The following is a 113,599-nucleotide window of genomic DNA, read 5'->3' on the forward strand; positions in this document are numbered from 1 at the left end:
AAACGCGGTAGCGCCGATGGTAGTGTGGCATTCGCCATGCGAGAGTAGGACACTGTCAGGCACCTATTTAAAAGAGGCCTCCCATTCGGGAGGCCTTTTTGCATTGGAATTTTGCCGACCTGATAGGTTTCTTTTAGTAAAAATGCTGGGATGTCAGCACGTTGCCCGTTACTCTTGGTCTGGTATTGTCGGGAGTCATTGCCAGAGGAGTATGCATGGCCACGTTGAAGGAAATTGCACTGGAGGCGGGGGTTTCCCAGGCTACCGTGTCACGGGTGCTCAATGAAGATCCGACGCTGAGCGTCAAGGAAGAGACCAAGCAGAAGATCTTCGAGATCGCCGAACGGCTGGAGTACAAGACCAGCGGTGCCCGCAAGGGGGTTCACAAGAGCAAACTGCACTTCCTGGCGGTCTATGCCTACCCGCAGAGCACCGAGGTCAACGACCCCTATTATCTGGCCATCCGCTATGGCATCGAAACCCAGTGCGCCCGTCTCAACATCGAGCTGACCCACTGCTACAACGGTGCCGAGGGGCGCGATCTCTCCGCCGTCGACGGTATCCTGGTCATCGGCCATCTGCCTGCAGAGCGTCTCGCCGCGCTCCACTCCCTCTCTGCCCAGCTGGTGTTCGTGGATTGCCGTTCCCAGGGTGACTTTGATTCGATTGATGTGGATCTGGCGCTGATCAGCCAGCAGGTAGTGGACTTCTTCATCGCCCAGGGGCACCAGCGCATCGGCTATATCGGCGGCCAGGATGATGGCCCGGATCTGCGCGAGCTGGCCTTCCTCGACTACGGTCAGCGCCTTGGTGTGGTGCAGGAGAGCGACCTCTATCGCGGAGATTTCTCCAGCGCCTCCGGCTACAAGTTGGCCAAAGAGATGCTGGCCGGCGACTGGCCCAGGGCGCTGTTCGTTGCCTCCGACTCCATCGCCATCGGTGTGCTGCGTGCCATCCACGAGAAGGGACTGGCGATTCCCCAACAGATCGAGCTTATCAGCGTCAACGATATTCCGACCGCCAAGTTCACCTTCCCCCCGCTCTCCACGGTGCGGATCCACTCCGAGTTGATGGGCTCCCAGGGGGTCAATCTGCTGGTCGAACGGCTGCGTGATGAGCGGGATATCCCGCTGCGGGTGCTGGTACCGAGCAAGCTGACTCTGCGCGGTACCACGCGCTGATTTTAGTAAAACTATCCTATTTTTAGTCGCACCATCTTGCGGTGGTGCGACACCTCTCCCAAGCAAACCGCCTTCCCATATCATCCCACGACGTCATATCATATTGTTTTATAGTTTATTTTATTCCAGTTCAGCCAGCTATTATCAACATCCATGCCACTCCTCTATAGCTTGCCCCCCTTTATCTCCCGCTTCTGATCTCGCTCACAAAACCATCCATGCATTGTGATCAGGTTAAAACTTTACCTATCCAAAGCTGATATTTAGTAAATGTTTATCTAGAGTTTACCCAGTCAAAGTTGCCTTGTTCCGGGAGGACATGTGAATAACTGGGAAAACATCCAAGTCGTTGGTGAAAACAGGCTGGCTCCGCGTGCCTACTTCTTCTCTTATGCCGACCATGCGCTGGCGACCACCATGCAGCGCGAGCTGAGCCGCCGTTTTCTGAGCCTTGGCGGTCAGTGGCAGTTCCACTACTTCGACCATCCCCTGCAGGTGCCGGAGGCCTTCTATCACAGCCCCATGAGCGAATGGGGCCAGATCACCGTGCCCAACATGTGGCAGATGGAAGGGCATGGTCAGCTGCAGTACACCGACGAAGGTTTTCCCTTCCCCATCGACGTGCCCTTCGTGCCGACCAGCAACCCCACCGGCGCTTATCAGCGCAGCTTCACGCTGAGCCCGGCCTGGGATGGCGAGCAGGTGATTATCAAGTTTGACGGGGTGGAAACCTACTTCGAGGTCTATGTGAACGGCCACTACGTCGGTTTCAGCAAAGGCAGTCGCCTCACCGCCGAGTTCGATATCAGTGCCTACGTTAACATTGGCGAGAACCTGCTGTCGGTGCGGGTGATGCAGTGGGCCGACTCCACCTATATCGAAGATCAGGACATGTGGTGGATGGCGGGGATCTTCCGCGACGTCTATCTGGTGGGCAAACCGGCCGCCCATGTGCAGGACTTCTTCATCCGTACCGCGCTGGCCGATGACAATCAAAGCGCCACCCTGAGCTGCGATATCCAGCTGGAGAATCTGGGGGCAGCTGCCCGTGATCACCGTCTGGTCTGGTCGCTGCTGGATCAGGGCCGCGAGATCGCCAGCGGCTCGCTCGATCATCTCGCCATCGACGGCAAGTGTGATTGCCGCTTCACGCTGGATCTGGCCAACCCCCATCTGTGGAGCGCCGAAGACCCATACCTCTATCAGCTGCATCTCTCCCTCTACAACGGTCAGGGCGAGCTGCTGGAAGTGATCCCGCAGCGGGTCGGGGTGCGTGAAATCAAGGTCAAAGATGGCCTCTTCTACGTCAACGGCCACTACCTCAAGCTGCACGGGGTGAACCGCCACGACAACGACCACCTCAAGAGCCGAGCGGTCGGTATGGACCGTGTTGAACGCGACATCGTGCTGATGAAGCAGCACAACCTCAACTCGGTGCGTACTGCCCACTACCCGAACGACCCGCGCTTCTACGAGCTGTGCGACCAGTACGGCCTGTTCGTGATGGCGGAGACCGACGTGGAGACCCACGGTTTTGCCAACGTCGGCGATCTCAGCCGCATTACCGACGACCCTTTCTGGGAGCCGGTGTTCGTGGATCGCATCGAGCGCCACGTGCACGCCCAGAAGAACCACCCCTCCATCATCATCTGGTCGCTCGGCAACGAGTCCGGCTACGGCTGCAACATCAGAGCCATGTACCGGCGCTGCAAGACGATCGATCCGACCCGGCTGGTGCACTACGAAGAGGATCGCGATGCCGAGGTGGTGGATGTGGTGAGCACCATGTATTCCCGCGTCTCCCAGATGAACTGCTTCGGCGAGTTCCCTATGCCTAAGCCGCGCATTATCTGCGAATACGCCCACGCCATGGGCAATGGCCCGGGTGGCCTCAGCGAATACCAGCAGGTGTTCGACCGCCATCCCCACATTCAGGGCCACTACATCTGGGAGTGGTGCGATCACGGCATTCTGGATCAGGACGAGCAGGGCCGCCCGGTCTACAAGTACGGCGGCGACTACGGCGACTACCCCAACAACTACAACTTCTGCATGGATGGCCTCATCTACCCGGATCAGACCCCGGGGCCTGGCCTGCGCGAATACAAGCAGGTGATCTGCCCGGTCAAGGTGCGGGCAGTGGATCTGGCGAGCGGCAAGCTGGAAGTGGAAAACCGCTACTGGTTCTCCAATCTCGACGACATCCGTCTGCTGGTCGAAGTGAAGGCCGAGGGCGAACTGCTGGCCAGACAGCAGATCCGGCTGGAAGGGGTTGCCCCCGGTGCCACCACTGAGCTGCAGCTCGAACTGCCATCCCTGGATGGGCGGGAAACCTTTGTCCAGCTGCGGGTCATCAAGGCCAGTGCCACCCGTTACAGCGCGGCGGAGCACGAGCTGGGCCAGTACCAGTTCCAGCTGAAGGCATCGACTCGTCAGCTGCAGCCCTTTGCCAACCCCAATGCCACGGCATTGCAGATTGCCGATGAGCGCCTCGCGCTGACCTTGAGCGGCAGCGGCTTCGTCCTGCGCTTCTCGCGCCTCGACGGCAAGCTGGTGAGCTGGCAGCAAGATGGCAATGAGCTCATCGAGCGCTCGCCGCGTCTCACCTTCTTCAAGCCGATGATCGACAACCACAAGCAGGAGTACGAGAGCCTGTGGCACCCCAACCACCTGCAGATCATGCAGGAGCACTTCCGTGGCTTAAGCTGGCGTCAGCTGGGCGAGGCAGTCGAGGTGACGGTCGAGAGTCTGATCGCACCGCCGGTGTTCGACTTCGGCATGCGCTGCCGCTACGTCTACACCCTGAGCCCGAACGGCCAACTGCACGTGGCGCTCTGTGGCCAGCCCTACGGCGGTTATGACGACATCATTCCCAAGATCGGCTTCGAGCTGGGTATTCGTCAGGATCTCGACCGGGTGCACTACTACGGCATGGGGCCGGGTGAGAACTATCAGGACAGCCGCCAGAGCAACTGGATCGACAGCTTCCAGAGCACAGTCAGCGAGATGTGGGAGCACTACCCCTTCCCGCAGGACAACGGCAACCGGCAGCAGGTGCGCTGGGCGACCCTGACCAACCGCCACGGCGCCGGTCTCTACGTGCGGCCCGATGCCCCCATCAACCTGAGCGTCTGGCCCTACAGCTGGGAGCATATCCACGCGGCGCAGCACATCAACGAGCTGGAACCGAGCGGTTATCTCACCCTCAATCTGGATCACAAGGTGCTGGGGCTGGGTTCCAACTCCTGGGGCTCCGAGGTGCTGGACTCCTGGCGGGTGCGCTTCGAGCCGTTCAGCTTCGGTCTGACCCTGCTGCCCATTGCCCGTGGCAACCTCAATCCGGCTGCGCTGGCCGGGCTCGATCTCACCATCAACGGCGGGAGGAACCTCGCATGATCACCCTGGACAACCTGACCCTGTTCAAAAACATCTACCGGGAGGGCAAGAAGTGGGGCCGCTGCGTGGAGGCCATCGACAACCTGGCCAACCTCAAGCCCGGCATCTGCCACTCCATCGGTGACTCCCTCACCTACCGCTTGCAGGAGGGGGCCAGCCCGGCCACCTCGTTGTTCGAGGGGCAGCGCCGCTACTTCGACGTTCACTACTACCTGGAAGGGGAAGAGACGGTGGAGTGGGCCCCCAAGTCGGAGCTGCGGGTCGAGCAGGCCTATGACGACACCACCGACCGCGAGTGGCTGGCCGGTGAGGTGCGTGAGCGCCAGCAGGTGGGCAACGGCCAGGTGGTGATCTTCGAGAACGACGAGGCGTACCGGTTCACAAGCGACAGCCCGGTGCGCAAGCTGATCATCAAGGTCACCGTCGAAGGCGGCTACTTCAAAAACAAATAACAAGCCGCCGGTTCTGCACTGACAAAAGCCGGGAGGGCGGGGCTCACCCTACAAATCATGCCCCGCTCTTTCGCGAGATAACTACAGGTCTGGAGATGCACCATGTCTGATTCCAAACGCAATACGATAGGCAAGTTTGGTCTGCTGTCGCTCACCTTCGCGGCGGTATTCAGCTTCAACAACGTCATCAACAACAACATCGAAATCGGTCTGGCCTCGGCCCCGATGTTCTTTCTGGCCACCATTTTTTACTTCATTCCGTTTTGCCTCATCATTGCGGAATTTGTGTCACTGAACAAAAACTCCGAAGCGGGCGTCTATGCCTGGGTGAAGAGTTCCCTCGGCGGTCGCTGGGCCTTTATCTCCGCCTACACCTACTGGTTCGTGAACCTCTTCTTCTTCACCTCCTTGCTGCCGCGGGTCATCGCCTACGCCTCCTATGCCTTCCTCGGCTACGAGTACATTCTCACCCCGGTGGCGACCACGGCATTGAGCATGGTGCTGTTCGCCTTTGCCACCTACGTCTCCACCAACGGCGCCAAGATGCTCGGCCCCATCACCTCGGTGACCTCGTCCCTGATGCTGCTGCTGACCCTCTCCTACATTCTGCTGGCGGGTGCGGCACTGGTGGGCGGCGTGCAACCGGCCGACCCCATCACGGTCGAGGCCATGATCCCCGATTTCAGCTGGGCCTTCCTCGGCATCACTACCTGGATCTTCATGGCAGCCGGTGGCGCCGAGTCGGTGGCGGTCTACGTCAATGACGTGAAAGGGGGCTCCAAGTCCTTCGTCAAGGTGATCATCGTCGCCGGGATCTTTATCGGGGTGCTCTACTCCATCGCATCGCTGTTGATCAACGTGTTCGTCCACAGCGACACCCTGAAATACACCGGCGGCTCGGTGCAGGTGTTCGAGGGACTGGCGGCCTACTTCGGCCTGCCGGAGATCCTGATGAACCGCTTCGTCGGGCTGGTCTCCTTTACCGCCATGTTCGGCTCCCTGCTGATGTGGACGGCGACCCCGGTGAAGATCTTCTTCTCCGAGATCCCGGCCGGCATCTTCGGCAAGAAGACCGTCGAGCTGAACGAGAACGGCGTGCCCGCCCGCGCAGCCTGGATCCAGTACCTCATCGTGCTGCCGCTGATGGTGATCCCGACCCTGGGCTCCAACACCGCGCAGGATCTGATGAACACCGTCATCAACATGACCGCCGCCGCCTCCATGCTGCCGCCGCTGTTCATCATGCTGGCCTACCTCAATCTGCGCCTGAAGCTCGACCACCTGCCGCGGGAGTTCAAGATGGGTTCGCGCACCACCGGCATCGCCGTGGTGTCGGTGTTGATAGCCATCTTCTCGGTGGGCTTCCTCGCCTCCACCTTCCCGACCGGCGCCGACATCATGACCATCGTCTTCTACAACGTCGGCGGGATCGTGATCTTCCTCGGCTTCGCCTGGTGGAAGTACAACCGCTACGAGGCCTCCCTCAGCGCCGAGGCGCGTGCGAAAGAGGCCCAGCCGGCGGCGCAGATCGCCATGCAGACGCCATAGGCACTGCATTGACTCCCAATCAAACCGGGTGGCCGTTGGCCACCCGCAAACCGTTGAACCAGAAAAGGAAAAGAGAATGAGCGAGACGATCGAGTTTGCCGAATTCAAGCGGGTCGAGATGAAGGTGGGCAAGGTGCTGGAGGTGGTGCGCCACCCCGGGGCTGACAAACTCTATATCGTCCAGATCGACGTGGGGGGCGAGCGGCCGCTGCAGACCGTCACCAGTCTGGTGCCCTACTACAGCGAAGATGAGCTGATGGGCAGCGAGGTAGTTGTGCTGACCAACCTCCAGCCCACCAGGATGCGCGGCGAGCGTTCCGAGTGCATGTTGCTCTGCGCCGAGACCCCGGACGAGAGCCAGAGCGTGCTGTTGCAGCCGCGGGTGCCGATGGCGCCGGGCACCCCGATCGTCTGACTGGTATTGCGAGCCGGTGCGGGAGACTGCACCGGTTCACCAACGAGGCCGCCCACGCGGCCCGATCATAACAAGAGAGTAAAGCGCGGGGCCGACAGACCCTTGCCGAACACATCACAGAGTCACAGCGCTCCCCGCAGGGGGCGCGAGTCCACTGGAGGACACCATGTCTGAATCCGTACGCGGCACCATAGGCAAGTTTGCCCTGTTGTCGATGACCTTTGCCGCCGTGTTCAACGTGCGCAACATCGTCAACAACAACATCGAGCTGGGGCTCAGCTCCGCCCCCATCTTCCTGCTGGCGACCCTGGTCTACTTCATCCCGTTCGTCTTCATCATCGCCGAGTTCGTCTCGGCCAACAAAAACTCCGAGTCGGGGATGTACGACTGGCTCAAGAAGCCGCTCGGCACCCGGATGGCCTATCTGGGCTCGTTTCTTTACTGGTTCGTGAACCTGTTCTGGTTCGTCTCTCTGTTGCCCAATGTCATCGCCTACGCCTCCTACGCCATGCTGGGCTATGAGTACAGCTTCTCGCCCATGGTCACCTCGATCATCTCCATCGTGCTGTTCGCGGCGGCGACCCACATCTCGACCAAGGGGGCGAGCTGGCTCGGCAAGATTGCCGAGATCGTGGCCTACGGGGTGTTTGCGCTGTTCGCCATCTATGTGCTGGGCGCGCTGATGGCCCTGAGTGGCGATCATGTGCCGGCCCAGCCCATCACGCTGGAGGCGATGACTCCCACCGTCAACTGGGCGACGCTGGGTATCATGTGCTGGATCTTCCAGGCGGCGGGCGGTGCCGAGACGGCCGCGGCCTACCTCAATGACGTGAAGGGGGGCCAGAAGTCCTTCATCAAGGTGATCATCAGTGCGGGCATCGTCATCGGTGCCATGTATGCGGTCGGTTCCCTGCTGGTGAACGTGTTCGTGCCGCGCGAGAGCCTCACCTATGCCGGCGGCATGGTGGAGATCTTCACCGGCATGGCGCAGTATTTCGGGCTCTCCGAGGCGCTGGTGGGCCGCTTCGTCGGCGTGGTGCTGTTTATCGCCATGTTCGGCTCCATGATGATGTGGACCTCGGCGCCGGTGAAGATCCACTTCTCCGAGATCCCGCAGGGGGTTTACGGCGAGAAGACCACCCAGCTCAACGAGCACGGCGTGCCGGTGCGCGCCGCCTGGTGGCAGTTTGTCTTCGTGTTCGTGATGCTGGTGGTCAACGGCTTCGGCTCCGAGTCGGTGCAGCAGATGATGAACACCGCCATCAACCTCACCGCCGGTACCGCCATGCTGCCGCCCATCTTCATCATGGTGGCCTACTTCGTGTTCCGCTGGAAACATGACGACACCCCGCGCGAGTTCCGCATGGGATCGCGCAAGTTCGGGATGGGGGTGGTGTCGGTGCTGATCGCCATCTTCGTGGTGAGCATGAGTGCCTCTGCCTTCCCGAGCGGGGTGGATCTGGTGCGCGCCTTCTTCATCAACGTCTTCATGACCGCGGTCTTCTCGGCGCTGGCCTACTGGTGGATCTCCCGCTTCGAGAAGCGCCAGGCCCGCAAGCAGGCAACCGGCACAGCCGGCGGCAAGCTGGTCAAGCAGAGTTGAAGCACAAGGCTGGCCGGATCCGGTGGCCAGCCGGGCTTGCTTAATTTCCGGCAGATAAAGGGGGGTCGCTCAACTTTGCGCCTCCCGCTTATCGGGGTAAGCTGGGGGTTCGTTTCAACAGGAGCTGTGCCACAGCTCCTGTTGTGTTTCCTGTCGTCCCCGATCACCGGCCCCGCGCGGGGACGGGATCTGCTTTCACCGGAGACCGCTCGTGCGTCTGGATCCCTTTACCTCTGTACTGATTGTGGTGGTCGCGCTGGCCTCCTTCTTCCCCTGCGAGGGGCAGGTGGCCGTCTGGTTCGGTCTGCTGACCAAGCTGGCGGTGGCGCTGCTGTTCTTCATGCATGGCGCCAAGCTGTCGCGCCAGAACCTGCTGGCGGGCCTCGGCCACTGGCGGCTGCACCTGGTGGTGATGGCCAGCACTTTCGTGCTGTTTCCACTGCTGGGGCTGCTGCTCACGCCACTGGTACCCCACTGGCTGAGCCCGGCCATCTACCTCGGTTTCCTCTACCTGTGCGCCCTGCCGGCCACCGTGCAGTCGGCCATCGCCTTCACCTCGATGGCCGGCGGCAATGTGTCGGCGGCGGTGTGCAGCGCCTCGGCCTCCAGCATCCTCGGTATCTTCCTCTCGCCAGTGCTGGTGGGGCTGATGATCAATGTGCAGGGGGAGGGGGTCGATACCTGGCACTCCATTCAGGCCATCATGGTGCAGCTGATGCTGCCATTCGTGGTGGGCCACCTGTCGCGCCCGCTCATCGGCCGCTGGGTCGACAGCCACCGGCCGCTCATTGGCAAGCTGGACCAGAGCTCCATCCTGCTGGTGGTCTATGTGGCCTTCAGCGAGGCGGTGGTGCAGGGGATCTGGCATCAGGTGGGCTGGTACGATCTGGCCAGCATCGTGCTGCTGAGCTGCGTGCTGCTGGCACTGGTGCTGGGCTGGAACGTCTGGATCAGCCGTCGCCTCGGCTTCAACAGGGCGGACGAGATCACCATCGTCTTCTGCGGCTCCAAGAAGAGCCTGGCCAACGGGGTGCCCATGGCCAACGTCATGTTCCCGGCCGCCAGTGTCGGGGTCATGGTGCTGCCGCTGATGATCTTCCACCAGATCCAGCTGATGGTGTGCGCCGTGCTGGCGCGCCGCTATCACGAGCAGGAGGCCGTGTCCCAGGTTCAGCAGGGGTAAGCGGTCCGGATGAAAGGAGAGGGAGGCCATGGGCCTCCCTCTTTTGTTTGCTGCCTCGTCAGCGTTTGCGCCAGACGGTGAGCTGGGCCACCGTGTGCTGGTACTTGCGGGCGGTTTCGCGGATGACGAAGGGGACGTCCCGCGGGGGCATGTGCTCCTCGAATTCCGCCGCCAGCAGACGCTGCAGCGCCTGATAGGTGCCGAGTGCCTCGCCGTTCTCGCGCACACCGCCGAGCCAGTTGGCCTTGGGGGTGTAGTCGGTCAGCCAGGTGTAGGGGCTGGTGAGCACCAGCAGGCCGCCGCTGCGCAGTCTGGGCGCAATGTCCCGCAGGAAGCGGGCGGGTTCCCGCAGCCGGTCGATCAGATTGGAGGCGAGCACCAGGTCGTAGTCGCCGTACCTGGGCTTGAGGTTGCAGGCATCCCCCTGGCTGAAGTGGACGCGATCGGTCTGCTCGCGGCCGAGCTCATGGCGGGAGAGCCGTGCCTCGCAATACTCCACCAGCTCCCCTTCCACCGGCACCGCGTAGCGGAAGCTGTCCTGGCTGGCGAGCGCCAGTGCCACGTCGATGAAGCGGGCCGAGTAGTCGACCCCGTCCACGTGGGCGAAGCGGCGCGCCAGTTCGAAGCTGGCGCGGCCGGTGGCGCAGCCGATGTCGAGCGCCCGCTCATGGCGGCCGCACAGCTCGCTGGCCAGGCCGGCCAGGGTCTGGGCGTAGTTGGCGACCCCGAAGTGGGTCGGTCCGTACTGGAAGTCGAGATACTGAGCGACCAGCGTGTCGGTCTCGTAGGGATTCACGATAACGGGTTCCTGATAGCGGGAGACCAGATAGCGGAAACCCGCATGCTGGAAGAAGTGACGGCGGAAGGCGTAGCGGGAGGACTTGAGCGCCTCGTTGCCGGTGCTGATCCAGCTCCCACCCTTGATCAGGGTGTGCTTGCCGTCGAAGGTGGGGGTGGAGAAGTCGTCGTAGAGGGGATGCACCTTGAACCCCTCGAAGCCGTCGATGGCGGTGCTGGTCCATTGCCAGACGTTGCCCACCAGATCGAAGAAGCTGCCCTGCGGGCAGGCATCCACCGGACAGGACGACGCGAAGCGGGCCAGGTTGATGTTGCCGGGCGCCTCGATCCAGTCCGGCTGATCGCCGGCCAGCTGTTCGCGCAGCAGCATCCACTCCGCCTCGCTCGGCAACTGGACGGGCAGCCCGGTCTGGGCCGCCTGCCAGCGACAGAAGGCGGCGGCCTCCAGCTGGTTCACCTCCACCGGCCAGTCCCAGGGCATAGGGACCTGCTCGGTCATCAGCCGCAGTTGCAGTTGCTCGGGTTCGAGGGGGTCGCCGACCCAGAAGGTGGGCATGCGGGCCCTGGCATACTGGCGCCAGCCCCAGCCTTCGTCATCCCACCAGGCACAGGTCTCGTAGCCGCCCGCCTGCACGAAGTCGAAAAATTCTGCGTTGCTCACCAGCATGCGGCTGGCCTGGAAGGGGGCCAGTTCGATGTGGCGCTCGCCGTATTCGTTGTCCCAGCCGTAGGTGGCGTCCTGTTTGCCGAGCCGTACCCGGCCGCCGGCGACCGGCAGCAGGCTGTTGGCGGGCACCTCATCACGGCGATGGCGCGCCTCGGGGCAGACCGGCCACTGGGGCTGGCTGCGCACCCAGGCCAGCGGCAGCTGGCGGATCAGCACGCTGGAGGTCTCGAGGTGGATGCGCTCGTGCTCTATCCCCATCAATATGACCCAGGCCGGGCTCTGCCAGTCGATGGGCAGGGTCAGCGGCATCCGCTCGATGAAATCACACACCAGGGCGCGCACCCGGCCGCGATAGTCGCGCAGCTCGCTGACGGAGGGCCAGTCATAGTGGGTTTCATCGAGATCGTCCCAACTCATCTCGTCCACCCCGATGGCGACCATGGCCTCGATGCGGGCGTCGAGCCGGCCCTCGATGAGGCGGGCCGCCAGCAGCTTGTTGATGAAGAAGGCGGCGGTGTGGCCGTAGTAGAAGATGAGCGGGTGGCGCAGGGGGATCGCCTTGTCAAACCAGGCGCGATCGTCGGCCAGGCAGTCGAACAGCGAGTCGTAGAGATCGAAGGTCTGGCAGAAGTAGGCGAGCAGCTCGCGGCGCTTGTGTTCGGGATCGCTGCCGGTCAGCAGCGGGGTGCGGGTCGGTTCCGGCAGGCCGGTGGCGGTGGAATAGAGAAGAGTGGCTTGGGTCACGCTCTGACTCCTTGTTGGCAGTGAAGACTGACAAGACAGTGGTAATGGCATTACCGCAATGGAGAGCTTTGTACGCACAAGGTACCACTATTGGCTCAACAGACCGGCTCGGCAACCAAAAACTTCCACGGCTTGTCAGCATAGCGACCCCGCGAACGGCTCGCCAATCGGTCGTCCACCTGCCCGTTCGGGGATGGTCAGATTCGCCAGATTATGGTCTGAATGACTCTCTGTTTGTTGTGCTCATGTAGCGTAAAAATTGATATTTTCTTGTAAATCATGCAGTTGATTAACTGGCACAGGCTTTGCGATGGATGCTGACCAAGGGGCCACGACTGGCCAATACACAATGAGGAGAGTGGCGATGAAATGGATGATGGGCGTGGTGCTGGCGGTCGGGCTCAGCGGGTGCAGCTGGCTGGATGATACCCGGGTGAGCGGGACGGGGGCCGTGATCGAGCAGCAGCACGGGGTGGGCCGGCAGGTGACCCGGGTGCTGACCGGGGTGCCTGCCAGCGTCCATCTGGTGGCCGGCGAGCCGCGCGGATTGCGCATCCGTGGGCAGGAGAACCTGCTGCCCTACCTGGTGCTGAGCGAGCGGGGCGACAAGCTGGAGATCGAGGTGAAGGACGGTTACCGGCTCGACCCGACCGAGCCGCTGGAGATCACCATTACCCTGCCCGCGCTCCATGAGCTGGCGCTGGCAGGGGTCGCCAACGGCGAGCTGCGCGGCTTCAAGGGGGAGGCGCTGGTGCTGTCGGTGGCCGGGGTCGGTGACATCATCGCCGACGGGCTCGAGCTGGATCGGCTGGAGGGCAACATCGCGGGCGCCGGCAGCCTGGATCTGGGGAACAGCACGGCCAGGGCGGTCGAGCTCAACATCGCCGGCTCGGGGGATGTACTGGGGGCCGAGCTGAAGGGGCGCGAGGTGGAGGTCAATATCGCCGGCAGCGGCGACGTGGAGGTTCGGGCCCAAGAGCGGCTCAAGGTGGGCATCGCCGGCTCGGGCTCGGTCAGCTACTGGGGTGACCCTGTGCTGCAGAGCGAGATCGCCGGCTCCGGCGAGGTGAGCCGGCAGGGCAGCTGAATGGTTTTGTCCACCGAGCAGAAAAAAACAGGCCCGTCACGGGCCTGTTTCAATCAGAGGTGGCGGGCGTGAAAGCGCAGGTGCGCCTCGATGAAGCTCGCCACGAAGTAGTAGCTGTGATCGTACCCGGGGTGGCGGTTGAGCTCCAGCGGCCACTCCTTGCCGGCGGCCGCATCGGCCAGGGCGTCGATGTGCAGCTGTTCGGCCAGGAAGGGATCGTCCAGCCCCACGTCCACCAGGGTCGGCAGCGGCGTCACCGGGTGGTGGCGCAGCAGCTGGCAGGCGTCCCACTCCTGCCACAGCAAGGGGTTGTTGCCGAGGTAGGCGCCGAGTGCCTTCTGGCCCCAGGGGCAGCGGCTCGGGTGGCTGATGGGGCTGAAGGCCGACACCGAGCGGTAGCGACCGGGTTCGCGCAGGGCGGCGATGAGCGCCCCGTGGCCGCCCATGGAGTGGCCGCTGATGGCGCGCTTCGTCGAGACCGGGAAGTGGGTCTCGATGAGCTCGGGCAGCTCGCGGGTGACGTAGTCGTACATCTGGTAGTGATCGCGCCAGGGATGCTGGGTGGCGTTGACGTAGAAGCCGGCGCCCATGCCGAGATCGTAACCGGGGTCGTCCGCCACGTCTTCACCGCGCGGGCTGGTGTCCGGTGCCACCAGAGCGATGCCGAGCTCGGCGGCGATGCGCTGGGCGCCCGCCTTCTGCATGAAGTTTTCATCGGTACAGGTGAGGCCGGAGAGCCAGTAGAGCACGGGTACCTTCTGGCCGGTGAGGGCCTGGGGCGGCAGATAGATGGCGAAGCGCATCTCGCAACCTAGCACCTCGGAGGCGTGGCTGTAGCGCTTGTGCCAGCCGCCGAAGCTCTTGTTGCTGCTGATTATGTCCAGATTCATCGGGGGAACTCCTGCACCCCGCCCACGGTGGTGGGCGGGGTGATCATGCTCAGTAGTGGATGACGCTGCGGATGCTCTTGCCTTCGTGCATCAGATCGAACGCCTCGTTGATCTGCTCAAGCCCCATGGTGTGGGTGATGAAGTCGTCCAGCTTGAATTCACCCTGCATGTAGCGCTGCACGTAGCTCGGCAGCTCGCTGCGACCGCGCACGCCGCCGAAGGCGCTGCCGCGCCAGACCCGGCCGGTGACCAGCTGGAACGGACGGGTGCTGATCTCCTGGCCGGCGCCGGCCACGCCGATGATGACCGACTCGCCCCAGCCCTTGTGGCAGCACTCGAGCGCCGCTCGCATCACCTTGACGTTGCCGATGCACTCGAACGAGAAGTCGACGCCGCCGTCGGTCAGCTCGACGATCACCTCCTGGATGGGCTTGTCATAGTCGTTCGGGTTGATGCAGTCGGTGGCGCCCAGCTTGCGGGCCAGTTCGAACTTGCTCTCGTTGATGTCGATGGCGATGATGCGGCCGGCCTTGGCCAGGCGAGCGCCGATCACCGCGGAGAGGCCGATGCCGCCCAGCCCGAAGATGGCGACGCTCTCACCCTCTTTCACCTTGGCGGTGTTCATCACGGCGCCGATGCCGGTGGTGACGCCGCAGCCGAGCAGACAGACCTCTTCCAGCGGGGCGGCCGGGTCCACCTTGGCGATGGAGATCTCGGGCAGTACCGTGTATTCGCTGAAGGTGGAGGTGCCCATGTAGTGATAGATGGGCTGGCCATCCTTGGAGAAGCGGGTGGTACCATCCGGCATCAGCCCCTTGCCCTGGGTGGCGCGGATCTTCTGGCACAGGTTGGTCTTGCCGGATTTGCAGAACTTGCACTCGCCGCACTCGGGGGTGTAGAGCGGGATCACGTGATCGCCCACCTTGACGCTGGTGACGCCCTCGCCGACGGATTCGACGATGCCGCCCCCCTCGTGACCGAGGATGCAGGGGAAGACCCCTTCCGGATCTTCACCGGAGAGGGTGAAGGCATCGGTGTGACAGACGCCGGTGGCGACGATGCGCACCCGCACTTCGCCCGCCTGGGGCGGCATGACCTCGACTTCTTCGATGGAGAGGGGCTGGCCCGGGCCCCAGGCGATGGCGGCCTTACACTTGATGCTTTGAACCTGTGCCATGACGGATGTCCTTATTGTTGAGCAGGGTGAGGTGAATGGGTTCGGACATCCAGTGTAGTTTCCCGCTTATTTGGTGATAATAAGGCGAAATCTGAAATCACTTTTACAGACAGGTAATAATGTTCGGCTGGGAAGGGATCTGTGAATTTGTCAGCGTGGCGGAGCAGGGGGGCTTTACCCCGGCGGCGCGCAAGCTGGGGGTGTCGGTGGCGCAAGTCAGCCGGCAGGTGGCGCAGCTGGAGGATCGGCTGCAGGCCAAGCTGCTGCTGCGCACCACCCGTCAGGTGCGGCTCACCGAGCTTGGCGAGATCTACTATCGCCACTGCCGCCAACTGCTGGACAACCTCTACGAGGCGGAGCTGGCGGTGGGGCGCCATCAGGCGGTGCCGCAGGGCACTCTGCGCATCACGGCCCCGGTCTCCTACGGCGAGAGCCGCATCGCCCCGCTGGTGAACGACTTCATGGTGCGCTTTCCCCAGCTGGAGGTGACCCTCAACCTCACCAACCAGCTTCTGGATCTGGTGCACGAGGGCTACGATCTGGCGCTGCGGCTCGGCCACCTCAAGGACTCCAGCCTGGTGGCGCGCAAGCTGGCGCAGCGGGTGCCCTATGTGTGCGCCTCGCCCGCCTACACCGCCCGCCACGGCATGCCCAACAGCCTCTCCGAGCTCACCCGCCACACCTGTCTGGTGGGCAACAGCGACGAGTGGCACTTCACCCTGGATGGCCGCCCCCACAGCGTGCGGGTGCACGGTCTGCTGCACTGCAACAGCGGCCACGCCCTGCTGGATGCGGCGCTCAAGGGGATCGGCATCATCCAGCTGCCGGACTACTACGTGAGCGACCATCTGGCCCACGGCGAGCTTATCGAGCTGCTGCCCGAGCTGCGCGCACCGGCGGAGGGGATCTGGGCCCTCTATCCCCACAACCGCCATCTCTCTCCCAAGGTGCGGCTGCTGGTGGACTATCTGGCGGAGCGGCTGAGCGATCCCCATCAGCCTGCGCTGGTACGCCCCGTCGGCTGACCTCAGCTGAATAAAAAAGGCCCGCATGTGCGGGCCTTTTGCATGGCATGAAGGGCGGGACTATTCCCGCTCCTTGACGTAGGGGGTGCCGAGCGCCTTGGGTGCCACCGCCTTGCCGATGAAGCCGGCCAGCAGGAACACGGTCAGGATGTAGGGCAGTGCCTCGATGGCCTGCACCGGGATCGGGAAACCGCCGATGCTGACCCCTTGCAGCCGGATGGCGACCGCATCGAGGAAGCCGAACAGCAGGCAGGCCGCCATGGCGTTCCAGGGGCGCCACTTGCCGAACACCAGCGCCGCCAGCGCCATGAAGCCCTTGCCCGCGCTCATGTTGGGGATGAACTGGGCGGTCTGGGCCACTGCCAGGTAGGTGCCGCCGATACCGGCCAGCAGGCCGCCGATGATGAGCGCGGTGTAGCGCATGCGCACCACCGAGATACCGGCGGTGTCGACCGCTGCCGGGGCCTCGCCCACCGCCCGCAGGCGCAGGCCGAAGCGGGTACGGAACAGCACCCACCAGGCCAGCGGCACGGCGGCAAACGCCACGTACTCCAGCAGGGAGTGGCCGCTCAGCAGCTCGCTGTAGAGCTGGCCGATGACCGGCACGTCATACAGCTCCTTGGCATAGGGCAGGTCGATGGGGGCGAAGCGGGCCGCGCCGGACAGTGCCGGGGTCTGGCCGCCCTGATCGAACCAGTAACGGCCCAGGGTGACGGTCAGGCCGGCCGCCAGGATGTTGATGGCCATGCCGCTCACCACCTGATCACCGCGGTGGGTGATGGTGGCAAAGCCGTGCATCAGGGCGAACAGGATGGAGACACCCACCCCGGCACCCAGCCCAATCCAGGCAGAGCCGGAGACGGCTGCCGCCGCCGCGCTGGCGAACGCCGCCGCCAGCAGCTTGCCCTCCAGGGCGATGTTGACCACCCCGGAGCGCTCGCAGAACATGCCGGCCATGGCCGCCAGGATCAGCGGCGGCGCGGTGCGGATGGTGGCATCCAGCATCAGGATCAGAATTTCAAACATGGTGATACCCCTTCACTGTCAGGCTCGGCGACATCAGGATCTTGATTTCACTCATGATCAGGCCCCCTTGACTTGCGCAGAGCGGTTGGCAAACGCCAGATAGAGCTGCTCGATGCGCGGACGCATCATGTGCTCAAGGGCGCCACAGAACAGGATCACCAGACCCTGCAACACCACCACTATGTTGCGGTCCACCCCGAACTCGAAGCTGAGCTCGGCGCCGCCCTGATAGAGGAAGCCGAACAGCAGGCTGGCGATGATGACGCCGACCGGGTGGTTGCGCCCCATCAGCGCCACCGCAATGCCGGTGAAGCCGAAGCCTTCCACGAAGTTGAGCTTGATCTGGTGCAGTTCACCCTGCAGCACGTTGAGGGCGAAGAAGCCCGACAGCATGCCGGAGATCACCATGGCCAGGATCACCACCTTGGGATAGGAGATGCCGGCATAGGCGGACGCACTCTGGCTGGCGCCGACCGAGCGGATCTCGTAGCCCCAGCGGGTATGCCAGATGAAGACCCACACCAGGGCCGCGCAGAGCAGTGCCCAGAAGAAGCTGATATTGAGCGGGCTGTTCGACATCTCCATGCCGAATGCCCCCGCCAGTTCGCTCATCTTCGGCAGCCAGCTCGCCTCGGCAAACACCTTGCTCTCGGTGGCCATGGAGCCCGCCGGCTTGAACACCTCGACCAGCAGGTAGGCCATCAGGGAGGCGGCGATGAAGTTGAACATGATGGTGGTGATGACGATGTGGCTGCCGCGCTTGGCTTGCAGCCAGGCCGGGATGAAGGCCCAGGCCGCACCGAACAGGCCGCCAGCGATGATGGCCAGCGGCAGCAGCAGGGCGAACGGCAGGGAATCACCCAGCAGCAGACAGACCAGACCGACGCCGAGGCCGCCGATATAGGCCTGCCCTTCGCCACCGATGTTGAACAGACCGGCGTGGAAGGCCACCGCCACCGACAGACCGGTAAAGATGAAGCCGGTCGCGTAGTAGAGGGTGAAACCGACCCCTTCACCGGTGCCGAAGGCGCCGTACCACATGATCTCGGCGGCATCGACCGGGTTGATGTCGAGGTAGTAGAACAGGATGGCCGACACCAGGAAGGCCAGCAGGATGTTGACCGCGGGCAGTACGCCCACGGAGATCCAGGCAGGGATACGTGCTTGGCTCATGGGCGAGCCTCCTTGGCAATCTGGTCGGTGACGGGGGTGTTGACCATCAGCAGGCCGAATCCGTTACAAGTGGCTGTGAGCTTCATGATGTGGCTCCTTGTGATTGGCTTGCCGCCACGTCGTCAGGAACTATGTTCGCCATCATCAGACCGATGGTGCGTTCATCCGCCTTGGCGGCATCCAGCTCACCGACGATGCGACCGTCGGCGATGACTAGGATGCGGTCAGAGAGGCTCATGATCTCGTCCAGCTCCACCGAGACCAGCAACACTGCCTTGCCCTTGTCGCGCATGGCGATGATCTGCTGGTGGATGTACTCGATGGCGCCGATGTCGACCCCGCGGGTCGGCTGGCCGATCAGCAGTACGTCCGGGTCCTGCTCCACTTCCCGGGCGATCACCAGCTTCTGCTGGTTGCCGCCGGAGAAGTTGGCGGTCTTGTGCTCGGGATGGGGCGGGCGCACGTCCCACTTGTCCATCTTGGCCTGGCAATCCTGCAGGATCGCCTCTTTGTTCTGCAGCCAGCCCTTGTTGTACTGGGGACGGCGGTGATAGCCGAGGATGAAGGCCTCTTTCGCCTCGAAGCGGTTGATGAGACCCATCTTGTGTCTGTCTTCCGGCACGTGGCCGAGACCGAAGTTGCGCACCCGCTCCGGGTCGGCCGGGTGGCTCACGCTCACTTCGTGGGCCTGGCCGCCGCCGGTGATGGTGAAGCTGCCCTTGCTTGGCTTGAGGATGCCGCCGAGCAGGCTGAGCAGTTCGGACTGGCCGTTGCCGGAGACGCCGGCGATGCCGACCACTTCACCGGCCCGCACCTCGAAGCTGACGGATTTGACCCGCTCCACCCTGGCGTCGTCCACATAGCTGAGGCCATCGACCTTGAGCTTGGCGTCGCCAGGCTGGGTCGGCCCCTTGTCGACCTTGAGGCGCACCTTGCGGCCCACCATCAGTTCGGCCAGCTGCTCCTTGTCGGTATCCTTGGTGGCGACGTGGGCCACCATTTCACCCCGGCGCATGATGGAGACCTGATCGGTGATGGCCAGGATCTCGCGCAGCTTGTGGGTGATGAGGATGATGGTGGCGCCCTGATCGCGCAGCTTCTTGAGCACCTCGAACAGGTGATCCGCCTCTTGCGGGGTCAGTACCCCGGTCGGCTCGTCCAGGATCAGGATGCGGGCGCCGCGATAGAGCGCCTTGAGGATCTCGACCCGCTGTTGCAGGCCCACCGGCAGATCCTCGACCTTTTCGTGCAGCGGCACTTCGAGACCATAGTCCCGTGCCAGCTCGCCCAGCAGCTTTTCGGCCGCCGCCAGGCTCTTGCCCAGGTGCCAGCCGTTTTCCGCGCCGAGAATGACGTTTTCCAAAACCGTGAAGTTGTTCACCAGCATGAAGTGCTGGTGCACCATGCCCACGCCTGCGGCAATCGCATCTTGTGAGCCATGGGGTTTGAACGGGTTGCCGTCGATGAACATCTCGCCTTTGTCGGCGTGGTAGAAACCGTAGATGATGCTCATCAGGGTCGACTTGCCGGCGCCATTTTCGCCGACGATACCGTGAATGCTGCCTTTACGAACCTTAAGGTCGATCTGCTTGTTGGCGTACACTTCGCCAAACCGCTTATCGATACCCCTTAATTCGATGGCATAGCGATCTGTCTGGTCCATGATGCAGTCCTTGCGGGTCATGAAAAGAGACTAAAAACCGGCCCGTGCGGGCCGGTCGTTGGGTTGAGAGTAGTAGCGGTTACTCAGTATTTGCAGGTGCTGTCGCTCATGTAGTCGTGCACCTTGACCTTGCCGGAGATGATTTCGGCCTTGATGGCGTCCACCTTGGCTTTCATCTCGGGGGTGATCAGCTTCTCGTTGTCTTTGTCGAGTGCCCAATCCACACCACCCTCGGCCAGGCCCAGGTTCTTGATACCCGGTTTCCAGGTGCCCTTGGCGGCGTCATCCCAGGTCTGGTAGGCGGCCAGGCCAACCGACTTGACCATGGAGGTCAGCATGGTGCCCGGTTGCAGGTGGTTCTGGTTGGAATCCACGCCGATGGCCAGCTTGCCTTCGTCCTTGGCTGCCTGGTAAACACCGATGCCGGTACCGCCGGCGGCGGCATAGACTACGTCGGCGCCCTTGGCGAACTGGGACTTGGCGAGTTCAGCACCCTTGGCCGGGTCAGCAAACGCCGCTGGGGTGGAGCCGGTCATGTTCTGGAACACTTCGATCTTCGGATTGACGTACTTGGCACCCTGCTCGTAGCCGCACTCGAACTTGCGGATCAGCGGGATGTCCATGCCGCCCACGAAGCCGACCTTGCCGGTCTTGGAGGCGATGGCAGCCAGGGCGCCCACCAGGAAGGAACCTTCATGCTCCTTGAAGATGACGGACTGGACGTTCGGCTTGTCGACCACCATGTCGATGATGGTGAACTGGGTTTTCGGGAACTCGGTCGCTACCTTCTCTACCGCGGAACCCATGTTGAAGCCGACGGCCACGATCGGGCCATTGCCACGGCTGGCCAGACGACGCAGACCCTGCTCACGCTGGGCTTCGTTCTGGGGTTCGAACTCCTTGACCTTGACGCCTTTGTCTTTGTTGTAGACTTCGACGCCATTGCGGAACACGGCTTCGTTGAACGATTTGTCGAATTTGCCTGCGGTGTCGTAGATGACGGCGGGCTGGGAGGCTGCCTGGGCAGAAAGGGCAGCGAGAGTGAGGGCGGCAACGGTGGCCAGCTTGAGCACTTTAGTCACGATCGTATCCTTGATTGTTATGTGAGGGTCCACAACCTGCCGGGGCAGGCCATAAAGCACGCTGGCTAACTGTAAGTGAGCCACGGTGTGGGTCAAGGAGATCATAAAGGAAAAACGTTTGCGTTAACGGTTTGAAATATAAGCAAATCGCTTTATAAGTGGTTGTTTTGATGCCTGTTTTCAGATTTAAATTCTGTGAATAATTAGCTCCAAATGACATTTCTGTTTGTATTCATAAGGTTATAAGCAAGCGTTTTCTTCAAATTGTACAAAAAGTGGCTTCCAATGGTGCCAACTGATGGATTTTTCTCGGTTGGAACGCCTCATCCTCGGTGGCAATAAACCGGCTTGCAGCGATCACCGACAAGCCGATTTGGTCTGTGGCGCCGCAGGTCGTATAATCCCCGCCTGTATAAATAAACAGGAGTGGTGATGGACGTTTCAACCCTGCTCGACGGGCTCAATGACAAGCAAAGAGACGCGGTGGCGGCCCCCCGTTGCAACCTGCTGGTGCTGGCCGGTGCCGGTTCGGGCAAGACCCGGGTGCTGGTGCACCGTATCGCCTGGCTGATGCAGGTGGAACGCTGTTCACCCTTCTCCATCATCGCGGTCACCTTTACCAACAAGGCGGCGGCCGAGATGCGTGGCCGGGTCGAGAAAGTGATCGGTGACGGCGTGCGCGGCATGTGGATCGGCACCTTCCACGGCATCGCTCACCGATTGCTGCGGGCCCACCATCTGGATGCGGGGCTGCCGCAGGATTTCCAGATCCTCGACTCCGATGACCAGTACCGCCTCATTCGCCGGGTGCTCAAGGCGCTCAACCTCGACGAGAAGCACTGGGCCCCGCGCGCCGTGATGGGCTACATCAACGGCAAGAAGGACGAGGGGCTGCGCCCCGGCGACATCGACCTCTACGGCGACCCCGTCACCCGCACCTATCAGCAGATCTACAAGACCTATCAGGAGACCTGCGATCGCTCCGGGCTGGTGGATTTTGCAGAACTCCTGCTGCGCGCCCACGAGCTGTGGCTCAACAAGCCGCACATCCTCGAGCACTACCGCGACCGCTTCCAGAACATCCTGGTGGACGAGTTCCAGGATACCAACGGCATTCAGTACGCCTGGCTGCGCATGCTGGCAGGGGATTCCGGCAAGGTGATGATCGTCGGCGACGATGACCAGTCCATCTACGGCTGGCGCGGCGCCAAGATCGAGAACATCCAGCGCTTCCTGACCGACTATCAGGGGGCCGAGACCATCCGCCTCGAGCAGAACTACCGCTCCACCGCCAATATCCTGAAAGCCGCCAACTGCGTCATCGCCAACAACGCCGAGCGCCTTGGCAAGGAGCTGTGGACCGAGGGGGCTGAGGGCGAGCCGATCTCCCTCTACGCCGCCTTCAACGAGGTGGACGAGGCCCGCTTCGTGGTTGGCCGCCTCAAGGACTGGAAAGAGAAAGGTGGCTTGCTCGCCGACTGCGCCATCCTCTATCGCTCCAACGCCCAGTCGCGGGTGCTGGAAGAGGCGCTGATGCAGGACGCCATGCCGTACCGCATCTACGGCGGCCTGCGCTTCTTCGAGCGCCAGGAAATCAAAGACGCCATGGCCTACCTGCGCCTTATCAACAACCGTGGCGACGACGCCAGCTTCGAGCGGGTGGTCAACACCCCGACCCGTGGCATCGGCGATCGCACCCTCGAGATACTGCGCAACAACGCCCGCGATCAGGGCCAGAACCTGTGGCAATCGGCCAAGACCCTGCTCAATGACAAGGTGCTGACCGGCCGTGCCGGCAATGCGGTGCGCGGCTTTGTGGATCTCATCGACGCGCTGGAGGAGCAGGTTTCCCTGCTGCCACTGCACCAGCAGGCGGATATCGCCATCCAGCACTCCGGCCTCAAGGCCATGTATCTGGCGGAAAAAGGTGAGAAATCCCAGGCGCGGGTAGAGAACCTGGACGAACTGGTCACCGCCTGCCGTCAGTACCAGCGTCCGGATGAGCTGGAGGACATGAGCGATCTCTCCGCCTTCCTCGCCCACGCGGCGCTGGAATCCGGCGAGAATCAGGCGGACGAATATGCCGATGCGGTACAGCTGATGACCTTGCACAGCGCCAAGGGGCTGGAGTTCCCGCTGGTGCTGCTGGTCGGCGTGGAAGAGGGGATGTTCCCCAGCCAGCAATCCACCGAGGAGTCGGGACGGCTGGAAGAGGAACGGCGCCTCTGTTACGTGGGCATGACCCGCGCCATGGAGAAGCTCTACATCTGTTATGCGGAGAGCCGCCGCATCTACGGCCGCGAGATGTTCCACAAGCCGAGCCGCTTTATCCGCGAGATGCCCGCCGAGTGTCTGGAAGAGATCCGGCTGCGCACCCAGGTCAGCCGCCCCACCCAGTACGGCCGCTTTAGCCAGAACGAGGTGCAGCAGAGCTTCGACGCCAGCGGCATCAAGCTCGGCCAGCGAGTGCTCCATCCGAAATTCGGCGAAGGCATAGTGCTCAACTTCGAAGGGGTCGGCCAGCAGAGCCGGGTGCAGATCCAGTTCGACGACGTCGGCGCCAAGTGGCTGGTAACGGCGTATGCCAGATTGGAAGCGCTTTGATTTATTCGCTGTTTTATGTAACCAACCTGGCTTAGGCCGGGTTGGTTGCATCAACCCACCATCGTCAGAATAAACTTAATTATTCGGACGTTCGTCCTTCAACCCTAGGCGTGACTTGAATTTTTTTGGTATATCGCCTGAATATCCAACCAGTTCTTACCTCTGAGTCAACTATGGTTCTAATATATAACCAGCTTCTATTTGAATCTATTACCTCAACTACATCACCCATACTTAAAACACCAATCTCATCACTCTTTATTGAAGGCCCATCACGCAAATTCAAATTATTGCTAGTGACAACCCTAATGTTGTCACCGGCAATATCAAAAACATTTCTCCTAACCTCAACAGAAATGTCTCTACTAGATGTTATTTGTTTAAATGTCTCCCTCACAACATTTGTCTTTTCCATATATATAGTTGCAATGCAAGAGACTAGAAAAGGGAAGAAAAACATATTCAAGAAATAGAAGAGCACTTTTATAGCTTTTTCAGATAACTCTGAACTTCCAGTCTCATTAAATAAATGTTCTTCTATCTCATTTTTAGTATTTAAATCTAGCGCAAGCTCTGTTCCATCAAGTGATTTTTGTATTTTATCGAAAAAAACACTTTTATCCATTCTCTCTATTGATGAGAACATCCGTTTTTTTCTACCAATGCATAAGCTGATCACTTCCCGCTGCATAGATGGTGTCATCTTAAGCCAATTAAACCGCTCTTCTCTGCTACGAAAACATCCTTTACAGAAACCTTTGTGATTTATTTCGCATACCCCAATACATGGACTAGTTATTGGGAAGAATTCCAGCTGTTCCATATCAAGGCTCGACATCTATAGTATATAAACATAAATTAACATTATTGTTGATTTTTTAATATGAGAAATATTTTGATTGTGATCACACTTTGTAAAAGATAACAAGTAGAGGCGAAGTGCTATTGGTTCGCTTAGCGAGGCGTAATTGGGCTTATTTTATGAGACAGAAGCACCTTAAGGTGCTTCTGTTATTGTAGGTTTAAGCCCAAACAGAGGCTGTAGCAGAGTCATAAAACTCCACTTCAAGCCCTGAACGTTGCAAAAAAGCTAATGCATTTGCGCGAGTACGAGTATTACTCTGATTACTGGGGTCACCAAAGATACCGACATAAACCTTTGAAACTCTGCTCTTTTTGATTTGTTGAAATATATGCATGTCATTATCATCCATAGAATGACCATGTATATATAGAACTCCATCTAGGGATTTTAAAGATTGGTAACAGCGATTTAGATATGGATTGTGCTCTATTTTTTGAAGCTTTTTTTCGTGCGTTGGTTCAGATACAAAAAGAGGGAACCTACCTGCATCAAGATTATCTCGCACTTGGTCAACTATACCTATTCTTTCATCTCGAAAGTAAACATGCTTCTTGATATCTGTTCCTGTGTCATATAAGTGTAAGCCCCCATGAACAAAGAATATATTTTGATTTCTTTCTTGTGACCAATGTATACCGTCAAACCCATCAGTTTTGTTTAGATATCGGTAATTATCGATTTCAGGGTTGATTTTGTTGACTGCCCAATACAGCAATATATCGTAGTTCAGAGTAAAGATATTTTGAAATCCCCGGAGAAATGCCCGAACCGCTCTGAATTGAGCGTTAGTAACTTCACTCGGACGAAGTGGATGGCTACGAGATATCACATCAATCAATGATTCTTTTAGTCTCTCTTGATCATCTCGAATTCTTACCAGTGTATCAGCATCGATACCGTAAGCTTCCCCAACAATTTCAGCAGCAATTAGATTTTTCATTATTTGCTCAAAATCGCACGTTTCAAAACGCCTAAATATTGCTTTGATTTCTGCATCACGCTCACCAAAGTTAGCTCTTTCTAAGAGATGATCGTATCTGAAAATATCGGTATCCCAAGATTGAGAAAAACCATTGCCAAGAAGTATTGATGGAGTTACCCCCTCAGGAAGAGCATCGACAGTATTTTGATATGTTGGAAGCTGCATTATGTGGTCCTTTGGTATGAAATTCATGCAAAGAGAAACATCTGGAACACCCACCTTTCTGGCACAGGCTTAATTGGCGAGGCTACACCCTGTTTATTCGGTGTCGTTATCGGATCACTTGATCAACTTGCTCTCCATTACCCCTTGCTTGCCCTCCTCTTCACTGACCTGGCTCAGCTTGGAGCGGGCCATCAGCAGGCCCATCTTGACCTCCTGCCAGACGTAGTAGTTTTTGCCCGCCTCGGTGCTGAGGGTCAGGGTGGCATCGTTCTCCGACTTGGAGGTGATGGTGTGGCTGCCCGGCGTCACCTGCTTGAGGATATAGCTGTGGGCCACGGTGTCGCCTACGGCAGAACCATCCACCAGCACTGGCATTTTCACCGCCGTGCCGAAGGTCTCGTTGCGATAGATATAGAGGTTGGCCGCATCTTTGGGCGCCACAAACTGCTTGGCCTGCGCGTCTGCGGTGGCATCGGCCATGGGTACGGAAGCACAACCGGAAAGCAGCGCCGCCGACAGCAGGGCAGCACTCATCAATATTTGCCTGAACATAGTGGTTTGGTTTGAGTGGGTTAACGGGGTTTAAAGGTTCGCATGAGGCTTTGTTACCGGGCAACTACTCAAACCACCGCCGGTGTGACGGGATTCAATATTCCGACAATTAACCGGCATGGGGCAGATCCGCAGGTTAACGGCGTTTCGCACGGAGGCACAAACCCCAAGCTCCCACCTGTCTGACTTACCTCGGCTGAAACGCCTTGACGATAAATTCGATAAAGAGCCGCACGTTGCGGGACTGCTCCTTGTGGAAGGGGTAGACGGCGAACAGGGCGTGGGGGTCGGCTTGCCAGTCGGGGAGCAGTTTGACCAGGGTGCCGTCTGCCAGTTCGTTCGACACGAATTCATCCGGCACCAGGATCACCCCGAGCCCCTGCACCGCCGCCTGTTTCAGGGCGATGCCGTTGTTGGCGCAGAAGCTGGCGGGGGGCAGCTCCACCGCCACGCTCTCCGCGTCCCGGGTGAAGAACCACTTGTTGGGGGAGGAGGAGAGGCTGTAGCGCAGGCAGTTGTGGCCCTTGAGATCCGTCGGGTGGGCGGGCTGGCCCGCCTCCTTCAGGTAGTCGGGGGCCGCGCAGAGCACCCGCTGCACCTGGCACAGGGGTTTGGCGCGCAGGGTGGAGTCCTCCAGGGTGCCAGCCCCCCGGATCACCACGTCCAGCCCCTGATCCACCAGATCCATATAGGCGTCGCTCAGGATCACCTCGATGCCGATCGCCGGATAGCGGCGCTTAAACTCGCAGACGAGGGGGTTGAGCCGGATCAGTCCGTAGGACATGGGCATGCCGATCCTCAGCCTGCCCCTGGGGGTGAAGGAGGCGGCCATGATGGACTGGTCGGCGGCGTCCAGGCCGTCCAGCACGGCGCATATCTGGCGGTAATAGGTCATGCCGGCTTCGGTGATGCTCAGCCGCCTGGTGGTGCGGTTGATGAGGGCGATGCCGAGATAGGCTTCCAGCTCGTTGATGTTCTTGCTGACCGCCGCCTGTGAGAGGTGCAGGTCATCTGCCGCCGCCCTGAAGGTACCCATCTCCACCACCCGGCGAAAGACGTTCAGTGCCGTGATCTTGTTCATACTGCCCCCGATAATTCACCACTGGTAAACGATGGTGCCATCATGGCGCGGTGAATTCACTGTCTCCGGCTCATCGGGCGCCAGGTAACAGAGAGGCGCAACAAGGGCGGCAGGGCCTTGACCCGACCGCCTGGTGCCGCGGTGGCTTATTGCGCCTTGAGCGGTGCGGGAGGCAGGCTGATGCCGACATCGGCCCAGGGGTTGGTGCCGAGCAGTTTGGCGTGGGGCACGTCGGCCTGGTAGCGCATGGTGAATTCTTTTGGACCGTGGGCGAAGGCCACCAGCAGCCCCTGTTTTGCATCCATCAGCCCGGCGTGCATGCCCAGCCCGTGATAGCTGATCCGCACGGCCTTGTCCTCCAGGCCCACCTTGTCGATCTGGAAGCGGGCGATGCTGCCATCTTGCAGAGTAAAGCCCCAGCGGAAGGGGCCGCCGCTGACCACCGTCATCACCTCGTCGATATCGGTGCCATCCTCGGCGGAGTTGACGTGCATGCGGCCATATTTGCCGAGCACGGCGCTGCGGGTGCGTTCGTCCAGCGCCATCAGGTCATAGACCTTGGGGTAGGGGCCGACGCCTGTCTCTTCGGTGGCGACGCCGCCCCCAGGCACTGCGGGCTCGCGCCCTGCGAGCCTGGCCTGCTCCAGCAGCTCCCCCTGACTCAGATTGAAGGCCGCAATCAGGGCGCCGTGCTCCGCTTTGGTCAACGCGCGGTGGTGGGAGGCGGCGAGCAGGGGCCTGGCGGCGTTGGGGATGTCGACGGTGACCACGTTGACGCCGATGAGGTTGAGCGCTTTGTTGACCGCCTCGACCCCGGTCACGGCGGGGCGGCCATCGCTGAACTGCACCGAGACCAGGTCACCGGCGAAGGTGTTGAAAGAGAGGGCCGAAGCGATGGTGCCGGCCAGCAATGCGCGATTGGTGAGTTTCATACAAGACTCCTCGTTAAGGTTCGAGAAGCAGTCTAGGGCGGTGGAAAGTGCACTGAAATAGCATCAAATGAATATCAAAATTCACTGCTGGTAATCAATCGTATGGGGGACGCCATCACGCCACCTGGAGCCGCAGGAACCAAGGTTGATTGACACATCCTTGCCCGAACCAGCGTAGACACAGGGGACATAGGGAAGGGAAATCAGAAACCCGGCCACTGACGGGGCGCGGTGGCCGGGTGAATTGTAAAGAGTAGGGTGACAGAGAACGCGGGGTATCAGCCTAGTCTAATCAACTCGATGGGGGCGTACTGCTCCCGGGAGTTGGCCAGCAGCACGCACTTCTCATGCTCGGCCTGATAGGGGGTCAGGTTGTCGGTGTGAGCCTCTTTCAGAAAGTCGACGGCGCCGGTGGCGGCGATCATCACGCGTTGACCGGGTGTGAGCGCATTGCGGTTTTGGTCATAGATTTTCATGGCACTCTCCTTTTGTGGGGCCCGGCGATATGCCCGGGCTGCGCGAATCAGCCTACGCCCCTGCCAAAGCGTGATGCATGTCACAGATCAAAAAAGAGCCAAAGAGGGACTCGGTGCGTCGGCAAGGGCGAGCGGACCTGCCGCGCGGGGCCGTCCAATCCTGTCGCTGGGAAAGTCGGTCGGTTCTGCTTTTTGCGGGGGCGGGCTCGAACAAACGGGGGGATACGCTATAGTGGATGCCGCTCGTACAACTGCCTTCAACCAACCGAGAGCGCATTATGAATCGTGATATCGTCGCCCAGTTTATCAAGATGCTGACCAACCTCGACCAGTGCCTGGCCAAGGCCGAGGCCCACGCCGCCGCCAAGAAATTCAATGTGGAGAACTTCTTCGGCGATCGGCTGATCGTCGACATGCTGCCATTCAGCAAGCAGGTGCTGATCTGCTGCGACAGCGCGCGCGCCGTAGTGGCCACCGCCAGCCTGAGCGAGCCGCCGGTACTGGGGGATGACCCCAAGACCATGGCGGATCTGCGCACCCACGTGGCCAAGACCCTCACCTATCTGCAGAGCAAGCTGGATGCCGATTTCAGCCAGTATGCGAGCGGCCACTACTATCCCTACTGGGCCGGAGGCAAGGGGATGGACGGCTACACCTGCGTGCATGAATACGGCATCCCCAACTTCTACTTCCACCTCACCATGACCTATGCCCTGCTGCGCAAGGCCGGGGTCGAGCTTGGCAAGGGGGATTACCTGGGCGCCATCAACCTGCAATAAGCTCATCCAGTCGTCCGGGCTTTGGCCCCGCATAAAAAGAGCCTGCCACTGTGGCAGGCTCTGTCGTTTTCGGGGTCACCGGGGCGGGTTACTGCGCCGGGATTTCGGGCTCCACCAGGGCGGCTAGCTGGGCCAGCGACTCCTGCCAGCCGAGGTAGCACATCTCCACCGGGATGACCTCGGGGATCCCCTCCTGCACGATGGCGAGTTCGGTGCCGCACACCACCCCGGTCAGGATCACGGTCACGTGCATCACTCCCGGCAGGTTGGGATCGTCGAACCGGTCGGTGTAGCGGATGCGCTTGCCCGGTTCGAGCTCCAGGTATTCGCCGCCAAAGGCGTGGCTGTTGCCGTTGCCAAAATGGGTGAACGCCATCCGGAAGTGGCCGCCGACCTGGGCCTCCAGCTGCTCCACCCGGCAGGTGAAGCCATAGGGCGGCAGCCACTTGGCCAGCGCATCGGCTTCGATAAAGGCGCGGTAGATCCGCATCGGCGGAGCCTTGAGCACCCGGTGCAGCCGCACTGTTCCTGTCCTCATCTCTCTGTTCCTCGTTGCCTTGGGTCCATCAAGGATAGTCGGTTGCGTCCGTTTGCCGACGGCTGGCCGGCTGCGGGCCCTAGAAAGGGCCGTTGCGCTCGCGCAGCTGGTCGGGCAGGCCGTCGTGATCCCCCAGCTCGCGCTCGGGCACCGCATCCCAGTGCCGCGCACCGATGAAGCGGTTGCGCTCGGGGTGCACGGCGTAGTGGATGTGGTTGTCCGCCCGATCGGTGTCGCCCACGCAGAGCAGTCGCACCGGCTGATCGGTATTGTTGATGAAGGTGTGGGCCAGCCCGTCGCCCGCCTTGAAGCCGACCGAGTCGCCGGGCTGCAGCCGATGCAGCACGCCATCGAGCCAGACGTCCGGGGTGCCTTCCAGCACGTGGACGAACTCGTCCTCGGTCTCCTCGGCGTGGGGCCAGCTGGTGCGCCGGCCGGGCGGCAGCAGCTCGTGGTGAATGCCGAGGCGGGCAAAGCCGTAGTGCCTGCCGAGGGCGCTGCCCAGGGAGAGCGGCTCCTCGCTGCCGGAGTAGCGGCCGGGCTCGGGCTCCTGCAGTTCGCGCCAGTGCTTGATGCTGGGGTGACGGTTCATGACGGCTCCTTGTCGAATGAAAGGGGAAACAGGCGGCCCCGTGCTGGGCGCACGGGGCCGGAGGTGGGCGCTTTGCGCCCGGGAGGCGGCGAGCCGGACTAGCGGCCCAGGTTGTCGGCCAGTTGCTTGGCGCGGCCGGCGGCCCACTGGTCGATCATCTTCTCCATCTCGCTGGCGGTGATGGGGCTGTCCTTGTGGGTGGTGTCCGGGCTCTCGCGCGCATCCATCACCCGCACCAGCAGCTTGCCGTTCTGGGAGTCGAGCAGCTGGGCCATGCTGCCCACCTTGAGCAGATAGGGCTCCTTGCCGATCACCTCGCGGGTGACGTTGATGGCGATCTTGGCGGGCAGCAGATCCCGCAGCTTGGGATCGGGCCGGGTCAGGTCGAAGTTGGTGATGGCGGCCTGCACCCGCATCACGCCGGGGCCGGGGGCGCTGGCAATCTTGACGCCGTGGCTCATCAGCTCGCGCTGGAAGGTGGCGTGGTAGTAGCGGCCGATTTCGTTCTGTTCGTTGGCGGTCAGCAGGTACCACTGGCCGTTCTCCTGGCGGATGAACTGCAAGGGATCGAGCAGCACCTGATGGTACTGGCGCAGATCCACGCCGGGCTCCTTGTAGATGCGCTGGTTGGGGTTGCTTTCGCTCTGCTGGAAGGCGGTCAGCGGAATCGCCTGCAGGCTGTGGGAGACCTGGTTCTTCACCGCGCAGCCACCCAGCAGAATGGCCACCATGCCCGCGATTACGGCTCTTTTCATCTTTTGCTCCTGATTGCGGTGCTTGCCCGACCCTGGCATCCGGTGCGCAGGGTATTGCAAGAGAAATAACCGATTCAAAGAGCGCCCACAAGCGAAGAGTGCGGCGGCGTTCAGGCGGGATCCAGCCCGCAGGCGGCCGCCACCCGCTGGCCGGGATATGACGCTAATACGATGATTTTGCTTCGGATCGGCAATCATTTGATCAAGGTTGCGGATATTGGCGCCGTTCGCTCATATAATCGCCGCCATGAAACTGATTCGGAAGGATTCGATGACCAGCCTGATGGCGGCCCTGTGCGGGCTGCTGCTCTCCTGCCTGGCCTGGGCGGCACCCACCCCCTTCGTCACCACGCCCCCTGACAGCACCACCACGGCACCCTCCGCCAGCATGGAGCCGCTGCTCTCCTGGTTTACCGGCGAGTTCTCCAGCCGCGAGCAGGCCAGCTACGACAACCGCTTCACCAGCGCCGAGCTGCGGCTGGTGGAGATCTGGCCCGGCTACAAGGGTTTTCGCTGGGTTTATGCCGAGCAGTTCCTGACCGAACGGGCGGTGCGCCCGTTCCGCCAGCGCATTTACCGCTTCTCGCTGGTGCCCGACGGCCGCATCCTGATGGCCGAGCTGACCATGCCACGGGCCATCGACTTCGCCGGTGCCTGGCGCCAGCCAGAGCTGCTCGACTCCCTCACACCACAGCAGCTCTCTTTGCGTCAGGGCTGCGAGATCTGGCTGACTCGCCAGCCGTCCGGGGAGTACGCCGGCCACAGCAAGGTGGGCAGCTGCTCCACCAATTTTGGCGGCGCCAGCACCCTGGTGCAGTACCTCTGGATCGGTCCCCACAGCGTGAGATTGCTGGACCGGGCCTACGACACCGAGGCCTATCAGCGCTGGGGCAGCCCGGGGGAGGGCTATGTCTATCTGCGCCGGGTGAAACAGCGCGGCGAGTAGGGCTGCGCCCTACAGCTGGTGGCGCTGCTCGCTCAGGTAGTCGATGAGCAGCCGCAGGCGCAGTGGCAGCGGCTCCCTGGCCGGGTAGAGCAGGTTGACCGGGCGCGGGGCAGGCAGGGCATCCGCCAGGATCTCCTGCAGGGTGCCGCGTTCTAGCTCCTCGCTCAGCAGGGCGCGCGGCTGCAGCAGGATGCCGGCATGGTTGAGGGCGGCCACCTTGAGGGCGCTGCCGTGGTTGCTGATGAAGGGGCTGTCCCACAGGTGCAGCTGTTCGAGTGGAAAGGCCTCGGCCAGGCTCGACTGGCCGAGCCAGGGACTGAATCCCAGGCAGTGGTGGCGGGCCAGATCCGCCAGCGTGAGGGGAATGCCGTGGCGTTGCAGGTAGTGCGGGGATGCGCAGAACACCGAATCGGAGCTGGCCAGCGGCCGGGCGATGTAGCCGGCGTCCTTGGGCTGACCGACCCGGAAAATCAAATCAAAGCCGTCACCGATGACGTCCACCAAGCGATCCGACAGGTCCAGCTCGATGCGGATCTGCGGGTAGCGCTCCATGAAGCGGCACAGCAGCGGCGTCAGCCGGTAGCTGCCGAAGGTGACGGGGGCATTGATGCGGATCCGGCCCGCCGCCTGGCCGGTATTGGCCAGGGTGTTCTGCTCCAGCTCCCGGTAGTGTTGCAACAGGTTCTGGCAGCCGGCGAGGTACTCCTGGCCCGCCTCGGTCAGGCTCTGGCAACGGGTATTGCGATTGAGCAGGCGGGAGCCGACCCTGGCCTCCAGCCACTTGATGTACTTGCCGATCATGGCCGGCGTCATTGCGAAACGCTCCGCCACGGCGGCAAAACTGCCCGCGCGGGCAACCTCGACGAAGATCTCGATGGCCGTCAAGCGATCCACTCTAAACTCCTGGTTTATAAAGCCGAGCGCCACTATGTCTGGCTGGCGTCGCGGGTGTCAATATACTGGGCGGCAGCCAATCCACGCTGGAATCTCTCCCGATGACACTCGACTATTACGCCCTCTATCTGCTGCTCGCCATCGGCACCGTGCTGAGCCCGGGGCCCGCCGTGATCTACACCATAGGCAACACCCTGACCCGGGGCACCCGCCACGCCATCGCCGGCTTTTGCGGGGTGGCGGTGGGCATCCTGCTGGTGGCGAGCCTGGCCTCGCTGGCGGTGCTCTGGTTCACCCGCTGGCTGGCCGCGGGCCAGCAGATCCTCACCCTGGGCGGCGCCCTCTACCTGCTCTATCTGGGGCTCAACTCCTGGCGTCAACGGGCGGTGAGCCCGGTGCCGGGGGCCGGGCCGGATCGGGATTGCCGTCGCAGCTTCATCAAGGGGGCGCTCATCAGCCTGCTCAACCCCAAGGCGATCATCTTCTTCACCAGCCTGTTTCCCCAGTTCATCGACTTTCGTCACGGGGCGCTGGGTCAGTGCATGCTGCTGGCGGTCACCTTCAGCGCCGTGGTGCTGGTGGTGCATGGCGGTTACTGTCTGGTGTTCCACTGGGTGGGGGCGCAAGGCTATGGCGAACGCTTCGCCAGGGGGATCAACCGGCTGTCGGCGGTGATGTTCACCGGCTTCGCCCTGTTGCTGCTGTTCAAGGGGCTGAGGTAGAGAAGAATGGGGGCTGGTGGGCAGCGTGGGAGCTGCCCACCAGCTTGGAAGGGAAATCGTGACGGGATGGCGTGTAACCGCGCCATCCCGTTGTTTTATCAGAGCTTGAACAGCGGGCGCAGGCGGATGCCGATCAGGCTGCCGGCGAGGGCCATCAACATCCAGACCCAGCCGTGCAGGCTGCCGGAGGCGGTGCCGTCGAAGAAGCCGCCGAGGTTGCAGGCGCTGTACATGGCGCCCATCCCCATCAGCAGGCCGCCGATGATGGAGGCCAGACTGTTGCCGAGCCGCATCGGGGCGAAGGTGCCGCCACCGCTGATGCAGCGCGCCAGCATGGCCCCCAGAATGCCAAGCCAGAACATGCCGACCATGGGGTTGATGAACAGCGGCTGGGCCAGCTTGGGGTTCCCCTCGAACAGGCCGAACAGGGAGGCACCGCGCAGCGCCATGTCATAGACGGCGCCGGTGATGGTCCAGGCCGAACCGTGCAGGGCGACCACGGACGAGTTGAGCAGAGCTATGATGATGCCGCCTGTCAGCACGGTGAAGCGGCCGTCGCGCCAGAACAGGTTGCCGCCGCTGAAGAGGGGCTTGAGCTCGCCGGTGCGCTTGAGTTCGCTGTTGCGAAACAGCAGGAACAGCGCGGCGACCAGCGCCAGGTTGAGCAGCATGCCGCTCCAGATATTGCCGGTCAGGTCTTTTGCCAGTACCACATGGCTTGAGAAGGTGGCCTCCAGTTCGGGGCGGAACTGGTTGCTGATCAGGGTGCCGATGCCGTAGCAGAGCAGCACCAGCCAGAAGCGGGGTTGCCCCTCGCCGCAGCAGTAAAGGGTGCCGGTGGCGCAGACGCCCGCCAGCTGCATGCCGATGCCGAACAGGAAGGCGCCGACGATGAAGGGAATGCCGATGGCCATCACGTTGCCCACCATGGCATCGCCAAACAGGGCGTGGCTAAAGGAGAGGAAGCAGGTGAACAGCAGAATTTCGATGGCGATGGTGAGCAGGTGAACCCGCACGTAGTAGCTGTTGCGCTTGGTCAGCATCTCGCGCCAACCGAACACGATGCCGAAGCGGCTGAAGGAGAGGGTGAAGCCGAAGCCGAATCCGATCAGGGCCATCAGAGCCCATTTCATACCAAAGGTGTTGCCGAGCCAGAGTAACGCTCCCCCCGCGATTGCCACGATGGGGAGCGACCATTTTCGATTCATGCTGTTGTTTCCTGTGCGTCATGGATGGAAGCCGTGCATCCTATTCCCACATTGAGTCCGATTCCAGCCCGGATCGGGTGGATGGCCGGAAAATCCGGGCAAAACCCCATCCAGATCAATTCATGATGGCAGGGGAAGCGAAATGAGGATGAATCCGTTTTCGTGCGGGAAATAATGTAGCGGCAGCTCCTTGCTGGAATTAAATGGCAAAAGATGAATTTATATTTTGCGCCGCCAAATATTTCTGGGTAGAATCTTGGCGTGTTATCAACAGATGGAAGGATATTATGGAAAGCGACAGTTGTAGCCGATTGCACAGCGCGATGTGGGCTAATCAGAACTGAGGTTGATATCCCTTCTTCTTCCTCACTCTGATCGCTCAGAGTGTGGCATCTAGCGAGTCATCCCGACTCTTGCAACCCAGTCCCGCCGGGATCTGCGTTGCTCCCCGGATTGTTCCACTCCCTCTGCGAGCCATGCCGCCTCGCGCCCCAGCAATTGCACGCCTTGCCACGCACGCCCTTTGTCATGGGCCCGGGGCTGCCCGTTGCGCCCGTTCACCGGATCTTTGGCGAACAGGGACAAACAGGCCGGCGTGAAATAACAGGATGGACAGCTCGTATTGAAAACAATGTGGTTTTCGATAGGCTGTGTTGCGAATTTAAATAATGAAGGTCTCTTCTTTATATATTTGGAAATATGCGCTGGCTATTTCTCAATATATTCATGGGGTGTGGTTGATTGCTCATGTGACCGGACCATGAACCCTCCTCATTATTATTCGGCCATCATGCCGTTATTGTTGCCTGTGGTTATCCTGATCTCCTTTATCGGTCCTGGTCGCCCCGTTGCGGCCCTTGCCTCCTGTCGATAACGCCGCCGCGCGGATCTGTCCGCCGGCGATGACCTGCCGTGCCCTCGATATGCCGGGGCCGGCTTGCTGCCGCTCAACTCGGAGGAACCGTCATGACCGAAGAGCCCAAACCTAGACCCTCGGGGTCCACGCCTACCCACTCCTGATCCCCTGCGGGGAACGGGATGCGGTGTCCTGACCCCTGATCTGACCCGAGCATGCCGGTGTGGTCGCGCAGACTGCTGTCTGCGGGCCGCCCAGTGTGCGGCGGCAGTCTGCCCGCTGCCGGGTCCATTGCATTTCACATCAGTACTGACGCCAGGCCCGGCCCGCGACAGGGCCCGCTTGCGCGTAGAAATCAGGATAACGAGTAATGAAACAACAACATACCGCCAGCCGGCACAAGCAGCAGGGCTTTGTTGCCCCGACCAGTGTCAGGGAGAAGCTCTCCTCCCGGGTGCTCGACGAGGCCGACAAGTCCCTCGAGTACACCCTCACCGCCGTGCGCGGCAACATCGACGGCCTCACCGCGACCGAGGCCGCCAACCGCCTGATCCAGTTTGGTCCCAACGAGGTGACCCACGACAAGCCGCCCCATGCGCTGATCCAGCTGCTGCAGGCGTTCAAGAACCCCTTCGTGATGGTGCTGATCGTGCTCGGGCTGGTCAGTTACGTGATGGATGTGCTGATGGCCGAGCCGGGCGACGAGGACTGGGTCAAGGTGATCATCCTCGGCGTCATGGTGGGCCTGAGCGGTCTGCTGCGCTTCTGGCAGGAGTACCGCTCCGCCAAGGCGGCCGAAGCGCTCAAGTCGCTGGTACGCAACACCGCTACCGTGCAGCGCCGCCCCTCGCCCGGGGTCGCCCCCCAGCGCAAGGAGGTGGCGATGACCGAGCTGGTGGCCGGTGACATAGTGCACCTGCAGGCGGGGGACATGATCCCGGCCGACATCAAGCTGATCGAGTCCCGCGATCTCTTCATCAGCCAGGCGGTGCTGACCGGCGAAGCGCTGCCGGTGGAGAAGTACGACACCCTGGGCGCCGTGGCCGGCAAGTCGGCGGACGGCACAGGTGCAGGGGAGGCGGGACTGCTCGATCTGCCCAACATCTGCTTCATGGGCACCAACGTGGTGAGCGGTACCGCCCGCGCCGTGGTGGTGGCTACCGGCAGCGATACCTATTTCGGTTCGCTGGCCCGCAATGTGGTGAGCCACAAGCGCATCGAGACCAGCTTCGATCGCGGCGTGAACAGCGTCACCAAGCTGCTTATTCGCTTCATGCTGGTGATGGTGCCCATCGTCTTCATGCTGAGCGGGGTCAGCAGTGGTGACTGGATGTCGGCGCTCACCTTCGCGCTGGCGGTGGCGGTGGGGCTCACCCCCGAGATGCTGCCGATGATCGTCTCCGCCAACCTGGCGCGCGGCGCGGTGGCGATGGCCAAACGCAAGGTGGTGGTGAAGCGGCTCAACTCGGTGCAGAACTTCGGCGCCATGGACGTGCTCTGCACCGACAAGACCGGCACCCTGACCCAGGACAAGATCATCCTCGAGCACCACTACGATGTGCGTGGCAAGCGGGACGACCGGATCCTGCAGCTGGCCTGGCTCAACAGCTTTCATCAGAGCGGCATGAAGAACCTGATGGACATCGCGGTGGTCGAGCACGCCGATGCGTTGGGGGAGAGCTGCAAGCCGGCCAACTACCGCAAGGTGGACGAGCTGCCGTTCGACTTCGTGCGCCGGCGCCTGTCGGTGATTGTGCAGGATGATCTGGGCCAGCAGCTGATGGTCTCCAAGGGGGCGGTGGAAGAGATGCTGGCCGTCTCCAGCCAGATCGCCGATGGCCAGGAGGTGCGGGAGCTGACCGACGCGGATCGCCGTGCCCTGCTGCGCCAGAGCGAGGAGTTCAACGCCGAGGGCTATCGGGTGTTGATCGTGGCGACCCGCGAGATCCCGGCAGGCGAGCGCAAGCAGAGCTATCGCACCAGCGACGAGATCAAGCTGGTGGTGCGCGGCTTCCTCACCTTCTTCGATCCGCCCAAGGACTCGGCCGCCCCGGCCATCCGCGCCCTCAATGAGTACGGCGTGGCGGTCAAGGTGCTGACCGGCGACAACCCCATCATCACCAGCAAGGTGTGCCGCGATGTGGGGCTGGAGCCCGGCGTGCCGCTGCTTGGCAAGGATATCGAGGTGATGGACGACGTGGCGCTGTGCACCGTGGTCAAGCACACCACCATCTTCGCCAAGCTCACCCCGCTGCAGAAGTCGCGGGTGGTGAAGGCGCTGCAGGCCAACGGCAACACGGTGGGTTTCCTCGGCGACGGCATCAACGATGCGCCGGCGCTGCGGGATGCGGACGTGGGGATCTCGGTGGACAGCGGTGCCGACATCGCCAAGGAGACCGCCGACATCATCCTGCTGGAGAAGAGCCTGATGGTGCTGGAAGAGGGGGTGATCAAGGGGCGCGAGACCTTTGGCAATATCCTCAAGTACCTCAACATGACCGCCAGCTCCAACTTTGGCAACGTCTTCTCGGTGCTGGTGGCCTCCGCCTGGCTGCCCTGGGCACCCATGCTGGCGATGCAGATGCTGATCCAGAACCTGGTGTACGACGTCTCCCAGATGCTGCTGCCGTGGGACAAGATGGACCCCGAGTTCCTCAAGCGGCCGCGCAAGTGGGAGGCGAGCAACATCAAGCGCTTCATGCTGTGGCTCGGCCCTACCTCGTCGGTGTTCGACATCAGCACCTACTGCCTGATGTGGTTCGTGTTCGGCGCCGGCGCCCTCTATGCCACCGCCAACGGCAGCATGGATCCGCTGGTCAACGGTCAGGCCATCATGAACTCCGGCTGGTTCATCGAGGGGCTGGTGTCGCAGACCCTGGTGGTGCACATGCTGCGTACCCGCAAGATCCCGTTCCTGCAGAGTACCGCCACCCTGCCGGTGCTGCTCTCCACCTCGATCGCCATTGCCATCGGCTGCTACCTGCCGTTCTCGCCGCTGGCCGAGCACTTCGGCTTCATCACCCTGGATGGGCCCAAGTACTTCATGTGGCTGGTGATCACCATGCTGGCCTACATGGGGCTGACCCAGACCGTCAAGAGCATCTACATCAAGCGCCACGGCCAGTGGTTCTGATGAAGGGCTGGTGAGAGGGCTGGTTATCCGGCCAGGAACTATGAACGCAAAGAGGGATGGCCTGGGCCATCCCTCTTTTTCATGGCAGGAACACTGGGGTCAGTGCAGGACCAGGGCATAGGCCTCGCCGGCCATGCCGGTCAGGATGGAGAGGCTGACGGCGCCAAACAGCAGGCCGGTGACCAGATTGAGCGGACGCTGCACGCGGCCGAGCAGGCGCTGGGCCCGCACGGTGGAGAGGCTCCAGGCCAGCACGCCGAACCAGACCAGGGAGAGCAGGAACAGCTCCAGCACCAGCAGGCCACGGGTCAGGCCGTCCACCTGCGGCGTCACCATGGCGGCCAGCAGCCCCATGAAGAACAGCAGTGCCTTGGGGTTGAGCAGGTTGGTGGCAATGCCGCGCTGCACCCCCTTGCGCCAGCCCTGCGCCTCGCCGCCGGCGAGCAGGGCGAGCTCGGCCGAGCTGTGCCAGGCCGCCTTGAGCGCTCCCCAGCCGAGCCAGCCCAGATAGAGGGCGCCGACCACCTTCACCGTCATGAACAGCCAGGGGTGTTCGGCAATCAGCAGGCTGATGCCGGTGAGGCTGAGGGTGGCATGCACCAGGATGGCGAGCGCGATGCCGAGCGCAGCCCCGAGGGCGGTGGGCCTGTGCAGGCTGGTGCGCAGGATCAGCGCAAAATCCGGGCCCGGGCTCGCCAGGGCGATGAGATGGATGAGACCTATGGTCAGAAACAGGCTGGTGAACATGGAAACCTCTGCGGCAGTATCGAGTTCACAGCATGGCGGATTGCGGGGTCGCCGGATTGTAAAAGATTGCAGCTTGGGGTTAGTCGGCGCGCCCGCTGGCGGCCAGCATCTGCTGGCGAAAATCGGCAGGGGTGAGGCCGAACGCCTGGCGAAAGCCGTGGTGGAAGTGGCTCTGATCGAAGAAGCCGACCGCCAGTGCCACCTCGCTCACCGGCAGGCCGCTGCCGAGCAGGCGCTTGCTCTGTTCGAGCCGCAGTCGCTTGAGCCATGCATAGGGGGTCATGCCGGTCTTCTTCTTGAACTGGCGCAAAAAGGCGAAGCGATCCAGTCCGAACAGGGCGGCCAGATCCTCCAGACTGTGGCGTTCATCCAGCCGGGCCAGCAGATGGTCGCGCAGATACCTGAGCTGGGGGTCGGCCAGGGCGTGGCGCTCCGGTGCTAGGTGCAGCAGCTCGCCGAGCAGGGCCAGCAGCTCGCTCTCCGCCAGCAGGCCGTCGGGGCTGGGGTTGTCCAGGTACATGTGCAGCCGGGCAAAGCCCTGATAGAGGTCGGGGCGGCGCTGCAGCCCCTGGTCGAAGAAGGGTTCCGGGCTGTCCGGCAGCCAGCGGGCCAGCTGCTCGGGGGCGATGGCGAACACCCGCACCTCGTACCCTTCCGGCAGCAGGCTGAGGCCGTCGTGCATCTCGTCCGGATTGACGGTGGAAAGCTCGCCGCGCACCAGGTGGTGGCTGCTGCCCTTGTGGATGAATTTCTGGCCGCCCTGCTGCACCAGACCTATGTGGTAGTCCAGGTGTACATGGCGGCCATAGCTGAACTCCCTGTGGTGGGAGTGGGAGAGTTCAACCCCCGGCAGCAGCCGGGATTGCCAGTAGTGGATGCGGGATTGGGGTGCGCTCATCGACTATTGATAACCTGAAACCCGAACGCGGGCTTGTAGATTATTGCAGCGCTGCGCCCCCTTGCCGTCAAGCCTGCTCCGCTGCCTGCCGGCGCTTGCCGCTGCGCAGACCGTCCAGACTGAACAGCACCAGCGCGCTCCAGATAAAGGCGAAGGTGATCATCTTGTCCAGCGCCAGCGCCTCGCCATAGAGGGTGACCGCCAGGATGAACATCAGGCTCGGCCCTATGTACTGGAAGAAGCCCAGGGTGGAGAGCTTGAGCCGGGTGGCGGCGGCGGTGAAGCAGAGCAGGGGAGCCGTGGTGACGGCACCGGCGGCGATCAGCAGCAGGTTGAGGTGCCAGTCATTCTGGGTGAGATGGCTGGTGGGGCTGTCGGCAAAGCCCCACAGATAGATGGCGGCCGGCGGCAGCATGATCAGGGTCTCGATCAAGAGGCCGGTCAGCGCATCGAGGGCCAGCTTCTTGCGGATCAGGCCGTAGATGGCGAAGCTCGAGGCCAGCACCAGGGCGATCCAGGGCAGGGAGCCGAAGGCAATAATCTGGATCGCGACACCGATCGCCGCCAGCCCGACCGCCCACCACTGCAACCGGCGCAGCTTCTCGCTCAGGAACAGCATGCCGAGCAGCACGTTGAACAGCGGGTTGATGTAGTAACCGAGGCTGGCATCCAGCATGTGGCCGTTGTTGATGGCCCAGATGAACAGCAGCCAGTTGCCGCCGACCGTGATGGAGGTAAAGGCCAGGGTGAGCAGCACTTTCGGCTGGCGCAGCACCGCCTGTACCTTGTGCCACTGGCGGCCGAGCAGGGTCAGCACCATCAACAGGGCGCACGACCAGATCATCCGGTGGGTCAGGATTTCGGCGGCCGGCACGGCGGCAATGGTCTTGAAGTAGATGGGGGCCAACCCCCAAAGGGTATAGGCGCACAAGGCGTAGATGACGCCCTGGCGCTGAACGTGTTGCTGCATGCGGATAACCTTCACTGGAGAGTTGGATGCGGGAAAACATCGCAAAAAATCAGTGTAGCGATCCTTTTGCGGGGAAAGAAGTTAATAAATGATGATCAGCGGATTTTAACGGCGTACTGCCCGGCTCAGCGGCCACCGCCACGGCGGATCTTGTCTACATCCAGCAGCAGCCACAGCATGAGCGCGATGGCGGAGATCCACGGACCCCAGGTCACGTAGGCCTCGCCGTGTCCCAGCATGTAGAACAGCAGCGGCAGTCCTATCACCAGAAACAGTACACTTCCCAGAAAAAATAACATTTTTATCTTTATATTTAAGGGCTTGTCTATTTGATGATTATATCGATTGAGGCTGGCGATGAAAGGGCAAAAATGAAAAAGGGGGATTTCTCCCCCCAATTCGCAGATAAGCGTCATTTCTGATGCTATTCGAGCTGGATCCAGGTGCTTTTCAGCTCGGTGTACTTTTCCAGTGCATGCAGTGACTTGTCGCGACCGTTGCCGGACTGCTTGAAGCCGCCGAACGGCATGGTCATGTCGCCGCCATCCCAGTTGTTGACGAACACGGTGCCGGCGCGCAGGGCGCGGGAACCTTTCACCGCCTTGTTGAGATCCGCCGTCCAGATCGCGGCGGCCAGGCCATAGTCGGTGTCGTTGCCGAGCGCAATGGCCTCTTCCAGCGTGTCGAAGCCGGTTACCGCCAGCACGGGGCCGAAGATCTCCTCGCGGAAGATGCGCATCTCGGGGGTCACCTCGTCGAAGATGGTGGGCTCGATGTAGAAGCCGCCGCTCTCGGTATTGGTGCGCCTGCCCCCCAGCAGCAGCTTGGCGCCTTCCTGCTGGCCGATGGCGATGTAGTTGAGCACCTGCTCCATCTGGATGTGGTCCACCATGGCGCCGATGCGGGTGGCAGGGTCGAGCGGGTTGGCCGAGATCCATTCGCGGGCATGGGCCAGCAGCCGGTCCATGAACTGCGGCTTGATGCTGTTTTGCACCAGCAGGCGGGAGGCGGCGGTACACACCTCACCCTGGTTGTAGAAGATGGCGCCGGCCGCGCTTTTGGCTGCGGCGTCCAGGTCCGGCGCATCCGCCAGTATGATGTTGGGGCTCTTGCCGCCGCACTCCATAAAGGCGCGCTTGAGGTTGGACTTGCCGGAGCACTGCACCAGATGCTTGCCGATCCTGGTGGAGCCGGTGAAGGTGATGCAGTCCACATCCATGTGCATGGCCAGCGCCTCACCCACGGTATGGCCGAAGCCCGGCAGCACGTTGAACACGCCGTCGGGGATGCCGGCCTCCTTGGCCAGACCCGCGATGCGCAGAGCGGTGAGCGGGGATTTCTCGGAGGGTTTCAGGATCACCGAGTTGCCGGTGGCGAGCGCCGGCCCCAGTTTCCAGCAGGCCATCACCAGCGGGAAGTTCCACGGCACGATGGCGGCGACCACTCCGAGCGGCTCGCGGGTCACCAGCGCCAGGGCGGACTCCTCGACCGGCGCGACCTGATCGTAAATCTTGTCGATGGCTTCGGCGTTCCAGGCGATGCAGTTGGCGGCGGCGGGGGCGTCATAGCCCATGGCGTCGCCGATGGGCTTGCCCATGTCGAGCGACTCCAGCAGCGCCAGCTCCACCTTGTTGAGTCGCATCAGTTCGGCGAAGCGCTGCAGGATCTGTTTGCGCTGCTTGGGCGGCAGACCGCTCCAGCGCTTGTCGTCGAAGGCGGCGCGGGCAGCCTGCACCGCCAGTTCGGCATCGGCGGCGTCGCAGGCGGCGACCTTGGTCAGCAGCTTGCCGTTGGCCGGGTTGATGCAGTCGAAGGTGGCGCCGTTGATGGCGTCCCGGTAGCTGCCATCGATGAAGGCTTGCGAGGGCAGGGTCAGGTGGGAGGCCTTGTGTTGCCACTGGGCCAGGGTCAGGTCACTCATGTTCACTCCTTGAACCGGCAAAAAGTCAGTTTCCGCGTATCAATATGCTAAACATCCTGCCGCTTGTAAATCCATCTTGTAACAATTCGTTAAACACTTTGCTGGTTTGGCCTCATCCGGAATCCGTCCCGGTGAGGCTATCCGGCGGGGCAAACCGTACCGCAAGCGCGGGCCGTCGGCGCCTGCCAAACCGGAGGCCGGTGCGAAGAGGTTGGTCGCTGTGCCGGGTCCGCCAAGGGGCGGGATCTCCCCTCTCATGGCTTAGAAGCTGGCGGGGGTGTTGGCCGAGATCAGCACGCATTCGTGCTCATCCACATTGCGGAAACGGTGCGGGGTGCGGCTGTCGAAGTAGTAGCCGTCCCCCGGCGTCAGCAGGTAGACCTGCTCGCCGACGGTGACCTCCACCTGACCCTGGATGACGATGCCGCACTCTTCGCCTTCGTGGCTCAGCATGTCGTCGCCGGTGTCGGCGCCTGGTGGCAGTATCTCCTGCATCATGCCGATGGCACGGTTGGCGCGGCTGTGGCCCACCAGGCGGTAGCTGATGGGGTGGGTGCCAAGATCCGGCATGTCGGCGGCGCGGAAGATCACCTCGGAGTCCATCTCCGTCTCATCGGTGAAGAAGGTGGCCAGCGACATGGGAATGCCTTCCAGCACCTTGCGCAGGGAGGCGACCGAGGGGCTCACCTGATTTTTCTCGATCTGGGAGATAAAGCCGTTGGTCACACCGGAGCGTTTCGCCAGCTCGCGCTGGGAGAGGGCCGCCTTGGTGCGAACCGCCTTGAGGCGGTGACCGATATCCATCGATAGACACTCCTTGACTGTTTACTATTATTAAATTTGTGTTAAATATCTTATACCACCCCGCTCAGAGCAGCTAGCCGGGTGATACCATATGGGGCAAGTTTGAGCCCTTTTTTAAGATTTCAGGTGTTTAATTTAATAGGCATTGGCCGATAGTTACTAAACACCTTAAGGATGAGGTGACCATGAAACCGATCAGCGACATCAATACTCCCTCCGACATGTCCGCTTTCTGGATGCCGTTCACCGCCAACCAGCAGTTCAAGGCGGCGCCGCGCATCCTGAAGTCGGCAGAGGGGATGTATTATCACTCAGAGGATGGCCGCAAGATACTGGATGGCACTGCCGGGCTCTGGTGTTGCAACGCGGGTCATGGTCGGCGCGAGATTGCCGAGGCAGTTTCCCAGCAGATTTCCCACCTTGATTTTGCCCCTACGTTCCAGATGGGACACCCCCTGCCGTTCGAGCTGGCCAACCGGCTGGTGGAGATCGCCCCCAAGGGGCTCGGCCACGTCTTCTATACCAACTCCGGTTCGGAATCGGTGGATACCGCGCTCAAGATCGCGCTGGCCTGGCAGCGGGCGCGCGGCCAGGGCTCCCGTACCCGGCTGATCGGCCGTGAGCGCGGTTACCACGGGGTCGGCTTCGGCGGCATCTCGGTGGGGGGCATTCCCGGCAACCGCAAGTGGTTCGGCTCCCTGCTGAGCGGGGTGGATCACCTGCCCCACACCCTCAACATCGCCAAGAATGCCTTCACCAAGGGGCTGCCCGAGGAGGATGTGGCGCTGGCCGACGAGCTGGAGAAGATTGTCTTCCTGCACGATGCCAGCAACATAGCGGCGGTGATCGTCGAGCCCATCGCCGGCAGTACCGGCGTGCTGATGCCCCCCAAAGGCTACCTCAAGCGGCTGCGGGAGATCTGCACCAAACACGGCATCCTGCTGATCTTCGATGAGGTGATCACCGGTTTCGGCCGCCTCGGTGCCCCCTTCGCAGCACAAGAGTTCGACGTCATCCCCGACATGATCACCTGTGCCAAGGGGCTGACCAACGGCGCCATCCCCATGGGGGCCGTGCTGGTGAGCAACGCCATCTATGACGACATGATGGCGGCCGGCAAGGGGGCCATCGAGCTGTTCCACGGCTACACCTACTCCGGCCATCCGGTAGCCGCCGCCGCGGGCCTGGCGACCCTCGAGATCTATCGCAACGAGAACCTGCTGAGCCGCGCCGCCGATCTGGCGGGCTACTGGGAGGAGGCGGCCCATTCGCTGAAGGGCTGCAAGCACGTGAAGGATGTGCGCAACTACGGGCTGGTAGCGGGCATCGAGCTCGAGTCCATGCCTGATGCGCCGGGCAAGCGCGCCTACGAGGTGTTCGTGCGCTGCTTCGAGAAGGGTCTGCTTATCCGCGTCACCGGCGACATCATCGCCCTGTCGCCGCCCCTCATCATCGAGCGCAGCCAGATCGACGATCTCTTCACCCTGCTGCAGGACGCCCTGCAGGCCCAGGACTGACTTTTAACCGATTGATGGCGCCCATCGCGGCGCCACTTGCCCGTGCCTGCTCCCCGGGGCGGCGCGGGCAGGCACGCATTACCCATCACGGAGGATTTATGACATACAGGGTCAGCAACTTCATCGACGGCGAGATGACCGAGAGCCGCAGCGAGCGCTTCGGAGCCATCTTCAACCCGGCCACCGGCCAGCAGCAGGGCCAGGTGGTGCTCAGCACCGCCGCCGAGTGCCAGGATGCCATCGCCAGCGCCGAGCGCGCCCTGGCCGACTGGGCGCAGACCCCGCCGCTGGTGCGGGCCCGGGTGCTGTTTCGCTTCAAGGAGTTGATGGAGCAGCACAGGGACGATCTGGCGCGGCTGATCAGTCGCGAGCACGGCAAGGTGTTTTCTGACGCCCAGGGCGAGCTGACCCGCGGCCTGGAAGTGGTGGAGTTTGCCTGCGGCATTCCCCACCTGCTCAAGGGGGAGCACTCCCTCAACGTGGGGCGGGGGGTCGACAGCCACTCCATGATGCAGCCGGTGGGCGTCTGCGCCGGCATCACCCCGTTCAACTTCCCGGCCATGGTGCCGCTGTGGATGTTCCCGGTGGCCATCGCCTGTGGCAACACCTTCATTCTCAAGCCGTCCGAGAAGGATCCCTCCCTCTCCCTGCGCATGGCCGAGCTGCTCAAGCAGGCCGGCCTGCCGGACGGGGTGCTCAACGTGGTCAACGGCGACAAGGAGGTGGTGGACGTGCTGCTGACCGACCCGCGGGTCGGTGCCGTGTCGTTTGTCGGCTCCACTCCCATCGCCCAGTACATCTATGCCACCGCCTCGGCCCACGGCAAGCGGGTGCAGGCGCTGGGTGGCGCCAAGAACCATATGCTGGTGATGCCGGATGCGGATCTCGAGCTGGCGGTCTCCGCCCTGATGGGGGCGGCCTACGGTGCGGCCGGCGAGCGCTGCATGGCCATTTCGGTGGCCGTGGTGGTGGGGGATGAGACGGCCGATGCGCTGGTGGCCAGGCTGTCGCCGCTGGTGGCGGCGCTGCGGGTGGGCCCGGGACTGGGCCAGAGCCCGGAGAACGAGATGGGGCCCCTCATCAGCCGCGAGCACCTCGCCAAGGTGCGCGGTTATGTGGATCAGGGGGTGGCCGAGGGGGCCGAGCTGGTGGTGGACGGCCGGGGCCTGAGCCATGGCGAGGGTTACTTCATCGGCGGCAGCCTGTTCGACCGGGTCGGCCCCGAGATGCGCATCTACCGGGAGGAGATCTTCGGCCCGGTGCTGGCCATCGTGCGGGCGCCGGACTACGAGACGGCGCTCAGGCTCATCAACGAACACGAGTACGGCAACGGCACCGCCATCTTCACCTGTGACGGCGACACCGCGCGGGACTTCACCGCCCGCGTGCAGGTCGGTATGGTAGGGGTGAACGTTCCCATCCCGGTGCCCATGGCGTTTCACAGCTTTGGTGGCTGGAAGCGGTCCATCTTCGGGCCGCTCAACATGCACGGGCCGGATGGGGTGCGCTTCTATACCCGGATGAAGACGGTGACTGCCCGCTGGCCCCAGAGCCTGCGGGCGGGCGCGGAGTTCTCCATGCCGACCATGAAGTAATCAACCATGCAGCAGCTAGCCCGGACATGGCCCGGTGGCAGGAATCCACCTTCGTTCGCCGCTATCACTGTGAAGGAGTAACAGATGCGACTGGGAATTCTCGATTGTGACCGGCTGGACCCCGACTTGGTGGGGGATTTCGGCCCCGTTTACTCCGAGATGTTTATCAAGGGCTTCCGGGCGCTGGCCCCCGGGCTGGAGTTTCGGGTCTGGTCGGCGCTCGATGGCGAGCTGCCGGCCGATCTGCACGAGTGCGATGCCTGGCTCATCACCGGCTCGCGCCACGATGCCTACAGCGACATCCCCTGGATCCGGGCGCTGCGCGACTGGATCCGGCGTGCCCACGATGCCGACGTCAAGCTGGCCGGGGTCTGCTTCGGCCACCAGGTGATCGCCCAGGCGCTGGGGGGCGAGGTGATGAAGTCCACCAAGGGCTGGGGGCTGGGGGTGTCGGTCCATCCCATGCTGGCGCGGCAACCCTGGATGGAGCCGGGGCTAGAGACCATTCGGATCCTGGCCAGCCACCAGGATCAGGTGGAGCAGCTGCCACCGGGGGCCACCCGGCTGGCGGGCAATGATTTTTGTCCCAATTTCATGTTTTTGCAGGGTGACCACATAGTGGCCATCCAGGGACATCCGGAATTCTCGGTGGAGTACAACCGGGCGCTGATCGAGCGGCGGCGGGATCTGCTGCCGGACGATCGTTACCAGCGCAGCCTCTCCTCGCTGGAGGGGGAGGTGGATTCGGCCACCATGATGCAGTGGTTGTTGCAATTTTTGGGCATCCTGCCCGGCGCCGACACGGCTGCCGGCGGGATCACAGCAGGAGAGCGAGCATGATTATTGGCGTACCCAAGGAAATCAAAAACCATGAATACCGGGTCGGCATGACTCCCGCCGGAGTGCAGGAGCTGACGGCCCGGGGACACAAGGTGCTGGTGCAGCAGCAGGGAGGCGAGGCGATCGGGCTGTCCGACGCCGAGTACCAGGCAGCCGGTGCCGAACTGGTGGCCAGCGCGGCGGAGATCTTCGCCCGGGCCGAGATGATAGTGAAGGTGAAGGAGCCCCAGCCGGAGGAGTGCGAACTGCTCAGGCCGGGTCAGCTGCTGTTCACCTACCTGCACCTGGCACCGGATCCGGTACAGACCCAGCTGCTGGTGCACTCGGGGGCGGTGGCCATCGCCTACGAGACGGTGACCGACGATCGCGGCGGCCTGCCGCTGCTGGCGCCCATGTCCGAGGTGGCGGGGCGGATGGCAATCCAGGCCGGTGCCCACAGCCTGGAGAAGGCGCAGGGAGGCAACGGCACCCTGCTGGGTGGGGTGCCTGCGGTGGCACCCGCCAAGGTGGTGGTGCTGGGCGGCGGGGTGGTCGGCGTCAACTCGGCGCGCATGGCGCTGGGACTGGGGGCCGACGTCACCATCCTGGATCGCTCCCTGCCGCGACTGCGGGAGCTGGACAGCCTGTACGGCCCTGCCCTCAAGACCCTCTACTCCACCCGTACCAATATCGAGGCGTGCATCGCCCAGGCTGACCTGGTGATCGGTGCCGTGCTGATCCCGGGGGCGGCGGCGCCCAAGCTGCTGACCCGCGACATGCTCAAGCTGATGCGCAAGGGCTCGGTGCTGGTGGACGTGGCCATCGATCAGGGCGGCTGTTTCGAGACCTCCCACCCGACCACCCACGAGGAGCCTACCTACGTGGTGGACGGCATCATCCACTACTGCGTGGCCAACATGCCGGGCGGGGTGGCGCGCACCTCCACCTTCGCGCTGACCAACGCCACCCTGCCGTTCGTGCTGGCGCTGGCCGACAAGGGCTACGCCCGGGCGCTGCAGGACGATCGCCACCTGCGGGCCGGTCTGAACGTGTTCAAGGGCAAGATCACCCAGGCGGCTGTGGCGCAGGCGCTCGGCTATGAGTACGTCAGCGCCGAGTCGGTACTGGGCTGACGCAGCCGTCGCTCGCCCGCTCGGCAAACGTCGAGCGGGCTCACAAACCCCGCGATTTCAGGGAGGGCCGCCACGGCCCTTTCTCATATACTGGGCTCCCCTGTCAGTGAGGTCTCTTCATGTCCCGCATTCTGCTGCTCGCCAATCTCAACTGTGATCACGTGCTCTCTCTCTCCGAACCCCTGGTGGCCGGTGCCCGCCTGCAATACCTGGATCAGGGCCGCCGGCTCGGCGGTGGCGCTGCCAACACCGGCATCGGGCTGGTGTGGGCCGGCCATGAGGTGACCATCGCCTCGCGCATCGGGCTGGACGAAACCGGCGACTGGCTGCTGGAGCAGGCGGCGGGCTACGGTCTGGATTGCAGCCATGTGGAGCGTTTCGGCGGCGAGACCGGCGAGCTGCTGATCCTGGTGGACTCCACCGGCGAGCGCACCATCCTTCGGCGGCCACGGCGCCCGGACCTGCCGGGTGATCTGCCGAGCGAGGGGGTGGACTGCCTCTATGTGAACTACCCGGGCACCGCCATCATCGGCTACATGCGCCAGATGCTCGGCAAGAGCTTCGTGGTGGCCCAGTACCCCAAGGGCGGCCAGGCGCGTCGCCCCTGTCACGTGCTGGTGGCCTCCCGCTCCGACCTCGGCGAGGTGGACGACCCCTGGCAGCATGCCCGCCAGATCGCCGGCGAGCAGCTGGCCTGGCTGGTGCTGACCGAAGGCAAGGCGGGGGCGGTGGCCATTCACGGTGAGGAGCAGATCCGGGTGGCGGCGCGGCCGGTGTCGGTGGTGGACACCACGGGGGCGGGGGATGCCTTCGCCGGCGGTCTGATCCACGGGCTGGCGCGAGGCATGGCGATCCGGGATGCACTGCAGTGCGCGGTGGACTGGGGCGCCTTCGCGGTCGCCTCCGAGAGTTCCATCCCCTCCAGCGCCCTGAAAAACTGGCTCAGGCAGCCGCACTGAGCCGCCATGAACCGTTGCCGATGAGGTCGCCTTGTACGGGCCGAGGCGGAGGGGAAAACCGGCGAATTTAACCGCCATAACCCCCCAAAACCTTGGACTAACCCTGCAAGTTTGCGATCAATCAAAGAAAGTGTCGATTTATGTGCATCTTCATCGACACCCGCCTGAGCTGCTCTTAACCTTGTCATTCCACGACTCAGATTAAGATGCGGACCTTGCGCGGGCGCAAGCGCTTCCCCGCCTCTTAGCTTTAGGTTGTCGTCCTGATTTCTGACTTGTAGTAAGAGGCAAGTGCGACCATGCAACTGACACGATTTACCGACTATGCCCTGCGTACCCTGACTTTTCTGGCGGTCCAGCCGGGAGATCGCCTGTCGACCATCACCGAGGTGGCCGATACCTTTGCCATCTCCCGCAACCACGTGGTCAAGATAGTGCATCAGCTCGGTATCAAGGGGTACATAGAGACGGTGCGTGGCAAGCATGGCGGCATCCGCCTCGGCCGCTCCGCCGTCTCCATCAATTTGCGTGACGTGGTGATGGACATGGAGCACGTGCTCTGCCCGGTGGACTGCAAGCGCGAGAACTGCCGCCTCTCCGGTGGCTGCCGCATCCAGGGTATTCTGCGCCGCGCCATGAACGCCTTCCTCGAGGTGTTGGGGGAGTACACCCTGGCCGATGCGGTGCGCGATCCGACCCGGCTCTGCCACCTGCTCGGCATCGAACAGGATTCGATTCTGGCCATGGCATAAGCCAGGCAAGCATGACAAAGGGGCCCACGGGCCCCTTTGTCATGTCCGGGGTTTGAGTTCAGAGCTGGGGGATCAGGGTGATGGCGCCGTGCAGGCAGGCGAGACCGCAGGCGCCGCAGCCGTCGCAGGCCGCCATGTTGATGCTGACGCCGTCGGCGGTAGCCTTGATCGCCTGCTGGGGGCAGGCATCTTCACACAGCAGGCAGTAGAAGCCCTGCCGGGCCTGGCAGCTGGCCTCGATCCGCACCCGGGTCTGCACCTGACGACCCAGCTGCAGGTCGAGGGCGCCGGTCGGACAGGCTCTGGCGCAGCTGCCGCAATAGCTGCACTGGCCGCAGGCGAGATCCAGCACGGGCGTGCCGGCGATGGGGGTGTCGTCATATTCGGGCTGGTTGGCCGGTTTGAGCAGGCCGTTGGGACAGGCCTTGAAGCATTCACCGCAGCGGGAGCAGAGGGAGAGAAACTGGGACTCTTCGATGGCCCAGGGGGGACGCGCTTCGTGACAAACCACCTCCGGTTTGCGAGAGCCCCCCAATGCTTGCGTCAGCCAGCGACAGAAAAAATGAGTCATGCTCACCCCTGATACCTATTAGGGGTTAATTTTATCCAAGTTTCCCTTCGCAAGCCAGAGAATAGCGCCGGCCAGGATCGCAAGCCGGGTTGCCCTTGTGTAAGCTAGGCGGGTCTTTTTGCAGGATTGAATGAACTCATGTGGTTATTTCTGTGGCGTGCGTCTCTGCTCTATGTCTTCCCCTTGCTGATGTGGGGCTACTGCCGCATCAAGGGGATCGAATTCGTCGAGCTCGACACCGGAGTTAACAGTCACAAGTGGGTGGTGCTGGCCGCCTATCTGCTCTACGTGCTGCTCTGGCTGCTGCTCAACCGCTATCTCGAACTCTTTCTGCGTCAGCGGAGCCGCAAATGATCGAGCCCGGGCTCTGGACCCTGCTGTTGCCTGCCGCCGTACTGGCGCTCGGCTTGGGCTGGCTGGCGGGCCGACGTGGTGCGGCCCAGCTGGTCCAGCAGGTGCTGCTGAGCCAGGAGCGCCAGCAGGCGCTGCAGGATCGCTGTGACGAGCTGCAGGATGAAAAGCTGCAGGGCCAGCAGAAGCTGGAGCAGCAGCAGACCCTGCTCATCAAGCTGACCGCCCGTCTCAAGGATGCCGAAGCCACCCTGCGCAGCGAGCGACTGGCCGCCGCCGAGAAGCTGCAACTGCAACAGGAGGCGGAACAGCGGCTCAGCCAGCAGTTCGAGAACCTCGCCAACCGAATCTTCGAGCAAAACTCGGGCAACTTCCGCGAACTGAATCAGAACAGCTTAGATTTGTTGCTGACTCCGCTGAAAGAGCAGCTCGAGGGCTTTCGCCGCCAGGTGGGGGAAACCCACGCCCAGGAGACGGCCCAGCGCCACAACCTCAAGTTTGAGCTGGAGCGTCTGGCCGAGCTCAATGCCCGCATGACCGAAGAGGCGGCGGCGCTGACCCGCGCCCTCAAGGGCGACAGCAAGCAGCAGGGCAACTGGGGCGAGGTGGTGCTGGCACGGATCCTCAGCGAATGCGGCCTGCGCGAGGGCCACGAGTACCACACCCAGGTCAACATCGAGGTGGACAAGGGCAAGCGCTACCAACCCGACGTCATCGTCCACCTGCCGCAGGACAAGGACATCATCATCGACGCCAAGGTGTCGCTGACCGCCTACGAGCGCTGGTACAACAGCGATGACGAGCTGGAGAAGGCGGTGGCGCTGAAAGAGCACGTCGCCTCGGTGCGCAACCATATCCGCGAGCTGGGCCGCAAGGATTACCTGCAGCTGCCGGGGGTGCGCACCCTCGATTACGTGCTGATGTTCGTGGCGGTGGAGCCCGCCTTCCTCACCGCGGTGGAGGCCGACCCCTCGCTGGTGCGATTCGGTCTCGACAACAACATCCTGCTGGTGAGCCCCACCAACCTGATGGTAGCGCTGCGCACCATAGAGAACCTGTGGCGCTATGAGCGGCAGAACCAGAATGCCCGCCAGATCGCCGAGCGGGCCGGCCGCCTCTACGAGAAGCTGCGGCTGTTCGTGGAGGAGATGCAGCAGCTGGGTGGCAGCCTGCACCGGGCGCAGGAGAGCTACGACAAGGCGATGGGGCGGCTGGTCAACGGGCGCGGCAACCTGATCGCCCAGGTGGAGCGCTTTCGCGAGCTGGGGGTGGAGGTGACCAAGACCCTGCCCGAGCCGCTGGTCAACCGGGCGCTGGAGCGGGAAGACCCGGCCGAGTGAGGCGGGGCCTCATGCTTCATGCAACAACAAGAAGGGCAGCCAGTGGCTGCCCTTCTGCATTTCTTCGTCTTGATACCCTTCGCCATTCGATCTCGCGCACTCGCCGGTTACTGCTTCCAGAAGGAGGGGAAGAAGAGCACCGCCACGGTCAGGATCTCGAGCCGTCCCAGCAGCATGCCGAACGACAGGATCCACTTGGCCGAGTCCGGCAGGGTGGCGAAGTTGGTGCTGGGGCCGATGATCGGGCCCATGCCCGGACCCACGTTGGCGACGGCGGTGATGGAGCCCGAGATGGCGGTCAGGGGATCCAGCCCGATGGCGGCGAGCAGGGCGGCGATCAGCAGGATGACGGCGAAGTAGGCCAGCACGAACGAGATCATCGAGCGGATGATGGCGTCGTTGACCGGGCGGCCGTTGTACTTCTGCGGGAAGACGCCGGAGGGGTGCATCAGCTGGCGCATCTGCTTCTTGAACAGGGCGAACGCCACCTGCACCCGGAAGATCTTGAGGCCGCCGGCGGTGGAGCCGGAGCAGGCGCCGAGGGCCAGCAGGATGATGAAGATGATGCTGGTGAGCGGGCCCCAGGTGCCGAAGTCACCGAGCCCGAAGCCGGTGGTGGTGAGCACGGAGACGATGTTGAAGCAGCTGATGCGCAGGGCATCCATGAAGCCGTAGATGTCCCTTAGCCACAGATAGAAGGTGACCACCACGGTGACCCAGACTACCAGCCAGAAGAAACCCTGTACCTGGGCGTCCTTGAGCAGGCTGTTGTCACGCCGGCTCAGGCTCTGCACGTAGAGCAGGAAGGGCAGGCCGCCGAGGAACATGAAGACGGTACCGATCCAGTGTGCGGAGTTGGAGAAGTGGGACATGGATTGATCGGAGGTGGAGTAGCCGCCGGTGCTGAGGGTGGTCATCGAGTGATTGACCGCCTCGAACAGGGTCATGCCGCTCACCCAGTAGGCCAGGAAGCAGAGCATGGAGAGCACCAGGTAGACCAGCACTATGTTGTTGGCCACCGTCTTGGCGCGCGGCGCACTCTTGTCGGACCAATCCGAGCTCTCGGTCTGGAACAGCTTCATGCCGCCCACGTTGAGGTAGGGCAGCACCGCCACCGCCATCACGATAAAGCCCACCCCGCCCAGCCACTGCAGGATGGAGCGCCACAGCAATATGCTGTGGGCCATGCCGTCGAGCCCCGACAGCACGGTGGAGCCCGTGGTGGTGACTCCCGACATGGTCTCGAAATAGGCGTCGGTGAAGTCGATGTGGTTGATGAAGAAGAAGGGCAGGGCGCCGAAGATGCAGGCTACCACCCAGACCGAGGTGGTGAGCAGGAACATCTCCCGCACGCCGAGGTGGAACACCGCCTTGCGGCCGTAATGCAGGCAGAGCAGGGCGGCACCGTGGGTGATCAGCACCGACTTGAGAAACTCGACGAACCCCTCGGAGCCGGTCAGCAGGGCCAGCAGGGTGGGCAGCCACATGAACAGGGCCAGCTTGGAGAGCACCAGCCCGAGGGTGAAGATGATGGGACGCAGCTTGATCATGCAAGATAACCTGGTCGTTGATTGACAAAAGACCCGGACAATCCCTGGTAGAGGCTGTGCCGGGTCTGGGTTGTGCTGCCTGGGTGCATGGGCAGATTACAGGAAGAAGGGACTTGGCTGGAACAGACGTTCCACTTCCGGAATGTACTTCTTGTCCACCAGGAACATCACCACGTGGTCATCCTGCTGGATCTGGGTCCGGTCGTGGGCGATCAGCACCTCGTCACCGCGCACGATGGCGCCGATGGTGGTGCCGGGCGGCAGCTTGAGCTCGCCCACCGTCTTGCCAACCACCTTGGAGGTGTTCTCGTCCCCGTGGGCGATCGCCTCTATGGCCTCGGCCGCCCCGCGGCGCAGGCTGTAGACGTTGGCGATGTCGGCCCGGCGCACGTGGGTCAGCAGGGCCGAGATGGTGGCCTGCTGCGGCGAGATGGCGATGTCGATGGAGCCGCCCTGCACCAGATCCACATAGGCGCTGCGCTGGATCAGCACCATGGTCTTCTTGGCGCCCATCTTCTTGGCGAGCAGGGCCGACATGATGTTGGCCTCGTCCTCGTTGGTCACCGCGATGAAGACGTCGATCTGGTCGATGTGCTCCTCCGCCAGCAGCTCCTGATCCGCCGCGTCACCGCAGAAGACGATGGTGTTTTCCAGCACCTCGGAGAGCTGCTCCGCCCGTTTCTGGTTGCGCTCGATCAGCTTCACGCTGTAGCGCTTCTCCAGCTGGCGGGCGAGGCCGGCGCCGATGTTGCCGCCGCCGACGATCATGATGCGCCGGTAGGGGCTCTCGAGCCGCTGCAGCTCCGACATCACGGCGCGGATATGGCCCGCCGCCGCCACGAAGAACACCTCGTCATCGGCCTCGATAATGGTGGTGCCCTGTGGGCGGATGGAGCGGCCCTGACGGAAGATCGCCGCCACCCGGGTCTCGATGTTGGGCATGTGATCGCGCAGGGTGGAGAGGGCGTTGCCCACCAGCGGGCCGCCGTAGTAGGCCTTGACCGCCACCAGACCCACCTTGCCGCCGGCGAAGTCCACCACCTGCAGGGCGCCCGGGTACTCGATCAGGCGGCGCACGTAGTCGGTCACCAGCTGCTCGGGGGCGATCAGGTGATCCACCGGCACGGATTCGGGCAGAAACAGCCGATCCCGTTCCACCAGATAGGCCGGCGAGCGGATCCGCGCCACCTTGTTGGGGGTGTTGAACAGGGAGTAGGCCACCTGGCAGGCGACCATGTTGGTCTCGTCGCTGTTGGTGACCGCGACCAGCATGTCGGCATCCTGGGCGCCCGCTTCGCGCAGCACCTTGGGATGGGCGCCGTGGCCGTTCACCACCCGCAGGTCGAACTTGTCCTGCAGCTCGCGCAGCCGGTCGCTGTCGGTGTCGACGATGGTGATGTCGTTGTTCTCGCCGGCCAGGTTCTCGGCCAGGGTGCCGCCGACCTGACCGGCGCCCAGAATGATGATCTTCATAGGACGGCCTCATGAGCATCGCCGCTGCAACGGCGGCCAGGGTGCGTGGGGACGGTCATCAACAGGATGAATCTCATAGGGAAAGCGCGCTCGATGTTGGGCAGTAATGGGTGCCGCAAGCGGCACCCGTCGTGAGTATGGCCCTGCTTACCGCTTGATCAGCTTGGCATAGTAGAAGCCGTCCATCTCGGCCTCGCCCGGCAGGAACTGGCGACCCGGGCACTCCGGGGTGTCCTGCGCATGCAGCGGCACCAGAGTGGCGTCCGGGGTGGCCGCGAGGAAGGCGCGGATCTGGTCGCGGTTCTCTTCCGGCAGCACGGAGCAGGTGGCATACAGCAGAGTACCGCCGCTTTTCAGTTTCAACCAGAGGGCGCCGAGGATGCGGTGTTGCAGCTCGGCCAGCTCGCGGATGTCCTGATCCCGGCGCAGCCACTTGATGTCGGGGTGACGGCGGATGACGCCGGTGGCGGAGCAGGGGGCATCCAGCAGGATGCGGTCGAACTGACCCTCCGGCCACCACAGATCCGGTGTGCTGGCATCGCCGTGGATCACCTTGGCGGTGAGGCCGATGCGATCCAGGTTCTCCTGCACCCGCTTGAGGCGGTTGTCGTCGGCATCGACCGCCACCACGCCGGCCAGCGCGGGCTGGCGCTCCAGCAGGTGGGCGGTCTTGCCACCGGGGGCGGCGCAGGCATCCAGCACCCACTCGCCCGGCTGCGGGTCGAGCAGCGCGGCAGCCTGTTGTGCTGCGCCATCCTGTACCGAGCAGTCGCCGACCTCGAAGCCGGGCAGCTTGGTCACGTCGCAGGGACGTTCCAGCAGGATGCAATCCTCACCCTCTTCACCGGCCATCGCATTGATGCCGGCCTCGGCCATGCGGGCCAGCATCTGCTCGCGGCTCTGGCGCTGGCTGTTGTTGCGGATCCACATGGGCGGGCGCTGGTTGTTGGCCTCCATGATGAATTCCCACTCATCCGGATAGGCCTGGCGCAGCCGCTTGGTGAGCCACTCCGGGTGACCGAGACGGATGCTGGGGACACGGTCGATGCGCAGCAGAATGACTTCGGCGCTGCGCTGGAAGTTGCGCAGCACACCGTTGATGAGGCCGCGCAAGGAGGTGCCCTTGAGCAGCTTGACGGCGTTGACGGTCTCGGCCACCGCGGCGTGAGCCGGAACGCGGGTGTAGATGAGCTGATAGAGACCGACCAGGATCAGGTAGTGGAAGATGCGGCTCTTGTTCTTGAGCGGCTTGTCCATCATCTCGCCGACCGCCGCATCGAGGCGGGGCAGCCAGCGCAGGGTGCCGTAGCAGAGTTCTTGCAGGAGGGCGCGATCGCGGGGCGCAACCTTCTCCTGGGCAGCAGGCAGGACGGCGGAGAGGGACTGGCCCTGATCCAGCACCTGTTGAATGACGAGAGCAGCCTGTGCGCGTGTTTTCATAGTGTTACCTTAGATGCGCAAGCCGGGGCCTGGGCCCCGCCTTGTGTCAATTCAGTTCAATTCAATTGCGTGCCGGGTTCAAACCAGTCGCGGCGAGAGTTGAGCAGGTCAGTCACGGACATGGCCTTCTTGCCGGGCGGCTGCAGGGTCAGCAGGCGCAGCACGCCCTTGCCGGTGGCGATGTCGATTCCCTGCTTGTCAGCCTTGAGCAGGGTACCGGCCGCCTGGCCGTGATCCTGTGCGACGACCTCGGCCTGCCATACCTTGACGGTCTGGCCGGCGACTTCAAACCAGCTGATGGGCCAGGGGTTGAAGGCGCGGATGCAGCGCTCGATGGCGACGGCTTCCATGGACCAGTCGATGCGGGCCTCTTCCTTGGAGAGCTTCTCGGCGTAGTTGGCCTGTGCATCGTCCTGCACTTCGGCGGCGGTGTTGCCGGCAGCCATGGCATTGACGGTGTCGACCAGTGCCTGCGGGCCCAGCCCGGCCAGCTTGTCATAGAGGCTGGCAGAGGTTTCGTCGGCGGCGATGGGGCAGCTCACCTTGCGGATCATGGCGCCGGTATCCAGCCCCACATCCATCTGCATGATGGTGACGCCGGTTTCGGCATCACCCGCCCAGATGGAGCGCTGGATCGGGGCGGCACCGCGCCAGCGCGGCAGCAGGGAACCGTGCACGTTGATGCAACCCAGCCGTGGGGTATCGAGCACGGCCTTGGGCAGGATCAGGCCGTAGGCGACCACTACCATCAGGTCGGCGCCAAGGGCGGCCAGCTCGGCCTGGGCCTCTTCCTTGCGCAGGGAGGCGGGTTGATAGACCGGCAGATCGTGGGCCAGCGCCAACTCCTTGACCGGGCTGGCAGTGAGCTTCTGGCCGCGGCCGGCAGGCTTGTCGGGCTGGGTATAAACGGCGACGACCTCGTGGTCGGAAGACAACAACGCCGCCAGGTGACGGGCGGCGAAGTCGGGAGTACCGGCAAAAATCAGTTTCAGCTTATTCAATGGGGCAGATCCTCAGAGGACTTTGCGATCTTCACGGGCCATCTTTTCCAGCTTCTGGCGAATGCGCTGGCGCTTGAGCGGGGACAGGTAATCCACAAACAGCTTGCCGACCAGATGGTCCATCTCATGTTGGATGCAGATGGCGAGCAGATCGTCTGCTTCCAGCTCGAATGCCTTGCCGTGGCGATCCAGGGCGCGCACCTTGACCCACTCGGCGCGGGGCACCAGGGCACGGCTGCCAGGCACGGAGAGGCACCCTTCCTCGATGCCGGTGCTGCCGGCCTGCTCGATGATCTCGGGGTTGATCAATACCAGAGGATCTTCACGGTTTTCAGAGACATCGATCACTATGATGCGCTGATGAATGTCGACCTGAGTGGCGGCGAGGCCGATGCCTTCCTCCGCGTACATGGTTTCGAACATATCATCTACAATGTGTTGTAACTCGGGTGTAAAGGTCTCGACAGGGGCTGCGACGGTACGCAGACGCTCATCGGGGAAACGCAATACATCTAGAATGGCCATAGTTTTTTCTTTAGTTTCGTATAAATGCAGTCAATATTGGCGTAATTCTAGTCATTTACGCCGACAAAAAACAGCAACACTTTGCGCGCAGAAGTAACAGGGAGTGTTATGTATCTGAAGCAAACCATCCTCGCCTGTCTGTTGGCCACCCTGAGCCAGGGCGTGCTGGCCGACCAGCTGAAACTGAAAGCGGGTTATCCCGAGACCTATGTGGTGCAAAAAGGCGATACCCTCTGGGATATTTCCGGCCAGTATCTGGCGGAGCCTTGGCTATGGCCAAGGCTCTGGAACATCAACCCGCAGATCGCCAATCCACACTGGATCTACCCGGGCGACGTGCTGCACCTGAGTTGGGTCAACGGCGAGCCGCGGCTTGGCAAGGCGATGCAGGGCGGCAAGCAGGTTGTTCACCTCTCTCCCAAGAGTCGTTACGAGAACAAGGCCAACCCCATTCCAACTCTGCCACTCAGCGAGATCGGCCCCTTCCTGCAAACCGACCATATTCTGGCTGACAGCCAGCAGGCAAAGCAGTTGCCTTATGTGCTGGGCAATGATGAGGCACACATTGGCATGCTGGAGGGGGATACCCTCTACGTACAGGGCTCGCTGATCCCGGGTCAGGACTATGGCATCTATCATCCGGGGACCATCTACAAAGACAAGAAGAGTGGCGAACAGTTGGGGCAAGAGGCGGTCTTCGTCGGCACGGCCAGGGCGGAAGCCCTGCTGCCAGACGGCCGCACCCGGGTTACCCTCAGCCACAACCAGCGCGAGGTGTATCAGGGCGACAAGCTGATGCCGTTCCCGCCGCAGGAGAGCCTCTCCGCCGTGTTCATTCCCAAGGCTGCCCCCGTCATCTCGCCCGGCTATATCGTCGACTTGCCGAGCAAGGCTCGCGGCGGTGGCAAGTTCGACGTCGTGCTCATCAACAAGGGCATACGTGATCAGGTTGCCCCCGGTGATGTGCTGGAGATTCTGCGCCCCGGTGCCCGGCTGGTGAGCAAGAATGGCAAGGTCGCCTATCGGGAGTACTCCTCGGTCTATGACAAGGCATTCTATTCGGCCGGCAAGCCGCCCCTGCCGTCGGAGGCCGTGGCCCGAGTCATGTTGTTCAAGGTGTACGACAAGCTGAGTTATGGCCTGATCCTGCAGAGTCAGGATATGGTCAGCACCGGTTATCAGGTCAGCAACTTCTAACGTGCCTCTTCCATCCGGGCGACTCGCGCTGTGGTTGACGCTGGATGCCGTCACCGGCATTGGCCCGGTCACCGCCGCTCGCTTGCTGGCTCATTTTGGCGGTGACATCGTCACCCTGTTCGGCGCTGATGACGGCACCCTGCGATCCCTTGGTCTGCAGAGCGCTCAAATCCAGCAGATGAGGTGGCCCCAGCCGGTTGTCGAGCAGGCTCTGAGCTGGGCCGCCGAGCCCGGCAATCACCTCCTGTGTCCGGATGACCCCGCCTATCCCGCTTTGCTCAAAGAGATCCCTGCCGCCCCGCTGCTGCTCTACTGCTGCGGCAACCTGGCTGCCCTGTCTGTTCCTCAGCTGGCGATGGTCGGCACACGCCATCCCACCTATGCCGGCAAGAATAATGCTGCCCGCCTCTGCAGTGAGCTGGTCGCCTGCGGGCTGGCCATCACTTCCGGACTGGCGCTTGGCATCGATGGGGTGTGTCATCAGCAGGCGTTGGCGACAGGGGGGACTACCCTGGCCGTGCTGGGCTCAGGGCTCGACTGCCTCTATCCGAAGCGCCATCAGGGGTTGGCCATGGAGATCCTGGCGCGAGGCGGCTTGCTTATCTCCGAGCTGGCACCCGACAAGGGACCGTTGGCCGAGCACTTTCCACGGCGCAATCGCATCATCAGTGGCTTGTCGTTGGGGACCCTGGTAGTAGAGGCGGCCGAGCAGAGCGGTTCGCTCATCACGGCCCGTTATGCATTGGAACAGGGGCGAGAGGTCTTTGCCGTCCCAGGTGCCCCGCAAAACGTGCAGGCACTGGGTTGCAACAAATTAATCCAGCAGGGGGCCAAACTTGTATTGAGCGCGGCCGATATAGTGGAAGAGCTGCCCGGATTTGTCGGTCTGTTGCAGCAAGTGGCTGACTTGTCTGAGCATTCGAATAATAGCGAATTGCCTTATGCCGATTTGTTGGATAACGTAGATTATGAGACCACGAGCGTGGATACCGTTGCCGAACGGTCCCAGCTTCCTGTCGAAGTGGTATTGGGCAGGTTGGTAGAGCTGGAGCTGGCCGGTGCAGTGATGGCGGTAGCCGGTGGATACGTCAGAGCGAGGAGGGCGAATCATGTTTGATGTATTGATGTACCTTTTCGAGACCTACATCCACAGCGATGCAGATGTGATGGTCGAGCAGAATGAACTCACCGACGAACTGAGCCGGGCAGGTTTCGACAAAGACGAGATCGAGAAGGCGCTCAACTGGCTGGAGAGACTGGCCAACCTGCATGACAGCGAGCGGGAGGTCTACGTCGCCGCCAGCGCGCAAGGCTCCATGCGTATCTATGCTCCACAAGAACTGGCACGCCTCAGTACCGAGTGCCGCGGTTTCCTGCTGTTTCTGGAACAAGCCCAGGTACTCAATGCCGAAACCCGCGAAATCTGCATCGAGCGCCTGCTCGAGCTTGATAAACCGGATATCGAGCTGGACGATCTGAAGTGGGTCGTCATGATGGTGCTGTTCAACGTACCGGGCAGTGAAAATGCCTACCAGCAGATGGAAGAGCTGGTGTTTGACGAGTCAGACGGTGTCATCCACTGACAGCCCGGTGCCGCGCTGGTAGAATTCAGGTCATCTGGATTTCAAGGCGCGGCCCATGTCAAAAATCGATCATCACCTCTTTTCAGCCCACGAACATGCCTTCGAGCGCGAACCGTGCCCGCAGTGTGGGGCCGAGCTGGTGATCCGCCAGGGCAAGCATGGTCCCTTCCTCGGTTGCTCCGCCTATCCTGCCTGTGATTATATCCGCTCCCTGACCCCGTCCGGTCGTGACATCGAAAAGGTGCTTGAGGGCTCGGCCTGCCCGGACTGCGGCCAGCCGCTGGCTATCAAGAAGGGGCGTTATGGCCTGTTTGTCGGCTGCACCCAGTACCCGGCCTGCCAGCACATCGAATCCCTGCAGGAGAGCGACGATACCCAGATCCTCTGCCCGGAGTGTGGCAAGGGGCACCTCATCAGCCGAACCTCCCGCTATGGCAAGCAGTTCTACTCTTGCGACGGTTACCCCCATTGCAAATATGTGGTGAATGACAAGCCGGTCCCCATGCCTTGCCCACAATGTGGCTGGGGTATCATGGTCGAGAAAAAGGTGAGGGGAGCACTGCGCTGGATCTGCCCGCAAAAGAAATGCGGCCACCAGAGCGAGCAGGTATAATCCGGCCGCCACAAGCGAATTGAAACGTTTTCGGCTAACTTCAACCCCCCACTTGGAGTAAGGAAATTCCCACCATGAATAAACCCTTTGTTGCCGTATTGATGGGCTCTGATTCTGATTTTCCGGTGATGCAGACCACCCTCGAGGTGCTCAAGTCATTCGATATCGCGGTAGAAGTGAAAGTGACCTCCGCACACCGTACACCGGCTGCGACTCATCAGTACGTGACCGACGCCGAAGCCCGTGGCTGCAAGGTCTTTATCTGTGCCGCCGGCCTCGCCGCTCACCTGGCGGGCGCAGTGGCAGGCATCACGACTCGTCCCGTGATCGGTGTACCCATCGATGGCGGCCCGCTCAAGGGGCTGGATGCGCTGCTTTCCACCGTGCAGATGCCGGGCGGGGTGCCGGTGGCGACCGTGGCGATCGGCAAGGCCGGCGCCAAGAATGCAGGCTATCTGGCAGCGCAGATGCTGGCAGTGGCGGATGATGAACTGGCGGCCAAGGTGCAGGCCGAACGCCAGAAAAATGCCGACGAGGTACTGGCCAAGGATGCCGCCTTGCAGGCCCTGCTCAAGTAAGCTCCGAGACGGCAACCACCACCCCGTTCGCCATCAGCCTCTCGCTGGTCGATGAGGGAGGGGCGCCAGGGTCGCCGTTCCGTAGGCTCAATGTTAATCAATGATGAGGCGACAGCCCGGCTGTCGCATTTTTTATGCCCAATGAATTTGAACTTGCAGTTGCTGCCCTCCAGCGCGATGGGGTGATTGCCTATGCGACCGAGGCGGTATTTGGCCTGGGTTGTGATCCTGACTCCGAGTCGGCGGTACACCGTCTGCTGGCGATCAAGCAACGCCCGGTGGAGAAGGGACTGATCCTGATCGCTGCCGATCTGGCTCAGTTGCAGGATTACATCGATCTGGACCAGCTCACTGACGAGCAGCTGGCCCGGGTGGAAGCGAGCTGGCCTGGTCCCTTCACCTGGATCATGCCGGCGCGCAGCAATACCCCCGCCTGGCTGACCGGTCAGTTCACTACCCTGGCGGTGCGTGTGACGGCCCATCCGCAGGTACAAGGGCTGTGTCGTGCCTTTGGCAAGCCGCTGGTCTCTACCAGTGCCAACCTGACGGGTGAAGAGCCGGCCCGCCGGGTGGCGGATATCGGCGAATTGTTGGCGAGTCAGCTGGCCTATATCCTGCCCGGCGAAGTGGGGGGGCAGGCCAATCCGTCCGAGATCAAGGATGCCAGAACCGGCGCCATCATTCGCCCCTCTTGAACCGCTCGGAGAGCGGCAATGCGGATCGGCTTCGCCATCCGGCGACATCACAATAATAGGGTCAGGCGACGATCCTGGCTGACTGGAGACAAGATGAGCAAACCGGATGTGGCCCAGGTCAAGGCCTTCCTGCTGCAGTTGCAGGACGAGATCTGCCGTGGTCTGGAACTGGCCGACGGCGCCGGACACTTTGTGGAAGATGCCTGGCGCCGTGAAGGAGGTGGTGGTGGCCGCACTCGTGTGCTGCGTCACGGTGCGGTGATCGAGCAGGGAGGGGTCAACTTCTCCCACGTTCATGGCGATGCCATGCCGGCCTCGGCGACGGCCCATCGGCCGGAACTGGCGGGCCGCCGGTTTGAGGCCATGGGGGTGTCGCTGGTGATCCACCCACACAATCCGTATGTGCCGACCAGCCACGCCAATGTGCGCTTCTTCATCGCCGAGAAAGAGGGGGAGGAGCCGATCTGGTGGTTTGGTGGCGGCTTCGATCTCACCCCGTTTTATCCGTTCGAAGAGGACGTGCGGCATTGGCATCAGGTCTCCCGCGATCTTTGTCAGCCGTTCGGCACCGATATTTATCCCGAGTTCAAATCCTGGTGTGATCGCTACTTCTTCCTCAAGCACCGGGACGAGACGCGCGGCGTCGGTGGCCTCTTCTTCGATGATCTGAATCGCTGGCCGTTTGCCGACTGTTTCGCCTTTATGCAGGCGGTTGGCAAGGGCTATCTCGATGCCTACCTGCCGATTGTCGAGCGCCGCAAGGCGCTGGCTTATGGCGAACGGGAGCGGGAATTCCAGCTCTATCGTCGGGGCCGCTATGTGGAGTTCAATCTGGTGTATGACCGTGGCACCCTGTTCGGCTTGCAGACAGGCGGGCGTACCGAGTCGATCCTGATGTCGATGCCGCCGCTGGCGCGCTGGGAATATGACTGGCAGCCGTCCGCGGGCAGCCCGGAGGCATTGCTCTACAGCGACTACCTCAAACCACGCGAGTGGTTGTGACCAGAGGGGCAGAGGGGCCATGATGGCCCCTTCTTATTGGCCGATATTCGGCTTGTTCCTGAGTGCGAAAACCCGTTAAATCGGGAGATTGCCCTCTGAAGGAACTCTTTGATGGATCGTTATCTGGTTTTTGGCCACCCGGTGCGCCACAGCAAATCTCCCTTTATTCATACCCTGTTTGCCAGACAAACCCAGCAGGAGCTGGAATATGGTCTGGCCGAGCCTGCCGTCGAAGAGTTCGCCACCAGTCTGAGAGCTTTCTTTGCCCAAGGTGGCAAGGGATGCAATGTCACCGTCCCCTTCAAGGAGCAGGCATTCGCCCTGGTCGATCGACTGAGCCCTCGGGCTCGGCGGGCGGGGGCCGTCAACACCATCAAGCTGACCGATGATGGCGTACTGCTCGGTGACAACACAGATGGTGCCGGGTTGGTGGCCGATCTCAAGGCGCATGGTGTGGCACTTGCCGGCAGCAGGATCCTGCTGCTGGGGGCGGGTGGCGCGGCGCGCGGTGCGCTGGCACCGCTGCTGGCCGAGCAACCCGAGGTATTGGTTATCGCCAACCGTACACACGCCAGGGCGGAGCAGCTGGCTGCCGAGTTTCGTGATCTGGGGGCGGTCAGTGCCCAGACCTATGAACAGCTGAGCGGCCATTTCGATCTGATCATCAACTCCACCTCCGCCAGCCTGCAGGGGGAGCTGCCGCCGCTCCCTCCGGCGCTGATCCATGCCGATATTGCCATCTACGACATGATGTATGGCGCGACCGATACCCCCTTTATCGCCTGGGCCAAGGGGCAAGGGGCTCGCCAGACTGTAGACGGCCTCGGCATGTTGGTGGAACAGGCAGCAGAGGCCTTTACCGTGTGGCGCGGAATCCGGCCAGGGACTAAACAGGTATTGAGAGAACTGAAACGAAATCTGGGGACCCTATGAACCAAGGCATCTTGTTTCCCGAGCTGGCCGACTGGCAAGCGCACGAACAGCGGATCCACTTTCCTGCCCAGCAGATGGGGGCGCTGGTGGATTGTTACATCAGTCGCCGGCGTCTGGAGAAAATGACCGGGCTCTCCCTCGCGAGAGAGGAAGACATCCTGCGAGCCTTCGAAAGCGTGCGTTTTGACATCGAGGAAATTGCTGAAAAACTCATTGAGGAACAAGAGTTTGCAGAAGATGGCGCCATCTACCTCTGATTTTTTCAAGTTTTTTCTCAAAGCAGCGGAACTTGCGCCAAGTTGTGCTGACTAACTAGATAGTTGAGGAAGTGCTAGCTAGTCACCTTTATAACTCCCCGGTATTCGTACTGGGGATTTTTTTATCTATATGAAAAATAACATGATTTATGTAATTCATTTTTCGTGAAACTTAATTACATAAATTACTTTCACTTTCTGCTGCTTTGCTATACAGTTAGCAACGTAGGGTACAGAGGTAAGATGTTCTATCTTTCAGACCTTTTATTTCACGTAATTGAATGTGGCTGAATAGCGACCCCGGTGAGTCATCATCGGGGTGTTTTTTTATGGGTTACGTTTAGAGTAAATGCTTTAATGTTGGCGAATGTTTGTTAGAATGAAGGGGATTCTTGAGGAAAACCAGTCGTCTTTGTTCTCAAGATTTAGCTTCTTCCCAATTTTTGAACTGATTGTTTAAGGCCGGTACTGCGTTTGCAGAACCGGCCTCATTTTTATCCTTTCCATTGACTGCTTTGTAATAAAATTTCACTTTGGTACTTATTTGGTGAGGAAACGCCCCCGCCGGCATCTATTTTTGAGAACGTTGCCAATGGGATGAAAAGTTAATTGTTATATAGAATTAACTGTTTATCCCATTGATAAAAATAGTGTTTCAAGAACTCATCGTAGGGAGTGGGTGATGTCACTGGCGAGAGGGGTGATGGCAAGCAGACTGAAAGCCTTTCAATCAGCGGAGGAGCTGCTCCGCCAATTGCAGGGTTTGGTTGTGGTGTATGCAGGACGTAGCTTACTCCTCGAGCGGTGCTTGCTCACCGTCAGTCATGTCATCGGCGCCTGCGAGATACCAGCCAGTCAGCGTCTGTGCCAGTTTTTCGACCCCGATCTGGGTCAGGGAAGAGAAGGCTTCCACCTGAATCTGCGGACCCAGCTCGGCTACGGCCTGACGTACCTTGATGACCTGATTGTTGCGCGGACCTGGGCTCAGCTTGTCGGCCTTGGTCAGCAGTAGCATGACCGGCAGTTTGCGGTGAGAGCTCCACTCCAGCATATTCATATCGGTATCTTTGAGCGGATGGCGGATGTCCATCAGGATCACCAGACCTTTCAATGACTCACGACGCTGCAGATATTCCGCCAGCGACTTTTGCCACTTGAGCTTCATTTCCAGCGGAACCTGCGCATAACCGTAGCCAGGCAGGTCGACCAGACGCTTGCCCGGTTCCAGCTCAAACAGGTTGATGAGCTGGGTGCGTCCCGGCGTCTTACTGGTGCGAGCCAGGTTCTTGTGCTTGGTCAAGGTATTCAATGCAGATGACTTACCGGCGTTGGAACGGCCGGCAAACGCAATCTCGACACCCCCATCATTTGGCAGGTGACGGATGTCGGGTGCGCTGGTCACAAAATGCACCTTATTGAAATTCAGAGTTTGTGTATCCAACGTAAATTCCCCATAGAGATAGAGGGTTATAGAGTTACTTTTTTGTGAAATCGTGTAAAATGGCGTCGCTTAAACGCGTTTATTTTAACATGCCTTCAGCGGCATGGGATCTGGAAGCCTAATAACGAGAAGTTGGAACGCCATGAAGAACCTAGTCATTACTCTTGCTCTGATGGTTGGCGTAACGGGGATGGCACAAGCCAAGGGCGATGCCGCTGCGGGACAAACCAAGGCTGCCGTTTGCGCGGCTTGTCATGGACCGGACGGCAACAGCCTAGTCGATATGTACCCCAAGATTGCTGGTCAGCACGCATCATATATCAAAAAGCAGTTAGTTGAACTGAAGGCTGCAGCTTCTGGTCAAACTGGCCGGGTTGCTCCCATCATGGGGCCGATGGCGCTTCCTCTGTCTGAACAGGACATGGAAGACCTGGCAGCCTACTTCTCCAGTCAGAAGGTGACGCCGCTCGCGGTACCCGATGACGCCGTCGCTGCAGGCAAGGCGCTGTACATGGGAGGAGACATGAGCCGTGGTCTGGCTGCCTGTACTGCCTGCCATGGTCCGCGCGGCTCGGGCGTCGAGCAGGCCAAGTATCCGAGCCTGTCCGGCCAGCATCCTGCCTACATCAAGGCCCAGCTCACGGCTTTTAGGGCCGCTTCCCGTGACAACGACCCGAACAGCATGATGCGGGACGTTGCCAAGAAGCTGACCGATCAGGATATCGAAGTACTGTCCAAATATGTGGCAGGTCTGCACTGATCAAGCCGATGATATTATCTCATTGATATTGACGAGGAGCCGCCGGCTCCTCGTTTCTTTTTGGCCTTTAACACCATTTGGCCAATTTTTTCTCGCATTGTTGTAAGAGATCTCCCATTCATCAGCCTGGCCAGGGCTTAAACATTTTTAGAAAAATGCTTAGTAATTCATTAATTTCAATATGTTAAATGACAATAAGTCGTTTATCTCCGTTTGAAAACGTTCCTGATGGATTGAGCCACTTTATTAAATTGATACAGTGGATGCATGGAATGACCCACGCGGCGGTTCACGACCGGGATGTCGTGAAGACAGGATGTCGATGAGGCTGGATGCCAAGGGCCACGCGAGTGGCAGGCAATGGATTGAAAGACCAGGATGGTGACCGTTCAGGAAGAGCGGGGCTGCGGGAAGCAACCACCCCAGAAGATGACCGGACGTCGTCTGCATGGGTCAGGCAAGCACACGCACATTCAGGATCGACCAATTAAGGTCAGGATGACCATACACAAGATATGATGCGCAGAGGTATCACCACGGACAGGGTGATTTGCAGCCAGGGATGGGACTCGCATAAACATATCAAGGCAGCTTCGGCTGCCTTTTTTCTTTTGGGTCATTAACCCGCTTGGTCATTCTGTGTCAAAATACCAGCAACATGCCCAGAGGATGCCGATCCTGCGGTATTCGAAGGCCATTTATGGCCGGATTGGTGCGGGATCCCGCTCTGTTTCTAATCCATCGTCCCCCGTGTCAGCATCCTCTTCCGGACCTTTTCGAACCGGAAACGGGTTTCAATCCAGTTATTTGTCGGAGTCATTCATTCATGTCGGCTAAACAACCCAATCGCAAACCTGCCGGTAAGCGCAAAGAATCAGATGCCAGTGCCCAGGAAGGCCGTGAGCGCAAACGCGCCGCCAAGCGCAAGGGCTTGAAGGCAGGATCCCGCCAGCAGGTCGAGCAGGCCGGCAAGAAGAGTGGCACCAAACAGGCCAAGGATCCGCGCATCGGTTCCCGCAAGCCGGTTGCCCTGATCGTGGAAGAGAAGAGCAGCAAGCCGGTCGCGCCCAAGCAGGTCAAAGAGAAGAAGCTGGTGATGACGCCGGAGCAGGAGCTGGCCTCCATCGAGAATGATGATCGCCTGAATGACCTGCTGGATCGGCTCGATGCCGGTGAGACCCTGGAAGCAACCGAGCAGGCCTGGGTCGATCAACGGGTTGACCGCTATCAGGAGCTGATGGACGAGCTTGGCATCATCGACACCGATGATGACGAAGATGAAGCTGATTTTGATGAGGCCGACTTTGACGAGCCGGGCCAGCCAGCCTCCGAAGAGGAGCTGTGGGATCGTTTCACCCAGGTCGACTATCAGCCAGAGCCCAAGCCTGAGCCGAAGAAAAAGTGATGAGTGGATGGATGCTGGCCGCCTTGTTGGGCGGCCTGATTTTGTTGGGGCTGGCCTGGTATGCCGGTACCTTGCTGGCACGTCTCAAGCGCCAGCACGACAGTCAGCAGCAGGCTATCGCGGCCCGCAATGAACGGATCCTCGAGAGTGTCAGGGTCATTGCCCATGCGGTACGGGATGGTCAGTGCGACTACTCCGAGGGCGCCATCCGGCTGACCAATCTGCTGGATGCGTTGCAGATCAAGGGCGGTCGCGCCTTTGCCGGCGAATTTCCGGGTTTGTACGGTCTCTACGAGAAGGTGAAGGAGATGCCGACTCATGAGGCGAGACGGGCCCTCAAACGCAATGAAGTAATGAAGATGGATCTCGAACGCAGTGGCTATGAGGCCGAGCTGGAGGCGCAGATCCTCGAGGATGTGGCCAGACTGAAGGATTTTCAGTTAAGCCGGTGAGCCGATAACAAAAAGAGGAAGCAAGCGTGCAAGCAGAACAGATTGTGTGGGATCAGGCCCTGATCGAGAAGTATAACTACAGCGGTCCGCGTTACACCTCCTATCCCACTGCGCTGGAGTTCAACGAGGGTTTCGGTTATCCGGACTTCGTCCAGGCCGCGAGCCAGTATCCGGCGCGCAACCTGTCGCTCTACGTGCATATCCCCTTCTGTCACAAGCTCTGCTACTACTGCGGCTGCAACAAGGTGATCACCCGTCACCGCCACAAGGCCGATCAGTACCTCGATTTCCTCGAGCAGGAGATCAAGGCGCAGGCCCCGCTGTTCAAGCAGCGGCTGGTGACCCAGCTGCACTGGGGCGGCGGCACGCCCACCTATCTGGATGAACCCCAGACTCGCCGACTGATGGCCATGTTGCGGGAGCATTTCCACTTCGCCGAAGAGGGCGAAATCAGCATCGAGGTGGATCCGCGCGAGATCGAGCTCTCCATGCTGGACGTGCTGCGGGAAATCGGCTTCAACCGTATCAGCCTCGGCGTGCAGGACTTCAACAAGGAGGTCCAGGTCGCGGTCAACCGCGAGCAGGACAACGACTTCATCCGCGCCATGCTGGAGCGGGCCCGCGAACTGGGCTTTCGTTCCACCAACCTGGATCTCATCTACGGCCTGCCGCACCAGAACCGGGAGAGCTTTCATCACACCCTGGAAGAGGTGCTCAAGACTGACCCGGCCCGCCTCTCCATCTTCAACTATGCCCACCTGCCGAGCCGTTTTGCCGCCCAGCACAAGCTGAAAGAGGCCGACATGCCGGCGCCGCAGGAAAAACTGGCCATGCTGCAGGATACCATCGCCTTCCTGACCGGCCGTGGTTATCAGTTCATCGGCATGGATCACTTCGCCAAGCCGGACGACGAGCTGGCGGTAGCCCAGCGTGAGGGCAAGCTGCACCGCAACTTCCAGGGCTATACCACCCAGGGAGATTGCGATCTGCTGGGGCTGGGGGTCTCCTCCATCAGCATGATCGGTGATGCCTATTCCCAGAACCAGAAAGAGCTCAAGGCCTACTATGGCCAAGTGGAAACGCTGGGGCATGCCCAGTGGAAGGGGTGCTCTCTCAATCAGGACGACCTGATCCGCCGCGAGGTGATCAAGCGCCTCATCTGCGATTTTCGCCTGAACTTTGCCGCCGTCGAGCAGGCCCATGGCCTGGTGTTCAGAGAGTATTTTGCGGAGGATCTCAAGCTGCTGCAGACCTTCATCGATGACGGCCTGGTACGCATGACCGAAGAGGGGCTGGAGGTGGTCTCCACCGGTCAGCTGCTGATCCGCAACATCTGCATGTGCTTCGATGTCTACCTGCGCAACAAGGCGCGCCAGCAGCAGTTCTCCCGGGTGATCTAAGCCGGCCGATGTCGTTGGGAAATAAAAAAACCGCCTCTCGGCGGTTTTTTTATTGGGCTTGGCTGCACTCAGCGCCGGGCTGCGCGGGCACTCAGCTCGGCCTTTTCGGTCTTGCTCAGGAAAGCCAGAGTCAGGCCGTTCTGCTGGGCGGTGCGGATCTCGCTCACCGTCATGCCGGCAGCCGGGGCCGCCACCTCGTATTCGTGGGGCAGGTCGATGCCTTCCACCGCCGGGTCGTCGGTGTTGAGGCAAGCCAGCACGCCGGCGGCCAGGAACTGGCGGATCGGGTGCTCGGTCAGGCTCGCCACCGTGGTGGTCTGAACGTTGGAGGTGAGGCAGGACTCGATGCCGATGCGGTGCTCGGCCAGATAGGCCATCAGGGCCGGATCCTGAACGGCTTTGACGCCGTGGCCGATACGTTCGGCACCCAGCTCGCGAATGGCCTGCCACATGCTCTCGGGGCCGGCGGCTTCACCGGCGTGCACGGTGACGCGCATGCCAGCATCACGCACCCGGTGGAAGTGGTCGGTGAACAGCTCGCCCGGGAAGCCCAGCTCGTCGCCGGCCAGATCGATGGCAACCAGCCGATCGCGATGGGCCAGGCAGGCATTCAGTTCTTGTTTGCACTGCTCGGTGCCGAAGGTGCGGCTCATGATGCCGATCAGGTTGGTCTTGATGCCGAAGTCGCGGCTGCCAGCCGCCACGCCGTCGATGATGGCTTCGACCACGCCCTGCGGGTGCAGCTTGTGGGCCATCGCCATGTAGGCCGGGCTGAAACGCAGCTCGGCATAGTCGATACCGGCGCGCAGCAGATCTTCCACGTTTTCGTAGGCGACCCGGCGGCAGGCGTCGTAGTCGGCCAGCACGGCCACGCCCCAGTCCAGTTTCTTGAGGAAGGCGACCAGGCTCGGTTCATTCTCGACGATCTGCACATGGGGGCGCAGCGCCTCCAGCTCGAAGGCGGGCAGTTGGATATTGTGCTGACGGCCCAGCTCGAGGATGGTCTGCGGGCGGATGTTGCCGTCCAGATGGCGGTGCAGGTCGGTCAGGGGAAGAGATCTGTCAATCATGATGGCGCCTTCTTCGAGTCGGGTGTGAAAGCCTGCCATTCTAGGCAGGGATCTCAAAAAAGATACCCCGTTTGAAATCAAACGGGGTCTTATTGGTCGGTGATTTGCCAAGGCGTGATGGGAATCGTTTTTCCCAAGGACTCAGGAGAGGTCGAGTTCCTTCAGCTTGCGGGTGAGGGTGTTGCGCCCCCAACCAAGCAGCCGTGCCGCTTCCTGCTTGTGACCGTGGGTATGGTCCAGCGCGGTTTCCAGCATGATCCGCTCGAACTGGGGCAGGGCATCGGCCAGGATATCGGTCTCCCCCAGCGCCAGCTTGGCGGCGACCCAATCCTGCAGCTGCTGCTGCCAGCCGCCGGACAGGGCCGGCTGACCCGGTTCGGCGGTGCTGGTGATGGGGGTGAGCAGCTCGGTGGGCAGATCGCTCACCAGCACCTCCTGGCCCGAAGCCATCACGGTAAGCCAGCGGCAGACGTTCTCCAGCTGGCGCACGTTGCCCGGCCAGGGCAGGCGGCTGATGTAGGCCTGGGTATCCGGATGCAGACTCTTGGCCTCCACGTTCAGCTCCTTGGCTGCCCGCAGCAGGAAGTGCTGGGCCAGCTGGGGAATGTCCTCACGGCGCTCCTTGAGGGCGGGAATGTGGATCCGGATGACATTCAGGCGGTGGAACAGGTCTTCCCGAAACTCGCCGTCGGCCACCCGCTTCTCCAGATTCTGGTGGGTGGCGGCGATGATCCGCACATCCACCTGCACCGGCTGATGGCCGCCGACCCGGTAGAACTGGCCGTCGGCCAGTACCCGCAGCAGCCGGGTCTGCACATCCAGCGGCATGTCGCCGATCTCGTCTAGAAACAGGGTGCCGCCATCGGCCTGTTCGAAGCGGCCGTGGCGAATGTTGTTGGCGCCGGTGAAGGCCCCTTTCTCATGGCCGAACAGTTCCGATTCGATGAGATCTTTCGGGATGGCGGCCATGTTGAGGGCGATGAAGTTCTTGTGGGCGCGCGGGCTGTGCTTGTGCAGGGCGTGGGCGACCAGCTCCTTGCCGGTGCCGCTCTGGCCGTTGATCAGCACCGAGATGCTGGAGCGCGACAGTCGGCCGATGGCGCGGAACACCTCCTGCATGGCTGGTGCCTCGCCGATGATCTCCGGGCTGCTGGCCGGATCCTGCTGGCGAGCCTTGCGTTTGGTGCGTTGCTCCTTGAGGTGATTCTCGGCGCGACGCACCAGAGTGACCGCCTCGTCGATGTCGAACGGCTTGGGCAGGTATTCGAAGGCGCCGCGCTGGTAGGCGTTGACCGCGCTGTCGAGATCCGAGTGGGCGGTCATGATGATGATGGGCAGATCGGCCTGGCGGCGATGGATCTGCTCAAGCAGGCTGAGGCCGTCGATGCCGGGCATGCGGATATCGGAGAGGATCACGTCTGGCGAGCGCATCTCCAGCGAGCTCAGCAGCGCCTCGCCATCGGCGAAGCTCTCGCACTCGAAACCTTCACTGCCGAGGGTGCGCTCCAGCACCCAGCGGATAGAACTGTCGTCATCGACGATCCACACTTTTGCTGTCATGACGTTCCCTTATTTGCGAAGCGGTAGAAAGATGGTGAATTCGGTGTGGCCGGGCCAGCTGATGCAGTCGATCCGCCCCTTGTGCTGGTCGATCAGGTTCTGGGCGATGGAGAGGCCGAGCCCGGTGCCCCCTTCCTTGCCGGTGATCATCGGATAGAAGAGGGTGTCGCGGATGGCATCCGGGATGCCGGGGCCGTTGTCGATGATCTTGATCTCGGCCGCTAGGCGGTAGCGCTGGCCGTGGATGGTGATCTGGAACGCGGTGCGGGTCTTGATGCGGATGAGGCCGGTCTGCTCGCCGATGGCCTCGGCGGCGTTGCGCACCATGTTGAGAAAGGCCTGCTGCAGCTGGTCCGGCTCCATCTCGAATTCCGGAATGCTGGGATCGTAATCCCGCTCGATGCGCACCGTTGGCGGCAGCTCCAGCTCCACCAGCCGGCGCACCTGTTCCAGCACCGAGTGCACGTTGTGCATCTGGTGACGACCCGGGCGCTGGGGGCCGAGCAGCCGATCGACCAGCACCCGCAGCCGGTCGGCCTGTTCGATGATGATGCCGGTGTATTCGCGCAGGGCTGGGTCGGGCAGCTCCTTTTGCAGCAGCTGGGCCGCGCCGCGCAGACCGCCGAGGGGATTCTTGATCTCGTGGGCCAGGCCGCGTACCAGCTCCTTGGCCGCCTGCTGCTGGGCATGCTGCTGCAGCTCCTGGCTGATCTTCTTCTGCTGGTCGATCTTGCGCAGCTCCACCACCATCAGCCGCTGCTCATGATCGGCCAGCGGGCTGACGCTCATCTCCACCAGTCTGGGCTCCCCTTCTACCACCAGGGTGACTTCGCTGTCGGTGAAGCCCTGCCCCGAGCTGAGGCACTGCTTTAGCCGCTGCAGATCGAGGGAGATGTGCTCCAGCAGGTAGGGCAGTTCGATACCGATCAGCCGGCGCTGACTGAGGGAGAGCAGCTGCTCGGCGGCCGGGTTGACGAACTGGATGCAGAGCCGCTCATCCATCAGGATGACGGCGGTCAGCAAGTTATCGAGCAGTATCTTGGCTTGATCCGGGCGGGTTGGCACAGGTTTCTCCCTAAAACGGTGCTATACACCAGCAATGCACCAATGTGGTGCATTTAGTCTACCCGTATCGAGGCACAGGATCACCCCTTGTTGTTGAGGGGGGTCACTTTGGGTGCAGGATTGATGCTGGCCCGGTGCAGGTAGAAGGTGACTGGCTTGGATTTAGCAAGGATCGTACCGTCTTTGGCGAGCAGCTCGAGCTGGGCCTCATGGGCACCGCGATCGAGGTTTTCGACCCGGATGGCGAGCGCGTTTTTAACGATGGGGGCCGCCTTGCCGTCCAGGGTCAGGCGCACATCGTACTGGGTCGGCGGTTGCGGGCTGATCTGACCCTGAAACACCACGTTGCCGGTGTTGTCGCGCAGGGTGCTGCCCTGTTCCGGGGAGAGCAGTTCGATGACCAGCTTGGCCGCCTCCTTCTCTTTCTTGGCATCGACGCCGGTGAGGCTGTTGAAGTTGTCAACTTGCACCGAGCGGGGTGAACTGCCGATGAAGGGGGCGACGCGCAGATCGACCTCCTTGGCTTTCTGGCCGGGAGGAGGGGCATCCGTGTAGTGAACGACTCCCTGGCTGTCGGTCCAGGAGTATACCTTGGCAGCCTGGGCGCCGGTGGCGGCCAGCAGCAACAGGCTCAGCATCCATACTGGGTTGGCGTTTTTCATCCATCTCTCCTTGACGGGATTTTGCTTAATCCTATCAGAGAAAAAACCCGCCTGTCGGCGGGTTTGGTCAAGTTCTGAGCTGGCTTCCGGATTAAACGGAGTAGTACAGTTCGAACTCCAGCGGGTGCGGGGTCATGCGCACGCGGTCAACGTCCTGCTGCTTCAGCTCCAGGTAGGAGTTGATGAAGTCGTCGCTGAATACGCCACCGCGGGTCAGGAACTCGCGATCCGCATCCAGCGCAGCCAGGGCTTCGTCCAGAGAGCCGGCCACGGTCGGCACTTCGGCTGCTTCTTCCGGCGGCAGGTCATACAAGTTCTTGTCCATGGCATCGCCCGGGTGGATCTTGTTGATGATACCGTCCAGACCGGCCATCAGCTGGGCTGCGAAGGCCAGGTACGGGTTGGCAGCCGGATCCGGGAAGCGGACTTCGATGCGGCGAGCTTTCGGGCTCGGCACGACCGGGATACGGATGGAGGCAGAGCGGTTGCGGGCAGAGTAGGCCAGCATGACCGGTGCTTCATAACCCGGTACCAGACGCTTGTAGGAGTTGGTGGTCGGGTTGGCGAAGGCGTTGATGGCCTTGGCGTGCTTGATGATGCCGCCGATGTAGTGCAGCGCCATCTCGGACAGACCGCCGTACAGGTCACCTGCGAACAGGTTGACGCCGTTCTTGGCCAGGGATTGGTGGCAGTGCATGCCGGAGCCGTTGTCACCGAACATGGGTTTCGGCATGAAGGTGACGGTCTTGTTGTAGGCGTGGGCCACGTTGTGGATCACGTACTTCAGCACCTGCACTTCATCCGCTTTCAGGGTGAGGGTGTTGAAACGGGTCGCGATCTCGTTCTGACCGGCAGTCGCCACTTCGTGGTGGTGAGCTTCAACGACCTGGCCCATCTCTTCCAGCACCAGACACATGGCGGCACGGATATCCTGGGAGGAGTCAACCGGTGCAACCGGGAAGTAGCCACCCTTGACGAAAGGACGGTGACCCTTGTTGCCGTGCTCGTAATCGGTACCGGAGTTCCAGGCGGCTTCTTCGGACTCGATCTTCACGAAGCTGTGGCCCATGGTGTTCGAGAAGGTGATGTTGTCGAACATGAAGAATTCCGGCTCAGGCCCGAACAGCACGGTGTCGGCGATGCCGCTGGACTTCAGGAAGTCTTCGGCACGCTTGGCGATGGAGCGCGGATCGCGGTCGTAGCCCTGCATGGTGGCCGGTTCCAGCACGTCACAGACGATGTTCAGGGTGGTCTCTTCGGTGAACGGATCCAGTTTGGCGGAGGCCGCATCCGGCATCAGCACCATGTCTGATTCGTTGATGCCCTTCCAGCCACCGATGGAGGAACCATCGAACATCTTGCCGTCTTCGAAGAAATCTTCGTCAACCTGATGGGAAGGGATGGATACGTGCTGCTCTTTACCCTTGGTGTCGGTAAAGCGCAGGTCGACAAACTTGACTTCGTGTTCCTGGATCAGGGCCAAAACGTTCTGGGCTGACATGCTAAGTAACCTCCGGTGTTAAAACTCTTAGGGTGAATGCGTCATCACATTCACATAAGCCAGTATCGTGCCAAGTTTGTGACAGCTTGATTTCAGGGCATTTGGGGCTATAAGCCAGCCCTGAGACCCGCTATCTCAGCGCGTTACGCCTCAAAGTAGTGCATCCATGGATCGTTTTGGTGCACTAAAATGGTGCGCGTTATACGGTCAGCCCCCATCTAAGCAGGCTTTGATCGGAAGGTCTATGATCCTGATCCCCTGTTGTGCGCGAATGTACTGCAATTCTGCTAGGCAGATCACAAAGGCGAGAGTACAATTAGCGCCCAATTTTACCCGGTGATTGAGGCGAGAATGTTAGAGAATTTACGCAATATTGCGATTATTGCGCACGTTGACCACGGCAAAACGACTCTGGTTGATAAGCTGCTGCAGCAGTCCGGCACCCTGGACCGCTCCACGGAAGGCCAGGAACGGATCATGGACTCCAATGATCTGGAACGGGAACGTGGCATCACCATTCTCGCCAAGAACACTGCGATCCGCTGGAACGACTACCGCATCAACATCGTTGATACCCCGGGTCACGCCGACTTCGGTGGTGAGGTAGAGCGCGTACTGTCCATGGTTGACTCCGTGCTGCTGCTGGTTGACGCCGTTGACGGCCCGATGCCGCAAACCCGTTTCGTGACCCAGAAGGCATTCGCCCAGGGTCTGAAGCCGATCGTGGTCATCAACAAGATCGACCGTCCGGGTGCTCGTCCTGACTGGGTAATGGATCAGGTATTCGATCTGTTCGACAACCTGGGTGCCACCGACGAACAGCTGGACTTCAAAGTTGTTTACGCCTCTGCACTGAACGGTTGGGCCACCATGGATCAGGACGTTGAGTCCGATAACATGGAGCCGCTGTTCCAGGCCATCGTCGACAACGTGGAAGCGCCCAAGGCTGATGCCGACGGTGGTTTCCAGATGCAGATCTCCCAGCTGGACTACAACTCCTATGTTGGCGTCATCGGTATCGGCCGCATCACCCGTGGTCGCGTCAAGACCAACCAGCAGGTCACCATCGTCGGTGCCGACGGCAAGTCCCGTACCGGCAAGGTCGGTCAGGTGCTGGGTTATCTGGGTCTGTCCCGTACCGAAGTGGCCGATGCGCAAGCTGGCGACATCATCGCCATCACCGGTCTGGGCGAGCTGAAGATCTCCGACACCATCTGTGACAACGGCGCCGTTGAAGCGCTGCCGCCGCTCTCCGTTGACGAGCCGACCGTGAACATGACCTTCCAGGTCAACACCTCACCGTTCGCCGGCAAAGAGGGCAAGTTCGTGACCTCCCGCAACATCCTGGAGCGTCTGAACCAGGAGCTGGTCCACAACGTGGCCCTGCGCGTGGAAGAGACCGATGATCCGGACAAGTTCCGTGTCTCCGGCCGTGGTGAACTGCACCTGTCCATCCTGATCGAAAACATGCGTCGCGAAGGTTACGAGCTGGCGGTATCCCGTCCGGAAGTTATCCTGCGCACCGTAGACGGCGTTCTGCAAGAACCGTTCGAAACCGTAACTGTGGACGTGGAAGAAGCACACCAGGGTTCCGTGATGGAGCAACTCGGCCTGCGTAAGGGCGAGATGACCAACATGACCCCGGATGGCAAAGGTCGTGTTCGCCTTGACTTCATGATCCCGAGCCGTGGCCTGATCGGCTTCCAGACCGAGTTCATGACCCTGACCTCCGGTACCGGTCTGCTGTACCACACCTTCGACCACTACGGTCCGCACAAGGGTGGCAGCATCGGCGAGCGTCAGAACGGCGTGCTGATCTCCAACGCTACCGGCAAGGCGCTGACCTATGCCCTGTTCGGTCTGCAAGACCGCGGTCGTCTGTTCATCGGTCACGCGACCGAAGTGTACGAAGGCCAGGTGATCGGTATTCACTCCCGTTCCAACGACCTGACCGTGAACTGCCTGAAGGGCAAGCAGCTGACCAACATGCGTGCCTCCGGTACCGACGAAGCCCAGGTGCTGACTCCGCCGATCCGCATGTCGCTGGAACAGGCTCTGGAGTTCATCGACAACGACGAACTGGTTGAAGTCACTCCGAAGAGCATCCGTATCCGCAAGAAACTGCTGACCGAGATGGATCGCAAGCGCGCCGGTCGTGCTTGATATCTGTTCATCGACAGACAGAGAGAGGCCTTCGGGCCTCTTTTTTTATGCCTGCTCGTCGCGGGCAGGCGGCTGCAGGTGCCGGTGCGAGTCGCACCCGGCCGGCCCATGGGTGGTCAAATGACCATGCTATCTGACACAATGTCTGCACTATGAAGACGTTGGGAGCGACAATGCAGCAGAAATTCGGCGGCCGTCTTGGCCATGCCCTCTCTTTTTTACGCCACGATGGCGGCCACTTCGCCCAGTTTGTATGGGGCCGTTTCCAGCAGGACAGGCTGACGGTCACCGCCGGCTATCTCGCCTATGTGACCCTGCTCTCCCTGGTGCCCATGATCGCCGTGGTATTCGGCATGATGTCGGCCTTTCCGGTGTTTCAGAGCCTGAAGCAGGAAATGGAGCAGTTCGTCTATCACAACTTCGTGCCCACCGCCGGCGAGATGCTCAAGGAGTACATCGACGGCTTCGTGGCCAACGCCACCAACACCACGGCAGTCGGCATCGGCGCCCTGATCGTGGTGGCGCTGATGCTGATCTCGGCCATCGACAAGAACCTCAACTACATCTGGCGCTCCACCCAGAGCAGGCCGCTGGCCCAGGCATTCGCCATGTACTGGATGATCCTGACCCTGGGCCCGGTGCTCATCGGGGCCAGCATCGCCATCTCCTCCTACATTTTCTCGCTGCGGCTGTTCGGGGCCGAGAGCCTGTTCGGCATCGGCTATCTGTTGCTGCGCGGCTTGCCGTTCCTGTTCTCGGTACTGACTTTCCTGCTGGTCTATACCGTGGTGCCCAACTGCAAGGTGCGGCTGATGCACGCCTTCATCGGCGCTCTGGTGGCGGCCACCCTGTTCGAGCTGGCCAAGCGCGGCTTTGCCATCTACATCACCAACTTCCCCTCCTATCAGGCCATCTATGGCGCCCTGGCGACCATCCCCATCCTGTTTGTCTGGGTCTACTTGAGCTGGCTGGTGGTCTTGCTTGGCGCGGAAACCACCGCCTGCCTCGGCGAATATGAACGACCGGGCGCCGATGAGTTGGCCTGAGCCGGTCCCTTGCTGTTAGCATCGACGACCGCCCCCGTCAGCAGATGGGGGCGGTCGTTTCGTTTTGAGAGGAGAGGGATGTGATTGCACTGATTCAGCGGGTCAGCGAGGCCAGCGTAACGGTAGAGGGCGAGGTGACCGGGGCTATTGGTCAGGGTCTGCTGGTGCTGCTCGGGGTGGAGCAGGGGGATGACGAGGCCAAGGCCGACAAGCTGCTGCACAAGGTGAGCGGTTACCGCATCTTCTCCGATGAGAATGGCAAGATGAACCTCAACGTAAGCCAGGCCGGCGGCAGCCTGCTGGTGGTCTCCCAGTTCACCCTGGCGGCGGATACCAACAAGGGGATGAGACCCAGCTTCTCCGGCGGCGCCCATCCGGTCGAGGCCGAGCGGCTGTACGACTACTTCGTGGCGCAGGCCGCCGCCAGTGGCATCCCGACCGCCACCGGCCGCTTCGCCGCCGACATGAAGGTGGCGCTGGTCAACGACGGTCCGGTCACCTTCTGGCTACAGGTCTGACGCCAGCTCGTAGCGGGGGGCCGTGTGCAGCAGGACGTTGCGCAGCCCCGGCACCGGGTAGGGGGTGGTGGGGCCGACCCACTGCTCCAGCAGCATCAGCACCCGGGTCAGCTCGAGGCGGGTGCGCGGCAGCAGGTTGATGATGAGCTCGCCGTTCAGGCGGGGGGCCAGCGCCTGATAGATGCGCTCCTGAAACAGCAGCGGCGGATTGCCGTCCTGGCTGAACAGATCGAGCAGGATGAGGTCGTACTGCGCCTCGCTCTGCTCCAGAAAGGCGAGGGCATCGGCCTGGTGCAGGGTTGGCGGTCGCTGCGGATGTTGGTCGGGCTGAAAGAACAGCTGATAGAGGGTGATCACCTCTTCGTCGAGGTCGACGCACTCGTGACGGGCATCGGGCCAGCGCCGGTGCAGATGGCGGGTGAGATCGCCGCCCCCCAGCCCCAGCTCGAGGATGCTGCCAGCCTGCTCGGGCAGCAGACAGGCGATCACCTGCTGGTGCGGCAGGCAGAGGGTGGCGGGCTCGGCCAGGGACATGGCCGACTGCACCACGCCATCGATCTCCAGCCAGCGATGATGGGCATTTTCCTGCACGGTGAGCCGGCGCTGGGGCTTGGCGCTGAGGTGCAATAAGTGGTCGGCTTGGTACGCTTGCAGATTGAAGTCCATGAATTTGCACGGCAAGATGGTTTTCGACCAGTGTAACTCAAGGATGGAACTATGTACCGGGTGGTCACCCCCCAGACGGCAGCCGAACCGGATGCCCATTATCAGTTGAGCTGGGAGGCATGGGTGCGCAAGCCCTTCAATGTGCCCGTCGGCGCTAACTCAAGGATCGCTTTATGTACCGGGTAGTCACTCCTCAAACGGCCGCCGAGCTGGACTCTTACTACCAGTTACGCTGGGAACTGCTGCGTAAACCCTTCAATCTGCCCGTCGGTTCCGAGCGGGATGAATACGATACCGTCGCCATTCACCGGTTGATGCTGGCCCCCGACGGCACCCCCATCGCGGTGGGGCGGCTGTTTGTCGGCGGTGACGAGGCCCAGATCCGCTTCATGGCGCTGCGCCCCGAATTTCGCGGTCAGGGGCTGGGTGTCCGCATGGTGGAAGATCTCGAACAACTGGCCCGCAGCGAGAAGGTGAAGCGGCTGGTGATGAATGCCCGCCAGGAAGCGGTGGAGTTCTACCGCAAGTGCGGCTTTCTCGAGGTGGGGGAAGGCCCCGTCTCCTTCGGTCGCATCCCGCACCGCCAGATGATCAAGTCCCTGAGCCCGTTGCAGACCATCCAGTACCGGCCGGAGTGGTGTCAGGATCTCACGACCCGCTGGTCGCGCGGCATTCCCATCAGCGAGAAGATGGGGGTGCACATCACCCACTACGACGGCCAGACCTTCCACCTCAAGGCCAATCTGGCGGCCAATCTCAACGTGCATGACACCATGTTCGCCGGCAGCATCTACAGCCAGTGCGTGCTGGCGGGCTGGGGCCTGATCTGGCTGCAGCTCAAGGAGGCGGGGCTGGTGGGGGATACCGTGCTGGCGGAAGGCAACATCAAGTACTACCGGCCGGTCAAGGAGGAGCCGGAGGCGCGGGTGGCGCGCGAAGGCATGCCTGCCGTGCTCGAGCCGCTCAAGGCCGGTGAATCCGCCAAGTTCAGCCTCAAGATCAAGCTGTTCAGCGGCGACAAGCTGGCGGCCGAGTTCCTCGGTCACTACGTGGTGCAGCCGGTGAAGCGGCCGGGCCAGTAGCCCCGCGCTGGTTCCCATCAAGCAACAAGGCCTCATCACGAGGCCTTGTGGCTTTCTGTCGGCTAGCCGTTGGCCGCCTGTGCGGCCGGGGCCTTCGGCGCCGGTCGCCAGAGCGGGCTGCTGTTGCCCTGGGGCGGGTAGCGTACGCCGGTCTCCCAGCCGCAGCCGTCCGGTTTTTGCTGGAAGCCCCAGCTGAGGGTCGGTTCGGCGAGCGGCCCGCGCCACTGGCCGAGCAGCTCGGCGCAGTGCTGGCCGTTGAGGACGCCCAGATCCAGCTGCCACTGCTCATTGACCAGATCGACGCTGCCCTGCACCCCCAGCAGGTGGGTGATGGTGGAAGCGCCGGCCTGCTCGATCTTCAGCTGGCCCTGCGCCACCTTGCCTTGCAGCTTGATGCGATAGAAGGGGGTGTCGCCCTCCTGCATCGCCTGCCAGAGCTCGGCCGGGCTGAGGGTTGGCGCCGCCGCCTGCTTGAACCACTGATCCAGCAGCGGATCTATCTTCACCTTGTCCCAGAACGGCTCGGTGGCATCGAGCGCAATGTTCCCCTGCAGGGAGCTGCGCCAGGCGCCTGGGGTGCCGCCGTGCAGCGCCTGCAGATCGGCGCTCAGGTCCATCTTGCCGGCGAAGGAGACGGGGGAGTGGAGGATCTTGCCCCACTGTACCAGATCCAGTTTCTCGCCCTTGAGCTGCAACCGGCTGGTCTGGCCCGGCTCGCGGCCCCACTGGCCGCTCAGGCTGAGGCTGCCCTCATCCGGCAGTGAGCTGGTGAGCTTGTTGAGCTGCCAGGAGCCGGCTGTCAGCTCGCCATCCAGCTCGCCGTTGCGGGCGCTGAGGCCGTCCCACACCAGTTCGAACCAGGCGCTCTCGAGGCGGGCTCGGCCCAGCAGCGGCCCTGGCTGGTTGCCACGCAGGCTGAGATCGGTGAGATAGAACTGCCAGCCGGTCAGCGACAGGGGCAGGGTATCGTCGAAGGAGAGCACCTTGAGCTTGTCGAAGGCCAGCTTGCGGATGTCGATCTGCTGCGGGCGCCAGTGCTGCCAATCCTGCCACCACCCTTCCGGCAGACTGATGTCCATGCCGCTCAGCGCCATGTCCTTGAGGGTCAGCTTCTGCTGCAGGGGATCGAGGGAGAGCTCCAGGTTGAACTCCCCTTCATAGGCCTTGCCCTGCAACTCGGCATCCAGCTGCTGGGGCGAGAAGGCGACCTTGCCCTGGATGGCTTCCAGCTGGAACAGGCCGCGGCCGAGATCGCCGAGGGTCCCCGAGAAGTAGCCGCTGGGCGTGCTGCCGGCCTGCCAGTTGAAGGCGGTCAGCTGGCCGTTGAGGTTGTTGAGGGCCAGCTCCTGCTCGATGTCGTTGAAGCTGAGATCCCGGATCTGGCCGAGATCCAGGCTGACCTGGCGCAGAGGGGATTCGGCTTTGGCGAGGGTGCCCCACTCGATGCGCATGCCCTGGGTCTTGAGGTTGTTCAGCCGCAGGCTGCGGGCGGGCCAGTCGAGCACCATGCCGGTTTCGAGCAGACCGTCGAACAGGTTGGCGATCAGCTTGTCGGTACTCAGCACCTGACCTTCCAGCCGGCCGGCCAGATTGAGGCGGGAGAGGGCCCAGGCCGGGGTCGCCAGCTCATTGATGTTGAGGGTCAGGTTGGCCTGGGGCGGGCGCACCGGATTGAGCAACTGCCAGTCGCTCAGGGTGGCGTTGAGGCCGCGCAGGGTCAGTCCGTCGCTCTCCAGGCTGAGCCGGTCTATGGTGCTGTCGGCGATGGTGAGGGAGTGCACCGGCAGGCTCGGCAGCTGGTTGGGCAACGGCAGCTTGATGGCCGGGCGAATGAGGTCGAGATGGGCGATGCGCACGTCCCGGCTCAGCCAGTCGATGCTCTCTATCTCGAGATAGATCTTGTCGAGGGTCACGGCGTTGCCGTAACTCACCTGCTCTGCCAGCAGGGTGTAGGGGTGGAGCGGGTTGAACACCAGCCGGCCTATGGTGACAGGCACGCCGGTCTGCTGGCTGAGCCAGCCGGCGATGGGCCCCTTGGCCCGCTCGGCGTCGAACAGGCCTAGCCCGACCCAGACAAAGAGCAACAGGAAGGCAAGGGTGTAGAGCAGGCCGCGCAGCCAGGAATTCATCAGTGCTTTCCTCCTGTTTCTGTTGCTTGGTCAAGCATTGGAATAGTGATCCCGCAGGCCGAGCCAGCGCCGTATCAAGGGCTCGACATGGCTCGGGTGTCTATCCATCAGGCAAGGTGACCATCTTCTGCATCTGCCTTGGTCAAGCATTGGAATAGTGATCCCGTAGACCGAGCCAGCGTCGTATCAAGGGTTCGACATGGCTCGGGTGGCGGTCCATCAAGAAGCGCGCCATCTTCTGTACCTGCGGGATGAGCGATTGGTCGCGTACCAGATCGGCGATCTTGAGGTCAGCCAGGCCGGTCTGGCGGGTGCCGAGCAGCTCGCCCGGGCCGCGCAGCTCCAGATCCCGCTGGGCGATGAGGAAGCCGTCGTTGGTCTCCCGCAGCACCCCGAGCCGGCTCTGGGCCGTCTTGGACAAGGGGGCATGATAGAGCAGCACGCAGTGGGAGGCCACCGAGCCGCGACCGACCCGGCCGCGCAGCTGGTGCAGCTGCGCCAGCCCCAGTCGCTCCGGGTTTTCGATGATCATCAGGCTGGCGTTGGGCACGTCTACCCCCACTTCGATGACGGTAGTGGCGACCAGCAGTTGCAATATGCCCGCCTTGAACTCTTCCATCACCCGCTGTTTCTCGACCGGCCGCATCCGGCCGTGTACCAGCCCGATGTGCAGGCCGGGCAGCAGATTTTGCAGCTCGGCGGCGGTGTCCTCGGCGGCCTGGCATTCCAGCACCTCCGACTCCTCGATCAGGGTGCAGACCCAGTAGGCCTGCTTGCCCTCCTCGCAGGCCAGTCTGACCCGTTCGATCACGTCCTGGCGGCGGCTGTCGGGCAGCGCCACCGTGGTGATGGGGGTGCGGCCCGGCGGCAGCTCGTCGATGATGGAGGTATCGAGGTCGGCATAGGCGGTCATCGCCAGGGTGCGGGGGATGGGGGTGGCGGTCATGATCAGCTGATGGGGATGTACCCCTTCCCGCTCCCCTTTTTCCCGCAGGGCGAGCCGCTGATGCACGCCGAATCTGTGCTGTTCGTCGATGATGACCAGGGCGAGGCGCTGGAACACCACCTGCTCCTGGAAGATGGCGTGGGTACCCACCACCATCTTGACGCTGCCATCGGCGATGGCGGCCAGCGCTTCTTCTCGTGCCTTGCCCTTCTGCTTGCCCGCCAGCCAGCCGACTCCGATGCCGAGCGGTTCCAGCCACTTGGCGAAGTTGATGGCGTGCTGCTCGGCCAGCAGCTCGGTCGGCGCCATCAGCCCCACCTGACAGCCGTTGCCGATGGCCTGCAGGGCGGCCAGCGCCGCGACCAGCGTCTTGCCTGAGCCCACGTCCCCCTGCACCAGCCGCATCATGGGATGGCTCTGTTGCAGATCCCGGCCGATCTCCGCCACCACCCGGTTCTGGGCGCTGGTGGGGGTGAAGGGCAGGGCGCCGAGCAGCTGTTCTACCAGGGCCGGGGCCGGCTTGAGGGCGCGGGCCAGCTGGGTTTGTGCCTGAGCCCGCACCTTCAAGACCGAGAGGTTGTGGGCCAGCAGCTCCTCCAGCACCAGCCGCTGCTGGGCCGGATGCTGGCCGCTCTCGAGCAGGGCCAGCGCCACCGAGGGGGGCGGACGGTGCAGCAGCTTCAGGGCCGCGGCCAGATCGATCTGCTGGGGATAGAGGCCGGCGGGCAGCAGCTCCTCTACCCCGTAGAGGTCGAGCTGGGCCAGCGCCTGATCGGTGAGGCTGCGCAGGGTGAGCTGGCGCAGCCCCTCAGTGGTCGGGTAGACGGGGGTGAGCGCCTCTTCGGTCTGGCCGGCCTGCTCCTCGCCGAGCAGCTTGTACTCGGGGTGGGCCATCTCCAGCCCGTATTTGCCGGGGCGCACCTCGCCAAAGCAGCGCATCAGCCGGCCCGGGCTCAGGCTGTTCTTCTGGGCGGCGGTGAAGTTGAAGAAGCGCAGGGTGAGGGTGCCGGTGCCGTCGCTGATGCGGCAGACCAGCATGCGGCGACGCCCCATCACCAGCTGAGTGTCCTGGATCTCCCCCTCGACGGCGCCGTGCAGGCCGGGCGGCAGATCGCCGATGGGCCACACCTGGGTGCGGTCCTCGTAGCGCAGGGGGAGGTGAAACAGCAGATCCTGCACCGTGGCCAGCCCCAGCCGCTCGAGCTTTTCCTGCATCTTGCTGCCGACGCCCTTGAGGCTGTCGAGGGAGATTTTATCCAATTTCATCAATTAGATGCCCGAAAACACTGTAAATATGTCCAGATGATAGGGTTTATTGCTGTCTCGACGCAAGCCGCGTCGTGCGGTTGGGGGTCGGCTGGTGGGGAGCGGGGCCCCCAATGACAAGGGCCTGCCGATGTGCGGCAAGCCCTTGTGAGGATCCTCGATGGCGTGAGGCGCGCCGGTCAGATGATGCGCTTGAGCAGGATGTGGGCCTTGACCCTGTGGATCCGGGCCAGCAGCTTGCGTACCTGATCCGGGTAGTCCTGGATCTGCTCGATCTGATCGAAGTGGCTGATGCGCTTGGTGTTGGCCAGGATGTTCTCGCGCTCGGCGTTGAACTGGGGTCGCAGCAGGTGGCGGCGATCGTAGACCAGCAGGCCGTTCTCCAGATCCAGCGCCCAGGCGCGGGGATTGAGGTTGTTGCCGGTGAGCAGGGCCCACTCGTCATCCACGAAGATCCCCTTGAGGTGGTAGGAGTTGCGCTCGCAGCACCAGAGCATCAGGTTGAGACGGCCGGCATCGATGTGATGCTGGTTGCGCTCGGCGAACTTGCGCAGGTTGGTCTCGTACAGATAGGGCAGACCGCCGATGGTGGAGAATTTTTCCTCCGGCGGAATGAAGAAGTCGTTGGCGGTCTTGTCGCCCACCACGATCGTCACCTTGCAGCCGCGCTTGAGCAGGGCCTCGATATCCTTGTTCAACTCCTTGGGCGGGTTGAAGTAGGGGGTGCAGATGAAGATCTCCCGCTCGGTGGCCCGCACCAGGGTACGGATCATCTTGTTGAGCTGGTTGCCGCGCTTGCCCAGGCCGCTCATCGGGGTGATGGCCACCTCCTGGCTGTTGACCGGCATGGTGTCGAAGCGGTACTGACCGAGGCGCAGGTTGTGTTTGAAGCGGCGGATCGGCCCCTTCAGCTGCTTGGCGCTGGGGATGTCGGTGCGATCCAGTCGCTGCACCGCCTCGCTGCGCAGGAACAGGTCATCCACGTAGTTGACCATGCTGCGGGTCAGCTCCGGGCTGGTGATCTGGTGATAGCGGTCGAAACGGTAGCGATCCTGTTGGTGCAGGTAGATGTCGTTGAGGCTGGCACCGGAGTAGAGCAGGGTGTCATCGAAGATGAAGCCCTTGAGGTGCAGCACCCCGAGCAGCTCACGCCCCTTCACCGGCACGCCGTAGATGGCGATCTGGTGCTCGTGGCGAGCGGCCATCTCCTGATACATCAGGTGGTTGCCGCCTTGCTTGCCCTTGCCGATCAGGCCGCGCTGGGCACGGTGGAAGTCGACGAACACCTTGACGTCGAGGGCCGGGTTGCGCTGCTTGGCGGCGTAGAGGGCGGAGAGGATCTCCCGTCCCGCCTCGTCATCCTGCAGATAGAGCGCCACCAGATAGATGCGCTGACGCGCGCTGGCGATGAGCGAAAGGATCCGGCTCTTGAAGTCCTTGGCGCTGTTGAGCACTTCAAACTGGTCTGCGGCGACGGCGATCTGGGGCAGGCGCGCCAGCAGCTGTCGATAATGTGCCGATGAATGCATAGAGAAACCTGAAATCACTGCGTTAAGCGTTCCACTCGGAGCGATGGATAGGCGATTCTAGCAATCTCGCCCTGTTAGCCAAAGAAAGAATCGTCATAAAGATGAAAAAGGCCTCACATTGGAGGCCTTTTTCTGCACGGTTGCGATCAGAGGAAGCTGTAGATGATCATCGCCATCACGCCGCCGGTGGTGCCTATGATGGTCTCCATCACGGTCCAGGTCTGCAGGGTCTGCTTCTCGGTGAGACCGAGGTAGCGGTTGGCCAGCCAGAAGCCGGAGTCATTGACGTGGGAGAGCACGATGGCCCCGCCGCCGATGGCGATGGTGACCGCCGCCAGCTGGGCGCCGTTCAGGCCGAGCGGTTCCAGCATCGGCAGCACCAGACCGCAGGCAGTCAGCATGGCGACGGTGGCGGAACCCTGAATGACCCGCACCGCGGCCGCCAGGATGAAGGCCAGCGCGACGATGGGCAGGCCGGAGTCCGCCAGCATGTTGCCAAGGGCGGCACCCACGCCGGAATCCACCAGGATCTGCTTGAACACGCCACCGGCACCGGTCACCAGGATGATGACGCCGGCCGGCTGGATGGCGCTGTTGCAGACGTTCATCACCTCGTCACGGGACATGCCGCGACGGATCCCCAGCAGGTAGAAGGCGGCCAGGCAGGCGACCATGATGGCGGTGAAGGGGTGGCCGATGAACTCTAGCCAGCCGTGCAGGGGCGTGCCGGCCTCGACGAAGCGGCCGACGATGGTCTTGAGACCGATCAGCAGCAGCGGCAGGCCGATGAGGCCCATGGCCAGCCCGAAGGAGGGCAGGTTCTGGCCGTCGTCGTGGGCGCTGCTCTGGGCGTCGGCCGGCAGTGGCACGTCCACCACCTTGCTGATCAGCTCGCCAAACAGCGGGCCGGCCAGGATCAGGGCCGGAACGGCGGCGATCAGGCCGAACAGGATCATGTAGCCGAAGTCGGCGCCCAGTTGGGATGCAACCAGGATGGGGCCCGGCGCCGGGATAAGGAAAGCTTGGCAGGTGGCGATACCGGCCAGCAGGGCGATACCAATCTTAACCACGCTGCCGCCGCCACGGCGGACGATGGCGAAGGCGACGCCGATCAGCAGCACCACGGCCACGTCGAAGAACAGCGGCAGTGCGCAGACGAAGCCGGTCAGCGCCATGGCCCAGTTGGCGCGCTTGACGCCGAACTTGCCGAGCAGGGTATGGGCCACCCGGTCGAGGGCGCCGGTGACTTCCATCACCTTGCCGAACATGGCGCCCAGTGCCACCACCACGGCGACGAAGCCGAGGGTGCCGCCCATCCCTTTCTGGATGGTGGCGGCGATGTCGGCCGGGTTCATGCCGGCGGCGAGCCCCGCCACCATGGAGACCAGGATGAGGGAGACGACCGCGTGCAGGCGGGCCTTCATCACCAGAAAGAGCAGCAGCACGATGGAGCCGGCGGCCGTCATGATCAGGGAGAGGTCAGACATTGTTGTGCATTCCTTGTTCCAAGTTCAGTATCGACACCCTGCCGATCCGTCGGCAGACCATATCTTTATGATTTATTTAGATTTATGGCCATGGCTCAAACTCGATTGCCCAGGTGACTATGAGTGCGCTCAGTCTGTGGCAGACTTCACAATTCTTGTTGTTACCGGTAACATGTTACCGGTAACGTGCTAAGTTAGAACCCATCGGCAGCACGTTTTTTGAAAAATGAGATAGAGGTCAAACAATGGCGGGTAAGAGCATTATCGTGATGGGTGTATGTGGTAGCGGCAAGTCCAGCGTGGGCCTCAAGGTGGCTAGCGTGCTGGGCGCCAAGTTCATCGACGGTGATGATCTGCACCCCAGGGCCAACATCCAGAAGATGGCCGGCGGCAACCCGCTCAACGACGAGGACCGCGCCCCCTGGCTGGAGCGGATCCGCGACGCGGCCTACAGCCTGGAGCAGAAGAACGAGGTGGGCGTCATCGTCTGCTCGGCCCTCAAGAAGCAGTATCGCGACCAGATCCGTGAAGGCAACGAGTCGGTCAGCTTCCTCTTCCTCGATGGCAGCCAGCCGCTGATCCTCGAGCGGATGCGGGCCCGCAAGGGCCACTTCATGCGCGAAAGCATGGTACAAAGTCAGTTCGATACCCTGGAGCGCCCGGACGGCGAAGCCGGTGTATTCCACATCGATATCGACGGCACCTTCGAACAGGTGGTTGATCGCGCCGTCACAGCATTGGAGCAAGCCCAATGATCCATCAGGTCATTTCCAGCGTCACCGCCCGCATTCGCGAGCGCAGTGCCGCCCGTCGCCAGGCCTTCCTGGCCCGCATCCAGCGTCAGGCCGATCAGGGCAAGACCCGCGCCGCGCTGGCTTGTGGCAACCTGGCCCATGCCGTGGCCGCTTCCAGCTGTGACGAGAAGGGGCGCATCCTCGACATGACCCGCGCCAACGTCGGCATCGTCACCGCCTACAACGACATGCTGAGCGCCCATCAGCCCTATCAGGGCTATCCGGACATCATCAAGGCCGCGCTGGCCGAGCTGGGCCACAACGCTCAGGTGGCCGGCGGCGTGCCCGCCATGTGCGACGGCGTGACCCAGGGGCAGCCGGGGATGGACATGTCCCTGTTCTCCCGCGATCTGATCGCCCAGGCGACCGCGCTGTCGCTCTCCCACAACACCTTCGACGCCACCCTGCTGCTCGGCATCTGCGACAAGATAGCGCCGGGCCAGATCATGGGGGCGCTCTCCCACGCCCACCTGCCCACCGCCTTTGTGCCGGCCGGCCCGATGGCGAGCGGCATCAGCAATGACGAGAAGGTGAAGGTGCGCCAGCAGTACGCCGCCGGCGAAGTGGGCCGCGACGCCCTGCTGCAGATGGAGTGCGGCGCCTACCACGCGGCGGGCACCTGTACCTTCTACGGTACAGCCAACACCAATCAGCTGGTGTTCGAGGCCATGGGTCTGATGTTGCCGGGCTCCGCCTTCGTCCATCCCCACAGCGAGTTGCGCCACGCGCTCACCGAAGAGGCCGCCCGTCGCATCAGCGCCATGATCCCGGGCTCCCCGGCCTACCGCCCCCTGAGCGAGGTGCTGGACGAGCGCGCCCTGGTCAACGGTCTGGTGGCCCTGCTTGCCTCCGGCGGCAGCACCAACCACAGCATCCACATGGTGGCGCTGGCGCGGGCTGCCGGCCTGCACCTGACCTGGGACGACATCAGCGACCTCTCGGATGTGGTGCCGCTGCTGGTGCGCATGTACCCGAACGGCCCGGCCGATGTGAACGCCTTCGAACAGGCGGGCGGAGTGCCCGGCCTGATGCGCCGTCTGGCCGAAGAGGGGCTGATCCACATGGATGCCACCCCGGTGTTTGGCGAGATGCAGGATTACCTCAGCCGTCCGGCACTGGTCGATGGCCAGCTGGTATGGCAGCCGGTGGGTGAGAGCGGCGATGCGAGCGTGCTGTCGCCTTCCGGTAGCCGGTTCCAGGCCACTGGCGGCACCAAGCTGCTGGCGGGCAATCTGGGCCGCGCCGTGGTCAAGGTCTCCGCCGTGGCTCCCGAGTATCGGGTTATCGAAGCGCCGGCTCGGGTATTCTCCTCCCAGCATGCGGTGGAGGCGGCCTACAAGGCGGGCGATCTCAATCAGGATGCCGTCATCGTGGTGCGCCACAATGGCCCGGCCGCCAACGGCATGCCGGAGCTGCACAAGCTGATGCCGGTGCTCGGCAACCTGCAGAAGGCGGGTCACAAGGTGGCGCTGGTCACCGACGGCCGTCTCTCCGGCGCCTCCGGCAAGATCCCGGCCGCCATCCACGTCACCCCGGAAGCGCTGCACGGCGGGGCCATCGGCCTGCTTGCCGATGGCGACCTGCTGCGGGTGGACGCGGTAACCGGCAGCCTCGACTGCCTGACCGATTTGAGTGGCCGACCCCAGGCCGAGATCGACCTCACTCTGGAACAAGAGGGGTGGGGTCGTGAACTGTTCAGCGTGATGCGTCGCGCGGTATCGAGCGCCGAGTGCGGCGCCACCATCTTTGATTAAGAGCTGACTAAGGAAGAGCTATGCAGAACTGGAAAGTGAGCCCGGCCGAGGTGTTTGCCGCCTCCCCGCTGGTACCCGTGATGGTCATCAATGAGCTGGAGCAGGCCCTGCCGATGGCCAAGGCGCTGCTGGACGGCGGCATCTCGGTGTTCGAGATCACCCTGCGCACCCCGGTCGCGCTGGAGGCCATCGCCCTCATCGCCAAGGCGATGCCGGATGCCATGGTTGGTGCCGGTACCGTGCTCAACTGCGCGCAGTTTGACGCCGCCGTGGCCGCCGGTGCCCGCTTCGTCATCTCCCCGGGGATGACCCCGGCCCTGCTGGCCCACGCGGCCAACAGCACGGCGCCGCTGATCCCGGGTGTGTCCACCCCGTCCGAGGTGATGCAGGCGCTGGAAGCAGGCTACGACCACCTCAAATTCTTCCCGGCCGAAGCGAACGGCGGTACCAAGGCGCTCTCCGCCATCGCCGCGCCGCTGCCCCAGGTGAAGTTCTGCCCCACTGGCGGTATCGGCCCGAAAAACGTGGCCGATTACCTGGCGCTGAAATGCGTGGCCACCGTCGGCGGCTCCTGGATGCTGCCGGCCGAGGCCGTCAAGAACGGTAACTGGGAAGAGGTGACCCGCCTCTCCCGCGAAGCCGTCGCCCTGGTCGCATCCTGATTTGACGCCGGCGTGAGCCGGACCTTCCGTTTGCCAAGCAAGCAGGCCACCCTCGGGTGGCCTGCTCTGTTTTGGCTGCATGGTGTGGATCTGGCCCTCAGCCCAGACTGTCCCCCTCGTAGAGGGAGAAGCCCATGTCGAGCCGGGTGTCGGCCAGCGGCTGGCCGTTGAGGCGGGCCAGCAGCATGGTGGCGGCCGCACGGCCGATCTCCTTGCGCGGCGTGACGATACTGGCCAGCTTGGGGGTCATGGCGTGGCCGATGTCGAGGGCGTTGCTGCCGGCGATGGCGATCTGCTGGGGCACGGGTATCCACTTGGCCTGACACTGCAGCAGGGCGCCCACCGCCAGGTCATCGTTGGTGCAGAACAGGCCGTCCAGATCGGGATAGCGCACCAGCGCCTGCTCCAGCAACTGGCCGCCGAGGGTGAAGCTGGAGGATTGCTCGGTCAGCAGGTGCTGGCCGCTCAGGCCGAAATCCTGCATCGCCTGGTAGTAGCCTTCCATCCGCAGCTGGGTGCGCACGTCGAGCCGCGCGCCGAGATAGACCAGCTTGCGTCGGCCCCGGCGCAGCATCTCTGTTACCATGGCCCGGGCGGCTGCCCGGTGATCCATGCCGACCACCATGTCGATGGGGCTCTGCGGCAGATCCATGGTCTCCACCACCGGGATGCCGGCGGTGGCAATCATCTTGCGAGTGCGCTCGGTGTGCTGGCTGTCGGAGAGGATCAGCCCATCCACGTGATAGGAGAGCAGGGAGGCGACCTGCTCCTCTTCCCGCTCCGGACTGTAGCCGTAGTGGGCCAGCAGGGTCTGGTAGCCGGCGGGCCGGGTCACCGACTCGATGCCGTGCACCACGGCGGAGAAGACCTGGTTGGAGAGGGAGGGGATCAGGATGCCGATCGCCTTGCTGGTGGCGTTGGAGAGAATGTCCGGCGCCCGGTTGGGGATGTAGCCGAGCTCCTCCACTGCGGCGGCGATCCGCTCGCGGGTGCCCTCGGCCACGGCCTGCGGGTCGCGCAGGTAGCGGCTGACGGTCATCTTGGTGACCCCGGTCAGGTCGGCTATGTCCTGCAGGGTGGGGCGGCGCTTGCGGGTGTCGTTCATCTCGGGATCCGGCAGAAATGTTACACGTAACATTACCGTTTTTGTTTAACAAAGTCAGCATATGACGCCATCAACAGGGGGAGTCGCGGGATGATCAAGGACAAGTGCTTCGAGGGCGTGCGCTTCGAGCAGCAAGACCTGGAGGGGGAGCAGTTCCAGGGTTGCCGTTTCATCGGCTGCAACTTCTCCTGGCTCGATCTGGCCGAATGCCGCTTCGTCGACTGCAGCTTCTATGACCGGGAGAGCGAGCAGAGCTGCTTGCTGCAGGGCTGCGATCTGCGCGAGGCCAGCTTCCTGCGTTGCGATCTCACCATGGCCGACTGCAGCCAAAGCCAATGTCTGGGGCTGGAGCTGCGCGACTGTCAGGCGCTGGGGATCAACTTCTCCCGCGCCAGCTTTGCCAACCAGATCACCGTCAAGAGCTACTTCTGCGAGGCCCATCTGACCGGCAACAACTTCAGTTACGCCAATTTCGAAGGGTGCCTGCTGGAGCAATGCGAACTGAGTGGCAATCGCTGGCAGGGGGCCAACCTGTTCGGTGCCTCGCTGGCGGGCTCCGATCTCAGCGGATCCGAGTTTGGCCAAATAGACTGGGCCAGCGTCAACCTGCAGGGTTGTGACCTGCGCCAGTGCGATCTACCGGGGCTGGATCTGCGGCGGGTCAATCTGGACGGGGTGCAGATCAACGAAGATCAGCAGCAGGCCTTGCTGGAGCAGATCGGGCTGATCGTCTTCCCCTGCTGAGCCGGCAGGAAAAGAGGTAAGTTTTCGTCATCCGCCGTCATGCCCGCTGCTGTCGGCGCTCAAAAAAGCCTGCATGATGCAGGCTTTGCTGGATGGCAGGTTGGCGGCCGGGTGGCGGTGATCAGCGCTTGGCCAGCCATTTGGTGGGGTTGATCGCCTCGCCCTGATAACGGATCTCGAAGTAGAGGCCGGGCCTGTCCTGGCCGCCGCTGTCGCCGACCAGCGCCACCGGTTCACCCTGTTCCACGTTCTGTCCCACCTGGCGCAGCAGCGACTGATTGTGACCGTAGAGGCTCATGTAGCCGCGGCCGTGATCGATCACCAGCAGCATGCCGAAGCCGTCGAGCCAGTCGGCATAGACCACCTGGCCCGGGGCCACCGCCTTGACCTGGGTCCCTTCACTGGCGCCGATCAGGGTGCCTTTCCACTTCAACTCGGCGGTGCGCGGCGAGCCGTAGGCGATGAGGATAGGGCCCTGCACCGGCCAGCGCAGGCTGCCGTTGGTCTTGAGCCCGCTGTAATAGCCGGGGCTGCTGATCCCAGAGCCTCGCTCGGGTTTGCTGCTGGCCACTTCCTCGGCCGGCTGCTGTTGCTGGGCTGCCTTGTTCTGTTGAGCAGCGAGCCGCTGTTGCTCGGCACGGCGCTGCTCTGCCAGCTTGCGCTGCCGCTCCTGCTCCGCCTTCAGCTTGGCGAGGCGTTCCCGCTCGGCCCGTTCGCGCCGTTCCTGCTCTTCCCGCTGGCGGCGCAGCTCTTCCAGCCGGGCCTTCAAGGTTTTTTCCGCCTTGACCAGCTTGCTCAGTTTCTGTTCGTCATCCTGTACCGATTGCTGCAGCTGGTTGCGCACCTTGGCGCGGCTCTGCTGGCTGGCCAGCAGGCTCTGGTGATGTTGCTGCTGTTCGCTCAGCAGGCTTTGTAGCCGGCTTTCGGTCTCTTTGGTAGCCTGCTGGTTTTTGGCCAGTTTGGTGCGGGTGGCCCGCAGCGCCTCGATGGCTTCGATGCGAGCCTTGTTGAGGTAGTCGTAGTAGTCGAGGGAGCGGCTCAGTTTGGCCGGATCCTGCTGATTGAGCAGCAGTTTGAGGTAATCGTGGTTGCCGGCGGTGAAGGCGCTCTCGGCCTGCTTGGCCAGCAACTGCTTCTGATGGCTGGCCTGCTGTTCCAGATCCAGCTTGTCCTGCTGCAGCCCTACCAGTTTCTGCTGGTTCTCTCTGAGCTGCTGCTTGGTCTGCTCGAGCTTGGCGGCGGCGGCCGAGATGGCCTGCTCATCAGCCTTGAGCTGGGTGTTGAGCTTGGCAAGCTCCTGCTTGCTGAGCTTGATGGTCTGCTGCTGTTCCTTGATCTGGGACTGCATGGCACCGAGCTGCTGGTTGGCAGCCCAAGCCGTGGCCGGCCCGAACGACAGACAAAAAAACAGCGCGCCGGCCAACAGGCCGACGCGACTGGTTTTGGTTGAAATCACTTCGCATCCCCGCATGGGGAAGGATTATTTCAGAATCATCAGGGGCTTGCCAGTCATTTCCGGCGGTACCGGCAGACCCATCAGGGTCAGCATGGTGGGGGCCAGATCGGACAATTTGCCGCCTTCAGCCACTTCGGCCTTGCGACCGAAATAGATGAGCGGAACCGGCAGGTTGGTGTGGGCGGTGTGCGCCTGACCGGTCTCTTCGTCCATCATCTTCTCGGCGTTGCCGTGGTCGGCGGTGATCAGGCACTCGCCACCCACTTCGGCCAGCGCCTCGGTGACGCGACCGATGCAGTGGTCGACTGCTTCACAGGCCTTGACCGCGGCGTCGAACACGCCGGTGTGGCCGACCATGTCGCCGTTCGGGTAGTTGCAGATGATGACGTCGTACTTGCCGCTCTTGATGGCGCCGACCAGCTTGTCGGTCAGCTCTTCGGAGCTCATCTCCGGCTGCAGGTCGTAGGTGGCCACTTTCGGGCTGGCAACGATCTCGCGATCTTCACCAGTGAAGCAGGCCTCTTCGCCGCCGTTGAAGAAGAAGGTGACGTGGGCGTACTTCTCGGTTTCGGAGATGCGCAGCTGGGTCTTGCCCTGCTTGGCCAGCCATTCACCCAGGGTGTTGACCAGCGCGGTCGGCGGGTAGGCACAGGCGGTTTTGATGTCGGCTGCGTACTCGGTCAGCATCACGAAGTTCAGCGCCGGGGTGGCGGTGCGGGCGAAGCCGGTGAAGTCGCTGTCGACGAAGGCGCGGGTGATCTCGCGGGCACGGTCGGCACGGAAGTTCATGAAGATCAGCGCATCGCCATCCTGCATGGGAGCGGCAGCACCGATGCGGGTGGCTTTGACGAATTCGTCGTTCTCGTCGCGAGCGTAGGCGGCGGCCAGGGCTTCGCTGGCGCTGTCGGCGGTGAACTCGCCCTTGCCCAGGGTCATCAGGTCATAGGCTTGCTGCACGCGATCCCAGCGATTGTCGCGGTCCATGGCGTAGTAACGGCCGATCATGGAGGCGAAGCGACCCTTGCCCAGGCGGGCGAACAGGGCATCGAACTGCTCGATGGAGGACTGGGCGGAGCGCGGCGGCACGTCACGGCCATCCAGGAAGGCGTGGAAGTAGATCTGCTCGGCGCCACGCTTGGCGGCCATTTCGATCATGCCCATGATGTGCTCTTCGTGGCTGTGCACGCCACCCGGGGACATCAGGCCCATGATGTGCACGGCCTTGCCCTTGGTCACGGCAGCATCGACCGCCTTGGCCAGTTCGACGTTCTGGAAGAAGTCGCCGTCCTGGATGTCTTTGGAGATGCGGGTCAGTTCCTGATAGACGATGCGACCGGCGCCGATGTTGACGTGGCCCACTTCGGAGTTCCCCATCTGACCATCCGGCAGGCCCACGTCCAGGCCGGAGCCGGAGATCAGGGTGCTGGTGTAGTCACGGGCGAGACGGTCGAGGTTGGGAGTCTTGGCGGCAGCGACGGCGTTGTGCTCTTGCTTGGTGCTGTAGCCCCAACCGTCCATGATGACCAGAACCAAAGGTTTCTTAGCTGTTGACATAAGGCTATGTCCTCTCGGATAGGAATGAATTGCGGGAAGTGAAACTAGCGTAATATTACTACATCTGCCGAAATAGTCACCTGATAGCCAAGCCCCGTCCGGCGGGGGCCGCACGCTGTTGCCGAGCTGTTTCGTCTTTGTCGCCGGCTTGTCGCACCACTCGACGAATCCTCGCCGCAGCGGGCTGAATGCCACTTTTTATGCCGCCGCTTTCCCCCGTCCCCGTCTGGTGGGAGCCCGCTCCCGCTTTGCCGCCAAGATGGCTGATCTTGGCTGGGTCCCCATGTATACTCGGGCACTTGTCTTGGTCCCTGGATAGTAGAAGATGCAAGAGTATTTGGATTTTGCGGCCCGCAACCCGCTGCTGACCGCAGCCTGGTTCGGCCTGGCAGGCACCCTGGTTTACACCACGGTGCGTGCTCGTTTTTCTCCGGTGAAGTCGGTGAACAACCACACCGCAACCCTGCTGATCAACCGTGAAAACGCCACCGTGGTGGATATTCGCAGTCAGGAAGAGTTTGCCAAGGGCCATCTGGCCGGTGCCCAGCACCTGCCGCTCAGCCAGATCCAGAGCAATAATCTGGGCCCGGTTGAAAAGCATAAAGATGCCCCCATCATAGTGGTGTGCGAGTCGGGGATGACCGCTGGTGGCGCGGGTCGCCAATTGAGCAAAGCCGGCTTCAAGCAGGTGTATGTGCTCAGCGGTGGCATGGCCCAGTGGCGTGCAGAGAATCTGCCGGTGACCAAAAAACGCTGATTTAAGGGCCTGCGCCCACCTATTTTCATAAAAGGAATCAAACAAAATGGCTGAAGAGATCAACAACCAGGAAGTACAACCGGAATTCCACATCCAGCGCGTCTACACCAAGGACGTCTCCTTTGAAGCGCCGAATACCCCGCACATCTTCCAGAAAGAGTGGCAGCCGGACGTCAAGCTGGACATGGACACCAAGACCAACATCCTGGCCGACAGCGTCTATGAAGTGGTACTGACCCTGACCGTGACCTGCAAGCTGGAAACCGAAACTGCCTTCCTGTGTGAAGTTCAGCAAGCCGGTATCTTCACCATCGGCAACCTGCCGGAGCCGCAACTGGCTCACTGCCTGGCTGCCTTCTGCCCGAACATCTTGTTCCCGTATGCCCGCGAAGCGGTGTCCAACCTGGTGAGCAAGGGTTCCTTCCCGCAGCTGAACCTGGCACCGGTCAACTTCGATGCCCTGTTTGCCCAGCACATGGCGCAGGCGCAGGCCCAGCAGGCGACTGCGGAAGCCTGATAATGGCCGACCAGATCGCTATCTCGGTCTTGGGGGCGGGGTCTTATGGCTCCGCCCTTGCCATTTCTCTGGCGCGCAACGGTCATCCGACCCTGCTGTGGGGTCACGACCCTGCCCATGTCGCCGAGCTGGAACAAGACCGCTGCAACAAGGCTTTTCTGCCGGATGTCCCTTTTCCTGCCGATCTGCAGCTGACCGCCGATCTGCAACAGGCGGTACAAGCGGCCCCCGTGCTGCTGCTGGTGGTGCCGAGCCATGTGTTCGGCCAGGTGCTGGCCCAGGTCAAACCCTTCCTGCGCCCCGATACCCGTATCGCCTGGGCCACCAAGGGGCTGGAGCCGGACAGCGGCCGTCTGCTGCAAGACGTGGCGCGCGAGGTGCTGGGTGACGAGATGCCGCTGGCGGTCATCTCCGGCCCTACCTTCGCCAAGGAGCTGGCCGCCGGTCTGCCGACCGCCATCTCGGTGGCGTCGACCCACGACGACTTCGCCGACGATCTCTCCCTGCTGCTGCACTGCGGCCGCTCGTTCCGGGTCTATACCAATCCGGACTTCATCGGTCTGCAACTGGGCGGGGCGGTCAAGAACGTCATTGCCATCGGTGCCGGTCTCTCCGACGGGCTGGGTTTTGGCGCCAACGCCAGGACCGCGCTCATCACCCGGGGTCTGGTGGAGATGCAGCGCCTGGGCGCCGCGCTCGGGGCCGACGCCAAGACCTTCATGGGGATGGCCGGGCTCGGGGATCTGGTGCTGACCTGTACCGACAACCAGTCGCGCAACCGTCGCTTCGGGCTGGCCCTCGGGGCCGGCAAGGATGTGAACACTGCCATGGCCGAGATCGGCCAGGTGGTGGAAGGCTATCGCAACACCAAGGAAGTGCATCTGCTGGCGGCCCGCTGTGGCGTCGAGATGCCCATCTGCGAGCAGATCTTCAAGGTGTTGTACGAAGGCAAGAATCCGAAAGAGGCGGCCATCGCCCTGCTGTCGCGAGACAAGAAGGACGAGTGATCCACCCGCTGCAGAATGCAAAAGGCCCCGCCAGCTGGCGGGGCCTTTTCTTTGCGGCAAGGGCAGCAAATCAGTAGTAGGAGTGATCGCCGCGCTGGTGCTCGGTGGCATCCTTGACGCCGTTGAGCTCGCCCGGGAATTTCTCCAGCAGCTGCTTCTCGATCCCCTCTTTCAGGGTGTAGTCGACCATGGAGCAACCGTTGCAACCACCGCCAAACTGCAGGATGGCCAGCTTGTCCTCGGTCAGCTCGACCAGGGTGACCTTGCCGCCGTGACCGGCCAGCATGGGGTTCACTTCGGACATCAACACGTACTCGATACGGTCGATCAGCGGAGCGTCGTCGGCCACTTTGCGCATCTTGGCGTTGGGGGCTTTCAGGGTGAGCTGGGAGCCCATCTGATCGGTGACGAAATCGATGGTGGCATCCACCAGGAAGGGGGCGCTCAGGGGATCGACCAGGCAGTCGAAGCCGCTGAAGGGCAGGTGTTGATCTTCCGGATCGACCGCATCGGGTGGGCAATATGATACGCCGCACTCGGCATTCTGGGTTCCCGGATTGACCACAAACACCCGGATATTGGTGCCATCAGGCTGTTTTTCCAGCAGTTTACGGAAATGGGCCTGGGCGGTGTCGGAAATGCTGATCATCACTATCCTCATAAACCTGAGTGTACGACTAGGGTATTCATGATAACTCTCTTGGCAAGGCTTGGGTAGCATGCCGATGGTTACTTGAGATGCTTGAGGGTACGACAGACGGCCCACACTTCCACCTTTGTGACTCCGCTCTCATGGAGCAAACGGGTGAGATGACCGGCGGTCGCGCCCGTGGTGACCACATCATCGAGCAGCGCCACGTGCTGGTAGGCGTGGGGCCTGATCTGGAAGGCGCCGCGCAGATTGCGCCGCCGCTGGCCGGCACTGAGCCTGGTCTGCTGCGGGGTTGCCCTGACCCGGCGCAGCAGGCGCTTGTCACAAGGAATGCCGATCAGCTCGCTGAGAGTGAGGGCTATCTCTTCCGCCTGATTGAATCCGCGCCACCACTGGCGCCACCAGTGCAGCGGCACTGGAATGATGGCCTCTGGCGGATCGCTGAGATCCAGATGGTCTGCCAGCAGCCGGGCGAGCAGCGGGGCCAGCAGGATCTGGCCGGAATACTTCATCCGGGGGATCAGCATGGGGTAGGGTGGCCGGTAGTCACCGATGACCTGCAGCCGCTCCCAGGGCGGCGGCCTGCGCTGGCAGCGACCGCAGATCGGCAGGCGTTCTTCATGCATTGCCGGCAAGGGGGCTGCACACAAGCGGCAGGTGTGGTCAGCCTGCTGCAGGGCCTGCCGGCACCAGCTGCACAGCAAGGGGTCAACATCGCAAGGCTGCTGGCAGAGCAGGCAGTTGCCCTGCCAGTCGGCGTGGCGGCCGAGGATCGGACTTGCTTTGGCGAGCAACCGCTTTAACATGCTGACCCCAACAGAGTGAACAGGATCTGAGTCTAGATGAGCGTGTCGGTTGAGCGGTTTGGTCAGGGGCCCGATCTGGTGCTGTTGCACGGATGGGGAATGAATGGCGCGGTCTGGCACGGCATTGGGCCGGCCCTGGCGTCTCGCTATCGCGTCCATCTGGTGGATCTGCCCGGCTTTGGCAACAGTCCGCTGGCGGGCGAGGTAGCGTACAGTCTGCCCTGGCTGGCTGAACAGGTGGCAGCCATCCTGCCGGAGCAGTGCCATTTGCTGGGGTGGTCCCTCGGTGGTCTGGTGGCAAGCCAGTTGGCCTTGAGCCATCCCGAGCGACTGCACTCCCTCATCACGGTGGCCAGCTCCCCCTGTTTCATGGCCCGTGACGAATGGCCGGGGATCGCCCCCAAGGTACTGACCGGTTTCAACCAGATGCTGGCAGGGGACTTCAAGCAGACCATCGAACGCTTCCTGGCGATCCAGGCGATGGGTAGCGAACATGCCAGGGATGACATCCGCCAGTTGCGCCACTGGCTGGCGGAGCGGCCCGCTCCCCAGCTGGCGGCGCTGGAGGCCGGACTCGGTTTGCTGGCTGAGGTCGATCTGCGCGATGAGTTGACACCATTGAGCTTGCCTTGGCTGCGGGTCTACGGTCGGCTGGATTCACTGGTGCCCAAGGTATCCATCCCTCTGCTGGACGAGCGTTACCCAAGCAGCCGCAGTGTGGTGCTGGAAAAGGCCTCACATGCACCCTTTATTTCCCATCCACAACAGTTCATTGAAATCATTGAACATTTTGTAGGTTGAAAAATAGCCAATTTGCTTCATTAATCCTCTGGCGTGGCGGATAATTAATCCAGTGTCAGAGGAGAGTTGTCATGCGTATAGATTCAGCATTGAACAGCGGTGTGCAAGGCTTTCAGCGTGCGGAGCAGATTGCCGACAAGGCGTCCAGCCAGATCGCCAGGCTCAATACCCCGAGCGGTGACAAGGTTCAGCTGCCCGAAGAACTGGTGAACCTCAAGAGTGCCGAGGTGCAGGCCGGTGCCTCTGCCAAGGTGATCCAGACCGCCAGCGACATGATGGGAACCCTGATCGACATCCGGGTGTGACATGAACATCAATGTCAGTCTGCCGACCATCATTCCCAACCAGCTGCAACCGCAGACGGAATCGGCACGTACTGACAATCGTCGCGCGGCACTCATCCCCCAGAGCCGCCAGAGCGAGGCTTTCAACGCCGAGTCCGAAGTCGGCTCTCAGAAAGAGAAGTCCAGAGCCAGCCAGGCCAATCCCAATCAGACTTCCCAGCAGGCCCGAGACGGCTCCCAGACCGGCAACCCGCAGGCGGCGATCGACAATCGCTTCGTCGAGGCCGCCGGTGAGGACGGTCAGCGCAACAAGCAGCAGGATCCCAAGCAGCAGGAGCAACAGCAGAAGCAGGAGTTGCAGGTCAAGGAGCTGGCCGACAGGGATCAGGAGGTGCGCACTCACGAGCAGGCACACCAGAGCACCGGTGGTCAGTATGCGGGGAGCCCTACCTATGAGTTTGCCATGGGGCCGGATGGCAAGCGTTACGCGACCGGCGGTGGCGTCTCCATCGACATCGGGACTATCCCCGGCGATCCCAGAGCCACCATCGCCAAGATGCAACAGGTGAGGGCCGCCGCACTGGCGCCTGCCGAACCCTCCTCTCAGGATCTGAGCGTAGCCAGAAGTGCTGCGGCCAAGGAGGCGCAGGCCCGCAAGGCGCTGCTTTCATCCGACCCTGATACCGCCCTGGCTGCTGATGGCAGCGCCAAGACGGGCGTGCTGAACGGCTACATGGAGCAGCGCAACCAGGTTATCGCCCAGCGTTATCAGCAGGCAGTCAAGCCTGCTGCCCAGCAGAACCTGAGCCTGAGCGTCTGAGGTTGCCACCGTATTTCCGCCCGGTTTTTTCCCTCGCGAGCAGGCAATTGCAACTAATCTGAGGGGTAATCCCATCCACGCTCACAGGAGTCGTCATGCACTTTGATGAAGTCAAACCGGAAGATTTTGCCACCTTCTCCCGTGTACCACCGCCGCACCTCCAGATGGAGCAGTTCTTGATGCAGCTCGGTGGGGGCGGTACCGAAGGCACCCATTTCAAGAAGAAGGTGATGTTGGCAGCAGGCTGGAGCCATACCGGCGTGGTCTCCTATGGCAAGTATCCGCAAGAGGCCTGCAAGGCATTCAACCGGCTGCGGGAGGTACTGGCGACCCATCGGGAGGCTGACGCCATTCTGGCCGCACTGGCCCAATGAGGCTGATCAACAGCGGCAAAAAAGCCCCTCGCGGGGCTTTTTGCATTCTGGGGGCTTATTTCTTCAGCTTCGAGAGGGCGGCCGCGAAGGCGTTGCCCATGGCGCCATCGGTCGGGGGGCTCTGACGCGGAGCCTGTTTCGGCTTGGCATTGCCGGTGTGGCGCGGCTCGGCCGGTTTGCGTGCCGGCTGGCCGGCTTTTTCATCCAGACGCATGGTCAGACTGATGCGTTTGCGCGGTACGTCGACTTCCAGCACCTTGACCCGGACGATGTCGCCGGCCTTGACCACCTCGCGGGGATCCTTGACGAAGCGATCGGTGAGGGAGGAGATATGCACCAGCCCGTCCTGATGGACGCCGATGTCGACGAAGGCGCCGAAGTTGGTGACGTTGGTGACCACCCCCTCCAGCACCATCTCGGGCACCAGATCGCTGATTTTCTCCACCCCTTCCTTGAAGGTGGCGGTCTTGAACTCGGGACGCGGGTCGCGGCCTGGCTTGTCCAGCTCACCGATGATATCGGTGATGGTGGGCACCCCGAACTGCTCGTCGGTGTAGTCGGTGGGCTTGAGGGTGCGTAGCAGGCTGCTGTTGCCGAGCAGGCTGTCCACGGTCTGCTCCAGCTTGGCGAGGATCCGCTCCACCACAGGGTAGGATTCCGGGTGTACCGCCGAGCCGTCCAGCGGATTGCTGCCGCCGCGAATGCGCAGGAAACCGGCGCACTGCTCGAATGCCTTGGGCCCGAGCCGGCTTACTTTCAGCAACTGCTGACGATGCTGGAAGGCGCCGTTCTCGTCCCGGTAGGCGACGATGTTCTGGGCCAGGGTCTGGGAGAGGCCGGAAACCCGGTTGAGCAGGGCGACCGAAGCGGTGTTCACATCCACCCCGACCGCGTTCACGCAATCCTCGACTACGGCATCGAGCCGGCGGGCCAGCTGGCTCTGGCCGACATCGTGCTGATACTGACCCACACCTATGCTCTTGGGATCGATCTTGACCAGCTCGGCCAGCGGATCCTGCAGCCGGCGGGCGATGGAGACGGCGCCACGAATGGAGACGTCGAGATCCGGGAACTCCTGGGAGGCGAGCTCGGAGGCGGAGTAGACCGAGGCCCCCGCCTCACTCACCACAATCTTCTGCGCCTTGGCCGCCGGGTAGCGCTCGAACAGATCGCTCACCAGGCGGTCGGTTTCCCGCGAGGCGGTGCCGTTGCCGATGCTGATGAGTTCGACCTTGTGCTTCTGGCACAGCTCGCTCAGGGTCTTGAGACTCTGGTCAACCTGGCGCTTGGGTTCGAACGGATAGATAGTCGCGTGATCGACCAGCTTGCCGGTGGCATCGACCACCGCCACCTTGACCCCGGTGCGGATGCCGGGATCCAGCCCCATGGTGCAGCGCATGCCGGCCGGCGCCGCCATCAGCAGATCCTTGAGGTTCATGGCGAATACCTTGATCGCCTCGTCTTCTGCTGACTCGCGGATGCGGCCGATCAGCTCGGTCTCCATCTGCAAGGAGAGCTTGATCTTCCAGGTCCAGCTCACCACCCCCTGCAGCCACTTGTCGGCCGGGCGGTGTTGCAGGTTGAGCCTGAGGTGATGGGCGATGATCCCTTCGCAGGGGCTGGCGCCCTCATCGTCGCCGGCAACCAGCGCTAGGTTGAGGATCCCCTCGTTGCGGCCACGCAACATGGCCAGCACCCGGTGGGAGGGGGCCTTGTGCAGCGGTTCGTCGTGTTCGAAGTAGTCCTTGAACTTGGCCCCTTCCTGCTCCTTGCCAGCCACCACGCGCGCGCGCAGGGTGGCGTTGTGCCACAGGTAGTCCCGCAGCTTCTCAAGGAGATCGGCCTGCTCGGCGAAGCGCTCCATCAGGATGTAGCGGGCACCGTCGAGGGCAGCCTTGCCGTCGGTGATCCCCTGCTCGGCATTGAGGAAGCGAACCGCCTCCTGCTCGGGATCCTTCAGCGGGTCGCTCAGCAACAGGTCGGCCAGTGGCTCCAGCCCCGCCTCGATGGCCATCTGCCCCTTGGTACGCCGCTTGGGCTTGTAGGGGAGGTAGAGGTCTTCCAGCCGGGTCTTGCTGTCGGCGTCGTTCAGCTCGCGGGCCAGCTCGGGGGTCAGTTTGCCCTGCTCTTCGATGGAGCGCAGGATCACCTGGCGGCGATCCGCCAGTTCGCGCAGGTAGCCGAGGCGGCTCTCCAGGGTACGCAGCTGGCTGTCGTCCAGACCGCCGGTCACCTCTTTGCGGTAACGGGCGATGAAGGGGACGGTGGCGCCTTCGTCCAGCAGGCGAACGGCGGCCTGCACCTGCTCCGGGCGGGCATTCAACTCATCGGCAATCTGATGTTCTATTACGTGGCTTTGCATCGAGGGTCTCTTGGTCGGGTCCTGGTCAACGGGCAGGCGCGAGGCGATGTCGCCGGGCAGGAGTCTGTCCTGGCGGTACTCAAGGTACCTGCCAGGCCACTGCCGCGCGGGCCGGTTGGCGCCGCAAGGCGCCGGGTGTGAGCACTATATGGGGTCGGGCAGCGGGATGCCACCCCGGCTAAAACGACGCTTATCATACCCGGTGGGCGGACATGCTCGGTCCATCCTGGCCTCGTCAGCCGATTTGGCCGTCTGGGCCGGCACTGGTTTATTTGGGATAGCTGATCTCATTGATGTACCAGCAGGCGTCACCGACTGGCGTACGTACTATGGCCTCGTCCCCCACCTCTTTCTTGAGCAGGGCGCGGGCCATGGGGGAGTCGATGGAGATGTAATCCTTGCGCTCGAAGATCTCGTCATAGCCGACGATGCGAAAGCGCTTGGTCTCTCCCTCCTCGTTTTCCACCTCGACCCAGGCACCGAAAAAGACCTTGCCCTCCTGGGCGGGGGAGTAGTCGACGATCCCCAGCTCCTCGAGGCACTTGCGCAGGTAACGGACCCGCCGGTCGATCTCTCGCAGCCGTTTCTTGTTGTATTGGTAGTCGGCATTCTCGCTGCGATCACCGAGGCTGGCCGCCCAGGCCACTTTGCGGGTGGTCTCGGGGCGCTCCTCGCGCCAGAGGAAATCGAGCTCCTGTTTGAGCTTGTTGTAGCCTTCACGGGTGATCAGCTTGGTCTTCATCGGTCGTTACCTGTGTCAGTGGGGCTGATGAGCCTCTTATGGCTCGGCAGATCTTATCCGTTGTCGCCTTGCTGTCGAGCAAAAACTGGGGCGTCTGAGGGGAGGCCTGAGTGGTGAGACGCGGGGTGAAGGGGCGCAAAATCGGCTGAATGGGCAATAACCGGTAACATATTTAGGCTTGGCCGTTACGAGCCCGAGCTCTAGTATTGGCAGCATATCGAGAGGAGAGGCAAGCAATGAGTCAGCAATACAAGGTTCTGGTCGTCGACGATGATTTGAAATTACGTTCCCTGCTGGAGCGCTACCTGACCGAACAGGGGTTCGTGGTTCGGGGCGTCGCCAATGGTGAACAGGCCGACCGCCTGCTGACCCGTGAGAACTTCAGCCTGATGGTGCTGGATTTGATGCTGCCGGGGGAAGACGGCCTCTCCATCTGCCGCCGCCTGCGCGAGGCTGGCAACCAGATCCCGGTGCTGATGCTGACCGCCAAGGGGGATGAGGTGGATCGCATCGTCGGGCTCGAGATGGGTGCCGATGATTACCTGCCCAAGCCGTTCAACCCCCGTGAGCTGCTGGCCCGGATCCGCGCCGTGCTGCGCCGGCACACCGTCGAGTTGCCGGGGGCCCCCTCTACCGCCGAGAAGGTGGTGAGCTTTGGCAGCTATCAGCTCAACCTGGCGACCCGCGAGCTGAGCCGCGATGGTGATCCGGTTGCGCTGACCAGCGGCGAATTTGCCGTGCTCAAGGTGCTGGTGAGCCATCCGCGTGAACCTCTCTCCCGCGACAAGCTGATGAACCTGGCCCGCGGTCGCGAATATACCGCCACCGAGCGCAGCATCGACGTGCAGGTCTCCCGCCTGCGTCGCCTGCTGGAGCAGGACCCGGCGCAGCCCCGTTATCTGCAGACCGTCTGGGGTCTGGGCTATGTGTTCGTGCCGGACGGTGACGGCGAATGAAGAAAGTGAGCAGCATGTTCTCCCGCATGCTCTGGTTTTTGGCCGCCGTGCTGGTGGTCTATCAGTTTGTCTCCTATGCCACCTTCTACAACTATCTGCTGGCGCCGACCGTCAAGCAGATAAGTCACCTGCTGGCCAACCAGGTCAAGCTCATCTTTCCGGTCGAGAGCAACCAGCTGGCGCTGAGTGAAGATGCCGAGGCGCTGGTCTATGTGGCGACCGGCAGCGACATCTATACCCAGACCGAGGCGGAGCAGCACGGGCTCAACGAGTCCAAGCCCTACACCTATCTGGAAGAGAGCATCAGCCGCGAGCTGGGGGGCAAGACCAAGGTCAGGGTCGAGATCCAGGATCACTACATCATCTGGATCCAGCCGCCCCAGGCCAGCAAGGTGTGGGTGCGCATCCCGCTGACCGAGATCGAGGACGACGACATCGAGCCGCTGATCCTCTACATGAGCGTGCTGCTGGTGGTGACCCTGTTCGCCGCCTGGCGCTTTGCCCGCCAGCTAGTGCGGCCGCTGGAGGATCTGGAAGCGGGGGCCGTGGCGGTGGCGCGCGGCAATTTCCCCGATGCGTTGGGGGAGCAGGGATCGCGGGAGGTGCGTCGGCTGACTCGCACCTTCAATCACATGTCGAGCTCCATCAAGGGCCTGATCGAGGAGCGCAACCTGATGATGGCGGGTGTCTCCCACGATCTGCGTACCCCGCTGACCCGTATCCGGCTGGCGACCGAGATGATGTCCTCCGGGGATGAGTATCTCAAGGAGAGCATCAACGCGGACATTGACGAGTCCAATGGCATCATCGATCAGTTCATCGACTACATTCGGCCGGACGAGGGGCTGGATACCCAGCAGATCGACCTGACCCAGCTGATCCACGACAGCTTGCTGGTGCAGACCGATCAGGGATTGGAGGTGGAGCTCGAGTTGCCGGCCGAGGCAGTACGGGTGGCCTGCAACCCCATCAGTATCCGCCGCATCCTCAACAACCTGTCAGGCAATTCGCTGCGCTACGGTGCGAGCCGGCTGCAGGCCGAGCTCAAGGATGATGGTCACTGGGTGCGGCTGCGGCTGTCGGATGACGGCCCCGGCATTCCGGAACAGGATTACTACCGGGTGCTCAAGCCCTTCACCCAGGGTAACGAGGCCCGCACCGGCAGCGGCAGCGGCCTGGGGTTGGCCATCGTCGCCAAGATCGTGTCCCAGCATCACGGCACCATCAGGCTGGGGCGCTCCGAGCTAGGGGGCTTGCTGGTGGAGATCCGGCTGCCCAAGAACCAGCCGCTGGAGTGGATTGATTGAACGAAGGGCGTATCCGTGGATACGCCCTTCGCATGTCAGGCTTGCGGCTCGCTGGTCTTGCGGTAGCGCCTGCCGTATTTCAGCTGCTGGATCAGCAGGGCGGCGACGATGAGCGCCAGCCCGATGGGGGTGGCCGGGTGGATGGTCTCGCCGATCAGCAGGTTGAGCAGCACCAGCGAAGCAAACGGCGAGATGAAGATGAGGTTGCTGATGGGGGCGGTGTTGGTGGCGTGGCGCAGCGCCATCAACCAGAGCACGAAGCCGAAGCCCATCTCGAACAGTCCCACGTAGATGGCGCCGGCCCACCCCTGCCAGGTGGTCATGGCAAAATCGGAGAGCAGCCAGGTCGCAACGACGATAAAGGGCAAACTGATGATGAAGCCCAGCAGCAGGCTGACGATGGGGTCGCCCTGGTTGCGGGTGTTGAGGATCCAGTAGCCAGCCCAGATCAGGGTCGACACCAGCGCCAGCGTGACGCCGAGAGGACTGTCAAACTGCAGACCGAATACATCCCCCCTGGTGGCGATCACCAGCGCGCCGAAGTAGCCGAGCACGATGGCGACCCCGTCGCGGCGGCGCAGCTTCTGACCGAGGAAGGGCACCGCCAGCAGACTGAGGGTGATGGCCCAGGTGTAGTTGAGGGTCTGCGCCTGCTGGGCGGGCAGCAGGTCATACGCCTTGAACAGCAACAGGTAATAGAGGAAGGGGTTGAGCACTCCCAGTGCCAGATAGTAGAGGGGACGACTCTTGATGTAGCCGAGCAGCAGCGGCAGTTTGCCCTGACAGGCCACTATCACCCCCAGCGTCAGGGTCGAGGTGCAGGCCGCGACCAGCAGTAATTGCACCGGTTCAAAGTAGGCGAGGGAGATCTTGAAGGCGCTGGCGACCGTCGACCAGAGGGCGACGGCGCAGAGTCCATATTGATAGGCTTTTTTCTGATCTTTGAGCATGGGGTGTCGTTCCGATGACGAAGGCCGGCGCACAGTCTACCAGCCTGTTTGCAACATTGTCGTTACCCCTGCCAGGCAAGGGCTTGCCCAGCCGTTGGCGAGATCCATCTGTCACATAAAATTGCGCACAATCTGTTCGCCTTCTCTTGCGCAAATTGAAAAAATCCGTATAATCCCCTCCGCTTACCCATGAGGTAAGCCAGACGATATGTCTGTTTGCTGAGTTTCCCGCTTGCGGGGGCCAGCCATACAGTCCTCCCGATATGGGAGGAAACGTGAAAAATCACACCTCTGGCGGGAGTAATCTCGGTCGGGCGGTGTTGATTTATGTTCTTTTATCTATTGGAGCTCTGTCAATGCAGAACCAAAGAATCCGTATCCGCCTGAAGGCTTTTGATCATCGCCTGATCGATCAATCCACTGCGGAAATCGTTGAAACTGCAAAGCGCACCGGCGCGCAGGTTCGCGGTCCTATTCCGCTGCCGACTCGCAAAGAGCGCTTCACCGTCCTGATCTCCCCGCACGTCAACAAAGATGCGCGTGATCAGTACGAGATCCGCACTCACAAGCGTCTGGTAGACATCGTTGAGCCGACTGACAAGACCGTTGACGCCCTGATGCGTCTGGATCTGGCAGCTGGTGTAGACGTCCAGATCAGCCTGGGTTAATTACGGAAAGAGGTTGATAACAATGACAATCGGTCTTGTAGGTCGCAAAGTGGGTATGACTCGCATCTTCACTGAAGATGGCGTTTCTATCCCGGTGACTGTTATCGAAGTTGAAGCTAACCGTGTAACTCAGGTCAAATCTGTAGAAACCGACGGCTACAACGCTATTCAGGTTACCACTGGCGCCAAGAAAGCCAGCCGTGTAACCAAGCCGGAAGCTGGCCACTTCGCCAAAGCTGGTGTAGAAGCCGGTCGCGGTCTGTGGGAATTCCGCCTGAACAACGGTGAAACTTTCACTGTTGGTAGCGAGCTGAAAGTAGATCTTCTCGCTGACGTTAAGCTGGTAGACGTTACCGGCACATCCAAGGGTAAAGGTTTTGCCGGTACTGTTAAGCGCTGGAACTTCCGCACCCAGGATATGACCCACGGTAACTCTCTGTCCCACCGTGTACCTGGCTCCATCGGTCAAAACCAGACCCCGGGCCGTGTATTCAAGGGCAAAAAGATGGCTGGTCACATGGGTGCTGAGCGTGTAACGACTCAGAACCTGGAACTGGTTCGTGTTGACGCTGAACGCAACCTGCTGCTCATCAAAGGCGCAGTACCGGGTGCAACCAACGGCAACGTGATCGTTAAACCTGCCGTCAAAGCGTAACGTCTGAGGAGATAGTAATGGAATTGGTAATGAAAGACGCCAAGAGCGCTCTTGAAGTTTCCGAGACTACCTTCGGGCGCGAATTCAACGAAGCTCTGGTTCACCAGGTTGTCGTTGCTTATGCCGCTGGTGCCCGTCAGGGTACTCGTGCGCAGCTGACTCGCTCTGAAGTGTCTGGTGGCGGCAAAAAGCCGTGGCGTCAGAAGGGTACTGGTCGTGCCCGTGCTGGCTCCATCCGTTCGCCCATTTGGCGTTCCGGTGGTGTGACTTTTGCAGCTAAGCCGCAAGATCACAGCCAGAAAGTAAACAAGAAGATGTACCGCGGCGCTATCCGTAGCATCCTGTCCGAGCTGGTACGTCAAGAGCGCCTGATCGTTGTTGAGAAGTTCGGCATCGAAGCTCCGAAGACCAAAGAACTGATCGCCAAGCTGAAAGAAATGGAACTGACCGACGTTCTGATCGTGACTGCTGAAGTCGATGAGAACCTGTTCCTGGCTGCTCGTAACCTGTACAAAGTTGACGTGCGTGACGTTGCCGGTATCGACCCGGTCAGCCTGATCGCTTTCGACAAGGTTCTGATGACTGCTGACGCAGTTAAGCAAATCGAGGAGATGCTGGCATGATCCGTGAAGAGCGTCTGCTGAAAGTTCTGAAGGCTCCGCACATCTCTGAAAAGAGCACCATGGTCGCAGAAAAGCAGAACACTATCGTGTTCAAAGTTGCTGTTGATGCCACCAAGGCGGAAGTCAAAGCTGCAGTTGCGAAACTGTTCGAGGTCGAAGTTGAGACCGTCCGTACCCTGAACATGAAGGGTAAGACCAAGCGCGCAGGTGCACGCGTAGGCCGTCGTTCCGATTGGAAAAAGGCTTATGTGACCCTGAAAGCTGGTCAGGACATCGACTTCATGGGCGCAGCCGAGTAAGAGGAGTTCTGAAAAATGGCAATCGTTAAGTGCAAGCCTACTTCTCCGGGCCGCCGCCACGTCGTCAAGATCGTCAACCAAGACCTGTACAAGGGCAAGCCCTTTGCAGCTCTGCTGGACAAGAAAGACAAGTCCGGTGGTCGTAACAACAACGGCCGCATCACCACCCGTCACATCGGCGGTGGTCACAAGCAACACTACCGTATCGTCGACTTCAAGCGCGACAAAGACGGTATCCCGGCCAAAGTAGAGCGCCTGGAATACGATCCTAACCGTACCGCAAACATCGCCCTGGTGCTGTATGCAGACGGTGAGCGTCGTTACATCCTGGCTCCGAAAGGCCTGAAAGCTGGTGATGCAATCGCTTCTGGTGCTGATGCCGCAATCA

General features: G+C 61.9%; 106 protein-coding genes and 1 pseudogene (1 of these 107 cut by a window edge). 57 read left to right on the forward strand and 50 right to left on the reverse strand.

Annotated elements, in window-relative coordinates; translation table 11 throughout:
• Positions 1-215 precede the first annotated feature (215 nt).
• From ebgR to QLG02_RS20075, 7 genes are all read left to right on the forward strand, one after another.
• Complete coding sequence (gene ebgR / locus QLG02_RS20045) at positions 216-1,181, forward strand: transcriptional regulator EbgR (protein ID WP_282465981.1); 966 nt, start codon at positions 216-218, stop codon at positions 1,179-1,181.
• 321 nt (positions 1,182-1,502) lie between these two features.
• Positions 1,503-4,577 (forward strand): beta-galactosidase subunit alpha, encoded by a 3,075-nt coding sequence (gene ebgA, locus QLG02_RS20050; protein WP_282465982.1) that lies wholly within the window; start codon positions 1,503-1,505, stop codon positions 4,575-4,577.
• Positions 4,574-5,029 carry a beta-galactosidase subunit beta gene (locus tag QLG02_RS20055; protein ID WP_282465983.1) on the forward strand — a complete coding sequence of 152 codons (456 nt, stop codon included), beginning with the start codon at positions 4,574-4,576 and terminating at the stop codon, positions 5,027-5,029. The genes ebgA and QLG02_RS20055 overlap by 4 nt, the downstream gene beginning before the upstream one ends.
• Before the next feature lie 102 nt (positions 5,030-5,131).
• Positions 5,132-6,577, forward strand: coding sequence for an amino acid permease (locus tag QLG02_RS20060; protein ID WP_282465984.1), 1,446 nt, complete (start codon positions 5,132-5,134; stop codon positions 6,575-6,577).
• 76 nt (positions 6,578-6,653) lie between these two features.
• A complete protein-coding gene (locus QLG02_RS20065; protein ID WP_282465985.1) occupies positions 6,654-6,992 on the forward strand; it encodes a tRNA-binding protein in 339 nt (112 codons plus the stop codon).
• A 166-nt stretch (positions 6,993-7,158) separates the two neighbouring features.
• Entirely contained in the window at positions 7,159-8,595 is a 1,437-nt protein-coding gene (locus QLG02_RS20070; protein WP_282465986.1) for an amino acid permease, read from the forward strand.
• 211 nt (positions 8,596-8,806) lie between these two features.
• The gene (locus tag QLG02_RS20075) at positions 8,807-9,778 is read left to right on the forward strand and encodes a bile acid:sodium symporter family protein (RefSeq protein ID WP_102989697.1); all 972 of its coding nucleotides are present in this window, start codon (positions 8,807-8,809) and stop codon (positions 9,776-9,778) included.
• 58 nt (positions 9,779-9,836) lie between these two features.
• On the opposite strand, the gene ovoA is transcribed toward QLG02_RS20075, so the two are convergent.
• Positions 9,837-11,987, reverse strand: coding sequence for a 5-histidylcysteine sulfoxide synthase (gene ovoA, locus QLG02_RS20080; RefSeq protein ID WP_282465987.1), 2,151 nt, complete (start codon positions 11,985-11,987; stop codon positions 9,837-9,839).
• A 364-nt stretch (positions 11,988-12,351) separates the two neighbouring features.
• Between ovoA and QLG02_RS20085 the strand changes: the two genes are divergently transcribed.
• Positions 12,352-13,074 carry a head GIN domain-containing protein gene (locus QLG02_RS20085; RefSeq protein WP_282465988.1) on the forward strand — a complete coding sequence of 241 codons (723 nt, stop codon included), beginning with the start codon at positions 12,352-12,354 and terminating at the stop codon, positions 13,072-13,074.
• Positions 13,075-13,127: 53 nt separating this feature from the next.
• Here QLG02_RS20085 and fghA read toward each other — a convergent pair whose 3' ends face one another.
• Together fghA and QLG02_RS20095 are read right to left on the reverse strand one after the other, a co-directional pair.
• Entirely contained in the window at positions 13,128-13,964 is an 837-nt protein-coding gene (fghA, locus tag QLG02_RS20090) for an S-formylglutathione hydrolase (protein ID WP_029302433.1), read from the reverse strand.
• A 49-nt stretch (positions 13,965-14,013) separates the two neighbouring features.
• Complete coding sequence (locus QLG02_RS20095; protein WP_005307638.1) at positions 14,014-15,141, reverse strand: S-(hydroxymethyl)glutathione dehydrogenase/class III alcohol dehydrogenase; 1,128 nt, start codon at positions 15,139-15,141, stop codon at positions 14,014-14,016.
• A gap of 119 nt (positions 15,142-15,260) precedes the next feature.
• On the opposite strand from QLG02_RS20095, the gene QLG02_RS20100 reads away from it, so the two are divergent.
• Positions 15,261-16,166 carry a LysR substrate-binding domain-containing protein gene (locus QLG02_RS20100; protein ID WP_282465989.1) on the forward strand — a complete coding sequence of 302 codons (906 nt, stop codon included), beginning with the start codon at positions 15,261-15,263 and terminating at the stop codon, positions 16,164-16,166.
• 60 nt (positions 16,167-16,226) lie between these two features.
• Here QLG02_RS20100 and QLG02_RS20105 read toward each other — a convergent pair whose 3' ends face one another.
• From QLG02_RS20105 to QLG02_RS20120, 4 genes are all read right to left on the reverse strand, one after another.
• The gene (locus QLG02_RS20105) at positions 16,227-17,192 is read right to left on the reverse strand and encodes an ABC transporter permease (protein WP_016349044.1); all 966 of its coding nucleotides are present in this window, start codon (positions 17,190-17,192) and stop codon (positions 16,227-16,229) included.
• A gap of 57 nt (positions 17,193-17,249) precedes the next feature.
• Entirely contained in the window at positions 17,250-18,365 is a 1,116-nt protein-coding gene (locus QLG02_RS20110) for an ABC transporter permease (RefSeq protein WP_005307647.1), read from the reverse strand.
• Between the two features lie 82 nt (positions 18,366-18,447).
• Entirely contained in the window at positions 18,448-20,028 is a 1,581-nt protein-coding gene (locus QLG02_RS20115) for an ABC transporter ATP-binding protein (protein WP_039214817.1), read from the reverse strand.
• Between the two features lie 83 nt (positions 20,029-20,111).
• Positions 20,112-21,110 (reverse strand): BMP family ABC transporter substrate-binding protein, encoded by a 999-nt coding sequence (locus QLG02_RS20120; RefSeq protein ID WP_024944638.1) that lies wholly within the window; start codon positions 21,108-21,110, stop codon positions 20,112-20,114.
• A gap of 432 nt (positions 21,111-21,542) precedes the next feature.
• On the opposite strand from QLG02_RS20120, the gene uvrD reads away from it, so the two are divergent.
• Positions 21,543-23,714 carry a DNA helicase II gene (uvrD, locus tag QLG02_RS20125; protein WP_077095866.1) on the forward strand — a complete coding sequence of 724 codons (2,172 nt, stop codon included), beginning with the start codon at positions 21,543-21,545 and terminating at the stop codon, positions 23,712-23,714.
• Between the two features lie 79 nt (positions 23,715-23,793).
• Here uvrD and QLG02_RS21825 read toward each other — a convergent pair whose 3' ends face one another.
• The 7 genes and pseudogenes from QLG02_RS21825 to ydfZ all read right to left on the reverse strand — a co-directional run bounded on the left by QLG02_RS21825 (position 23,794) and on the right by ydfZ (position 28,767).
• Positions 23,794-24,360 (reverse strand): SH3 domain-containing protein, encoded by a 567-nt coding sequence (locus QLG02_RS21825; RefSeq protein WP_348994643.1) that lies wholly within the window; start codon positions 24,358-24,360, stop codon positions 23,794-23,796.
• A pseudogene (locus QLG02_RS20135) lies at positions 24,358-24,537 on the reverse strand (DUF1289 domain-containing protein); the annotation flags it as partial. The gene QLG02_RS21825 and the pseudogene QLG02_RS20135, both read right to left, overlap by 3 nt.
• A gap of 199 nt (positions 24,538-24,736) precedes the next feature.
• Complete coding sequence (locus QLG02_RS20140; protein ID WP_282465990.1) at positions 24,737-25,726, reverse strand: DUF4917 family protein; 990 nt, start codon at positions 25,724-25,726, stop codon at positions 24,737-24,739.
• A gap of 114 nt (positions 25,727-25,840) precedes the next feature.
• Positions 25,841-26,278, reverse strand: coding sequence for a DUF2846 domain-containing protein (locus QLG02_RS20145; RefSeq protein WP_348994641.1), 438 nt, complete (start codon positions 26,276-26,278; stop codon positions 25,841-25,843).
• Positions 26,279-26,465: 187 nt separating this feature from the next.
• Positions 26,466-27,359 (reverse strand): LysR family transcriptional regulator, encoded by an 894-nt coding sequence (locus QLG02_RS20150; RefSeq protein WP_282465992.1) that lies wholly within the window; start codon positions 27,357-27,359, stop codon positions 26,466-26,468.
• Between the two features lie 146 nt (positions 27,360-27,505).
• Positions 27,506-28,291: a hypothetical protein gene (locus QLG02_RS20155; RefSeq protein ID WP_282465993.1), complete on the reverse strand. Its 786-nt coding sequence runs from the start codon at positions 28,289-28,291 to the stop codon at positions 27,506-27,508.
• A 278-nt stretch (positions 28,292-28,569) separates the two neighbouring features.
• Entirely contained in the window at positions 28,570-28,767 is a 198-nt protein-coding gene (gene ydfZ / locus QLG02_RS20160) for a putative selenium delivery protein YdfZ (RefSeq protein ID WP_282465994.1), read from the reverse strand.
• Between the two features lie 278 nt (positions 28,768-29,045).
• On the opposite strand from ydfZ, the gene QLG02_RS20165 reads away from it, so the two are divergent.
• Positions 29,046-29,546: a DUF1993 domain-containing protein gene (locus QLG02_RS20165; RefSeq protein ID WP_029302441.1), complete on the forward strand. Its 501-nt coding sequence runs from the start codon at positions 29,046-29,048 to the stop codon at positions 29,544-29,546.
• Positions 29,547-29,634: 88 nt separating this feature from the next.
• Here QLG02_RS20165 and QLG02_RS20170 read toward each other — a convergent pair whose 3' ends face one another.
• From QLG02_RS20170 to QLG02_RS20180, 3 genes are all read right to left on the reverse strand, one after another.
• Positions 29,635-30,084, reverse strand: a complete 450-nt coding sequence (locus tag QLG02_RS20170; RefSeq protein WP_011704236.1) for an SRPBCC family protein — start codon at positions 30,082-30,084, stop codon at positions 29,635-29,637.
• Positions 30,085-30,163: 79 nt separating this feature from the next.
• On the reverse strand, positions 30,164-30,676 hold the full coding sequence (locus QLG02_RS20175; RefSeq protein WP_017410560.1) for a cupin domain-containing protein: 513 nt from the start codon (positions 30,674-30,676) through the stop codon (positions 30,164-30,166).
• Positions 30,677-30,774: 98 nt separating this feature from the next.
• Positions 30,775-31,431, reverse strand: coding sequence for a DUF3313 domain-containing protein (locus QLG02_RS20180; protein ID WP_024944646.1), 657 nt, complete (start codon positions 31,429-31,431; stop codon positions 30,775-30,777).
• A gap of 271 nt (positions 31,432-31,702) precedes the next feature.
• Here QLG02_RS20180 and QLG02_RS20185 point away from each other — a divergent pair, with 271 nt between their 5' ends.
• Positions 31,703-32,377 (forward strand): chromophore lyase CpcT/CpeT, encoded by a 675-nt coding sequence (locus QLG02_RS20185; RefSeq protein WP_201887367.1) that lies wholly within the window; start codon positions 31,703-31,705, stop codon positions 32,375-32,377.
• Positions 32,378-32,386: 9 nt separating this feature from the next.
• On the opposite strand, the gene QLG02_RS20190 is transcribed toward QLG02_RS20185, so the two are convergent.
• Entirely contained in the window at positions 32,387-33,271 is an 885-nt protein-coding gene (locus QLG02_RS20190) for a LysR family transcriptional regulator (RefSeq protein ID WP_242796687.1), read from the reverse strand.
• Between the two features lie 101 nt (positions 33,272-33,372).
• Here QLG02_RS20190 and QLG02_RS20195 point away from each other — a divergent pair, with 101 nt between their 5' ends.
• Complete coding sequence (locus QLG02_RS20195) at positions 33,373-33,993, forward strand: LysE family translocator (protein ID WP_016349058.1); 621 nt, start codon at positions 33,373-33,375, stop codon at positions 33,991-33,993.
• 98 nt (positions 33,994-34,091) lie between these two features.
• On the opposite strand, the gene QLG02_RS20200 is transcribed toward QLG02_RS20195, so the two are convergent.
• The gene (locus tag QLG02_RS20200) at positions 34,092-35,201 is read right to left on the reverse strand and encodes a YeeE/YedE thiosulfate transporter family protein (protein ID WP_282465995.1); all 1,110 of its coding nucleotides are present in this window, start codon (positions 35,199-35,201) and stop codon (positions 34,092-34,094) included.
• 1,226 nt (positions 35,202-36,427) lie between these two features.
• On the opposite strand from QLG02_RS20200, the gene mgtA reads away from it, so the two are divergent.
• Entirely contained in the window at positions 36,428-39,190 is a 2,763-nt protein-coding gene (gene mgtA, locus QLG02_RS20205) for a magnesium-translocating P-type ATPase (protein ID WP_282465996.1), read from the forward strand.
• A gap of 99 nt (positions 39,191-39,289) precedes the next feature.
• On the opposite strand, the gene QLG02_RS20210 is transcribed toward mgtA, so the two are convergent.
• The 6 genes from QLG02_RS20210 to QLG02_RS20235 all read right to left on the reverse strand — a co-directional run bounded on the left by QLG02_RS20210 (position 39,290) and on the right by QLG02_RS20235 (position 44,530).
• Positions 39,290-39,937, reverse strand: coding sequence for a LysE family transporter (locus QLG02_RS20210; protein WP_282465997.1), 648 nt, complete (start codon positions 39,935-39,937; stop codon positions 39,290-39,292).
• Between the two features lie 79 nt (positions 39,938-40,016).
• Positions 40,017-40,835 (reverse strand): AraC family transcriptional regulator, encoded by an 819-nt coding sequence (locus QLG02_RS20215; RefSeq protein WP_041217253.1) that lies wholly within the window; start codon positions 40,833-40,835, stop codon positions 40,017-40,019.
• Positions 40,836-40,902: 67 nt separating this feature from the next.
• The gene (gene rarD, locus QLG02_RS20220; RefSeq protein WP_011704249.1) at positions 40,903-41,805 is read right to left on the reverse strand and encodes an EamA family transporter RarD; all 903 of its coding nucleotides are present in this window, start codon (positions 41,803-41,805) and stop codon (positions 40,903-40,905) included.
• Between the two features lie 125 nt (positions 41,806-41,930).
• Positions 41,931-42,104: a hypothetical protein gene (locus QLG02_RS20225; RefSeq protein ID WP_016349064.1), complete on the reverse strand. Its 174-nt coding sequence runs from the start codon at positions 42,102-42,104 to the stop codon at positions 41,931-41,933.
• Between the two features lie 125 nt (positions 42,105-42,229).
• Positions 42,230-43,726 carry an aldehyde dehydrogenase gene (locus QLG02_RS20230; RefSeq protein ID WP_282465998.1) on the reverse strand — a complete coding sequence of 499 codons (1,497 nt, stop codon included), beginning with the start codon at positions 43,724-43,726 and terminating at the stop codon, positions 42,230-42,232.
• 261 nt (positions 43,727-43,987) lie between these two features.
• On the reverse strand, positions 43,988-44,530 hold the full coding sequence (locus tag QLG02_RS20235; protein ID WP_011704252.1) for a cupin domain-containing protein: 543 nt from the start codon (positions 44,528-44,530) through the stop codon (positions 43,988-43,990).
• 185 nt (positions 44,531-44,715) lie between these two features.
• On the opposite strand from QLG02_RS20235, the gene QLG02_RS20240 reads away from it, so the two are divergent.
• The 6 genes from QLG02_RS20240 to QLG02_RS20265 all read left to right on the forward strand — a co-directional run bounded on the left by QLG02_RS20240 (position 44,716) and on the right by QLG02_RS20265 (position 51,305).
• On the forward strand, positions 44,716-46,047 hold the full coding sequence (locus QLG02_RS20240; RefSeq protein ID WP_282465999.1) for an aspartate aminotransferase family protein: 1,332 nt from the start codon (positions 44,716-44,718) through the stop codon (positions 46,045-46,047).
• A 98-nt stretch (positions 46,048-46,145) separates the two neighbouring features.
• Complete coding sequence (locus QLG02_RS20245) at positions 46,146-47,642, forward strand: CoA-acylating methylmalonate-semialdehyde dehydrogenase (protein ID WP_045528677.1); 1,497 nt, start codon at positions 46,146-46,148, stop codon at positions 47,640-47,642.
• Positions 47,643-47,726: 84 nt separating this feature from the next.
• A complete protein-coding gene (locus QLG02_RS20250) occupies positions 47,727-48,482 on the forward strand; it encodes a glutamine amidotransferase (protein ID WP_011704255.1) in 756 nt (251 codons plus the stop codon).
• Positions 48,479-49,594, forward strand: coding sequence for an alanine dehydrogenase (gene ald / locus QLG02_RS20255; RefSeq protein ID WP_011704256.1), 1,116 nt, complete (start codon positions 48,479-48,481; stop codon positions 49,592-49,594). Before QLG02_RS20250 ends, ald begins: the two co-directional genes overlap by 4 nt.
• 119 nt (positions 49,595-49,713) lie before the next feature.
• Positions 49,714-50,553, forward strand: a complete 840-nt coding sequence (locus tag QLG02_RS20260) for a PfkB family carbohydrate kinase (protein ID WP_011704257.1) — start codon at positions 49,714-49,716, stop codon at positions 50,551-50,553.
• A 299-nt stretch (positions 50,554-50,852) separates the two neighbouring features.
• Positions 50,853-51,305 (forward strand): Rrf2 family transcriptional regulator, encoded by a 453-nt coding sequence (locus QLG02_RS20265; RefSeq protein ID WP_011704258.1) that lies wholly within the window; start codon positions 50,853-50,855, stop codon positions 51,303-51,305.
• 58 nt (positions 51,306-51,363) lie between these two features.
• Here the strand turns inward: QLG02_RS20265 and QLG02_RS20270 are convergent, their stop codons facing one another.
• Positions 51,364-51,876 (reverse strand): ferredoxin-type protein NapF, encoded by a 513-nt coding sequence (locus tag QLG02_RS20270; protein WP_011704259.1) that lies wholly within the window; start codon positions 51,874-51,876, stop codon positions 51,364-51,366.
• A 138-nt stretch (positions 51,877-52,014) separates the two neighbouring features.
• On the opposite strand from QLG02_RS20270, the gene QLG02_RS20275 reads away from it, so the two are divergent.
• Positions 52,015-52,230, forward strand: coding sequence for a hypothetical protein (locus tag QLG02_RS20275; protein WP_016349071.1), 216 nt, complete (start codon positions 52,015-52,017; stop codon positions 52,228-52,230).
• Complete coding sequence (gene rmuC / locus QLG02_RS20280; protein WP_282466000.1) at positions 52,227-53,567, forward strand: DNA recombination protein RmuC; 1,341 nt, start codon at positions 52,227-52,229, stop codon at positions 53,565-53,567. Before QLG02_RS20275 ends, rmuC begins: the two co-directional genes overlap by 4 nt.
• Before the next feature lie 107 nt (positions 53,568-53,674).
• Here rmuC and QLG02_RS20285 read toward each other — a convergent pair whose 3' ends face one another.
• From QLG02_RS20285 to def, 5 genes are all read right to left on the reverse strand, one after another.
• The gene (locus tag QLG02_RS20285; protein ID WP_011704262.1) at positions 53,675-55,117 is read right to left on the reverse strand and encodes a TrkH family potassium uptake protein; all 1,443 of its coding nucleotides are present in this window, start codon (positions 55,115-55,117) and stop codon (positions 53,675-53,677) included.
• Positions 55,118-55,213: 96 nt separating this feature from the next.
• Positions 55,214-56,590 (reverse strand): Trk system potassium transporter TrkA, encoded by a 1,377-nt coding sequence (gene trkA / locus QLG02_RS20290; RefSeq protein ID WP_011704263.1) that lies wholly within the window; start codon positions 56,588-56,590, stop codon positions 55,214-55,216.
• A 147-nt stretch (positions 56,591-56,737) separates the two neighbouring features.
• Positions 56,738-58,030 (reverse strand): 16S rRNA (cytosine(967)-C(5))-methyltransferase RsmB, encoded by a 1,293-nt coding sequence (gene rsmB / locus QLG02_RS20295; RefSeq protein WP_282466001.1) that lies wholly within the window; start codon positions 58,028-58,030, stop codon positions 56,738-56,740.
• Between the two features lie 56 nt (positions 58,031-58,086).
• Entirely contained in the window at positions 58,087-59,031 is a 945-nt protein-coding gene (fmt, locus tag QLG02_RS20300; RefSeq protein WP_065480192.1) for a methionyl-tRNA formyltransferase, read from the reverse strand.
• Between the two features lie 12 nt (positions 59,032-59,043).
• On the reverse strand, positions 59,044-59,556 hold the full coding sequence (gene def, locus QLG02_RS20305) for a peptide deformylase (RefSeq protein ID WP_011704266.1): 513 nt from the start codon (positions 59,554-59,556) through the stop codon (positions 59,044-59,046).
• A 108-nt stretch (positions 59,557-59,664) separates the two neighbouring features.
• Between def and QLG02_RS20310 the strand changes: the two genes are divergently transcribed.
• The 9 genes from QLG02_RS20310 (at position 59,665) to QLG02_RS20350 (ending at position 66,414) form a co-directional block, all read left to right on the forward strand.
• Positions 59,665-60,753 carry a LysM peptidoglycan-binding domain-containing protein gene (locus tag QLG02_RS20310; RefSeq protein WP_201976120.1) on the forward strand — a complete coding sequence of 363 codons (1,089 nt, stop codon included), beginning with the start codon at positions 59,665-59,667 and terminating at the stop codon, positions 60,751-60,753.
• A 1-nt stretch (position 60,754) separates the two neighbouring features.
• Complete coding sequence (gene dprA / locus QLG02_RS20315; RefSeq protein ID WP_282466002.1) at positions 60,755-61,870, forward strand: DNA-processing protein DprA; 1,116 nt, start codon at positions 60,755-60,757, stop codon at positions 61,868-61,870.
• On the forward strand, positions 61,863-62,336 hold the full coding sequence (locus QLG02_RS20320) for a DUF494 family protein (RefSeq protein ID WP_011704269.1): 474 nt from the start codon (positions 61,863-61,865) through the stop codon (positions 62,334-62,336). The genes dprA and QLG02_RS20320 overlap by 8 nt, the downstream gene beginning before the upstream one ends.
• Positions 62,337-62,391: 55 nt before the next feature.
• Entirely contained in the window at positions 62,392-62,949 is a 558-nt protein-coding gene (locus tag QLG02_RS20325) for a type I DNA topoisomerase (protein ID WP_017410581.1), read from the forward strand.
• Positions 62,950-63,023: 74 nt separating this feature from the next.
• Positions 63,024-63,527 (forward strand): 5-(carboxyamino)imidazole ribonucleotide mutase, encoded by a 504-nt coding sequence (gene purE, locus QLG02_RS20330; protein WP_011704271.1) that lies wholly within the window; start codon positions 63,024-63,026, stop codon positions 63,525-63,527.
• Between the two features lie 134 nt (positions 63,528-63,661).
• On the forward strand, positions 63,662-64,222 hold the full coding sequence (locus tag QLG02_RS20335; RefSeq protein ID WP_077095844.1) for a Sua5/YciO/YrdC/YwlC family protein: 561 nt from the start codon (positions 63,662-63,664) through the stop codon (positions 64,220-64,222).
• A gap of 93 nt (positions 64,223-64,315) precedes the next feature.
• Positions 64,316-65,224, forward strand: coding sequence for an oxygen-dependent coproporphyrinogen oxidase (gene hemF, locus QLG02_RS20340; RefSeq protein ID WP_135320816.1), 909 nt, complete (start codon positions 64,316-64,318; stop codon positions 65,222-65,224).
• Positions 65,225-65,335: 111 nt separating this feature from the next.
• Complete coding sequence (aroE, locus tag QLG02_RS20345) at positions 65,336-66,157, forward strand: shikimate dehydrogenase (protein WP_282466003.1); 822 nt, start codon at positions 65,336-65,338, stop codon at positions 66,155-66,157.
• The gene (locus QLG02_RS20350; protein WP_016349082.1) at positions 66,154-66,414 is read left to right on the forward strand and encodes a DUF1488 domain-containing protein; all 261 of its coding nucleotides are present in this window, start codon (positions 66,154-66,156) and stop codon (positions 66,412-66,414) included. Before aroE ends, QLG02_RS20350 begins: the two co-directional genes overlap by 4 nt.
• 790 nt (positions 66,415-67,204) lie before the next feature.
• On the opposite strand, the gene yihA is transcribed toward QLG02_RS20350, so the two are convergent.
• Positions 67,205-67,855, reverse strand: a complete 651-nt coding sequence (gene yihA / locus QLG02_RS20355; RefSeq protein WP_011704276.1) for a ribosome biogenesis GTP-binding protein YihA/YsxC — start codon at positions 67,853-67,855, stop codon at positions 67,205-67,207.
• A gap of 142 nt (positions 67,856-67,997) precedes the next feature.
• On the opposite strand from yihA, the gene QLG02_RS20360 reads away from it, so the two are divergent.
• From QLG02_RS20360 to hemN, 4 genes are all read left to right on the forward strand, one after another.
• A complete protein-coding gene (locus QLG02_RS20360) occupies positions 67,998-68,615 on the forward strand; it encodes a c-type cytochrome (RefSeq protein ID WP_274277240.1) in 618 nt (205 codons plus the stop codon).
• Between the two features lie 826 nt (positions 68,616-69,441).
• Positions 69,442-70,020, forward strand: a complete 579-nt coding sequence (gene yihI, locus QLG02_RS20365) for a Der GTPase-activating protein YihI (protein WP_026080432.1) — start codon at positions 69,442-69,444, stop codon at positions 70,018-70,020.
• 11 nt (positions 70,021-70,031) lie between these two features.
• Positions 70,032-70,472 carry a DUF2489 domain-containing protein gene (locus QLG02_RS20370; protein WP_016349087.1) on the forward strand — a complete coding sequence of 147 codons (441 nt, stop codon included), beginning with the start codon at positions 70,032-70,034 and terminating at the stop codon, positions 70,470-70,472.
• A gap of 26 nt (positions 70,473-70,498) precedes the next feature.
• Positions 70,499-71,872, forward strand: coding sequence for an oxygen-independent coproporphyrinogen III oxidase (gene hemN, locus QLG02_RS20375; RefSeq protein ID WP_043126552.1), 1,374 nt, complete (start codon positions 70,499-70,501; stop codon positions 71,870-71,872).
• Positions 71,873-71,940: 68 nt separating this feature from the next.
• Here hemN and add read toward each other — a convergent pair whose 3' ends face one another.
• The 5 genes from add to glnA all read right to left on the reverse strand — a co-directional run bounded on the left by add (position 71,941) and on the right by glnA (position 77,730).
• The gene (gene add / locus QLG02_RS20380; RefSeq protein WP_282466004.1) at positions 71,941-72,942 is read right to left on the reverse strand and encodes an adenosine deaminase; all 1,002 of its coding nucleotides are present in this window, start codon (positions 72,940-72,942) and stop codon (positions 71,941-71,943) included.
• A gap of 141 nt (positions 72,943-73,083) precedes the next feature.
• Complete coding sequence (gene glnG / locus QLG02_RS20385) at positions 73,084-74,502, reverse strand: nitrogen regulation protein NR(I) (protein WP_010635441.1); 1,419 nt, start codon at positions 74,500-74,502, stop codon at positions 73,084-73,086.
• Between the two features lie 9 nt (positions 74,503-74,511).
• Positions 74,512-75,567, reverse strand: a complete 1,056-nt coding sequence (gene glnL, locus QLG02_RS20390; RefSeq protein WP_101150374.1) for a nitrogen regulation protein NR(II) — start codon at positions 75,565-75,567, stop codon at positions 74,512-74,514.
• An 80-nt stretch (positions 75,568-75,647) separates the two neighbouring features.
• A complete protein-coding gene (locus tag QLG02_RS20395; RefSeq protein WP_017410592.1) occupies positions 75,648-76,229 on the reverse strand; it encodes a DUF4124 domain-containing protein in 582 nt (193 codons plus the stop codon).
• Between the two features lie 91 nt (positions 76,230-76,320).
• Positions 76,321-77,730, reverse strand: a complete 1,410-nt coding sequence (gene glnA / locus QLG02_RS20400) for a glutamate--ammonia ligase (protein WP_011704284.1) — start codon at positions 77,728-77,730, stop codon at positions 76,321-76,323.
• 351 nt (positions 77,731-78,081) lie between these two features.
• Between glnA and typA the strand changes: the two genes are divergently transcribed.
• The 3 genes from typA to dtd all read left to right on the forward strand — a co-directional run bounded on the left by typA (position 78,082) and on the right by dtd (position 81,457).
• Positions 78,082-79,893 (forward strand): translational GTPase TypA, encoded by a 1,812-nt coding sequence (gene typA, locus QLG02_RS20405; RefSeq protein WP_011704285.1) that lies wholly within the window; start codon positions 78,082-78,084, stop codon positions 79,891-79,893.
• 173 nt (positions 79,894-80,066) lie between these two features.
• Positions 80,067-80,939 carry a virulence factor BrkB family protein gene (locus QLG02_RS20410; protein WP_282466005.1) on the forward strand — a complete coding sequence of 291 codons (873 nt, stop codon included), beginning with the start codon at positions 80,067-80,069 and terminating at the stop codon, positions 80,937-80,939.
• An 80-nt stretch (positions 80,940-81,019) separates the two neighbouring features.
• A complete protein-coding gene (dtd, locus tag QLG02_RS20415) occupies positions 81,020-81,457 on the forward strand; it encodes a D-aminoacyl-tRNA deacylase (RefSeq protein WP_016349092.1) in 438 nt (145 codons plus the stop codon).
• Here the strand turns inward: dtd and QLG02_RS20420 are convergent.
• Positions 81,446-82,123 (reverse strand): methyltransferase domain-containing protein, encoded by a 678-nt coding sequence (locus QLG02_RS20420; protein ID WP_282466006.1) that lies wholly within the window; start codon positions 82,121-82,123, stop codon positions 81,446-81,448. The two genes, dtd and QLG02_RS20420, sit on opposite strands and share 12 nt — an antisense overlap.
• A gap of 173 nt (positions 82,124-82,296) precedes the next feature.
• On the opposite strand from QLG02_RS20420, the gene QLG02_RS20425 reads away from it, so the two are divergent.
• Positions 82,297-83,205 (forward strand): bifunctional GNAT family N-acetyltransferase/hotdog fold thioesterase, encoded by a 909-nt coding sequence (locus QLG02_RS20425; protein WP_139390208.1) that lies wholly within the window; start codon positions 82,297-82,299, stop codon positions 83,203-83,205.
• A 62-nt stretch (positions 83,206-83,267) separates the two neighbouring features.
• On the opposite strand, the gene QLG02_RS20430 is transcribed toward QLG02_RS20425, so the two are convergent.
• From QLG02_RS20430 to gntU, 4 genes are all read right to left on the reverse strand, one after another.
• Complete coding sequence (locus QLG02_RS20430; RefSeq protein ID WP_282466007.1) at positions 83,268-85,334, reverse strand: AsmA-like C-terminal region-containing protein; 2,067 nt, start codon at positions 85,332-85,334, stop codon at positions 83,268-83,270.
• Positions 85,335-85,476: 142 nt separating this feature from the next.
• Positions 85,477-87,546, reverse strand: coding sequence for an ATP-dependent DNA helicase RecG (recG, locus tag QLG02_RS20435; RefSeq protein WP_282466008.1), 2,070 nt, complete (start codon positions 87,544-87,546; stop codon positions 85,477-85,479).
• Between the two features lie 179 nt (positions 87,547-87,725).
• On the reverse strand, positions 87,726-89,075 hold the full coding sequence (gene pssA, locus QLG02_RS20440; RefSeq protein ID WP_016349097.1) for a CDP-diacylglycerol--serine O-phosphatidyltransferase: 1,350 nt from the start codon (positions 89,073-89,075) through the stop codon (positions 87,726-87,728).
• Between the two features lie 146 nt (positions 89,076-89,221).
• Positions 89,222-90,562, reverse strand: a complete 1,341-nt coding sequence (gntU, locus tag QLG02_RS20445) for a gluconate transporter (RefSeq protein WP_017410600.1) — start codon at positions 90,560-90,562, stop codon at positions 89,222-89,224.
• Positions 90,563-90,807: 245 nt separating this feature from the next.
• On the opposite strand from gntU, the gene QLG02_RS20450 reads away from it, so the two are divergent.
• The 3 genes from QLG02_RS20450 to QLG02_RS20460 are packed head-to-tail and all read left to right on the forward strand — an operon-like array spanning position 90,808 to position 93,772.
• A complete protein-coding gene (locus QLG02_RS20450) occupies positions 90,808-91,317 on the forward strand; it encodes a gluconokinase (RefSeq protein WP_005307862.1) in 510 nt (169 codons plus the stop codon).
• On the forward strand, positions 91,314-93,110 hold the full coding sequence (gene edd, locus QLG02_RS20455) for a phosphogluconate dehydratase (protein WP_282466009.1): 1,797 nt from the start codon (positions 91,314-91,316) through the stop codon (positions 93,108-93,110). Before QLG02_RS20450 ends, edd begins: the two co-directional genes overlap by 4 nt.
• 20 nt (positions 93,111-93,130) lie before the next feature.
• A complete protein-coding gene (locus tag QLG02_RS20460) occupies positions 93,131-93,772 on the forward strand; it encodes a bifunctional 4-hydroxy-2-oxoglutarate aldolase/2-dehydro-3-deoxy-phosphogluconate aldolase (RefSeq protein WP_282466010.1) in 642 nt (213 codons plus the stop codon).
• Positions 93,773-93,869: 97 nt separating this feature from the next.
• Here the strand turns inward: QLG02_RS20460 and QLG02_RS20465 are convergent, their stop codons facing one another.
• Positions 93,870-94,877, reverse strand: a complete 1,008-nt coding sequence (locus QLG02_RS20465) for a substrate-binding domain-containing protein (RefSeq protein ID WP_005307868.1) — start codon at positions 94,875-94,877, stop codon at positions 93,870-93,872.
• Positions 94,878-94,967: 90 nt separating this feature from the next.
• Here QLG02_RS20465 and QLG02_RS20470 point away from each other — a divergent pair, with 90 nt between their 5' ends.
• Entirely contained in the window at positions 94,968-95,621 is a 654-nt protein-coding gene (locus QLG02_RS20470) for a Qnr family pentapeptide repeat protein (protein ID WP_282466011.1), read from the forward strand.
• A gap of 121 nt (positions 95,622-95,742) precedes the next feature.
• Here the strand turns inward: QLG02_RS20470 and envC are convergent, their stop codons facing one another.
• Both envC and gpmM read right to left on the reverse strand, forming a co-directional pair.
• A complete protein-coding gene (gene envC / locus QLG02_RS20475) occupies positions 95,743-97,092 on the reverse strand; it encodes a murein hydrolase activator EnvC (protein WP_282466012.1) in 1,350 nt (449 codons plus the stop codon).
• A gap of 9 nt (positions 97,093-97,101) precedes the next feature.
• Positions 97,102-98,631 (reverse strand): 2,3-bisphosphoglycerate-independent phosphoglycerate mutase, encoded by a 1,530-nt coding sequence (gene gpmM, locus QLG02_RS20480; RefSeq protein ID WP_219314123.1) that lies wholly within the window; start codon positions 98,629-98,631, stop codon positions 97,102-97,104.
• Positions 98,632-98,956: 325 nt separating this feature from the next.
• Here gpmM and QLG02_RS20485 point away from each other — a divergent pair, with 325 nt between their 5' ends.
• Genes QLG02_RS20485 through gpsA form a run of 3 tightly spaced genes read left to right on the forward strand, consistent with a single transcriptional unit; the run spans position 98,957 to position 100,912 of the window.
• Positions 98,957-99,388, forward strand: coding sequence for a rhodanese-like domain-containing protein (locus QLG02_RS20485; protein ID WP_005307875.1), 432 nt, complete (start codon positions 98,957-98,959; stop codon positions 99,386-99,388).
• A gap of 46 nt (positions 99,389-99,434) precedes the next feature.
• Positions 99,435-99,905, forward strand: a complete 471-nt coding sequence (secB, locus tag QLG02_RS20490; RefSeq protein WP_011704300.1) for a protein-export chaperone SecB — start codon at positions 99,435-99,437, stop codon at positions 99,903-99,905.
• 2 nt (positions 99,906-99,907) lie between these two features.
• Complete coding sequence (gene gpsA / locus QLG02_RS20495) at positions 99,908-100,912, forward strand: NAD(P)H-dependent glycerol-3-phosphate dehydrogenase (protein ID WP_011704301.1); 1,005 nt, start codon at positions 99,908-99,910, stop codon at positions 100,910-100,912.
• A gap of 70 nt (positions 100,913-100,982) precedes the next feature.
• Here gpsA and nfuA read toward each other — a convergent pair whose 3' ends face one another.
• Positions 100,983-101,561 carry a Fe-S biogenesis protein NfuA gene (gene nfuA / locus QLG02_RS20500; protein ID WP_011704302.1) on the reverse strand — a complete coding sequence of 193 codons (579 nt, stop codon included), beginning with the start codon at positions 101,559-101,561 and terminating at the stop codon, positions 100,983-100,985.
• A gap of 80 nt (positions 101,562-101,641) precedes the next feature.
• The gene (locus QLG02_RS20505) at positions 101,642-102,370 is read right to left on the reverse strand and encodes a ComF family protein (protein ID WP_282466013.1); all 729 of its coding nucleotides are present in this window, start codon (positions 102,368-102,370) and stop codon (positions 101,642-101,644) included.
• 36 nt (positions 102,371-102,406) lie between these two features.
• On the opposite strand from QLG02_RS20505, the gene bioH reads away from it, so the two are divergent.
• The 4 genes from bioH to QLG02_RS20525 all read left to right on the forward strand — a co-directional run bounded on the left by bioH (position 102,407) and on the right by QLG02_RS20525 (position 104,649).
• The gene (gene bioH / locus QLG02_RS20510) at positions 102,407-103,171 is read left to right on the forward strand and encodes a pimeloyl-ACP methyl ester esterase BioH (protein ID WP_282466014.1); all 765 of its coding nucleotides are present in this window, start codon (positions 102,407-102,409) and stop codon (positions 103,169-103,171) included.
• A gap of 71 nt (positions 103,172-103,242) precedes the next feature.
• Positions 103,243-103,476: a flagellar basal body rod C-terminal domain-containing protein gene (locus tag QLG02_RS20515; RefSeq protein ID WP_011704305.1), complete on the forward strand. Its 234-nt coding sequence runs from the start codon at positions 103,243-103,245 to the stop codon at positions 103,474-103,476.
• Position 103,477: 1 nt separating this feature from the next.
• A complete protein-coding gene (locus QLG02_RS20520; protein ID WP_282466015.1) occupies positions 103,478-104,275 on the forward strand; it encodes a putative metalloprotease CJM1_0395 family protein in 798 nt (265 codons plus the stop codon).
• Between the two features lie 95 nt (positions 104,276-104,370).
• A complete protein-coding gene (locus tag QLG02_RS20525) occupies positions 104,371-104,649 on the forward strand; it encodes a hypothetical protein (RefSeq protein WP_282466016.1) in 279 nt (92 codons plus the stop codon).
• Between the two features lie 55 nt (positions 104,650-104,704).
• Here the strand turns inward: QLG02_RS20525 and QLG02_RS20530 are convergent, their stop codons facing one another.
• Together QLG02_RS20530 and greB are read right to left on the reverse strand one after the other, a co-directional pair.
• Entirely contained in the window at positions 104,705-107,011 is a 2,307-nt protein-coding gene (locus QLG02_RS20530; protein WP_282466017.1) for a Tex family protein, read from the reverse strand.
• 268 nt (positions 107,012-107,279) lie between these two features.
• A complete protein-coding gene (gene greB / locus QLG02_RS20535; RefSeq protein WP_011704309.1) occupies positions 107,280-107,753 on the reverse strand; it encodes a transcription elongation factor GreB in 474 nt (157 codons plus the stop codon).
• A 236-nt stretch (positions 107,754-107,989) separates the two neighbouring features.
• Between greB and ompR the strand changes: the two genes are divergently transcribed.
• The gene (ompR, locus tag QLG02_RS20540; protein WP_005307934.1) at positions 107,990-108,709 is read left to right on the forward strand and encodes a two-component system response regulator OmpR; all 720 of its coding nucleotides are present in this window, start codon (positions 107,990-107,992) and stop codon (positions 108,707-108,709) included.
• Positions 108,706-110,016 (forward strand): two-component system sensor histidine kinase EnvZ, encoded by a 1,311-nt coding sequence (gene envZ, locus QLG02_RS20545; protein WP_282466018.1) that lies wholly within the window; start codon positions 108,706-108,708, stop codon positions 110,014-110,016. The genes ompR and envZ overlap by 4 nt, the downstream gene beginning before the upstream one ends.
• Positions 110,017-110,051: 35 nt before the next feature.
• On the opposite strand, the gene QLG02_RS20550 is transcribed toward envZ, so the two are convergent.
• Positions 110,052-110,966 (reverse strand): DMT family transporter, encoded by a 915-nt coding sequence (locus QLG02_RS20550; protein ID WP_282466019.1) that lies wholly within the window; start codon positions 110,964-110,966, stop codon positions 110,052-110,054.
• Between the two features lie 356 nt (positions 110,967-111,322).
• Here QLG02_RS20550 and rpsJ point away from each other — a divergent pair, with 356 nt between their 5' ends.
• The 5 genes in view from rpsJ to rplB are tightly spaced (at most 22 nt apart) and all read left to right on the forward strand, a layout consistent with a single transcriptional unit that may run on beyond the window.
• Complete coding sequence (rpsJ, locus tag QLG02_RS20555; protein WP_005307944.1) at positions 111,323-111,634, forward strand: 30S ribosomal protein S10; 312 nt, start codon at positions 111,323-111,325, stop codon at positions 111,632-111,634.
• Between the two features lie 22 nt (positions 111,635-111,656).
• A complete protein-coding gene (gene rplC / locus QLG02_RS20560; protein ID WP_010672559.1) occupies positions 111,657-112,289 on the forward strand; it encodes a 50S ribosomal protein L3 in 633 nt (210 codons plus the stop codon).
• A 17-nt stretch (positions 112,290-112,306) separates the two neighbouring features.
• Entirely contained in the window at positions 112,307-112,912 is a 606-nt protein-coding gene (gene rplD / locus QLG02_RS20565; protein ID WP_005340616.1) for a 50S ribosomal protein L4, read from the forward strand.
• Positions 112,912-113,211, forward strand: a complete 300-nt coding sequence (rplW, locus tag QLG02_RS20570) for a 50S ribosomal protein L23 (RefSeq protein ID WP_342690021.1) — start codon at positions 112,912-112,914, stop codon at positions 113,209-113,211. Before rplD ends, rplW begins: the two co-directional genes overlap by 1 nt.
• A gap of 15 nt (positions 113,212-113,226) precedes the next feature.
• Positions 113,227-113,599 carry the 5' portion of a 50S ribosomal protein L2 gene (gene rplB / locus QLG02_RS20575; protein WP_005307957.1) on the forward strand. 449 nt of this gene lie beyond the right edge of the window, so only the first 373 of its 822 coding nucleotides appear in the window; its start codon is at positions 113,227-113,229; its stop codon lies off the right edge, out of view.

Origin of the sequence: Aeromonas sp. V90_14 (assembly GCF_029967615.1) — a bacterium.
Lineage (GTDB): Bacteria > Pseudomonadota > Gammaproteobacteria > Enterobacterales > Aeromonadaceae > Aeromonas > Aeromonas hydrophila.

Coding starts and splice junctions, on each gene's coding strand:
- QLG02_RS20530 (WP_282466017.1), bottom strand. CDS start 107,011: ATGCAAAGCCACGTAATAGAACATCAGATTGCCGATGAGTTGAATGCC.
- nfuA (WP_011704302.1), bottom strand. CDS start 101,561: ATGATCAGCATTTCCGACACCGCCCAGGCCCATTTCCGTAAACTGCTG.
- mgtA (WP_282465996.1), top strand. CDS start 36,428: ATGAAACAACAACATACCGCCAGCCGGCACAAGCAGCAGGGCTTTGTT.
- QLG02_RS20105 (WP_016349044.1), bottom strand. CDS start 17,192: ATGTTTGAAATTCTGATCCTGATGCTGGATGCCACCATCCGCACCGCG.
- QLG02_RS20170 (WP_011704236.1), bottom strand. CDS start 30,084: ATGAGGACAGGAACAGTGCGGCTGCACCGGGTGCTCAAGGCTCCGCCG.
- QLG02_RS20515 (WP_011704305.1), top strand. CDS start 103,243: ATGCGTATAGATTCAGCATTGAACAGCGGTGTGCAAGGCTTTCAGCGT.
- QLG02_RS20270 (WP_011704259.1), bottom strand. CDS start 51,876: ATGACTCATTTTTTCTGTCGCTGGCTGACGCAAGCATTGGGGGGCTCT.
- QLG02_RS21825 (WP_348994643.1), bottom strand. CDS start 24,360: ATGTTCTCATCAATAGAGAGAATGGATAAAAGTGTTTTTTTCGATAAA.
- QLG02_RS20520 (WP_282466015.1), top strand. CDS start 103,478: ATGAACATCAATGTCAGTCTGCCGACCATCATTCCCAACCAGCTGCAA.
- QLG02_RS20240 (WP_282465999.1), top strand. CDS start 44,716: ATGAAACCGATCAGCGACATCAATACTCCCTCCGACATGTCCGCTTTC.
- QLG02_RS20095 (WP_005307638.1), bottom strand. CDS start 15,141: ATGGCACAGGTTCAAAGCATCAAGTGTAAGGCCGCCATCGCCTGGGGC.
- QLG02_RS20085 (WP_282465988.1), top strand. CDS start 12,352: ATGAAATGGATGATGGGCGTGGTGCTGGCGGTCGGGCTCAGCGGGTGC.
- rplC (WP_010672559.1), top strand. CDS start 111,657: ATGACAATCGGTCTTGTAGGTCGCAAAGTGGGTATGACTCGCATCTTC.
- glnG (WP_010635441.1), bottom strand. CDS start 74,502: ATGACAGCAAAAGTGTGGATCGTCGATGACGACAGTTCTATCCGCTGG.
- QLG02_RS20335 (WP_077095844.1), top strand. CDS start 63,662: ATGCCCAATGAATTTGAACTTGCAGTTGCTGCCCTCCAGCGCGATGGG.
- greB (WP_011704309.1), bottom strand. CDS start 107,753: ATGAAGACCAAGCTGATCACCCGTGAAGGCTACAACAAGCTCAAACAG.
- QLG02_RS20110 (WP_005307647.1), bottom strand. CDS start 18,365: ATGAGCCAAGCACGTATCCCTGCCTGGATCTCCGTGGGCGTACTGCCC.
- QLG02_RS20285 (WP_011704262.1), bottom strand. CDS start 55,117: ATGATCAAGCTGCGTCCCATCATCTTCACCCTCGGGCTGGTGCTCTCC.
- rpsJ (WP_005307944.1), top strand. CDS start 111,323: ATGCAGAACCAAAGAATCCGTATCCGCCTGAAGGCTTTTGATCATCGC.
- QLG02_RS20165 (WP_029302441.1), top strand. CDS start 29,046: ATGAATCGTGATATCGTCGCCCAGTTTATCAAGATGCTGACCAACCTC.
- hemF (WP_135320816.1), top strand. CDS start 64,316: ATGAGCAAACCGGATGTGGCCCAGGTCAAGGCCTTCCTGCTGCAGTTG.
- QLG02_RS20465 (WP_005307868.1), bottom strand. CDS start 94,877: ATGAACGACACCCGCAAGCGCCGCCCCACCCTGCAGGACATAGCCGAC.
- QLG02_RS20215 (WP_041217253.1), bottom strand. CDS start 40,835: ATGAGCGCACCCCAATCCCGCATCCACTACTGGCAATCCCGGCTGCTG.
- def (WP_011704266.1), bottom strand. CDS start 59,556: ATGGCCATTCTAGATGTATTGCGTTTCCCCGATGAGCGTCTGCGTACC.
- QLG02_RS20310 (WP_201976120.1), top strand. CDS start 59,665: ATGTATCTGAAGCAAACCATCCTCGCCTGTCTGTTGGCCACCCTGAGC.
- QLG02_RS20425 (WP_139390208.1), top strand. CDS start 82,297: ATGTACCGGGTAGTCACTCCTCAAACGGCCGCCGAGCTGGACTCTTAC.
- QLG02_RS20275 (WP_016349071.1), top strand. CDS start 52,015: ATGTGGTTATTTCTGTGGCGTGCGTCTCTGCTCTATGTCTTCCCCTTG.
- QLG02_RS20320 (WP_011704269.1), top strand. CDS start 61,863: ATGTTTGATGTATTGATGTACCTTTTCGAGACCTACATCCACAGCGAT.
- QLG02_RS20485 (WP_005307875.1), top strand. CDS start 98,957: ATGCAAGAGTATTTGGATTTTGCGGCCCGCAACCCGCTGCTGACCGCA.
- QLG02_RS20150 (WP_282465992.1), bottom strand. CDS start 27,359: ATGAACAAGATCACGGCACTGAACGTCTTTCGCCGGGTGGTGGAGATG.
- QLG02_RS20410 (WP_282466005.1), top strand. CDS start 80,067: ATGCAGCAGAAATTCGGCGGCCGTCTTGGCCATGCCCTCTCTTTTTTA.
- QLG02_RS20395 (WP_017410592.1), bottom strand. CDS start 76,229: ATGAAAAACGCCAACCCAGTATGGATGCTGAGCCTGTTGCTGCTGGCC.
- typA (WP_011704285.1), top strand. CDS start 78,082: ATGTTAGAGAATTTACGCAATATTGCGATTATTGCGCACGTTGACCAC.
- purE (WP_011704271.1), top strand. CDS start 63,024: ATGAATAAACCCTTTGTTGCCGTATTGATGGGCTCTGATTCTGATTTT.
- QLG02_RS20505 (WP_282466013.1), bottom strand. CDS start 102,370: ATGTTAAAGCGGTTGCTCGCCAAAGCAAGTCCGATCCTCGGCCGCCAC.
- uvrD (WP_077095866.1), top strand. CDS start 21,543: ATGGACGTTTCAACCCTGCTCGACGGGCTCAATGACAAGCAAAGAGAC.
- QLG02_RS20185 (WP_201887367.1), top strand. CDS start 31,703: ATGACCAGCCTGATGGCGGCCCTGTGCGGGCTGCTGCTCTCCTGCCTG.
- gpmM (WP_219314123.1), bottom strand. CDS start 98,631: ATGTCAACAGCTAAGAAACCTTTGGTTCTGGTCATCATGGACGGTTGG.
- aroE (WP_282466003.1), top strand. CDS start 65,336: ATGGATCGTTATCTGGTTTTTGGCCACCCGGTGCGCCACAGCAAATCT.
- ald (WP_011704256.1), top strand. CDS start 48,479: ATGATTATTGGCGTACCCAAGGAAATCAAAAACCATGAATACCGGGTC.
- QLG02_RS20260 (WP_011704257.1), top strand. CDS start 49,714: ATGTCCCGCATTCTGCTGCTCGCCAATCTCAACTGTGATCACGTGCTC.
- rarD (WP_011704249.1), bottom strand. CDS start 41,805: ATGCAGCAACACGTTCAGCGCCAGGGCGTCATCTACGCCTTGTGCGCC.
- gpsA (WP_011704301.1), top strand. CDS start 99,908: ATGGCCGACCAGATCGCTATCTCGGTCTTGGGGGCGGGGTCTTATGGC.
- QLG02_RS20470 (WP_282466011.1), top strand. CDS start 94,968: ATGATCAAGGACAAGTGCTTCGAGGGCGTGCGCTTCGAGCAGCAAGAC.
- fghA (WP_029302433.1), bottom strand. CDS start 13,964: ATGAATCTGGACATAATCAGCAGCAACAAGAGCTTCGGCGGCTGGCAC.
- add (WP_282466004.1), bottom strand. CDS start 72,942: ATGATTGACAGATCTCTTCCCCTGACCGACCTGCACCGCCATCTGGAC.
- QLG02_RS20430 (WP_282466007.1), bottom strand. CDS start 85,334: ATGAATTCCTGGCTGCGCGGCCTGCTCTACACCCTTGCCTTCCTGTTG.
- edd (WP_282466009.1), top strand. CDS start 91,314: ATGATCCATCAGGTCATTTCCAGCGTCACCGCCCGCATTCGCGAGCGC.
- secB (WP_011704300.1), top strand. CDS start 99,435: ATGGCTGAAGAGATCAACAACCAGGAAGTACAACCGGAATTCCACATC.
- QLG02_RS20250 (WP_011704255.1), top strand. CDS start 47,727: ATGCGACTGGGAATTCTCGATTGTGACCGGCTGGACCCCGACTTGGTG.
- envC (WP_282466012.1), bottom strand. CDS start 97,092: ATGCGGGGATGCGAAGTGATTTCAACCAAAACCAGTCGCGTCGGCCTG.
- QLG02_RS20100 (WP_282465989.1), top strand. CDS start 15,261: ATGTTCGGCTGGGAAGGGATCTGTGAATTTGTCAGCGTGGCGGAGCAG.
- bioH (WP_282466014.1), top strand. CDS start 102,407: ATGAGCGTGTCGGTTGAGCGGTTTGGTCAGGGGCCCGATCTGGTGCTG.
- QLG02_RS20265 (WP_011704258.1), top strand. CDS start 50,853: ATGCAACTGACACGATTTACCGACTATGCCCTGCGTACCCTGACTTTT.
- QLG02_RS20235 (WP_011704252.1), bottom strand. CDS start 44,530: ATGGATATCGGTCACCGCCTCAAGGCGGTTCGCACCAAGGCGGCCCTC.
- QLG02_RS20155 (WP_282465993.1), bottom strand. CDS start 28,291: ATGAAACTCACCAATCGCGCATTGCTGGCCGGCACCATCGCTTCGGCC.
- yihI (WP_026080432.1), top strand. CDS start 69,442: ATGTCGGCTAAACAACCCAATCGCAAACCTGCCGGTAAGCGCAAAGAA.
- pssA (WP_016349097.1), bottom strand. CDS start 89,075: ATGCATTCATCGGCACATTATCGACAGCTGCTGGCGCGCCTGCCCCAG.
- QLG02_RS20460 (WP_282466010.1), top strand. CDS start 93,131: ATGCAGAACTGGAAAGTGAGCCCGGCCGAGGTGTTTGCCGCCTCCCCG.
- ebgR (WP_282465981.1), top strand. CDS start 216: ATGGCCACGTTGAAGGAAATTGCACTGGAGGCGGGGGTTTCCCAGGCT.
- ydfZ (WP_282465994.1), bottom strand. CDS start 28,767: ATGAAAATCTATGACCAAAACCGCAATGCGCTCACACCCGGTCAACGC.
- ompR (WP_005307934.1), top strand. CDS start 107,990: ATGAGTCAGCAATACAAGGTTCTGGTCGTCGACGATGATTTGAAATTA.
- QLG02_RS20245 (WP_045528677.1), top strand. CDS start 46,146: ATGACATACAGGGTCAGCAACTTCATCGACGGCGAGATGACCGAGAGC.
- QLG02_RS20450 (WP_005307862.1), top strand. CDS start 90,808: ATGGCGGGTAAGAGCATTATCGTGATGGGTGTATGTGGTAGCGGCAAG.
- QLG02_RS20550 (WP_282466019.1), bottom strand. CDS start 110,966: ATGCTCAAAGATCAGAAAAAAGCCTATCAATATGGACTCTGCGCCGTC.
- QLG02_RS20360 (WP_274277240.1), top strand. CDS start 67,998: ATGAAGAACCTAGTCATTACTCTTGCTCTGATGGTTGGCGTAACGGGG.
- QLG02_RS20060 (WP_282465984.1), top strand. CDS start 5,132: ATGTCTGATTCCAAACGCAATACGATAGGCAAGTTTGGTCTGCTGTCG.
- QLG02_RS20225 (WP_016349064.1), bottom strand. CDS start 42,104: ATGTTATTTTTTCTGGGAAGTGTACTGTTTCTGGTGATAGGACTGCCG.
- envZ (WP_282466018.1), top strand. CDS start 108,706: ATGAAGAAAGTGAGCAGCATGTTCTCCCGCATGCTCTGGTTTTTGGCC.
- rmuC (WP_282466000.1), top strand. CDS start 52,227: ATGATCGAGCCCGGGCTCTGGACCCTGCTGTTGCCTGCCGCCGTACTG.
- QLG02_RS20230 (WP_282465998.1), bottom strand. CDS start 43,726: ATGAGTGACCTGACCCTGGCCCAGTGGCAACACAAGGCCTCCCACCTG.
- QLG02_RS20325 (WP_017410581.1), top strand. CDS start 62,392: ATGTCAAAAATCGATCATCACCTCTTTTCAGCCCACGAACATGCCTTC.
- QLG02_RS20420 (WP_282466006.1), bottom strand. CDS start 82,123: ATGGACTTCAATCTGCAAGCGTACCAAGCCGACCACTTATTGCACCTC.
- recG (WP_282466008.1), bottom strand. CDS start 87,546: ATGAAATTGGATAAAATCTCCCTCGACAGCCTCAAGGGCGTCGGCAGC.
- QLG02_RS20175 (WP_017410560.1), bottom strand. CDS start 30,676: ATGAACCGTCACCCCAGCATCAAGCACTGGCGCGAACTGCAGGAGCCC.
- trkA (WP_011704263.1), bottom strand. CDS start 56,590: ATGAAGATCATCATTCTGGGCGCCGGTCAGGTCGGCGGCACCCTGGCC.
- glnA (WP_011704284.1), bottom strand. CDS start 77,730: ATGTCAGCCCAGAACGTTTTGGCCCTGATCCAGGAACACGAAGTCAAG.
- QLG02_RS20115 (WP_039214817.1), bottom strand. CDS start 20,028: ATGGACCAGACAGATCGCTATGCCATCGAATTAAGGGGTATCGATAAG.
- QLG02_RS20350 (WP_016349082.1), top strand. CDS start 66,154: ATGAACCAAGGCATCTTGTTTCCCGAGCTGGCCGACTGGCAAGCGCAC.
- QLG02_RS20200 (WP_282465995.1), bottom strand. CDS start 35,201: ATGAATCGAAAATGGTCGCTCCCCATCGTGGCAATCGCGGGGGGAGCG.
- QLG02_RS20070 (WP_282465986.1), top strand. CDS start 7,159: ATGTCTGAATCCGTACGCGGCACCATAGGCAAGTTTGCCCTGTTGTCG.
- rsmB (WP_282466001.1), bottom strand. CDS start 58,030: ATGAAAACACGCGCACAGGCTGCTCTCGTCATTCAACAGGTGCTGGAT.
- rplD (WP_005340616.1), top strand. CDS start 112,307: ATGGAATTGGTAATGAAAGACGCCAAGAGCGCTCTTGAAGTTTCCGAG.
- QLG02_RS20180 (WP_024944646.1), bottom strand. CDS start 31,431: ATGAAAAGAGCCGTAATCGCGGGCATGGTGGCCATTCTGCTGGGTGGC.
- QLG02_RS20140 (WP_282465990.1), bottom strand. CDS start 25,726: ATGCAGCTTCCAACATATCAAAATACTGTCGATGCTCTTCCTGAGGGG.
- QLG02_RS20210 (WP_282465997.1), bottom strand. CDS start 39,937: ATGTTCACCAGCCTGTTTCTGACCATAGGTCTCATCCATCTCATCGCC.
- QLG02_RS20145 (WP_348994641.1), bottom strand. CDS start 26,278: ATGTTCAGGCAAATATTGATGAGTGCTGCCCTGCTGTCGGCGGCGCTG.
- gntU (WP_017410600.1), bottom strand. CDS start 90,562: ATGTCTGACCTCTCCCTGATCATGACGGCCGCCGGCTCCATCGTGCTG.
- QLG02_RS20055 (WP_282465983.1), top strand. CDS start 4,574: ATGATCACCCTGGACAACCTGACCCTGTTCAAAAACATCTACCGGGAG.
- QLG02_RS20370 (WP_016349087.1), top strand. CDS start 70,032: ATGCTGGCCGCCTTGTTGGGCGGCCTGATTTTGTTGGGGCTGGCCTGG.
- QLG02_RS20065 (WP_282465985.1), top strand. CDS start 6,654: ATGAGCGAGACGATCGAGTTTGCCGAATTCAAGCGGGTCGAGATGAAG.
- QLG02_RS20195 (WP_016349058.1), top strand. CDS start 33,373: ATGACACTCGACTATTACGCCCTCTATCTGCTGCTCGCCATCGGCACC.
- QLG02_RS20525 (WP_282466016.1), top strand. CDS start 104,371: ATGCACTTTGATGAAGTCAAACCGGAAGATTTTGCCACCTTCTCCCGT.